Below are 95,213 nucleotides of genomic sequence, written 5' to 3'. Positions count from 1 at the left end.
GGTGGGGGCCTGGGCCGGGGCCCCGCGCCCAACCGCGCCCCCCGGCGCCCCCCCCGCGGGGGGCGGGGGGGGGGGGGGGGGGGGGGGGGGGCCGGGGGCCCCCGGGGCCCCCCCCACCCCGACGGGCATTCGAATGCCCGACCCGGGTAGAGGCCGGTCTCGCGCAGCAGGTTGCCGGCCACCTCGGACCGTTCCAGGTCGGGCGACGTCCCCCCGGCTCAGTTCACCCCGCCGATGACCGCCTTGCCCTCGGCGGCAGCGGCGGCGAAGAACGGGCCCAGGTCCTCGAACTCGTCGTCCTCCGTCTCCTCGTCCCACTTGGCCGCCGTGCTCGGGACCCAGCCCTCGGCGACCAGCCCCTCCGCGACCTGCCGGACCTCGTCGGGGGTGAGGACGAACGCGGGTCCGTAGCAGAACTCGTACTCCTCGGTGACGTCGCAGCCGTGGCCGGAGGCCTTGGCCAGCCAGGGGTAGGCGCCCATCCAGTCGGTCGTGTTCTCCTCGGCCTGCGCCCGGCCCTCCGCGATGTCGCTGAGCAGGCGGTAGTCGTATCCGTAGGCGTCCGCTACAGGACGGAAACCGGGGACCGGCGCCCCGGGGTCGTCGTCCTCGTCGAAGAACAGGGAGTCGATCAGCTCGGGTTTCTCGCGGGCCGTCGTCAGCAGCGAGGGCTCGATCTTCGCGAGGGACAACCACATCGACATGGTGCTCTTGTTCCTTTTCAGGTGTGCGTGCGGTCGGGGTCAGCGGGCGTCCGGCGCGGCGGACAGTCGTACGACGGCGGTACCGGCCTGGGACTCGCCGAACTCCCAGCCCGCGACGAGCGAGCAGCCGATGCCGTCCAGGACGTAGGTGGTGAAGGGCCACCGGTCGGCGCCGCAGTAGTACGCACCCCGGTCGCGGGCGTCCTCCTCGTCGAGGCAGAGCATGCGCAGATGGTCCCGGAGCTCGGGGTGCGCGATCGCGCCCAGCGCCTCCTCCCACTGCGCCTCGGTGAGGCTGCCGTCCGTGACCACCCGCAGCAGCACGCTCAGCCAGCCGTTGAGCTTCTTCGACCCCGAGTGGGTCAGGTCGACGCCGTGGCGTTCGAGCAGCGGCCCCAGGTCCGCGCCGCGCACCACCACCCCCTCGGCACCGTCGGTCGCGGCGGCCCGTACCTCGGCGACGAAGGCCTCGTCGAAGGGACGCGGGCCCTTGTGTCCGCCCTCGCCCCAGGGTCCCGTCCCGGCGAGCAGGTGGGAGTCGAAGCAGAACAGCGACTCGCTGAAGTCGAACCGCCACTGGGCGGGGGAGAAGGGATGCTCGTCCGCACCCGGATACGGCAGTTCCTTCGGCTCACGGTCCGTCAAGCCGCTCGAGTAGACGCCGTATGCGGCAGCGGGGTCCTCGAGGGGCTTCCCGCCGAGCAGCACCTGGAAGGCGCCGTCCAACGCGCCATCCCATTCAGGAAGGCCGGCCTCGTGAGTCTTCTCGCCGGATGTCATGGGTGAACTGCTCCTGTGATCGCGCGTCGTTCGGGTTCACGCAAGGTACAGGCGCCCACTGACAGCGGGAGGAGAGGCCACCTGGCACGGGAGCGGTGTGGAGGGAGCCGAGGAGGGCCAGGTAGGTGAGGGGCAGGGGGCTCCACGTGCGATCAGCACCACGAGACTCGCGTCGACGGCGTCCCACTTACCCACCGTTGCCGAGAAGTCCTGGCCGGCCTCGGCGCTCGCGGGGCTTTCCACAGCAGGGTGTTCTCCTTGTGCACTTGTCTGTACGGCCGTTCGGCATGAAAACACTGCCGGGCCCGGATGACCGCGCCGGGCCAGAACGGGTAGCCCGGCGACAGCGCTGCTCGCCGCTTGGGCGAGAGTGGTGGTGCGGCCGGTGTCCTGCAGACGGCCATGGCCGTCGTACCTGCCGAACAGTGGACTGCTGGGCGCGCACGCGAACACCGGGGGAGGGCGAGCGAGCTGGCCGCTCTGCGTGCCTACGGCGCGGTGATCGCGCTGCTGCCTGACGACGCGGACCACGAACTGCCGGCGCGGCCGTTCGCCTGGCCCGTGTAGAACAGGCCGCCGGTCTCGGCGACCGGCGGCTGGGTTGGTGGAGGTGCGTGGTGCCGTGTTGGGGATGGGGTTGCGTGTCGGGCAGCGGGGACTGTCAGCAGTTGGTGTGGATGTCTACTGGCTTGCTCGGGGTCTCTGGCGTGAGGTTGATGGGGGGGATCAAGGGGTGGCCCATTCGGCACGCAGCGCTGCTCGCGCGGTTTGCAGGGTGGTGGCCAGGGCGTCAGTGAGGCGTGCCTGTTCTGCTGCCTGGGTGAGCAGGCTGAAGAATTCGGCCGGGTTGCCGGCTGTTGCTGGGCTGAGGAACTCCTCGAGTGCGGTTCTTTCGGGCAGGAGCAGCTTTTGCAGAGTGGTCATGTCCCGGTCGACTTCCTGGAGGGCTTCGGCAAGGTCTCCGTGGGCTTCTTGGGCGGCCTGGCGAAGGTCCATCAGTAGGGGCGCGATCAGGTCTGCCGCGTCGTCGCCGTGGTGGAGGGGCGACTCCTGCGCGTGGAGTTGGATGCGGCCGGCCCGGACGAGCAGATCCTCGACGCGGTCGTACAGCCCCCTCCACGTGTCGCGTTGAGCACCGCGTTGTTCCCGTGCGGCCTTCTCTTGGTGGTCAACGCCCCGGTCCTGTTCCAGCTCCCGGCGGGATCGGCGAGCACGCCATCGTTCGCACAGCGCTCCGATGATCGCGCCGGCTGCCCCTCCGGCGACAGGGCCCCAGAAGGCGGAGTCAGGGAAGGAGGATGCGCGGACTTGGTCGGGTGTGACGGGGTGCCCTTCCGCCGTCGTCTCGGGCTGAACCGGGGTGTGGACGGGGGTGGAGCGCAGCACGGCATGGAAGATCCTCGGGTCGGCGGGGGTCGTCGTGAGTGAGGGGTGGGGGCTGTCTTCAGGGAAGCCGAGGACACGGATGGCTGCGGCTGGGGCGGGCTGATCGAGTGGTGAAGAGGCTGAGACCTGCTTCGAATGTCCCGGCAGGGCCAGCACGATTGTGGCCAGGAGTGCGGTTCCGGCTGCCGCACCTCGTCGTGCTCCGGTTCGTGGCTTTGCTGTACTGCCGCCAGAGTGTTGCGCTGGTGTCATTGAGGTATCTCCCCCCGCCCCTCCTCGATTTGATGCTTTGCGAGGCCGGGAGGCCGAGGATGGGGGCGGTTGTGATGTGCGATGAATTCTTTTCCGGGTGGGCGATTACGGTTTCTCTGCTTGGTTCGTGACTCCTCTGGCGCTACGGCATTGCCCATTTAGGAATGCGAGAGCCAGTGCTGGGAATCTGGAAACGTGCGTCATTTCTTGACAAACAGTCATGTGTGCTGGGCTGTATGCCCAGAGTGCTTGTGTGCAGTTCTCTTCCGTGTCGTGCAGGCTGTTGGTTTGATGCCCCCTTCCATATCAGCAGAACTCAACGGGCCGTCAAATCATCCTGCATGGCCTTGTGGTGTTCAGTTCTTGCCCACGCCGCCCACGCCATGGATGGCCTCGGACGGCACGGTCGTCGGTCACCTCACGCAACCTCTCACCCAGACGTTCGAGTCGGTCCACTCGGCCGGTGAAGTTCGGGTTGCGGGGTGGCATGTTTCCCCAGCTGCGCGGCTGTGTGGCGCTCGCTCCTTCTTTCCTCCTCTCATGCGGGAAGACTGCGTCTCTGCCGGTGCGAGTACACATGCCATGGAGATTCCTGAAAACCGCGTAAAGGAAGTCGGCGTGACGACTCATCAACAATATCCCTATTGTGAAGCAAAACGACCCATCTCGTGCCGGAGGCATGCACGGTGGGCATGGTCCGAGGGTATTTGAAACACCCCGTCGGAGGTGGGTAATTCGCGCGGGGTTGCCCGAAACGAGCGGAGCGGGAAGGCTATGTCTCACGGTGTGCCGCCCTTTTCCGTCCACTCCTCACGCTCTGGCCAATGACCAACTGACCATGTAGGGCTCGGTATAAGAGCTCGTAACACGATCTTGTGGCCTCGGATGCGGAGCCCCGATGCTCACTTCTCGGGGTCGGACCAATTCGCCACAAGTGCTTGCCGATCTGGAAAGCAAGCATCGGAGACTGTCTCCTGGGTGGGTTCACCGTTGAGCCATCACATTTGCTCGGGGGCGCCGTCGCCGGTGTCGAACAGGCAGCACACTCCGCTGCTGTCGGCTGTGAGGTCGGTGAACACCTTCCTGATGTTGGCCTCGTCGCGTAGATGTACCGGATCTGGATGCGCCCGTCCGTCTCGGGTTCGGAGCCGTTTGTCTGCGCGTACTCACGCAGCGCGTCATCGACGTCGAACATGAGGGACGTGTCGAGCTCGAGCGTGCTGCTCGTTGAAATGGGACGCGAACGGTAGGACGAGCCGGTCGCCGCCGGGCAGGGTGATCTCAAGCGCGGCACGGCACCTGCCGGTGGCGTCGGCTCGGCCAGATCGGGCTGCAGGCCAACGAGAGGAAGGCGGCGTGGAGTTCGAGGCGTCGTTCCCATCGGACCGCTGGGCGTTCGAACGGCTGGAGATCACCGGCACGATCCGGCACCGCGGGTGACAACGCGACCGGAGAGCAATTCTGAAGAAGCGCCGTGAACGGCTCCCTGCCTAGCGTGAGAGGCACGAGACGCGGGCCGTACGACGGGGGAGGACACCATGCTCGACGAGCAAGCCGCAGCGGTGGACGGCACGGCACTGAGGGTCGCCCTGTGGCGCGCCCTGCACGTCCGGGTCGATCCGCCGCCGCATGTGCTCGAGGACGAGATCGGCCTCGGACTGGCCGCACCGGACGACGGCTGGCGCAGCCGCCCGGACATGGACCAGCGGGCCACGAGTCGTATGCGGGCGTCCATCGTGGCCCGTGCCCGCTTCATCGAGGACCTGGTCGTGGAGCAGGCCGGGCAGGGCGTCAGCCAGTACGTCGTTCTCGGCGCCGGTCTGGACACCTTCGCCCAGCGCAGGCCCGAGATCGCCTCGCGGCTACGGGTGTTCGAGGTCGACCGGCCCGGAACGCAGGCATGGAAACGGCGGCGTTTGATCGAGCTGGGCTTCGGGATCCCCGAATGGCTGACACTGGTGCCGATCGATTTCGAGGCGGGCGGATCCTGGTGGGAGGAGCTGACGGCGGCGGGCTTCGACCCGGGACGGCCGGCGGTCGTGTCCTCCACCGGAGTCACCATGTACCTCACCGGAGCCGCGGTCGCGGCCATGCTGCGGCAGATCGCGCATCTCGCCACCGGCTCCACGCTGGCCACGACCTTCATGGTGCCGCTCGACCAGGTGGCACCGGAGGAGTTCCCCCTGCTCCGAGCGACGGCGAACTCCGCGCGAGCAGCCGGAACCCCCTTCATCAGCCTCTTCTCCCCACCGGACATACTGACCCTGGCCCGGACTTCCGGCTTCCGGGAGGCCCGGCACATCTCGTCCACGACTCTCGCCCAGCGCTACTTCACCGACCGAACGGACGACCTTCGGCCGTCCAGCGCGGAACAGTTGTTGGTGGCCATGACCTAGCCGAGTGCATCCGGGACGGACAACAAGATCATCCGGCGCATACCGGGCGCGGCGGGAAGCGCAAGGACCCCGACCGCGGGGCCCGGCCCCGTCGCCCGGCGATCTGTACCGGCCCGTAGGGGTCCAGCACGGGGAGGACAGATCCGGCAGTCCAGCGGCGGAGACGTCTGAGACGATGCGCACTCATGGGAAGACGAGACGACAGCGACGAGGCATACGTGGTCGGCCTGTGCAGTGAGGTCCTTCGTGAGGCGGCTCTGACTCAGCACAGGTTCGACTGGTTGCAGGGGGATCCCGGTCAGAGCGGCCGCCGCGTGAAGCTGCCGGTCGATGCCTACTGGCCCGGCCACCAACTCGTGGTCGAATACCGGGAACTCCAGCACGACCAGGCGGTGCCTCACTTCGACAAGCCGGACAGACTCACCGTCAGCGGTGTTCATCGGGGCGAGCAGCGGGCTCTGTACGATGCACGCCGTGAGGCCGAGATTCCCGCCCACGGACTGCGGCTGGTCGTGATCCGCCCGGCCGACCTCGATGCGGACGGCCGAGGACGGCTGCGCCGCAACAAGGAGGCCGACCAGGCGGCCCTGCGGAAGATCCTGGCACGCGACAGCGATGAGGACCGGGTGACGGATGTCTTCCGCACATGGCTGCTCGGCCAAGGCTGGACACCAGTCGATCCCACCGACCGCTTCACCGACCTTGAAGCCGTCCGCGGCGACGAGCGGCTGATCTGCGAGGCCAAGGGCCGCACCAGCGAGAGAGGCATCGACGCAGACATCGCCTACGGCCAACTGCTGCGCCGCATGACGAGCCAGAACCCCCTGACTCAGTACGCACTGGTGGTGCCGTCCTCGTCAGCCAAGGCCATCGCACGGGTTCCCTCCCACATCCGCGCATTGCTGCGCATGGACGTCTACGAGGTGACGGACGACGACCTGGTGCGCCGACTTCCGGCTTAGCCGGGAGGGCTCGGTGGCCTGGGAAAGCCCAGCTCGTCCAGCAGCGCGCTGAAGAGGTCCTCCACCATGGGTTCCCGAGAGCGCAGCAGCTCCCCTATCCGGGGCTGCTGCGCCGTGGCCGGGATGTCAGCCGCTGCGGCCCGGACGAGGGCGCCTTCAGCGTCGGCCGGAACATCGGCAACACAGGCCGGCGCGACGGTCCATTCGACCAGGGCGAGCAGGAAGTCGTCCTCCCACAGGCCGTGATCGAACTGGAGGGTCTGCCAGCCGCCCGGTCGTGGCGACCACGCCTGCACGGTGTCCTTCACCGCCCGATCGATACCGTCGAACAGCGGCGCTTCCAGCAGGGGACGCCCGCCACGGGCAAGGACCAAGTGACCCGAAAACCCCACGAGACTCAGAGGCCGGTGACCTTGCCGCTCGCCGACAGTTCGTAGACCAGGGTGACGGTGCGGCGGCCGCCGGGTGGGAGGGTGAGGTTCCAGCGGGCGATGCCGTCGGCGTCGACCGTGTCGGGGGCCGGGGAGCAGGACTCCTTGCGCAGCCGTGTCTCCACCGCCGAGACCTCGGACACCGGGATCCGCTCGCGGAGGACGATCACCCGCGCGCCCTGCTCGCCGGGGGCGGAGAACCGCGACACGTCGAGCCGGACGGTCCGGGTGAGCACGGTCCGCTGGGTGATGCCCGTGGTCTCACGGGTCTCCTCGGTGTGCCGGACGACCCGGTGGTCGTCGCGGCTGCCGTAGGCGAGTTCGAAGGAGGCGCCGGGTGCGGTGAAGTCCAGGGTGCCGCGACCGGTGAAACCGCTGCCGCGGACGAGGTCGACGGGCCCGGCGAGCAGCGCGTGGCCGGACCGGTTGTCGCCCCGCACCACCTGGGTGACCAGCGGGGACAGCTCGGGTGCGCAGGCGTATTCGATGCTCGCGGCCGTGGTGAAGGAGGAGAGCGGCACCCGGTGGGCGCGGCCGTCCGCAGGCACCGAGACCGGCACGGGGGAGTGCAGCACCCGCACCTCTCCGCCGTCGTCCACTCCCGGCAGGCCGAGCACCGGCGCCGGACCGAGCTCCGCGATCTCCTCCTCGCGCAGTTCCACGTCGACGGTGCGGCGCTCCGCGGAAGAGCGGTCCTGCAGCGTCAGCCGGTCCTCGCCCAGCCGGGGCGGCGCGGTGGCCAGCGCCGACCGCGCCGTCGACAGCGTCAGCCGTACGCCGGACCAGTCCTCCCCGGTGCGCTGCCACACCATCGCCTCGGTCTCCAGCGTGAGCGAGTCCCCGTCGAGTACGGCCCGGTAGGCGGGCCGCCACAACGCACACGGGGTGAGATGGCCCAGGCGCAGCCCGGCCGGCCCGGCCGCGGCGGACTCGACGGTCAGTTCGATGTGGCCGACCAGTTCGGCGGGCTCCTCCTCGGCGAGGTCCAAGGCCTGCCGGGCCTTGTCGAGTTCGGCTGTGAGGGCGGTCAGCCGGGCCTCCAGGGCGCCCAGTTGCTCGCCGTAGGAGTCGCGCTCGTCGTCCACCCGGTCCAGTTCACGGGTCCAGCGGGGCCCCTCGCTCTCTCCGAAGCCGGCGCCCTCGCCGATCTCCCGCAGGAGATCGGCGGCGAGACGGCCGAGGACGTCGAGGCGGGTCCGCAGCCGGTCGCGCCGCTGCCCCAGGGCGAACTGCTCCTCCTCCAGCGCGTGCACGCGGTGGCGCAGGGCGGAGTCGTCCTCGGTGGGCCGCGGCCCGCGTGGCGTCCACGCACGGACGATCCGTACGTCGAGCACGGTCGCCGGGTGTTCGGCGGTCAGCTCGGCGTGCAGCGTACGGTCGACGGCCAGTGCGCTGACGGGACCGAGACGCAGCCGCTGGACGCCGGCCGCGAGGTCGAGCGCGGCGGTGCGCTCGACATGGGCGCGGTCCTCCAGGCAGGTGACGGCGGTGACGGGGAGGGGAATCGGCTCCGGTGCCGTGGACATGGGTGTGGTCAGCTCCTGCGGTTGCCGCCGACGACGGACTTGGCGGACGGGATGCGGATCTCGTAGCCGCCGTCGAGGGCGGTGGTACCGCCGGCGGGCAGGTCCACCCGCCAGACGCGGGTGCCGGGTGCGTGGTGTTCTGCTTCCGCGCCGTCGTCCGGGGGCGCCGTCCAGTCGGCCCGCTCCTCGATCCGGACGTCCGCGTCCGAGGAGACGGGGACCCGCTCGCGTACCTCGACGGTGACGGGTCCGGCGAGCCGGTTGGCGAGTTCCACGTGGACACGGTGGTCGAGCACGGTGGTGCTGTTGCGCAGTCCCGACGTCGACTCGTGCAGGTTCGTACGGCGGGTGACCCGGATGCCCTCGGCCGGCCCGAGCCCCACCCGGCGGACACCGCCGGGAGCCAGCGTGGGCAGTCCGGTGGTCAGCAGGAAGTCCTCACCGGAGGTGACCTCCACCGGCCCGGCGAGCAGCGCCTGGTCGGTGGAGTTGGAGAGCACCAGCGTCGCGTACACCGTCTGCTCCACGGACGGCACACAGAGGTACTCGGTGCGCAGACCGACCGGGATCTCCCCGACGGTGACGGTGTGCCAGGTGCCGTCCGAGGGAATGTCGGCGCGGGCGACGGCGTCGAAGCGGTGGTCGAAGGAGCCGGCCGACTCGCGGGGCCGTACGGCGTGTCCGGGCAGCGGCAGCGCGGCCATCGCTTCGGCGCGGCGACGGTACTCGGTCGCCACCGGGTCGAACGGAGCGTCGGGGAACAGCCGACCGCGGCGCGCTCCCTGCTCGTCGGGGCCGCACAGGACGAGGGCGGAGTAGTCGAGTTCGGCACCGCTCGGCTGCGGCGGACCGGCCGCCGGGGCCGGAGGCGGGGGTGGAGCCGCCTTGCGGGAGGCCATGCCACCCACGGACGGTCGCGCGGACCGGCCGGGGGCCGCCGGCGACATGGGGACGGAGGCCGGCGGCGCCATGGGGGCGGGGGGCAGGGGCATACCGCCCGGTGGAGCGGGGAGGGGCTGCGCGACATCGCTGACGGCGCCGCCGTAGACCTCCTGGTACGGGTCCTCCCCGGCGAACGCCGCGCCATAGCCCTGCGGTGCCGGCGGCGGAACGGGGCCGGACGAGAAGCCGCCCGCGGCAGCCATGGCCACGGACGTGGCGGTCGAGGCAGGGCGAGGGCCTGCCGCGTCGTACCCGGTGAACAGGTCGGCCAGGCCCGACGGGGGCTCGCGCCAGCCGGAAGGCGTGGGGGCGGACTGACGGCGTCCGATCCGGAGGGAACGGAGCCTGGGCAGGTCGGTACGGCGGCGCAGGTCGGCGGTGGCCAGGGCGATGCGTACGCCGGTCCAGTCCTCGCCCGTGCGCTGGGCGACGGAGGCGCGCAGGACCAGACGCCCGCTGCTGTCGCCCGGACGGTGGGTGAGACGGTAGGCCGGCACCCAGACGGCACCCGGCACCCCGTACTCCAGCTCCACCTCGACCTCCACCTCCGCGTCACCGGTGCCGTCGAGGGTCAGGAGCGCAGAGACCGTGGTCTCCACATACGCCGGCGGCGCGTCGTCGGAGGAGCGGGCGAGCCGGTCCGTGGCGACCGAGAGCGCGTGTTCCACGCGGCTCAGCTCGTCCTCCAGCTCGACGAGACGGGTGTGCAGCCCGGTCAGGCGCTCGTCGACGAAGCCGGCGAGCTCCAGCCAGGCGTCGACGGGGGTGCGGCGGGGCGGGTCGTCCCGCTTGCGGCCGGGTGGGACGGGGCGCAGAGCCCCGACCTCCTCGATCAGCCCCCGCTGCCGGTCCCGGCGCCCCTGCGCCGCGGCGTACGCCTCGCGCAGCCGCTCCACCTCGCGCCGCAACTCGTCGGGCACGGCGGTGGCGACCGGCTCGGCCTCGATCTCCACCCGCGCTTCGGTGACGCGCACCCCCGGAGCGCCGGTGACACGGGCGCGCAGGGATCCCGGGTCCAGCGAGCGGGGCAGTCCGGTCACCCGCACCCGGCCGTCCGCCGGCACGCCGCCCCGGGCCGCGCGGCGGCAGAGCGCGCCCTGCGCGTACACCACGACCGAGTCGAGGGTCGATTCCCACGTCCGCGCCGTCTCACCCGTCATACGCTCAGCCCCCCGCTGTGTCCGTGCTGAGCGAAGCCTACGCCGGGCAGCCCGCGCATCCGGAGCCGGTGGTCATCTCACTGTCCCGAGCCCGCGAGCACATCACCCGCCCCTCCCGGCCGCCAGCACCTCACCCGAGCACCCCCGGCCCGCAGCCGTCCCGAGCGACGGGCCGCGTCACTGCGGTCGGGCCATCAACACCGCGACGTCGTCCTCGGCGGGGTGCGGCAGCATCTGCTCGAGGACGGCGTCGCAGAGCGCGGCGAGCGAGCGCGCGGGGTGCCGCAGGGCCCGGGCGAGGCGGTCGAGGCCCTGATCGACGTCGCTGCCGCGGGCTTCGATGAGGCCGTCGGTGTACAGGACCAGCAGGCTGCCCGGGGGCAGCGGCACCGCCTCGGTCCCGAACCGCTGCCCTCCCGTGCCCAGCGGGGTGCCCGGCGAGCCGTCGAGGAAGGTGATCGCCCCGCCGGGCGCCACCACGGCCGGCGGGGGATGACCGGCCCTGGCGACCAGGCATCCACCGGTCGCGGGATCGTGCACGGCGTACACGCAGGTCGCCATCTGGTCCTCACCCATGTCGGCCACGACGGCGTCCAGCGAGCGGAGCATACGGGCCGGACGGATGCCGTGCCGGGCGAGTGAGCGCATCGCCGCGCGCAGCTGGCCCATGACCGCCGCGGCGTGGATGCCGTGCCCCATGACGTCCCCGATGACCAGCCCGGTCCGGTCGTCGGGCAGCGCGATCACGTCGAACCAGTCGCCGCCCACGTCGTGTTCGCTGGCGGGCAGATAACGTCCCGTGAGGTCGAGGCCGGGCACGACGGGCAGCGCGCTGTTCGTCAGACTGCGCTGCAGGGTGAGGGCCGCCGCACGCTGCCGGGTGTACATGAGGGCGTTGTCGATGTTCAGGGCGGCGCGCGCGGCCAGTTCGTCGATGAGGACGCAGTCCTGCTCGTCGAAGGGCTCACGGCTGCGCAGCCGCGTCACCACGACGGCGCCGAGCGTCTTGCCCCGGGCGACCAACGGGATCAGCCTCGCGGAGCCGAGGTTCATGAGGTAGGCGCGCAGTTCGTCGGCGCGGGGGTCGCTGATCAGCGACGGGACGTCGGAGCGGTACAGGTTGGTGGGACGTCCCTCGGTGATGACCCGTTCGTAGAAGGAGCCGCGCACGAGCCGGAACGTCATGCCGGGGAGCAGCTTCGCCGTCGGCGCGGAGGGGTCGGGGAAGAGGGCGGCCATCCGCCGGACCACGCCCTGGGTGGCGGCGGTGGACTCGTCGGGGTCGAGGACCTCTTCGAGGAGCTGCACATCGGCGGAGTCCGCGAGCTGGGGCACCAGCATCGCCACGATCTCCTCGGCGGTCTGCCGCAGGTCCAGGGTGGTGCCGACCCGGGTGCCGGCCTCCGCCAGCAGCGCGAAGCGGCGGCGGGCGCGTTCCGCGTCGCGTTCGGCCTGCTGGCTCTCGGTGATGTCGATGAGGGAGGCGATCAGGCCCAGCGTCCGGCCCGCGCCGTCGAGCAGCGGGGCGTACGAGCACGACCAGGTCCGTTCGCGGTGGGGGTCGGCCGGGGTCCGTCCGGTACGGCGGACGTCGACGACGGCCGTGCCGCGGTCCAGCACCTCGCGCATCGTCGACTCCAGAGCCACGGCGTTGACGCCGGGCACGACCTCCGTCAGCCGTCTGCCGACGTGCTCGGCGGCCGGGACGCCGTTCATCCTGGCGAGCGCGTCGTTGACGCGGAGGAAGCGCAGATCGGTGCCGAGAGTGGCCAGTCCGATGGGCGACTGGCTGAAGAGGCTCTCCAGGGCCGCCAGGGAGTCACGCATCCGCAGGACCTGGGAGGTCTCCACGGCGATCAGCAGGGCCCCGGGGCGTCCCCGCGCGTCGGCGGCCGGGACGATCCACATCTCCATGCGCACGTGATGGCCGTCGCGGTGCCGCACGGACAGCGTGCCGACGACGGTTTCCCCGCCCTGCACGCGGCGCGTCAGCTGGTCGGCCAGGTCACGGTTGCCCTCGGGTACCAGCAGGGCCGACGCGGACCGGTCCAGCACGTCCTGCGGCCGGTGTCCGAGCAGGTCCTGGGCCGCCAGCGACCACTCCACGATCCGGCCGTCCGAGTCCTCCCGCCACAGCGCGATCGGCAGCAGATCGCGCAGCACCCCCGCGTACCCCACGGCTTCCTGGGGCTGCTCCGGCACCTGGCCCGCCGTCTGGGGGGCATCCACCGTACGACCTCCCCGACCGGCGTTATGTCACACAAGCACACCATATCTGGAGGATTTCGACCTTCCGGTGCCGTACCGGCGGTACCCCCGCCTCGCCGGAGGCAGACGCGCCGGGTGCTCCGGGTCTGGGCCGTTCGACCCTAGTCACACCTCCCGCGTCCTGACTTCACTGATCGCGAGATCTCGCGCCCGACGCCGGGATCCGGATGCCGTACGGCGGGAAGGAGTGGCAGATGATCGCGGTGGTGGGCCACGCCGACGTGACCTCGGAGACGCTGCGGCTGTTGGAGGCCGAGCTGGAGGCACTGCTGGAGCGCGAGCCCGACGGCCGGCCGGGAGTGGTGCGTGCCGGGGGCGGCGCCCCGACGGCGTTCGCGCGGGCGCTACGGCAGGCGGGGCGGGACCTGGTCGTGGTGATCCCCACCCGGGGCATGGTGCCCGCCCTGCTGCCGGAGCGGGACCGGGTGCCCACGGGAGAGCTGCTGCTGCTCGCCCGGCAGGTGCGTCTGCTGGCGTACGACCCGGGCGACCGCGACGCGTGCGTCGGCGCCGACGAGGAGATCATCGCGGGGTGCCGACGGCTCGTCGCCGTATGGGACGGTTCGCCCTCCAACGGGCGGGACGCCACCGCGCATCTCGTGGCCTACGCCCGCTCCCGCGGCATCCCGGTGGACGTCCTCTGGCCGCCGGGCGCGACCCGTACGGGCCTGCGCAGCATCAGCGAGGCCGGGACCTCCCGATGACGGGCACCGGAGGACTCATGCGTCCGCGTCGGCCGGACACCGGATCCCCGGAGCACGCACCCGTACGCGAGATCCCGTCCTCGGGCGCGACCGGTGGCTCCCGCGCCTTCGCCTGGCTGCTGATCGTGACCGGATCCCTCGGTCTCCTCGCGGCCTTCGTGATCACCGTCGACAAGTTCGAACTCCTGCGGAACCCCGACTTCGCCCCCTCGTGCAACCTCAGCCCGGTGCTGTCCTGCTCGAACGTGATGCGCAGCCGGCAGGCCTCCGTCCTCGGCTTCCCCAACCCGCTGCTGGGCCTGGCCGCCTATCCGGTCGTGGCCTTCGTCGGATGGGCGCTCCTGGCCGGAGCCCGCTTCCGCCGCTGGTTCTGGCTCGGACTGAACCTGGGCACGCTGTTCGGCGTGGGCTTCTGCATGTGGCTGATGACCCAGGCGCTCTACGAGATCGGCGCGCTGTGCCTGTGGTGCTGCCTGGCCTGGGCGGTCACCATCGCCATGTTCTGGTACACCACCGTGCACAACCTGCGGCACGGCGTCATCCGGGCGCCCCGGGGGGTGGTGGCGGGGGTGCGGGAGTTCCACTGGGTGGTGCCGGTCACCTGGTATTCGAGCATCGTGCTGCTCATCGGGACGCGATTCTGGGACTACTGGCGGACCCTGCTCTGACCCCTGCGGCGAGCGGGGCACGCCGTGTGAGCGGGGCGAAGCCGTGTGAGCGGGGCGAAGAGGGGCCGTTGGGCCCTGGGTCCCGGCCGGTCAGGGGCCGTTCGACCCTATCGGGCCCGCCCACCCCTGCGGTGATCTTGTGTCGGCGGCCGGGAAGAGCCGGTTCGCGGTCCCGCACCCCTGGCTCTTCCCGGTCCGTCCACGTCGAGATGGGCACCAAGGGGAGGACACGATCAGGTGGACGAGGCACGTACGGAACAGGTGGAGACCGCGCGACCGGACGCCGCGGTCCCCGGCGCCGGCGAGGCGTCCGACGGAGCCGGGCGGGGGAGGGAGGGCCGGGCGCCGGTCCGTCCCTCCTGGGTGGAGTGGCTGACGACCACCGACCACAAGAAGATCGGCACGCTGTACCTGGTCTCCGCCTTCGTGTTCTTCGTCGTCGGCGGCGTCCTGGCGCTGCTGATGCGGGCCGAGCTCGCGCGGCCGGGACTTCAGGTGATGTCCAACGAGCAGTTCAACCAGGCGTTCACGATGCACGGCTCGATCATGCTGCTGATGTTCGCGATGCCCCTCTTCACGGGCTTCGCCAACTGGATCATGCCGCTGCAGATCGGCGCCCCGGACGTCGCCTTCCCCCGGCTGAACATGCTCGCCTTCTGGCTCTTCCTCTTCGGGTCGTCGATCGCGGCCTTCGGCTTCCTCACCCCGGGCGGGGCCGCGTCCTTCGGCTGGTTCCTCTACGCGCCGCTGTCGGACTCCGTGCACTCGCCCGGCCTCGGCGCCGACCTGTGGATCATGGGAGTGGCGCTGTCCGGGTTCGGCTCGATCGCCGGCGCCGTCAACTTCATCACCACCATCATCTGCATGCGCGCCCCTGGCATGACCATGTTCCGGATGCCGATCTTCACCTGGAACGTGCTCCTCACCGGCCTGCTCGTCCTCATCGTGTTCCCGGTCCTGGCGGCGGCGCTGTTCGCGCTGGAGTGCGACCGCAAGTTCGGCAGCCATGTCTTCGACGCGGCGAACGGCGGCGCCCTGCTGTGGCAGCACCTCTTCTGGTTCTTCGGCCATCCCGAGGTCTACATCCTGGCGTTGCCGTTCTTCGGGATCGTCTCCGAGGTGATCCCCGTCTTCAGCCGCAAGCCGATGTTCGGCTACATGGGCCTGATCGCCGCGACGATCGCCATCGCCGGCCTCTCCGTGACCGTGTGGGCGCACCACATGTACGTCACCGGCGGCGTGCTCCTGCCGTTCTTCTCCTTCATGACGTTCCTCATCGCGGTCCCGACCGGCGTGAAGTTCTTCAACTGGATCGGCACGATGTGGAAGGGCAGCCTCTCCTTCGAGACGCCGATGCTGTGGGCCACGGGCTTCCTCATCACGTTCGTCTTCGGCGGGCTCACCGGCGTGATCCTGGCCTCGCCGCCGATGGACTTCCACCTCTCCGACTCGTACTTCGTCGTGGCCCACTTCCACTACACGGTCTTCGGTACGGTCGTGTACGCGATGTTCGCCGGATTCCACTTCTGGTGGCCGAAGTTCACGGGCAAGATGCTCGACGAACGCCTCGGCAAGATCACGTTCTGGACGCTCACGGTGGGCTTCCACCTCACCTTCCTGGTCCAGCACTGGCTCGGCGCCGAGGGCATGCCCCGCCGCTACGCCGACTATCTGGCCGCCGACGGCTTCACCGCCCTCAACACCCTCTCCTCGATCGGCGCGTTCCTGCTCGGCCTGTCGATCCTGCCCTTCCTCTACAACGTCTGGAAGACCGCGAGATACGGCAGGCCCGTGGCCACGGACGACCCGTGGGGCTACGGCCGCTCCCTGGAGTGGGCCACCTCCTGCCCGCCGCCCCGCCACAACTTCACCAGCCTGCCCCGCATCCGCAGCGAGTCGCCGGCCTTCGACCTGCGCCACCCGCAGATCGCCGCCCTCGAGTCGGAGAGGTAGGCCGTGATCCAGCCCGTCGCCGCCCTGGGCACCGCGATGCTGACCGTGTCCGGGTGTGTCTGGTACCTGCCGGCCCTTGCCGACGTCCGGGCCGGCGCCGACCGGCCCGACTCCCGGCGCTCCGCCGCGGCCGCCTGCCTGAGCGGCTGGAGCACGACCGGGCTCGTCGCCCTGCTGCTGTTCGTCGTGGAGGCCTGGTGGATGCCCGTCGCCGCGGCCGTCGCCGGAGCCGCCGCCACGATCGGGCTCCGGGCCCGAGCGGCCGTACAGCGGCGGCGCGAGGCGCGACAGACCGCACGCGACTGGGCGGAACTGCGCACCGGCCGCCATCCGACGACCACCGACCACCTGGCCAGGAACGTCGTCGCCGCCCTCCTCACCGGCGGTCTGCTGACGGCGGCGACCACGGCGGCCGTCGAACTCGCCGCAGCCGGGCCGGAGGAGGCCGACTGGCTGTCGGCGGCCGCGGCTCCGGCCGGGATCGTGGGCCTGTCCATCGCGCTCGCGGTCCTCTACGCGTGCGGGGCTCGTCGCCGCGCCGGATGAGATTCCCGGGGAGGTCCGGTACGTCGCCTCGGGCGGCCCTACTCGGCCGTCACGAACCGCAGGCGGCGACGGGCACGGGGCGGGGCGTTCCTGCGGGCGCGGATCTCCTGTACGACGGCGACGACCACGACCACGCCCCAGGCGACCGCGAAGACCCCGGTCTGGCCGTCCTCGTCGAAGGCCAGCCAGCCGAGGCCCGCCCCGGCCAGGGTCAGGCCGGCGGCGGCCAGGAGGGGCGAAGGGCGTCGGTGGCTCAACGCGCGGATCAGGCAGAGCACGCCGAGGGCGAGCAGCGGGGTGGCGAGGACCTCGATGTTGTCGTGCCCGGTGTAGTACACGTCGGAGTAGTCGTCGCTGTAGGAGTCGTAGGAGGACTCGTAGTCGTCGACCGCACCGCCCGCCGTGACGCTCGCCGTGACCAGGGCCCCGGCTCCCCACCACAGGCTCGTCGAGGCGAGGGGGAACCAGCGGAACAGGGCGAGTCCCAGTACGGCGGTGGCCACCCATACGCCGATGAAGGCCTCGGTGGAGTCCTCGTAGACATCCTGGTAGCCGATGCTGACGACACCGGAGACGACCAGGCCCAGCAGGGCGACGGCCCTGCCGGTGGTGAGCGCGAGCCGCCACTTGGAGGGCGCGCCGGCGCCGTCCGCGGCGCCGGAACCGGTCACGCCGGCCCGCTCGCCGGGGGGTGGCGGGACGGCAGGTCTGGGCGGCGTGGGCGCGGTCCGGGTCTCCTGCTGGGCGAGCGCGGTGTGCCCGGGACCTGTCCGGGGCTCGGTGGCCGCGCGGGCGGGCGGGACGGTGGGCGCGGGCGGAGCGGCCGGAGCGGGAGCCGGGGCCGGAGCGGCGGCCGGCCGGGCAGGGACGGCCGCCGGTGCGCTCAGCGCGACGAGAGTCCGGGCCAGCGCGTCCCGCATCTCCGCCGCACTGGCGGGCCGCCGCTCACGGTCCTTGGCCAGGGTGCGGAGCACGAGCTCGTCCACCGCCGCCGGGATCTGCGGGCGCAGCCGGGACGGTGCGACCGGCTCCTGACTGATGTGCTGGTGCATCACCGCGAAGGGGGAGTCGCCGACGAACGGGGGCCGGCCCGAGAGCAGTTCGTACAGCAGGCAGCCGGTGGAGTACTGGTCGGAGCGGCCGTCCACCGGCTGCCCCGTGAGCTGCTCGGGGGAGAGGTAGGCGGGGGTGCCCACCGTCATCCCGGTGGCGGTGAGGCGGGTGGTGGTCTCCGCGACGACCTTGGCGATCCCGAAGTCCAGGACCTTGATGCCGCCCTCGGACGTCAGCATGACGTTGGAGGGCTTGATGTCGCGGTGGATGAGGCCCTGGCCGTGGCTGTGGGCGAGCGCGTCGGCGATGTCCCGGCCGACCGCCAGGGCTCGTTCGACGGTGAAGGGGCCCTCGGTCAGGACGTCGGTCAGGGTGCGGCCCGCGATGAACTCCATGACCAGGAACGGTGTCGTCTCGCCGTCCGTGGTGTCCTCGCCGACGTCGTGCAGCACGGCGACGTTGCGGTGGTTGAGCGAGGCGACGGTGCGTGCCTCCCGGCGGAACCGGACCCGGAACTCCTCGTGCCGGGTGAGTTCCGGCGGCAGCACCTTCACCGCCACCGTCCGGCCCAGCTCCCGGTCCGTGGCCCGCCAGACCTCCCCCATCCCACCGCGCCCGACCGCCTCGGCCAGTTCGTATCTCCCCGCGAGCACCCGCATGGCCCCTGCCCCCTCATGACGTTGGGCAGCCGACAACAGCCCGGCCGCCCGAGTTTCCGCGCGCCCACGATACTGGCGAAAATCCACTCATGGGATATTCCTTGCGATGCCGCACAAATGTGCGCATATCGTGCGCCGTTCGCCCCTGACGGCCGGCGCCGACCCGGTACCGGCCGGCCGGGACTAGCGGTCCAGACGCAGGACGAGCCGCAGGGTGTCGGTCAGTACGGCCGTCGGCACGGACGGGTCGGCGACCCGCTGGACGCCGAGGCCGATGCCCAGGCTGAGCAGGGTCATCGCGGCCTGCTCAGCCGGCATCGCCAGGGACGCGCCCAGTTCACCGGCGAGCGCCTCGAGGAGTCCGGCCAGCGCCTCGCGGATCGCGGTGACGCGTGCCGTGATCTCCGTCCGGAGCTCGTCGTCGTGACGGGCGCCGGTGAGGAACTCCACCTCGAGCATGGTCCAGGTCTCGTCGCCGATGTGCGCCTCGCCCCAGGCGGCGAAGGCGGCCAGGCGATCCTCGGCCCCCGTGTCGCGCATGACCGCCTCCGTGAGCAACGCGAGCTGCTCGGCGCGGATGTCGTCGAGGACGGCCAGGCACAGGTGGCCCTTGCCGCGGAAGTTGGAGTAGACGGCGCCCTTGGAATAGCCGGCCCGCTCCGCGACGTCGCTGAGCGAGGTCACGCCGTAGCCGTCGCGCAGGAACAGCTCCCGTGCGGTGGCGACGAGTTGCTCGCGCGTACGTTCCTGGCTCTCGACGCGGCTGAGGCGGGCCATGTCTCGCTCCCTCTCCCGTCCCGCGCGGTGTTCCGGCTCCCGGCGGCTGCTCCCGAATCCCTCGGATCCTAACGCCGGAACGGGCTGTCCACGGCATTCGGATACCGCTAGTATCCCGATCTCGTCGGTATCCCGAATGGGCGGAGAACCTCAGTGACCGCAACGGGCACACGCACGACCCCTTCCCGAGGACTGGTACTCGGCTGCGGCGGAACACTCGGCGCCGCCTGGACCGTAGGCGCCCTCCACTCGCTCCAGCAGGCTCTGGGCTGGGACCCGCGCCAGGCCGAGGTGCTGGTGGGTACCTCGGCCGGAGCCGAGCTGGCCGCTCTGCTCGGGGCCGGCATCGGCGTGGACGACCTCCTGGCCGCGCAGCTCGCCAAGGAAGGCGCGCGGGCGGATCTGGTGAGGCACTTCGCCACCCCGCCCCGGGCGATCCCGCCGCGGCCCGCGCTCTTTCCCGGATCGCCGCGGCTCACGCGCCTGGCCCTCGGCCGAACGGTCCCCGCGGTGGCGGGACTGTCCGGCCTGCTGCCGCACGGGCGGGGTGACGCCGGCCGGCTGGCCGCCCTCGCCGACGTCCTGGCACCGGCCGGCGGGTGGGTCGCGCATTCCGCGACCTGGCTGGTGGCCACCGACTTCGACACGGGCCGGCGTACGGTCTTCGGACATCCCGACACCCCGCCCGTCGCCCTGCGGGACGCCCTGCGCGCGTCCTGGGCGGTCCCGGGCTGGTTCCCACCCGTACGCATCGACGGCCGCCGCTACGCCGACGGAGGCATCCTCTCCACCGCGTCCGCCGACCTCCTCGTGCCCCAGGGCCTCGACGAGGTGTACGTCCTCGCGCCGATGAGCTCGGTCTCCCCGGGGCCGCGCCGAGGACTCGGCCGGGCCGAAGCGCTGCTGCGCAGGGTCATGACCCGGACCCTCGACGCCGAGTGCGCCGCGCTGCGGGCCACGGGCACCCGCGTCGTCCGGATCGAGCCCACCGCCACCGACCTGGACGTGATGGGCGGCAACTTCATGGACCCCCGGCGCCGCCCGACCGTGCTGGAAACCTCGCTGCGCACCACCCGCGCCACCGTCCGGGACCTCCTCCGCCCGCCCGCCACGCCGGCCGCCGACCCCCGCACCGGACGCCGCCCCGACGCTCGGACAGGAGCCTGACATGCCGCACCCGACCCACCCCGACCACTCCGAGACGGCGGCCACCCGCCCGTCGCACACCGTCGAAGCACTGATCATCGGCAGCGGCCTGTCCGGTATCGGCGCGGCCGTCCAACTGCGCCGGTCCGGCGTGCACGACCTCGTCGTCATCGAGAAGGCCGACGAACTGGGCGGCACCTGGCGGGACAACACCTACCCGGGGTGCGCCTGCGACGTCCCCTCCGCCCTGTACTCCTACTCCTTCGCCCCCAACCCCGAGTGGACGCGTGCCTTCGCCGGCCAGCCGGAGATCCGCGCCTACCTCCGCGACACGGCGGCCCGGTACGGCGTCACACCCCTCATCCGCTTCGGCACCGAGGCGATACGGGCGCAATGGGACCCCCGGACCGCCCGCTGGCACGTCGAGACGAACCGCGGCGACTACACCGCGCGCTTCCTGATCGCGGCGGCGGGCCCCTGGCACGAACCGCTGCTCCCCGACATCCCGGGCCTGGCCGACTTCCCCGGCACGGTCTTCCACTCCTCGCGCTGGCGCCACGACCACGACCTGACGGGCGCACGCGTCGCCGTCGTCGGCAGCGGGGCGTCCGCCGTGCAGTTCGTGCCCGCCATCCAGCCGCGCGTCGCCCGGCTGCACCTGTTCCAGCGCACCGCCCAGTGGGTGCTGCCCAAGCCCGACCACTACGTGCCGCGCGCCGAACGCCTGCTGATGCGCCGGCTCCCGGCGGCACAGCGGGCCCTGCGGAACGCCGAGTACGGGGCCCTGGAGGCCCTGGGCGTGGGCTTCCGGCACCCCTCCCTGCTGCGGGCCGTGCAGAAGGTGGGCGCCCTCCACCTCAGGGCCGCCGTCAAGGATCCGCACCTGCGCCGGGCCCTGACGCCCGACTACACCCTCGGCTGCAAACGGCTGCTGCTGTCCAACACCTACTATCCCGCGCTGACCCGGCCGAACGTCACCCTCCACCCCACCGCGGTACGGGCCGTCGACGGCCACCGTGTCGTCGGAGCCGACGGCAGCACCGCGGAGGTGGACACCGTCATCCTGGGCACCGGTTTCCACATCCTCGACATGCCGATCGCCCAGCGCGTGTTCGACGCCGACGGCGCGAGCCTGGACGACCACTGGAAAGGCAGCCCCGACGCCTACCTGGGCACCACCGTCAGCGGATTCCCCAACGCGTTCATCCTGCTCGGGCCGCACCTCGGCACGGGCCACTCCTCCGCGTACACGATCCTCGAAGCACAACTGGACTACCTGACCAAGGCGGTGCGTCGGATCCGCTCGGCAGGCTGGACGAGCATCGACGTACGCTCCGAAGTGCAGGCCGCCTTCGCCGCGGAGGTCCGCCAGGCGCTGCCGTCCACCGTCTACAACGCGGGCGGGTGCTCGAGCTACTACCTCGACGTCAACGGCCTGAACAGCTTCAGCTGGCCCTGGTCGACGGGGCGGCTGCGCCGCCGGCTGGCGCACTTCGATCCCGAGGCGTACGAGATCGCGTAGGACTCTCCGGCGGCGCGCCCGGGCGCGCCGCCGGAGCAGGGCGGCCGTCGCTCACTGGCCGGAGGCGAGGACGTACGTGTTGAGCGTGCCGACCGTGTCGAGCGGCGTGGGGGAGCCCAGGTCGTAGCGGTCCACGGCGAGGTAGTTGGGCTTCTTGCGGGCGGCGGGCGTGCAGAAGTTCTGCGCGCGGTTGAGGAGTTTGCCGTTGTCCGTCTGGGCGGTGGAGCCGATCGTGTAGTCCCTGAAGTGGTTCATCACGAACAGCGGGTGGAAGGCGGACGAGTCCACGGTCAGCGGCCGGCCGGTGCCCCAGCGGCTGTAGCAGGACCAGTCGGAGTCGCCGAGCCCGCCGCCCATGGACCAGTAGTTCTCCACGGTCCACTCGCGCTGGTACATCACGCCGAACGTGTCACGGGTGGTCCAGCCGTTCGCGGTGTCGCTCGCGCGGGTCCGGTCGCTGAAGATCAGCAGTTGCTTGCCGCGGGCGGCCAGGTCAGCCATGGTCGGCCAGCCGCTGGTCGCCACGCCCTCCTGGTCGGGCCGGTACAGCACGTCGGACAGCCCGCTCACGGAGGCCAGGGAGGACTTCAGCACGTCGGAGGAGGCGTAGTCCTCGAGGAACACGGTGACGAACTGACCCGGGTTGGCCTTGAGGAAGTCGACCATGCGCTGCAGGTCGGTGGCGAGCGGGACGGGGCTGCTCACGCCGTCGCAGCTGTTGTGGCACAGCACGGCCCGTCCGGAGACGGTGTAGTCGTCCAGCATGAAGGCGCGGACGCCGTCGCTCAGCTGCCGGGTGATGCCGTAGTTCTGGTTGGGGAACAGGCTGACCGGGAACGAGGCGAAGTTGCCGTCGACGCCGTTGGCGAAGGCGTTGTGCGCGGTGAGGAATGTGACCTGGTCCAGGGTGCGCGTGTCGGCGGAGGGGATCGCGGTGGTCGCGTACGCCACCGGCGTGAGGTACCAGCGGGCGAGATCGCCGGCGGAACCCAGCTGCACGGCGCTGGAGTCGGACGAGGACCCGGTGAGGTACTGCGAAGTGCCGGGGACGCTCACGGTGTAGGTGCTGTTGGCGCCGGCGGTGATCGTCCACACCGTGCCTTCCGACCCGCAGGCGACGGTCACCGCGGATGTGCCGCTCCGGCCGAGGCAGGTGCCCGACTCGTCGGCGTTCCGCAGCTGGTGGCCGCCGTCGACCGCGACCGGGGTCCACTGCTGGTGGTCCTCGTTGCCCTTGGGGTTGTGCGCGGCCACCGTGCCGCCGCTGTCGGCCGCGTTCAGCCCGGTCGTGTAGTTCTGCAGATAGACCGAGTAGGCGGGTACGGCGGCCGACGCCTGTCCGGCGGACAGGACGGGCAGGGTCAGGGCGAGCGCGGCGGCGCCGCACAGGGCGCGCAGGGGGCGCAGATGCACGCGGGTTTCCTTTCACTCCGGCACTCCGTGATGGCAGAGGCATGACATATCGAAAGTGCCGGGTGTTGCGCCAGACGTCGAGTCCGAACGCACAGCAGAAATCCGAGAACTGATGATCCGTCAGCCCGAGGGTGCGAACGCCTTCAGCCGTACGCCGGTGTCGCAGATGCGCACCGCCTCCTTCTTCCCGCCCGAGGCCGTGAAGGCGGGGGTGAGGGGACGGGACTCGCCGGGCGGGACGATGTCGAGGCCGGTGATCGCGTCGCACTCGTCGAGGCTGGTGAAGGTGAGCGCGGCGGAAGCGGAAGCGCCGGGCTCGAGGGTGAACTTCGCGGCGTCGGCGACCGACCCGGCCCAGTCCACCGGAAGCTCGACCCGGCCGGCCTCGCCGACGAAAAGGAGGGACGGGAAGCCCCGCACCGTGCAGGAGCCGTCCCCCTTGTTGGTGATCACGACCGAGGCGCGGCCCTGGCCGGTGCCGCGTGCCACGGCCCTGAGGTTCGTCGTACGGCAGTGGTCCGCGGCGGCGCTGGGGAGGGAGTCGGCACCGTAGAGCACTCCCGCGGAAGGGGACGCTCCGTCGCCACTGTCACCGCTGGTCCCGCCGGAGCCCTCGTGCCCGCCGTCGCCCGACGAGCCGCCGGTCTGCGCACCGCCGTCGTCCGCCGTACCCGACGCAGCGGAATCGGAGCCGCTTCTCGGTATGTATCCGGCACCGGGTGACGACGAGGCACTGGACGGCGAGTCGGGATCGGACGAGCACCCCGCCGTGCCGACGAGGAGCAGCACCGCCACGGCGGAGATCATTGGTCGGCGCATGGCTCCTGCTGATGGTTCGAACGGATTGACGGACCCGGTCTCGTGGCAGTGAGGATATTGCATAGAATCCTCGATGATCACGTTCACCGGCGCTGCGCACCGCACCGCCTTTGGGGGGAAAGGCACACGGGTGCAATCGAGCGACGGCGACACCGGCGCCAACGGGATGCGTCGGAGGCGGTTCCTGGGCGCGGGAGCCCTCACGCTGGGGGCCACGGGCGCGGTGGCCGCGGGGCAGTTCCTGCCCGCCTCGGCCTCCGTGGGAGGCGCGGCGGCCACGGCCGGTGCCGGGGCGGAGGTGAGCGGCACGGTCTTCAAGCTGGGCGTCGCCTCGGGCGATCCGCTGCCCACCGCGATCGTGCTGTGGACCAGGATCGTGCCCGCGAACCAGGGCAGTTCCGGCATCCTGGCCCCCACCGTGGCGGTGACCTGGGAACTCGCCTCGGACAGCGGCTTCACCACCATCGTCAAGAGCGGTACGGCGACGGCGAGCAGCAGCCTCGGCTACAGCGTCCATGTGGACGTCACGGGCCTGAGCGCGGCCACCGACTACTGGTACCGGTTCAAGGCGCTGGGCCGCACCTCCATCACCGGCCGGACCCGCACGGCCCCCGCCGCCGGCAGCAGCCCCGAGAACCTGCGGATCGCGCTCGCCTCCTGCCAGAACTGGCAGCACGGCTACTTCACCTCCTACCGGGACATGCTCGAACAGCGCCCGGACCTGGTGCTGTTCGTCGGTGACTACATCTACGAGAGCTCCGCCTACTCCTACCGCGTACGCCGCCACGAGGGCACGGGGCAGCCCGTCACGCTCGCGCAGTACCGTGCCCGCCACGAGCAGTACAACACCGACCCCGACCTGCAGGCGATGCGCGCCGCCGCACCCTTCGTGGTGGTCTTCGACGACCACGAGGTGGAGCAGGACTGGGCCGGTGACGTGGCGAACAACCCCGTCGCCTGGCCCGCGGACAAGTTCCGGGCCCGCCGGGCGGCCGCTTTCCAGGCCTTCTACGAGCACATGCCGATCCGGGTCGCGCAGAAGCCCTCCGGCCCGGACGTCCTGATGTACCGCAAACTCGACTTCGGCTCCCTGGCCAGGCTGCACGTCCTGGACACCCGGCAGTACCGCGACGACCAGGCGAGCACCCCTGAAGGGGCGCTGGAGACCGGCCGCGTCATCATGGGCGACACCCAGCGGAACTGGCTGCTGGACAGCATGCGTTCCTCCGGCGCGCGATGGAACCTGGTCGCCTCCCAGGTGATGATGGCCGAGACCGACTACCTCGCCGGTGTGGGCAAGGAGTGGTCGTACGACGCCTGGGACGGCTACCAGAAGGAACGCGCTGCCCTGCTCGCCGAGTTCCAGGACATCCGCAACCCCGTGGTGCTGTCCGGCGACCGGCACCGCACCATCGTCAGCGACCTCAAACTGGACTTCGAGGACCCGGACTCGGCCGTGGTCGGCGCGGAGTTCGTGGGCACCTCCATCTCCAGCAGCGGCGACGAGGATCTGACGGCCTTCGCCGCCGAGTGGCAGCCCAAGCTGGCGGACAATCCGCACTGGAAGATGATCGACGCCCGGCGCGGCTATCTGCTCCTCGACCTCACCGAGGACGGCATCGACGCCCGGCTGCGGGCGATCTCCACCGTGATGACCAGGAACGGCACGACCACCACGGCCGCGACCTTCCGGGTGGAGGACGGCGTACCGGGCGTGTACCAGGTGGGCGTTTTGACCGAGACCTCGGCGAGCGCGGAGGAGTCGCAGGAGCCGACGGACACGGCCACCCCTTCGGACAGCGCCGCCTCCTCGGACACGGCCACTCCCTCGGACCCGGCGACGACCGATCCGGCGGACCCGACGGACGAGCCGGACTCCTCCACCGAGCCGGCCACGGCCGAGAGCACGGCGACCGAGCCCACGTCGTCCTCCTCCGCCGACTCCACGGGCGACGCCTCCATCACCCCCTGACCCTTCCGGGAGTAAACGTGTTCACCACCCGACCCCGGCGGCGCGACGGGAGCCACGGACGCCGACGCCCCCGTGCCCTGAAGGCATCGGCGCTGGCCGGCACCGCGGCGATGCTCGCGGCGGGCGCCTTCGTACTGCTGCCCGGCGACGCGGGCGCGACCACCCCGGCGCGCGGCGACTTCGACGGAGACGGTACGTCCGACCTGGTCTACCGCAACGTCGCGGGCCGGCTCTACGTCAACACCGGCTCCGCCGAGACCATGGCCCTCGACGCGGACGTCGCCAAGGTCAAGGACGTCCTCACCCCCGGAGACCTCGACTCGGACGGCGTCCAGGACGTGCTGACCCTCAGCCCGACCGGCGTGCTGTTCTTCCACAGCGGCATCTACGCACGCACCCCCGGCGGCCTCGGCTCGTACCGCACGGTCGCGTCCGGCTGGCAGATCTACAACAAGGTCGCCGCCCCGGGGGACATGAACGGTGACGGCAAGGCCGACCTGGTGGCCCGCACCCCGGCCGGCACGCTCTACTTCTACCCCGGCAAGGGCACCGGCGCCTTCGGCAGCCGCGTGACCATCGGCACCGGCTGGCAGCAGTACGACGAGCTGATCGGCGCCGGTGACCTCAACGGCGACGGTGTCGGAGACCTCCTCGCCCGCACCCCCGCCGGTGTCCTCTACCGCTACCCGGGCAAGAAGGGCGGCACCTTCGGCACCCGGGTCAAGGACCCGAAGACCGACTGGGCGTCGTACAACCAGATCATCGGCGGCGGTGACTGGGACGGCAACGGCAAGACCGACCTGCTGGCCCGGGACTCCGCCGGTGCCCTGTGGTTCTACGCCGGCAACGGCAAGGGCACCTTCGGCACCCGGTCCGCCCGCAGTAAGGCGTGGGGCAAGGTCACGCAGTTCGCGGGCGCCGGCAACAACCCGCACTTCGGCAAGTTCGGCATCATGGCCCGCACGTCCGCCGGAAGCGTCTACGGCTACCAGGTCACCGGCACCGGCACGCTCACCGGCAAGCTTCTGGTCGGCGCGGCCTGGCCGTCCTCCACCACCCGCCTCGCCTACGCGTCCTCGCTCCGCCAGAACGGCCTCGCCGACCTCGTCGTGCAGTCCATCAGCAGCGGCCAGTTGACCAACCCCGCGTTCTACGCCCTCTCGGACCCGAAGCTCGCCACCGGCTCCACGACCTACAACCGGTTCGTCGGCCCCGGCGACGTGACCGGCGACGGCAAGGGAGACCTGCTGGCGGTGACCACCACCGGCACGCTGTACCTCTACGCGGGCGACGGCACCGGCATGAATGTCGCCGGCCGCGTCAAGATCAGCACCGGCTGGGAGCGCTACAACGCCCTCGTCGGCGGAGGTGACGTCACGGGCGACGGCCGCCCCGACCTGCTGGCCCGGGACACCGCCGGCGTCCTGTGGCGCTACGCGGGCACCGGCAGCGCGTCCGCCCCCTTCGCCGCCCGGGTGAAGGTCGGCACCGGCTGGCAGCAGTACAAGAAGCTGTTCTCACCCGGCGACGCCAACGGCGACGGCAAGGCCGACCTCATGGCCACGAACTCCTCCGGCGCCCTCTACTTCTACGCGGGCACCGGCACCGGGGGCTTCAAGTCCCGGGTGAGCAAGGCCAGTAGCGGCTGGAGCGGCTGGGCCGACCTGCTGTGAGACGGTGATCTCGCCGACGAGCGGTGAATTATGATCTTGGTCATGACTGTGCAGAACTCCGACAGGACCCTTTCCCGCAAGCAGAGACTGCAGGAGAAGCAGCGCCGGCAGCTGTCGGTGGTCGACACCGTGGACAAGGCCGAGGCCAAGGTGCGCAAGGCGGAGGTCGAACTGGCCGTGGCGGTCACCGAGGCGGTACAGGTGTTCGGCGACGAGCATGCCGCGTCCGAGGGGCTCGACATGCCGGTCGAGGCGATCCGCCGCTTCCTCGACCTGGCCCAGGCCGAAGCGGCCGCCGCCGACAACGCCGCCGAGGTCGTCGGCACGCCCTGAGCTTGGTGAACGACGAGTTCGAAGCGGTCAGCGGACCTGGGAGTGTCGCCGCCACTGGGTGGGGGTGAGCCCGTAGGCCCGGTGGAAGCGGCGGGAGAAGTGGGCGGGGTGGCTGAAGCCCCAGGACCGGGCGATCGCTTCGACGGTGCGGTGGGCGTGCTCGGCTGCCGCCAGGTCGTTGCGGGCCCCCTCGAGCCGGCGGCGGATGATCCATTTCTCGAGGCTCAGTCCGCCTTCCTCGCACAGCCGGTAGAGGGTCCGTACCGAGACGCCGTGCGCCCAGGCGATCCGCTGCGGCGTGAGGTCCGGCTCGGTCAGGTGGGCGCGGAGGTAGGCCAGGACGCGGGTGAGCAGCGTCTCCTGGGCCACCTCCCTGCGGGTGTGGTCGTGTCCGGCGACCGACACGATCAGGGCGCGGGTGAGGTGCACGGTGGCGGCGGCGAGCGCGTCCGCCTCGGGCGCGCCGCTGATCCGGTCCGCATGCCGGCGCAGCCCGCGGATGTGCTGCAGCAACAGCGACTCGACGGGACTGTGCCGCAGCAGAGGGATCGCGTCGCGCACCGTGTCGACGGGCAGGCCGAGTTGGGCGATGTCCACCGAGAAGGCCACGGAGCGTCCGGTTCCCGTCCACCCGTACTCGTGTGACACGACCATGTGGGGCGTCAGCCCGATGCCCTCCGCCCCCAGCTGCCGCTGGTGTCCGTCGCACCCGAAGGCGCCCGTGCCGAACCCCTCGGCCTGCGTCATGACCGAGACGCTGTCCACCAGTTCGCGGCGCGCCTTGCGGTAGGAGCGAACGAACCGTACGCCCGTGCCACGGGTGTCGAACAGGGTGAGCGGCCCGATGTGCCAGACCTCGAGCCTCTTCCACATGCCGGCCGCCGACTCGTCCTCCTCGACCGTGTCGACGCCGCCCTCCCGGGCCACCACGTTGCGCAGGGCCTCGTACCGGTCGGCGACGGGCAGGTCGTTGGTGTCGAGAACCAGCACGGCGCTCCCCAGGCTCCGGTAGCGGCTCTGTCGCCGCTGCTTCCCCGGGGATCAGTCTCCGCTGCGCCGGGCATTCTCGACAAAGCTGAATGTATGGGGCACCTGACTCCGCGGCTCCGGTACACGGCCCGCCTGCGGCCGTGGGCGCGAACGCCATGGCACACAGGGACCAGGCTCTGGCACGCACGGTACAGCCGGTGGCGTACGCCCATGCCAAGCTCCCCTTCACCAGAGCTTCACACGACCTGGTCACCGCGAGGGGTGTTGCGCGTGCGTTTGGCAGGACGTTCCCCGGAGCGCCACCGGCTCGACCGCCTCATCGCCGACCTGCGCCAGGGATTGAGCGGTGTCGTGCTGCTCAAGGGCGACGCCGGCGTCGGCAAGACCGTACTCCTCGACCACGCGGCCGCCGAGGCAGCCGATCTGCGGGTGCTGCGGCTGGCCGGAGTGGAGGCCGAGGCGGACTTCGCCTTCGCGGCCCTGCACCGGTTGCTCGTCCCGTTCCTCGCCGGATTCAAGGAACCCGGCAGGCTGCCCGGGGCCCAGCATCAGGCGCTGCTCGTGGCCTGCGGACTGGCCGAAGGCCCGCCCGCGGACCGGTTCCTGGTGGGGCTCGCGGTCCTCACCGTGCTGGCGGAGGCCGCCAAGGAGCGCCCGCTGCTGGCGTGCGTCGACGACGTCCAGTGGCTGGACCGCGATTCCCTGGAGGTGCTGGCGTTCGTCGGCCGCCGGGTGCATGCCGAGAGCGTCGGTCTCGTTCTCGCCGCACGCACAGGATTCGACGTTCCGGCGGGACTGCCCGTCACCGAGGTCGCCGGGCTGGACGAGGCGCACGCGCTGGAGGTGCTGCGTTCGGTGGTCACCGGGCCGCTGGATGCCGGGGTCGGACTGCGGATCGTGGCCGCGACGGGCGGCAACCCGTTGGCCCTGACCGACCTCGGGCGGGAACTGTCCGCGCAGCAGCTCTCCGGCGCGCTCGCGCTGCCCGACCCGCTTCCCGTGGGCAGCGGACTGGAGGCGCACTACCTCCGGCAGGTGGGCGCCCTGCCCGCGCCGACGCGCACCTGGTTACTGCTGGCGGCCGCCGAGCCGTCCGGATCCCTCGGATACATCGCCGCGGCGGCACGGACGCTGGGGATCGGCGTCGACGCCTCCGCACCGGCCGAGGCCGCGCGGCTGGTGCTGCTGCGGACCACCGTCACCTTCCGGCACCCGCTGGTGCGTTCCGCGGTCTACGCCGGCGCCACCAGCGTGGAGCGGCGCCGGGTGCACCGGGCGCTGGCCGAGGTGACCGACCGCCCTGCCGACAGCGACCGGCGGGCCTGGCACCGCGCCGCGGCCGTGCCCGGTCCCGACACGGCCGTCGCCGACCAGGTCGAGCGGGCGGCGGACCGCGCGGGAGCGCGGGGCGGGCACGCGGCCCGTGCCACCTTCCTGGCCCGGGCGGCCGAGCTGACACCGGGGGACGGCGCGCGCGCCCGCCGCCGGCTCGCGGCGGCCGAGGCGGCCCTCACGGCCGGCGCGTCCTTTCAGGCGAAGGCCCTGCTGGACGCCGTCGACACCGGCCTCCTGGACGACGTGGCCCGGGGCCGTGCCCTGCTGGTGCGGGCCGGCGTCCTCAACGGCCTGGGCGAGCCCGACTCCCACGCCCGGGCGGCGGCGCTGAGCCTGGCCGCCGCGGTGGCCTTCCGGGACCGGGCTCCGGAGCTGACGCGCGAGGCACTGCTGCGGGCCGCCCAGTGGACGCTGACCGCCCGGCACCGGGCTTCGACGACGACGGCCGCCGAGATCGCGGCCGCGGTCCTGTCCCGCCCCGCGGGCTCCGTCCCGGCGACCCCGGTCGACCACCTGCTCCACGCCTTCGCCGTGCTCGCCTCCGACGGCTACGAGCAGGCCGTTCCCCAGCTGCGCCGAGCCGCGGACGCGCTGCTGGCGCCCGACACCCCCGACGAGGCGATCCTGCGCGGATACCTGCTGGGCGTCTGGTTCACCACCCTCCTGTGGGACCACGAGGCCCGCACCACCCTGCTGCGGCGCGCCGACACCGCGGCCCGCCGCAGTGGCGCCCTGACGCATCTCAACGCCGTCCTGTTCTGCCGGTGCATGGCGGAGACCACACAGGGGCATCTGGCCGCGGCCGACGACCTGGTTGCCGAGAGCCGCCAGATCCTCACCGCCATGGGCGCGAACGCCATCCAGGGGCAGATCTACCAGAACCCCGAACTGCTCGCCTGGCACGCGGACCAGGACCGCGTCCACGCACTGCTGCGCCGTTCGCTCGACGCAGCGGGAGCGCTCGGCAACGGCGCCATGGAGACCCTCGCCCACAGCGGCGCCGTGGTCCTGGCGCTGGGCCACGGCGACTACACCGGGGCACTGCCGGTCGCCCGGGAACTCATCCGGCGGGACACGCTCGGACTGCACTCCCGGCTCCTGCCGTCCCTGATCGAGGTGGGAGTCCGCTGCGGTGACCGCGTACTGGCCGCCGCGGCCCTGCGGACGCTCGCGTCCCGCGCGACGGCCGCCGGAACCCGTTGGGCCCGCGGTGTGCTGACGCGGTCACAGGCCCTGCTCGCGCCCCGGGGCGCCGCCGAGCCGCTGTACCGCCGGGCCGTCGAGCTGCTGTCCGGCCCGGACACCGTCTCCGACCTGGCCGTCGCCCACCTGCTCTACGGCGAGTGGCTGCGCCGGCAGAAGCGCCGCAAGGACGCCCGAGAGCACCTGGGGACGGCCCTGGCCATGTTCCGCGACATGCGGGCGGCGGCGTACGCCGAACGCTCCGCCCGGGAACTGGCCGCCACGGGAGAGCACGTCTGCGCGGCACGGGCGGGGACGACGAGCCCCCTGACCCCGCAGGAGCTGACGATCGCCCGGCTCGCCGGGGGCGGCGCGACCAACGCCGAGATCGCCGCCCGGCTGTTCATCAGCGCCAACACGGTGGACTACCACCTGCGCAAAGTCTTCCGGAAGCTGGATGTGACCTCCCGTCGGCAGCTCTCCCACGCCCTGGAGGTCCGGCCGGAGTCATGACTACGAACGCCGCGTGGTTCGCGTGCCCCACCCGCAGGTGAACGATCGACGAACCGGAAAGATCCCCTGCAGCCAGGAGTGATCCCATGCCCTTCGTCACCGCAGCCGACGGAGCACAGATCCACTACAAGGACTGGGGCCAGGGCCGCCCGGTCGTGCTCAGCCACGGCTGGCCGCTCAACGCCGACAGCTGGGAGGCGCAGCAACTGTTCCTGGCCACCCACGGATACCGCGCGATCGCCCACGACCGCCGCGGACACGGCCGTTCCGAGCAGACCTGGAACGGCAACGAGATGAACACCTACGCCGACGACCTGGCCGCGCTCGTCGACACCCTCGACCTGCGCGACGTCACGCTGATCGGCTTCTCGACGGGCGGCGGCGAGGTCGCCCGCTACATCGGCCGGCACGGCACCGCCCGCGTCGCCCAGGTCGTCCTGGTCTCCGCCGTACCGCCGCTCATGCTCAAGACCGACGACAACCCGGGCGGGCTCCCGGTCGAGGTGTTCGACGCGATCCGCGCCGGCTCGCTGGCCGACCGCTCGCAGCTGTACCGCGACCTCGCCGACGGGCCGTTCTTCGGCAACAACCGGCCCGGTGCCGACGTGTCCCAGGGCATCCGCGACGCCTTCTGGCGCCAGGGACTGCAGGCCGGGCACAGGAACGCCTACGAGTCCATCGCCGCCTTCTCCGCCACCGACTTCCGCCCGGACCTGGACGCCGTCGACGTGCCCACGCTCGTCATCCACGGCGACGACGACCAGATCGTGCCGTTCGAGGTGGGCGGCAAGGCGTCGGCGGCGCGCATCAAGAACGCGGTGCTGAAGGTCTATCCGGGCGCCCCGCACGGCATCACGGACACGCACAAGGAGCAACTCGGCGCCGACCTGCTCGAGTTCCTCGACTCCTGAATCGTGATTCCTCGACTCCTCGACTCCTCGACTCCTTGACCCCGGAAGGAACCACCCGATGATTCCCGAAGGCCATCCCCGCCGCCGTGTGCTCGGCGGCCTGATCGCGGCGGGCGGCGCCCTCACGCTCGGCACCGGCGCACCCGCAGCCGCCGCGCCCGCCGCGGCCGGCGCCCGCACCGGCGGCAGCACCGGAGCGACCGTCGTCCTCGTGCACGGGGTCTTCGCCGACGCGTCCGGCTGGAACGCCGTCACCGCCCGGCTCCTCAAGGCAGGGCACCAGGTCATCGCGCCGGCCAACCCCCTGCGCGACCTGGCGGGTGACTCCGCGTACGTCTCCAGCGTCGTCGCCACCCTCTCCGGCCCGGTGATCCTCGTCGGCCACTCCTACGGCGGCGAGGTCATCACCAACGCCGCCCGCGGCCACGCCCACGTCAAGGCCCTCGTCTACGTCGCCGCCTTCGCGCCCGACGAGGGCGAGAGCGCGCTGCAACTGGCCAAGACGTTCCCCGGCAGCCAGTTGGAACGGGCGCTGACCACTCGCCCGCTGCCCGGCGGGAACGACGTCGACGGCTACATCGATCCGGCGAAGTTCCACGACGTCTTCGCCCAGGACCTGCCGCACGCCACCACCAGCGTGATGGCGACCTCCCAGCGGCCCGGCAGTCTCGGAGGACTGTCCGCCCCGAGCGGTGTACCGGCGTGGAAGAGCCTGCCGTCCTGGTACGTCGTCGCCGGCGCCGACCGGGTCATCCCACCGGCCCTCCAGCACTTCATGGCCGGGCGGGCGAAAAGCAGGACCGTCGAGGCCAAGGGCGCGTCGCACGTCGTGATGATGTCCCGGCCCGACACCGTCGTACGGCAGATCCAGGCCGCGTACCGCGCCACCCGCTGACCCCCGACCGAGGAGCGCAGCCATGAGCACTCCGGACACCATCGTCCTCGTCCACGGCTTCTGGGTGACCCCCCGGAGCTGGGAACACTGGATCGACCACTACAAGCAGCGCGGCTACCGCGTCCTCGCGCCCGCCTACCCCGGCTTCGAGGTCGAGGTCGAGGCCCTCAACGCCGACACCACCGCCATCGAGAAGGTCACCGTCGACCAGATCCTCGAGACCCTGGAGACCCTGGTCCGCGGCCTCGACAAGCCGCCCGTCCTGATCGGCCACTCCGCCGGCGGCGTGTTCGTCCAGCTCCTGCTCGACCGCGGCCTCGGCGCGGCCGGGGTGGCGATCTGCTCCGCGCCCACGGAAGGCGTCGCGGTCGTACCGCTGACGCAGATCAAGGCGGCCTTCCCGGTGCTGAAGAACCCCGCCAACCGGCACCGTGCGGTCGGCCTGACCGCCGAGCAGTGGCACTACGCCTTCACCAACACCTTCCCCGAGGAGGAGTCGAAGGCGCTGTACGAGCGGTACGCGATCCCCGCCTCCGGAGCCATCTTCTGGGACAGCGCCCTGGCCACCCTGCGCCCCGGCCACCAGAGCACTTACGTGAACTACCACAACGACGACCGCGCACCCCTGCTGTTCATCTCCGGCGAGAAGGACCACCTGATGCCGCCCAAGGTGCAGCAGTCCAACGCGCGGCACTACAAGTCGAACACCGTCACCGAGGTCAAGGAGATCCCGGGGATGCCGCATCTGCTGCCCGCCGCGCCCGGCTGGGAGGAGGTCGCCGACCAGGCCCTCGACTGGGCCCTCTCGCACACCCGGTAGGCCGCACGTCCGGGGCGGCGATCCGGCCGCCCCGGACTTCGGGAAGGAACCCGCGCATGACCGAGGCCCGCATCACCCACATCGGCGGCCCGACCACCCTCATCGAGGCGGCGGGGTGGCGTCTGCTGACGGACCCGACCTTCGACCCGCCCGGCCGCCGCTACTCCTTCGGCTGGGGAACCTCCTCGCGCAAGACCACGGGCCCGGCCGTCGACCCCGCCGAACTCCCGCCCCTGGACGCGGTGCTGCTCACCCACGACCACCACGCCGACAACCTGGACGCCGCCGGACGCGCCCTGCTGCCCACCGCCGGCACCGTCCTGACCACACCGTCCGGCGCACGCCGCCTCGGCGGCAACGCCCGCGGCCTCGCTCCGTGGACGACCTGGCGCCTGCAGACCCCGGGCCGCCCCACGATCGAGGTCACCGCCACCCCCGCCCGGCACGGCCCGCCCCTGTCCCGTCCCCTCGTCGGCGACGTGACCGGCTTCGCCCTGCGCTGGGAGGGCCAGCGACACGGCGCCCTGTGGATCTCCGGGGACACGGTCCTGTACGCCGGTGTACGCGAGGTGGCTCACCGCCTGGACGTGGGCACGGTACTGCTGCACCTCGGCGGTGTCCGCTTCCCCCTGACCGGCCCGGTCCGTTACACGATGACGGCGCCCCGCGCGGTCGACCTGTGCAACCTGCTGCGCCCGCACACCGTCCTGCCCGTCCACTACGAGGGATGGTCGCACTTCCACGAGGGCAGGGAGGCCATCGAGACCGAGTTGGCGAAGGCGCCCGTCGGCGTCCGCACCCAGTTCCACTGGCTGCCAGTCGGCTCCGCCCAGGAACTCGCCGTCTGACCCTCCCCGACAGAAACCGGTGCTGTCACACGCGCGACATCACGTACGTGTTTCCGACGTCGGGATCGCCGTAGAGGAAGAACAGCACCAGCGCGTCCCGGTCGTCGCGGTCCACGTAGAAGTGCCAGGTGTACGTCGACGGGGGTTGGAGGTCGACCGCCGACCGGTCGGTGTCGGCGTTGGCGCGGGTGTCGACCCCGGTGCGGGTCGTCAGGGTGACGTGGACTTCCTGTCCGTCGGAGTCGTCGGTCAGTTTCCACGTCCCCGTGCCGCTCAGGCGCCAGCCGTCGTCGAAGTCGAATGTCGCACCGTCGAGCCGGCTCACCAGGGCCGTTCCGTCGCGGCGCAGTGTCAGCCGCGTCTCGTCGACATTCGCCCAAGTCCCCGCGGCCTCGGCCGCGGTGGCGTCGTGGAGGCCCGTGCCCCCGTAGTACTGGTAGGGGCCGGCACACGCGGTCAGCACGAACAACGCGCACACCACACCCCCGAACGCCCACCCGCGCAACCTGCTTCCGTTCCCCACGGGATCACTCTAACCAGAGTTTTTGAACGTGTTCAACCAGCTCCTCGTCGATGACGAATGAGGGCGCGGTGCACGAGCAGGCCTGCCGCGGCGCCGGCCGTGTACCAGAGGAGGTCGGGCGCGTTGAAGGTGGAGCCGAGGACGAGGCGGGCCAGGGTGCTTCGCTGGGCGAGCTCGGCCGGCATCCGGCTGAGCTGCAGGAACTCGACTCCCCAACTGACGGCCAGCGCCGTCCCGGCGGCGGCCAGGGGCCTCACCCGTGGCGCGACCAGGACCACGAGGGCGAGCAGCAGGATCGTGTACAGCGCGTCCCCGCCGTACTTGGCCACGCTCCCCGCCGTCGCGGCCCTGAGCCCCAGCCCCGCGCCGACGGTCACCACCGCGGCGACGGCCGCGGCAAGACGGACCCGTGCGGGGTCGGCGGGCTTGCGGTGGGGTCGGCCGGCGCCGATCGGTCCGGTGGTGGTCACCGCAGCCCTGCGGCGTCCAGGAGTGTGAGGACGGTCGCCACGGCCAGTCCCGTCGCCGGGTCCGCCTGGATGCCGGCACGGGCGCTGGCGCCGTCGAAGACCATGATCAGTTGCCGGGCCAGCAGATCGGGATCCGTGGCGCCGCCCCGTACGGCCTCCGCGTGGAAGAAGTCCGCCAGCGCCTGCTTGGCCTGCCTCGCGACACGGCTCGCCGGATGTTCCGCGTCCTTCAGCTCGATCTGGGCGGCCAGATAGGGGCAACCCCGGTAGGAGGGAGCAGCCGCCTGCTCCTCCAGCTGCTCGAACACGTGCAGGATCCGCTCGCGCGGCGGACGTCCGTCGTCGGCAGCGGGCAGCAGAGCCGCCGCGTACGCCGGGCCCCGCTGTCGCAGGCTGGCCGCGAGGAGTTCGTCCTTGCTGTCGAACAGCTGGTACATCGAGCGCTTGGACACCCCGGCGGCCTTGCACAGCGCTTCGATGCCGATGTTGACACCTTCCAGGTAGGTGAGTGAGCTCGCTGCGTCCAGCAGACGGTCACGTGAACTCCGCTTCGCCCCTGTGGTCATGCGTAGAGGCTAACTCCCCGCCGCCCGATCGGAAACCGACCGGTTTTGCGTTGCCTGGGCCACGCGCGCCACCGCTCGGCCGGGCCGGCGGAGGAGGGATGCCGGCGCGGTGAGGGCGGCCAGGCAGGTGACGACGAGTCCGATGCCGGTCCAGCCGACGGCGGGCAGGCGTTCCCCGACGACCAGTACGGCGAGCAGGGCCGCGACGGCCGGTTCGAGCAGGGACAGCGTGGTCGCGGTGCTGGCGGCCACATGGGCCAGCCCCCAGCCGAACAGCACGTACCCGGCGAACATGGGCACCACGGCCATGTAGGCGCCGACGGCCGCGTTGGACCAGGAGCTCACGAGCGGGGCGCCGGTGGCCACCAGCACGGGCAGGAGGAGCAGTCCGCCGAGTCCGAAGATCGCGCCCATCGCCACGCGCGAGCGGATCCCCCCGGTGATGAGCCGGTGTGCCGCCCAGGAGTAGAGGGCGTAGGTCGTGGCGGCGACGAGCCCGAGGCCCACGCCCAGGAGCGTGGCCGCCATGGACGACCGCCCGGCGTCGCCGGGAGCGTGGGTCGCTTCGGCGACGCACAGCAGGACGGTGCCGGACAGTCCCAGGGTGGCTCCGAGGGTCCAGCGCCGCGTCAGCCGGCGGCGGTCCATGACACGCTCGATCACCGCCGAGGCGAGGGGAGCGGTGCCGATCGACACCACGGTGCCCGCGGCGACCCCGGCCAGGCGCATCGAGCTGTAGAACGCCAGCGGATACACCGCCACCGAGACCGCGCCCAGCAGCACCGTGCCCGGTCGCTCGCGCAGCCGGGACGCGTGACGGGCGATCAGCGGACCGGCGACGAGTGCCTGGAGCAGTCCGCCCAGGCCCATGGCGACGGCCCCGATGGCGAGCGGCCCCACATCCGGTGCGAAGGTCGCCGCCGTACCGGTCGTACCCCACAGCACCGACGCCGCCAGCACGCACAGCGCCCCCATTCCCGCGGACCTGCCGCGTCCGGGCCGGCTCACAGTCGGTCCAGCAGGGCCGCCGCCATCGAGCGGGCGTGCCGCAGCCGGCTGCCGTCGCCTTCCAGACCGGCCCGCGCGGTCGCGCCCTCCAACAGGAAGGCCAGATGTTCGGCCGTCTCGCGCACGTCGTCGGGGCGTCCGGGCAGCAGCTGCTCCAGGTGGCCGGCGATCAGGCGCTCGACCTCCTCCTTGTGGTGACGCACCACGGTCCGGCCCTCGTCCCCGGCGGGGAGTTCGGCGGCGGCGTTCAGCAGGCCGCAGCCGCGGAAGCCGTGTTCGTAGGCGAAGGCGGCGTGATCGGCGTAGGCGTCGAAGACCGCGAGGACGCCCTCGCGGGGGCCCTGGGCCTGCTCCAGCCGGGCCCGGTACAGACCGAGCCACTCCTCGTGCCGGGCGTCGAGGTAGGCCCTGATGAGGTCCGCCTTGGAGGAGAAGTTGTTGTACAGGCTCATCTTCGCCACGCCGGCCTCGGCCGTGATCGTGTCGATGCCGGTCGCCGCCACTCCGTCGGCGTAGAAGCGGCGGGCCGCCGCGGCCAGCAGCCGCTCCCGGGCCGGCCGCCGCCGTCCGGACCCCGTCGTGTCCACGCCGCTGTCAGTCATCACACATCCCGCTAACTAGGTAGGTAGGTCTACCTAGCTTAAGGGAAATCTGCTGGTCGTGGAAGTCGGACGGGCTTGAACTAGGAAACCGATCGGTTTACCTTGGCGGAGTGAAACCGATCGGTTTCCAAGTTCTGGAAGATCTGGGAGAGGGAAATGACCGCGATCAAGGACTCTGTCGCTCTGGTCACCGGTGGCGGCCGGGGCGTGGGCCGGGCTCTCGTCGAGGAACTGTTCGCGCGCGGTGCGCGCAAGGTGTACGCCACCGCCCGCGATCCGCGCACGGTGACCCACCCCGACGCCGTGCCGCTAGCCCTGGAGGTCACCGACCCCGCATCCGTCGCGGCGGCGGCAGCGCAGGCGCAGGACGTGACCGTCCTGATCAACAACGCCGGTGTCGCCTCCGGAGCGCGCTACCTCACATCGCCGGTCGCCGACGTGCGCCGGGACTTCGAGGTCAACTTCTACGGCCCGCTGCTCACGACCCGCGCCTTCGCGCCCGTGATCGAACGCAACGGCGGCGGCCACCTCCTCAACGTCCACTCCGTGCTGTCGTGGCTCGCCGACGGCGGCTCCTACAGCGCCTCGAAGTCCGCCCTGTGGTCACAGACCAACAGCCTGCGCCTGGAACTGCGACCCCGTGGGATCCGGGTCACGGGGCTGCACATGGCCTACGTCGACACCGACATGACCGAGGGCATCGACGCACCCAAGTCCCCTCCGCACGACATCGCCACCGCCGCTCTCGACGGCGTCGAGGCGGACGCCCACGAGGTGCTCGCCGACGACATCACCCGCTGGGCCAAGGGCGCACTGTCCGGGGACCTGGCCGCGATGTACCAGCAACTCGGGCAGTGACCTTCCGCTCGCCGCTCTGCCCCCTGTCGAATCAACCGGAGTGACTGTTGAACACCATTCATCCCTTCCGCGTTCTGCGGGTGCCGAAGCTGTGGATCGCGAACGGGGTGATCGTCGGTCTGCTGTCGCTGTTGTTCACCGTGTTCTACGTCGGTGCCAACATCGATCCCGCCGATCATCTGCACAAACTGCCCGTGGGCCTGGTCAACGCCGACAAGGGAGCGGAGGCAGGGGGCAAGGAGCTCAACCTGGGTGAGCAGATCACCCGGTCGGTCACGAAGTCGACCACGGGCGGCGACAAGATCGACTGGAAGGTGATGAGCCGGCAGGAGGCCGAGGAGGAACTCGGGAAGGGGGAACTGTTCGGCGCGCTGGTCGTCCCCGCCGACTTCAGCGCATCCGTGGCCGACCTGACCAGCACCACCGGCGGCGGCACACCCGAGCGGCCGACCCTGACCGTACTGACGAACCAGTCCGCCGGCAGTCTCGGCTCGAGTCTGGCCCGGGCCGCGACGACCCGGGCCGCCGAAGCGTCCTCCCTCCAGATCGGCAAGCAGCTGACGGCCCGGGTCGAGGCCCAGAAGGTCGAGCTGCCCGCGGCCGCGAGCGTGCTGCTGGCCGACCCGGCGGCCGTCACGGTGCAGGACGGGCATCCGCTCGACGCGCACGACGGCATGGGGCTGACGGCGTTCTACTACGCGCTCGTCCTGATCGTCTGCGGCATGCTCTCCGCCAACGTGATCAGCGGCCAGGTCGACCACGCCCTGGGCTACACCCACAACGACATGGGCCCCCTGCGCATCCATCGTCCTTTGCTGCGCGCCACACGCGTGCAGACCCTCGCCATCAGCAGCACGATCATGCTCGGCCTGTCCCTGGTGATGGGCAGCCTCGTCCTGCTCGGTGCCGTCGGCATCATGGACATGCACGCCTCGCACCTGCCTCTGCTGTGGCTGTACTCGGTGGCCGCCATCGCGGTGTGCGGCATCGGCGCGCTCACCCTCCTGGCCGTCTTCGGCACGCCCGGCATGCTGCTGGTCACGCTGTTCTACATCGCCATGGCGGTGCCGACGGCCGGCGCGACCACGCCGCTGCACGCGCTGCCCGGCTTCTACCGCGGCCTCGCGGAGTTCGAACCCCTGCGGCAGATCACCGGCGGCGTCCGCTCGATCCTCTACTACGACGCCCAGGGCGCCGCCGGTCTCACCCGCGGCTGGGTCATGCTCGCCGTCGGCCTGGCCGTAGCGCTCCTCTTCGGCTTCGGCATGACCCGCCTCTACGACCACAAGGGGCTGCACCGCATCCCGCCCGAAGCGACGGCCCGGGAGAAGGCCGCCCTTCCGGCCTGACCGCGGAGCCGCAATCACGCCACGGCCTCCATGACCATGAAGAACACCCCGATCGCGGCGAAGCACGCGCCGCAGGCGTAGTACTTGGCGGTGCCCCCCAGCCTGCGCGTCCTGGGTCAGGTTCTCGATCTGCGATCTGCGGGCGACGGGTGCCACGGGGCGACTGGCTCCGGACCTCCGGGCCGTTCTGGGGCGGGAGCCCCAACTACTCGCGCGGATGGCGCGGTTGCTGCTCGAGCTGCACTTCCCGCCCTCCTTCCACGGTGAGTTGTGCGAGGTCGTCGGCCTCGAGCCGGAGCCGGCGGAGACCGCGGAGCTCTCGACCGTACGGCGGTGCCGGCGCGACCGTGGCATGCGGGAGCTGGTGCTGCGGCCTACGAGTACCGGTGTGCCTTCTGCGGTTACGACGGGAGGATCGGCACGGTTCCGGTGCGGCTGGAGGCCGCGCATGTGCGCTGGTGGGCGTTCGGAGGGCCGGACGACGTCTTCGGCGAGGGGGTCCTCGGGGTCGGCGACGGGCACCGGGTCCTGGTCTCGCAACGGGCGGTCCGTCAGAAGCTCGGTACCCGGGACAGCAGGACGGCCAGTCGGTCCGCCGGGTCGAACAGGGGTGCCAGGCGGGCGTACTCGGCCGCGGGCCCGGTCAGCGGGGTGAGTCTGCGTGCCGGTGAGCACATCGTCTGCAGGGCCAGGCCGCGGCCGGCGATGGCGTGATGGAGGGACCACAGGACGGGGACGGTGATGTTGACCGGCTCCGGCCCGCAGGAGACGAGGGCGATGGCACCCCGCAGATGCTCGGTGGCCGCCACCGCGTCGACGAGGTCGGAGAAGGGGGCGGTGAGGTCCGCCAGCAGGGTCGTGGGAACCATTCCGGGCAGCACTGGACAGGAGACGAGGTCGCACTTGGTGAAGGTGAGGACGACCGGGGTGAGCTGACGTCCCCGCTCGGCCAGGGCCTGCCGCAGGCGACCTGCCGTCCGGCGCATCTCGGCGCGGTACGCGCTGTCGCCGAGAAGCTGCGGGGCCTCGGCGAAGAGCACGATCCCGTCGGCGGTGACGGCCTGCCGGAGCGGCCGGTCCCCGCCGGGGCCGGGAGCGGGCTCCCGATGGTCGTGCCAGCGCAACGGCACCACCTCCCGCTCGCGGAAGTGCAGGACGAGTTCGAGAACGGCAAGGTCCTCGGACCGGGGCGGAGGGTGTCCGGCCAGTACGGCCTCGGCGGCGCGGGTGAGGGTTTCGTGGTCGGCAGCCGCCCGGGCGCCCAGGCCGAACCCGTGGATCCCGTCCCGCATGGCCGCGTACATCAGCGCCATGTAGCTGGTCTTTCCGACGCCGCGGTGGCCCAGCATGACGAAGTCCATCGGTCTCCTTCGGGCGGCGGCGGGTGCGGCCATGGCGCCATGGTGACCGGGTCGTGCTCGGGGAAAGTGGTCAAGTGACGGGATGCTGGGCGAAGCAGGCCACTCGCCGACAGAGGAAATCGGTTGTATGTGCTAACTCATCCGTCTGATGCTCATACAAGCGGTTCATGCGCTATTTTCCTCACCAACCTACGCCGTCCGCCTGGGGAGTTGCGGCCGGTCAGGGGCGAGGGGGGACTTTCGTGTTTGCTCATCCCGGAGACAGAGCCCATGCCGCCGGCCGGTGGCCGCAGGGCACCTTCATGTTCCATCTGGACCCCGGCGACCGGGAGGCCCTGCTGAGTCTCGGGCGCATCGTGCGGTACGACACCGGTGACGTCCTCATCAGGGAGGGAAGCCACGAGACCTCCGTGCTGCTGCTCCTCGACGGCTGTGTGAAGGTCGTGGGCGTCGCCGAGGACGGAGGCACCACGCTGCTCGCGCTGCGGGTCAGAGGGGAGGTCGTGGGGGAGATCTCCGCGCTCGACGGTCAGCCGCGGTCGGCCACGGTGATCGCCGCCCGCCCGACGATCACGCGCACACTCACCGGCGCGGCGTTCCGTGAACTCCTGCGGGAGCGCAGGGGCGTGGCCGACATCGTGCAGCGCTGCGTCCTGGCGAAACTGCGCGGCGCCACCCGGTACCGCATCGACGGCAGCAGCGGCAGCGCGGCCGTCCGGCTCGCCCGGGCACTGGACAACCTGGTGCGCAGCTACGCCCGTGCCGTGCCGGAGGGGCTGAGGATCGACGTGCCGCTCACCCACGCGGACCTGGCGGCACTGGCCGGTGTGTCCGAGGCGAGCGTGCAGCGTGCCCTGCGCAGCCTGCGGGCGGCCGGTGCGGTGACGACCAAGTACCGCATGGTGGTGATCCGCGATCAGGACATCCTGCGGGCCATAGCGGGCCAGAGCGGCATGCCGGTCGCCGATGCTTCCGAGCCACTCGCCGGTCAGGGCCGACCCAGGCCACCGCGTCCGAAACGAGCCGGACCGCTGCCCTCGACCGCCGTGGACCCCGTACCACCCGGGTCCGGTGAGGAGGGTGCGCTCTCCGACGCGGGCTGAGCCAACCCCTGTGCACCCGACCGGAGTTGCTCCGGCGGATTGCCGCGAAAGCGTCACCTGACCACATCTGGCCGCACCGCCGGTCCGAAAGTGGACGGGTGAGAGTCGGCCACGCAGGGGGAGGTGCGGGGTGAAGCCTGGCGCGGGGAATCCGTTCCGGCCGCAGCGGCGTACGGCGGCGTACGTGGAACCTGACCGGCCCACGCACCGCCGGCCGACCGCTCTGGCGGACGAACTCGCGGAACTCTCGAGTCATCCGAGACTCGCCCCGCACGCCACCGCACTACGGGAACTGGCCGCGGCCGTACGCCGGGACAAGGACCTGGAGGTGTGGGCCGGAGGCAGCCTGGTCGCCGCCTACGGCGGGCCCGACGCGCTCGCCGACGGAGGGGGCCGCGGACGTCGGCTGGGGGCACTGCCCACGGTCCTGGTCTTCGTGCCCCTGCTCATCACCTGGGTGGGGCTGGGTGCCGCCACGTGGGCGAACCGCAGGATGAAGGAGCAGGGGAGCGACGCCGAGGGCACCTTCCTGACACTCTGGCAGCAGGGCTTCGACGGGCACCTGTGGCCCTTTCTGCGCTTCGACATGATGGCCCTGTGGACGGTGCTGTCCCTGGCCGCGCTCGCCACCACGACGTTGCTGCGCCAGCGGTGGGAACAACGGGACGAGCGCGAGCGGCTGGTGCTGTCCCGGCGGCTGTCCGGCGCCCTCGCCCAGACCGAGGCACTCGCCGCGCGTGCCGCGGCCGCGTCACCCCGCCGTTTCACCGAGGAACTCCAGGAGGCGGCCGTGCAGTTGCGCGGCCTCGTCACGCACGCCGCGGGCCTGGAGGCGGGAGCCCGCACCGTCGTCACGCAGGCCGACGGCGCGGTGGGCCGGGCCGCGCAGGCGCTGACCACCATGGAGTCCGCACTCGCCGCTCTGCGCTCCGGTGCCTCCGAGGTGCGGGTCGCCGTCCAGGGGGCGGCCATGGCCGCGGAGGCGGTGGCCCGCGGAGCCCACGACATCAACAGTGGCCTGGCGGGCTCGGTGACCCTGCTGCGCGACGCGGTCGCCGAGGCGGGCCGTGCCGCCGCCGACCGGATCGGCGCGGCGGGCGACTTCGTCGCCGCCCGCTTCGACGCCGCCGCCTCCGCCGCGGAGGCGCGCGAGAAGGCCGTCGCCGAGCAGGCGGCGGCGTTGCTCGAACGCGTGGGCGCCGACGCGCGCGCCTCGCTCGACCGAAGCGGTGCCTCCATGACCGAGTCGTCGCAGATGCTGACCTCGACGGTGCGCGGACTGGACGGGACCATGGCCGCACTGCCCTCCGCCCTGGAGGCGTCGGCCGCGGACGGAGCCGACCGGATCGGCACGGCGTACGACATGGCCGTCGCCGCCCTGGCCTCCTCCCTGCGCCGGGAGGTCCGCGAGGTCTCCGCCGAACTCTCGGACCGCATCACCCAGTTGCAGGTCGCGATGACCGCCCGGGAGAGCGAGCGGGAGCAGTTACGCAGGGGACACGACCGGGCCGAGGAACAACTGCGCGCCACGCTCGCGGAGTTCGAGGAGGTCCTGCGCCGGGTCACCGGGAGCCTCCGGGAGACCGCCGAGCGTCCCGGCCGGGCGCCCGACGCCTCGGAACACCGGGTCTCCCGGCCCGCGCCGTCGGCCGGGGCGGCACAGACTCCGGCGGCGGGCAGCGGCGACGACGGACATGCCCCGCCCGCCCCGCGGCGGACGGCCGAAGCCCCCGCGGCCGGTGCCCCGGCCACCGCCGTGCAGCAGCCGCCGCCTCCGCCGGCGGGAACCACGGACGCCGCTTCCAACGGCGCCGGACGCCGCGTACCCCGCCACGGAGGCCAGGAGACACCCCGGTGAGGCGGCCCGGGCGGCCCCCCACGCCGTATCTCGCGGGATGGCTCTTCGCCGATCTGCTGCTCGTCCTGCTCCTGGTGGTCCTCGGCAGCCAGACCGGGACGACGGACGGGATCGACGAAGCGGGGCGGACGCCGAGCGCGCTCCCCACGTCCGGCGGCAGCCGCAGCCCCGGACCGACCTCCTCTCCCACGGCCACCCGCACACCACGGCCCGCCGGACTGGACCCCACCACACAGTCGATCACGGTGGCGGCCGACGCCGACGCGGTGATCGCCGGGTCCGCGGGCGCCGTCGCCTCGGTCCGACGCCAGGTCGACCGGCAGATCGCGCGATTCGGCAGACGGACGGCCGCGTTCGTCATGGTCTTCGCGACCGTCCACGGCTCCGGAGGCGGCGTCGACACCGGCCGCAGCGACGTCTACGCCACCGCCGTGGCCCGGCTGCTGCCGAAGATCGCACCACAGTTCTTCCCGCCGTACGACAAGAAGATCATCCGCGGCTATCACGACAGCGGCTACCGCATCAGGTCGGGGACGGCACGGATCGAGCTGTTCTTCCTCCAGCAGTGACCGGCCCCGCCGACACCCCGCACCCACCACAGCCAAACGGAGCGTGGAGCACTGTGACCGCCTTCAAGAAGAATCCGACCCTGGCCGAACTACGCGAGTTCACCACAGCGACACTGACCATGCTGAGCAGGCTGGACATGCCCGACGTCCCGGAAGCGCACGCGTCGCGCGACCGGGCCCAGGCACTGGCCTCCGAACTGGAGGCCCGGCTCGCCGCACCCGTCACCATCGGCGTGGTCGGCGAGTACTCGGTGGGCAAGTCCTTGCTCCTGGGCACGCTGCTCGGCAAACCCGACCTGCTGCCCGTCGAGGCCGGCCCGAGCACCGGGAACATCACCGTCCTCGAACTGACCCGAGGAGAGCCCGGCAGGCCGACCGAGAAGTCGGACAGCGCGGAGGTCACCTTCCTCACCGAGCACAGGCTCGCCGAGTGCGTGGGCGCGATGCTGGAGGAACTCGTCCGCGCCCTGGACGAACGGCACCCGCAGCTCGGCGCCGGTCTCGCACTCGGCGGGTACAACCCGGTGACGGACCCCCGAGGATGGGCACCCTTCGAGACCTGGTACCCGCGCCTGTGGCCGTCCCCGGACGGACCGGTCGCCCACGCGGCCATCGGCGCCGTGTACCGGGACGCGGTCACCGAACTCTGCCGGATCCGCGACGCGGCCCTCAGCCAGCGCGACCTGCTCGGCAAGCCGGTCGGCGTCAAGACCGGCGTGATGGACGAGGCGCTCACGCTCGAAGCCGCCCAGCGCACCCCGGACAGCCCGCCCAAGCGGCTGGTACGGCCCTTCGACATGGCCCAGCTCAGGCACCCCGGGCGGGACACCGCCAGGGAGGCCATGCGCCGAGCCTTCCCGCTCGTGGAGACGGTGACCGTGAAGGTGACCGTGTCCCCCGAACACTGGGACCTGGCCGGGCTGATCTCGGACGACACCCCCGTACGGCTGCTGGACTTCCCGGGCATCAACGCCGCGGGCTCGGCCGGCCGCGACACCTTCCTCAGCCGGCGCGAGATGGTGTCCGTCCACACCATCCTGCTCGTCATCAACGCGATGCGCCCCGAGTCCAAGGGCGCCTCGGCCTTCTGGGACATGCTCACCGCCGACGGCCGGACGCCCCAGGCGCTGGCCAGCGCCGCCCTCGTCGCGGCGAACGCCTTCGACCTGGTCGGGCCGCCGGCCCTGCGAGCCGTACCGGACGGACCGCTGCCGTTGCGGCAACTGCTCGCCCACTCCGCCGAGATCAACGGCATCCATGTCTACGGCAACAAGTTCGTGCAGCACCGCGAGAACGGGATCGTCGTCGTCTCCTCGGTCGCCGCGATCCGCGCCTACCAACTGCCGTACACCCGGACGTCCGACGAGACCAGGGAACGCATCCGCAAGACGCTGGCGGACCTCGATCCACCGGGGACCAAACGCTGGGAGGGCATCGCGGGCCGGCTGCGCCGGGCCGACGAGGCCAACCCGTGGACGGACCGGCTGCGCGCGTACGACAGCGACGGCGGCATCGAACGGCTGCGCCGCCTGGTCGAGAACCACGTACAGGAGCACGGCCTCGACCAGAAGCTGGAGCGCGCGCTCAGCTCGCACCGCAAGCTGTGGCGCGAGCTGGGTGTGCTGCGCTCCCACCTGCGCCGGGCCAGGGGCACGGAAACCCCGGAGGAATACCGCGAACTCGCCGCGAGGATGGGCGAGTTCCGCGAACTGCTGGGCCGGATCCTGCCCATGCTGTACCAACTGAGGTCCACCGTCGGTCACCTGGACGGTCCGGACGACGCCCCCTCGGCGGCGGACCTCGGCGGACGGCCGCCGCAGCGGGAGGAGGTCGCCGCCTCGGTGCGCGACGACGTCTTCGACTGGCGGGAGTGGCAGGAACTCCTGGGCCGCGCCGAACGCGACGGTCATCACCTGGTACCGCGCAGCAGGCCGCCGTCCAGCACCGGCATCAAACTGCTGCCCATGCCGGGCCAGTCCGCCACGGCGACGGAGGACTCCGCGTCGGCCGAGGACTCGGCGGACGCGACGAGCGCGTTCCTGGAGAGGTTCCGCGGCCTGGTGGACCGGCGCGCGGCCGAGGGACAGGAACAACTGCGGGTCTGGCTGGAGGGCTGGGCGGCGCACTGGCAGGACGAGTTCGGGCCCCTGCGCGAGTGGATGGCCGACCCGGAGTCCTACAAGCTGCTCGGCGACCTCTTCGTCCGGCTCCGCGGCAGTGAAGGGCCGGCCATCCGGCAGCTGCAGCACCTGTGGACCGCGCTCAACCCGGACGGGGTACGGCCGCAGATCGAGGAACTCATGATCGTGCCCGGGCCGACGCCGCAGGAGCAGGAGAACCGGTTCCCGATGCGCGCCCCGCACGCCCTGCCCTGGCACCACCGCATGCCCAGGCTCGACGACCAGCGTTCCGAGGAACGTGAACGTCACCCCCTGCTCGTCGTGCAGCTGCGTCAGCACACGGCCGACGCGGCGGCCCGGCTCGTCACGGAGCACCTCGGGCAGGCACTCGGCCGTATCGAGAAGGACCTGATCGGCCTCTACGCGCAGGCCGCCAAGTTCCTGCCCCTGGAGAGCGAGATCCGCCCGCCCCGCAAGCCGCGCTCCACCGGCCCGGACGGTGACGTCACGGCAGCGGACGAGGTCCCGCACGAAGAACCCCTCGACACCCTGATCCGAGACTGGAGCGCCGAGTGACATGAGCGACGAACTGACCGTAGCCTTCGACGTCCCGCCCGGCGGCCCGGTCTCCGGTGTCGTTCCGCTGGGCCGCCGGCAGTTCCGGCTGCACGCCGGACCGGACGGCATCGTCCTGCCCGAGGTCTTCCTCCAGCCGGAGGAGCAGAGCGGCGGCAGCCGCATGGTCACCGTCCACCTGCCCGCACGCATCGAGGTCATCACCCCCAGCGGCGCACTGGTGCCGGCCCACCTCGCCCAGGCCCTGGTGGACTGCTGGGTCCCGCAGGAGTACACCTCCCTCACCGTGGACGGGCCGCGCAAGCTGTCCGCGGACACCCCGCTGCCGACCGCCCTCGTGCACCACGCCGCGTCCCCGCCCGCACCGGGCGAGGAGTGGCCGCGGCTGGAGGTCCTGTGGAGCGTGGACTTCGCCTCCGACGACCACGCGGGCACCGCACGGGGCCGCGTGCTGCTGGAGTTCGCACCACCGGGCGAGGTGCCGGGCCCGCCCCCGCCGCTGGAGGACGACACCGACTTCCTCGTCCTGCGTGACGTCACGAGCACCACCCACGAACACGAGTTCGTCGTCGTGGACTTCGGGACCACGGCGTCGACCGCGACCCTGTACGACCCGACCCGGATCAAGGCCCGCCTGGTCGACGCGGCCCAGTCCGGCTCCCTCGCGGACCACCTGACCGAACTGCTCGCACCGCCCCCGGACGCGCCCGCCGAGTGGCGGAAGGACGTCGACGCCCTCCTGGCCGCGAAACTCCCGCTGCCGCGCCGCGGCACGGAGATCCTCGGCGCCGACGCACTGGCGCGGGTGCACGACCTCGACGTCGCCGACGCACTGACCCTGCGCGTGGAGGCCCTGCGGGAACAGTCCGTCCCGGAGGTCAAACACTGGCTGAACCAGCGCCTGTACCGTGCCTACGCCGGAGTCATCGGCACCCCGCCCCTGCAGCGCCACGGACTGCACCCCGTCCACTACCAGGACGACTCCGGCCAGCTCACCACGGCCCCCACCAGCACCCTGCGCGAGACGGAGTACCCGGACGGCGAGCAGCCGGCCCATCCCGCCGCCCGCCGCTTCGCCCTGTACGGGAACCTGACGGGCATCAAACGGGCCGCACTTCAGCTCACGCCCGAACCCGTGGTGGGCTCCGACCTGTCCGCCGATCATCTCGCCCAGCACATGTACCTGCTGCTGGTGGACGGGGCTGAACAGACCACGTACGACCCCGTGCTGCAGACGATCAGCCGCATCGCCACGGTCGTGGTGACCTATCCCACGACCGTGCTGCCCGAGGTCAAGGAGAAGCTGGGCAAGCTCGTCCGCGCGGCGCTGGGCGGCCCGCGCGTCGTGATGGACTACGACGAGGGACTCGCGGCCGGGTTGTTCTTCCTCATGCGCGACCTGACCGACAACCTCAACGCGGGCCTGGAGGCGCTGCGTTCGCGCTGCCGTCGGGTCGGGGACGACCCGCCGACCTGGCAACGCCTCATGCTGGTGATCGACATCGGTGGCGGCACCACCGACATCGCGCTGCTCCGGCTGACACTCGTCGACCAGACCCCCGAACTCGCCCCGGACCAGGAATTCGTCGCGGGCCGCGACTACCGGCTGGAACCCGAACTGCTCGGCTCCACCGGCCACGAACGGCTCGGCGGCGACCTGCTGACGCTCCAGGTCTTCTACTGGATCAAGGCCAGGCTGGTGGACGAACTCAAGCCCCCGGCACGCCGCCCCGGACCGGACGGAGACGGTCTCGCCGCGGGCGAGGAAGGCGCCGCACCGGACCCGGACACCGACGACAGGCGCCGACGCGGCTACGCCGAGACAGTGGTCGAACAGGCCGCGGACGAGCTCGACACCATCGTCTCCGACGAGGTGGGCCGGATCCTCGCGGAGGCGCTGCCGACCGGCTGGGCCGAGGTCGAGAACCCGGTCGAGCGCAGCCAACGCAAGAACCGCTTCGACATGCTGTGGCGGCTCGCCGAACAGAAGAAGCGCGAACTGGGGGCGGCCGGCGCGGCACAGGCCGTTCTGGAGCCCGACAAGGTCGCGAACATCCTCAACGCGGCTCCGCACCGGCTCAGCGAGGTGCGCGAGGCGATCACCCTGGACGCCCGGCAGTTCGCCAAACTCGTCCAGCCCGTGCTGCGGCGGGCCGCGGCGCTCGGCGCGGACCTGGTCCGCAGCTCCTTCCGGCGCATCCTTGAGGAGAACGCGCGGCGGCGCGAGCAGGGCCTGCCCGAACTGCCCGAGCCGCGGCTCGACCAGGTGGTGCTGTCGGGCCGTACCAGCCGGATGGCGCTGCTCAAGGAGCAGGTCGAGGCGGCGCTGCGGCAGGACGAGAGCGACGGCGACGGCGAGGACGCGCTGGGCTGGCTCGAAGCCACCGAGCTGTTGACGGAGACGCCCTACGCCAAGCGGGCGACCTCGCTCGGCGCGGCCTGGGCGCACGCCGTGCGCAACCTCTCCGGACAGATCCAGCACAACCACGTCAACGGCGGACGCACCCAGGCCACCGTCCGGCTGAGCGATCTCGACATCCGGCTCCAGGGGCTGTTCTCCAGCCTGCCGGCCGACTTCGGGCCGCGCGGTCACATGGAGCGCGTCATCCCGCTGCTGCGGGCCGGCGACCCGTACGTCGAACTGGACACCTCGGGGCGCCTCGGGGTGCGCACCGACTGGAACCCGCTCAGCCGAGTCCTGGGCATCCACCGCTACATCGGACCGGGCGACTCCCTGCAATGGGGCGCGTTCGACCTGGCCCTCGCGGCGAGCGCGGAGGGCTTCACCCCCTCGCCGTCCGTGTGGCGCCCGCCGAGCGGAAGCGAACGCGGCGTGCGCTACCAGCTCGAACTGGACAACCGGCTCGTCCCGCACATCCTGCTGTGCAACGGCCCGGCCCGGCTGCTCGTCGAAGGACGGGCACTCGAACTGGACGGCGCGGCCCCGGGACTCGCCTTCGACCCGGACGTGCCCAGCTGCTCCGTGCCCGGCCGGATCTGCGTGAGCGCCGGCACGGACGACGAGAGCGGCGAACGACGGTTCGTCGAGGTGTTCCCTCCCACGACCGCGGTGGACGGAGAGGCGGCGGTGTCGCCGACCGGCTATCTCCCGGAGTCCTTCCACGAGACGCTCGACCTGCACGAGCTGCCCCAGCCGGGACGCCGGGCACCCATCACCGTGCCGCCCGAAGAGGCCAACGGCACCTTCACCTACGAGTTCTTCCTCGACCCGGGCGACGGCGCTCCGGTCCACCTCGGATACCTCCCCGCCGTCCAGGACGGTCAGCACCACGCCACCCTCGACGCCCGGGGCCGGCTCCGGGTGCACCGCGGCGTCGTTCCCTACCTGCCCGCCGGGTCGCTGCGCCAGGTCGAGGAGTTCCCCGGGCGCGTGCTGCGCGAGCGGATGGACCGGCCCACCACGAGGTTCAACCACCACTGGGACCCCAACAGCGGGAGGCACTGATGCACCACGTGGACGCGGGCGGGCCGCGGCGCGATCTCACCGCGCTGCTCACCGGCTTCGCCGAAGCGGCGGCCACCGTCCTGGACTCGCCCTCGGAGTCCGGCCGGGTCCTCTTCACCGCGCTGTCCGACTGCTGGCAGTCCCTCAGCACCCTGCCGGTGCACGAGGAGCCGTATCGCACCGACCCCCGCACGGCCCTGGAGAACTTCGACCGGGTCCGGAGCGAACTGCAGTGGGCCCTGTACGAGGTCGCCGCAAGGGGCGTTGCCTCGGTGGACACGGCCGGCGAAGCGGGTGCGGAGGGCCTGGCGAAGGAGACGCCCGACCCGCCGGACCCGGTACCCGAGGAGGAACAGCTACAGGAACCGGCACCCGTTCCCGAACCGGCCCCGGCACCCGTTCCCGAGCCGGACCCTGTCCTGCTGGAGGCAGGGCCCGGTGTCGCACCAGGCCCGGCAGACGACCCGCATCGGGGCCTCGTGGACGCGCTGACCCGTCTCGAGGAGGACCTCTGGCGGGAGCAGGTACGTTACTTGGGGCCGCAGCCGGGGAAGAGGCGGCTCGGTGCGGCGGCAGGGCCTTCCGCGGAGCAGGTCGCCGACCTGTGGCGGCGCTTCCACATGGCGTTGCTCCGGCTGCCCGAGGACGCCCGGACCACATGGCGGGAGCGGGCCGGGAAAACCGCGGCCGACGAGGGCTTCGCCGTGGGGAAACGGGATTCCGGGAACCCCGATGCCGTGATCCCGGCCCTGCCGGACGGCCTGTGCGACACCCAGCTCCTGCCCCTCGACTTCGTCCATCCGGCGGAGGCCGCCGCCCGGGTGGCCCCCGACATCCTGCGGGAACTCGCCCTGTCACCGGAGGAGACCGGCGCGCTGGACGCCGAGGATCCCCGGCTCGCCTGGGCGGCCCGCGCCGACCAGGCCCTGCGGCTGGTCGAGCTGGACCCCGACCTGCGGGTCGCGCTCGTCCACGACGAGCAGCCGGGCAGCCTCGTCGGGCAGGAGGCGCGCGACGCCTACCGGGCCGCGCTGCTGGGCCATCTGCGCTCCGCGGGACAGGGGTTGCAGCAGGACGGGTGGAGTCACGACAACCGGCTCGGCGCCGCGCACAAGCTGGACATGGTCCTGGGCGGACTGGTCCACGCGCGGCCCGCGGCCCCCGACAGCTGGTGGTACGCGTGGCGTACCCGGGTGTCCCGGCTGTTGGTGCCGCTGGCCAGGGCCGCCAAGTACCAGGTGATCGTCGATCCCCTGGGCGAGCTGCGGCGCGACAGCCTGAAGGACTGCACCGTCGCCGAGACCGTCAAGGGTGTACGGGGGGCGGGCGAACCCGAGGTGCAGTGGGTGGTGTGGACGCCACTGCGGCCCTACGGGAGCCTCGGGGACAACCTGCACCGCGGCCGCCTCGTCGTACGTCCCGTCGACCCGCCGTCGCGGGGGTGAGTGAGCGATGACCTCGCGACCCACCCAACCAACGCGACTCGGCCCGGGGGACGGGATCCTTGCCGCGTGCCGGTTGCTGGCCGACTCCACGACGGGACGGGCGGGCGGTCTGTCGAGCGGGCTCCTGGAGGATCTCGGCGTGCGGCCGGGCCCGGTGCGGGAGCGCGTCACACCCGCACCCCCCGTGCTGCGCATCGTCGTGCTGCGCACGCGCGCCGCAAGCGGGCTCGTGTCGGTGCTGACCGGGGTCCCGCTGCCCGACCCGGCCGGCGCGACGGCTCCCGTCCCGCCCACCCTCACCCACCGGCCCGGCACGCGGACCGAGTTGCTGCTGTCTCCCGGACGACGGGACGCGCTCGACCGTCTGGCCCGGCGCCTGCTGCGGCACGGCGACAGCGTCCTGGGCACGCGGCCCACGGCCCACAGCCGGTACGAGACCCTCACCTGGCTTCGGGTGCGCTCGGCCCAGGGGCGCCGGTCCTTCTTCCGTACGGCGTACACGGGAGAGGACGCCGTCGCCCGCGTCTGGCGGCGCATCCAGGACGTGACGGCCGTCGGCACGGAACTCGGCCTCCCGGCCGCCGAGACACTCACCGGGGTCCCCGTCACCCTGGCGGCCGGCTTCGCGGGGGAACCGCTGCCGTGGACCCGCGCGGACGAGTCGGGCGTCGGCGTGACGGTGACGGACCTCCAGGTACCGCCCGCCGGAGCCGGCCCGGGACGGGCGCGGGAGCTGCTCGCCGACGCGCATCTGGTCGTCGCCGCGGCCGGGCACGCCCAACTGGCCGGCCGGGAACCGCTGCCCGGGCCGTTTCGCACCCTGCTCGCCGCCGCCGTGGGCGGACCGTGCCCCGCACCCGTGGTCCTCGTCTCCGCGGTGACGCACCGGCGAGGCCTGGCCTTCCTGGACGGGCTGGCCGCATGGCTGCGCGCCGCCGTCCCGGAGACCGCGGGGCCCGCCGCGCGAGGACTGCCCGTGTACGCCGTGGGACCGCAGCGCGCGCGACACGCCCTGAACGTCCTGCTGGGGCCCCAGGACCGGGACACACCCGCCGTCACCCGGGCCCGGGACGCATGGCACACCTCGGGCGTGCCGGCCCTGTGTTCCGCCGTGCTCGACCCGGCGCTGCGCGACGCCCGCACGACCACCGCCGCACTTGGCGCACGGCGTCTGCGGGCGGCACTGCACGACATCCGGCTCGACGCGGGCGAGGGAGCACACGGCGCGCCCCGGACCGCCGCCGAAGCCCTGTCCTCGGACCTGCCGCCCGAGCGGCTGTGGAACGAACTGGACCGCTTCACGGCGGTGCCCCTGGCCCGCCGGACCCTGCGCCGGCTGGAGCGGGTCACGCACAGCGAGGCGCCCGGCGGGGCCGCCGTACCGGGCTCAGGTCCCGTCCCGCAGGGAGACCGGGCCGACCATCCGGAAGACTCACGGGGAGCCACCACACCATGACCACCTGGCTGATCGTTCTTCTCACACTGTCCCTCGCGGTGAACACCGCCCTGGCGGTGTTCCTGTTCAGGCTGCGCCGCACACCCCCGCCCCCGGTCTCGACCGTCCCGGCGCTCGGGCCGTCGGCCCGTGAACTCGCCGAACTCCACGAGCAGTTGGCGGCCGCACGACAGGAGACGGGCGCCGTCGAGGAGATGCTGCGGGGGCGTGAGCTGGAACTCGCGCGGCTGCGGGCGCTCCACAAGGAGGCCCAGGACGCCCACGGCCACGAGGCGGAGTCCGCCGGACGGGAGGAGATCGCCGCCGCGCAGCGCCAGGTGCGGGCACTGCAGGACGTCGTACGCCAGGTGACGGGCGAGCGCGACGCGGCCAGGGCCGAGGCCGAGAAGGCCAGGCAGCGGCTGAACGAGGCGGAGGCACGCACCGACGCGCCGTTCGGGCCGGACGAGGTGTCCCCGGCGATCCCGCGGCGGATCCCGCTCGGCCGCGACACGACGTCGGACAGCAGCGTCGACGGCGCCGACCTCGGGCCGGTCGTCGTACGCGCCGCGTCCGTGCGCGGGGACCGCTCGCGGGACGAGGGCGAACACCGCCGCGACGCGTTCCTGCTGCGCTTCGCGGAGGAACTGCCCAGCCCGACCCTGCTGAGCGTCGTCGCCGCCGGCACCCCGCACGGCCGCTGGACCCAGTCCGCGGCCGACCGCGCCTGCCGCAACCTAGCGGCCCAGGTGGCCCGGTACGCGGAGCCCCTCGGCCACCAGCTGTTCAGGCCGACGGACTCCGACGACGACCTGACCGCCCTGCTGCGGACGGCGATGCAGGGTGTCGCGCACTCCATGAGGCTGCTGACCCGGGGCGAGGGCCAGGGCGGCGAGTCCGACGACACGGCCCTCGGTGTGGCGCCGACCGCGCTGCTGTCCCGGCTCGGCGACACCAGGCAGCGCGACCACGTGGTGTTCGGCGTGGGCGACGGGGCCCTGATGCTGCTGCGCGACGGCGCCTGGCGCCATGTGTTCACCCCCGGGACGACGGCGGCCGAACAGGGCCTGCGGCTGCCCTCCGCCGCGCCACGGATCCGCTGCGCACGCGTGACGACCCAGCCGGGCGACCTCCTCGCGCTGTGCAGCGCCCCGATGGCGGAGCTGCTGCTGCGCCCGGAGGCGGGCGAGTGGTTCGCCGGCCGGTGGGCGGGCCGCCAGCCCTACCTGACGACCTTCCTCTCCGAGGTCAACGTGCCGGCGAGGGTGGCCGGAGGGGACCGTACCGTCGTCTGCCTCTGGGACTTCGGCGACGCCCGTGAGGCCCGGGCGGCCGCCTCATGACGGAGAACGCCGCCCGCACCGGGGCCCTCCCCGCCCGGCTCCTCTCCCTGCTCGCCGACGACACGCCCGAGGGGGCCGGCGAGCGGGAGGAGAACATCCTGGCGGTCGACTTCGGCACCTCCACCACCCGCGCCGTCCTCGTCGCCGCCGACGGCCGGGACCGGGTGGTCAAGGACCCCGTGAGCGGCTCGTGGCGCTGGGCGTCGGCGGTCTTCGCCGACGACAGCGGACTGCGTGTCGGAGCGGCGGCCCAGACCGGCCGTCACCTCGATCCGTCCCGCTACCTGCGGGAGTTCAAGCGGCTCCTCGGCCCGGAGGAGCCGGTGCGGCTCGGCGGCCTCGCCGTGTCCTGCACGGATCTCGTGGCCCACCTGCTGGCCACCGTGCGCGAGCAGGCACTGACCTTGCTCCCGGCCGGCTCCCGGCTGTCCCGCGCGGTCGTCACCGTGCCCGCCGGCTACGCCCCGGAGGGCATCCAGTGGGCCGCCATGCTCCGGGCCTGCCGGCGCGCCGGATTCGAGGACACCGAACTGCTGCCGGAACCCGTGGCCGCGGCCCTGGGCAGCCCGCCCCTCGACCGCCCCGGGGCGGCCGCGACCGTCCTCGTCTACGACCTCGGCGGCGGCACCTTCGACACGGCCCTGCTGCGCTACGACGCCCAGCCCGACGGAGGCCGCGCCCGCCCCGTGCCCCAGGTCCTGGGCCACGACGGCCTCGACGCCTGCGGGGGACGGGACATCGACGGCGCCCTGACGAGATGGCTGCGCCAGACCTGCGCGCCGTGGCTGGAGCCCCTGCTGGCCGACACCGATCCGGCGGCCCCCGCCCGCACCCTGGCCCTCACCGACTTCGCCCGCACGGTCAAGCACCAGCTCAGCGGTGTGGACGCCGTCCGGGACAGGCCCTTCCCGGACTCCCCACCGGTCTCGGTCACCCGCGAGTGTCTCGCCGGCCTCAGCGAGCCGCTGATCGCCCGCACCGTGGAGTGCTGCCGGGCCCTGCTCCACCGTTGCGACACGGCACCGGACGACATCACCCACGTCCTGCTGACCGGCGGCGGCTCCCGCATGCCCGCCGTCCGCAGCGCCGTCCACACCGCCTGGCGGCGCCGGCCGCACCAGACCGAGGACCCCGATCTCGCGGTGGTGCTCGGCGCCCGGCTCTGGGCGGCACGCCAGCCCCTCAGACGGCTCACGGCCCGCACGCCGTCGCCCGGCACGGAGGCACTGTCCTGGCACATCCCGGGCGGCTCCGCGCGGCTGGAACGCTGGCTGCGCGCACCGGGAGACGCCTACGACCGGGGCACCGCGCTCGCCCGGGTGCGCCTGTCCGACGGCTCCCTGCACGACCTGACCGCGGCGTCCCCCGGCCGCCTGCTGCGCCGGCAGGTCGCACCCGCCCAGCGGGTGGCCGACGGCGACTGGCTGGTGACGAGCCGGAGACCGCCCCGTGCGGCGGAACTGCCCGCCGTACCCCCGACACCCGCGGAACCGGACGTGCCCGGCCCGGTGCTGGCCGTGGCGTGGAGCCCCGACGCCCGCCGCCTCCACGCCGCCGGAGACGGCTGGATGCACTCGCTCGACGCCTCGTCCTGGACGGTGTCGGCCCCCTACCCGGAGGCGGGACGGGGGCGCTTCCTCGGGTCCGACGCCGGCGGTCTCCACATCGCGGTCGTCACCCGGAAGGGGGAGCCGGCCCTCGTCGACGCGGACGCACCCACCCCTCCGCGGGGGCTCGGTGCCGCCGCGCTCCCGACGCCCGTCCCGGGCCCCCTGGCCTGCGGCCCCCGCGGTCTGCTGGCCGTCGCCCTCGACGACGCGGCCGTCCACCTCTGCCGCCTGCGGACGGGGGGAGGCACGGGGGAGACACGGGTGGTGCGCATACCGGCCGACGGCGGGCCAGGCCCGTCCGCACGGATCAGGGGCCTCGCCTTCGACTCCGAGGGACGCCGTCTGACGGCCGTGAGCCGACTGCGCCGTACGGAGGGACGGATCACCACCTGGCGGGTCGACGACGGCGAACTCCTCGCCGACCTGCGGCTCGACACACCCGTCGAGAGGGTGGCGTCCGGCGGCGGACGACTCGCCGTCACCGGCCCCGGAGGAGGCGCCACCTCCCCCTTCGGCCCCGAGGCCGTCGTCTGGCTGTGGGAGCCCGGGGAAACGGCTGCCACCCGCCTCGCGGCCGCGCACGGCCCGGAACTTTCCCGCTCGTTGCTGGCGCGCCGAGGCCACGGGCACGCCCCGGCCGTCGCCTTCGGACCGGACGGCCTGCTGCTCGCCGAGGGCGGCCAGGACGCGACGGTCCGGCTGTGGGACGTACGGCGCCGCAGCGAGGTGTGTACCTACCCGGCCGGCGGCGTGGTCCACGCCCTCGCGTTCTCACCCGACGGTCTGGCACTCGCCGTCGGCACCGACCGGGGCCTGACCGTGTGGGCGCTGGACGCCGTACCGGGCCGGCGGTCCGACGAGCGACGGTCACCGACAGGAACGCACACCGACGCCGAGCAACGGTCACCGACAGGAACGACCACCCACGACGAGCAACGGCCATCGGCAGGGAGGACGCCGTGACCCCCATCAGCCTGTTCGACCTGTACAGTGACGCGCTCGACGCGCTCCAGGACTCCTTGGGCGAAGCCGTTCCGGCGACCGAACTCGCCGACGCCCTCGCCCGGCTGACGCCACGGCGGCCCGTCGGCGGGACCGGCGCGTCGGCCGCCTACGCGGACGCCGTGAAGTCGGCGATCGCCCTGACCCTGTACGCGGTGCGCGCGTCCCCGGTGCGGATCGCGAGCAGCGCGCAGACCGGCCCGTACGCGTATGCCGAGGCGGAACCGGACGGACTGCTGGCCCGGGTACGGGCGATGGTGGTCCGGAGCCGCCAGGCCCGTGAACCGGACGGGACCGTGCCGGTGTTCGCCCCCGGGCCGGTCCTGGTGACGGTCGGCAAGGTGCTCGACGGCCTGCGCGCCGCGCTGGAGGAGGCGGACCGGCGGACCGCGGCCGAGACCGCGCGGCCCGCCGAACCGCTGCCGTGGAGCGCGGACGACGACCTCGTCGACATGCTGCACGACCTCCTGGCCGCAGGCGCGCGGGGGCGGGAGGCCTTCGCCTTGGCCCGGATCGAGGACCTGACCGAGACCCTTTCGGCACGCGGCATCCGGGCCGTCTCCTACGACCCCACGGACACCGGCCTCGCGGGTGACCCACTGCGCTTCGACTTCGTCGAGGGCGCCCGGCCCGGCAGCGTCGGCATGACGCTCGTGCCCGCACTGGTCGACGTCGCCGCCGACGGCCGGACCCTGCGGCGAGGCCGCGTCAGGCCGGCGGCCGCGCACCGTCCGGCCGCCGTCGACAGCGACGTGCCGCCCCGCTGACCTCCCGCACAGCTGCCCGGACCCACCCCACGCAGTCCAGCCCGGACCCACCCCACGCAGTCCAGCCCGGACCCACGCCACGCAGACCAGCACGGACCCACGCCACGCACACCTGCCCGGACCCCACGACGGGCCCCTGGACGCCAACCGCCATCACCCCCGGGGGAATTCACCAGGGGACATCACCAGGAGAACCGGATGACCACCGAGACCACCGCCACCCCCGCACTCCCCGCGGCAGCCGACGACGACGGATCCGGCATGGCCGTCATCGGCTTCGACCTGGGCCACGGGGACACGGCGCTGACCAAGGTCCACGTCGGCACGCGCACGGGCGGCGCCGCGCTCGGGGACCGCAACGCCCCGCCCGAGGTGATCGAGCTGGGAGGGGACCGCAGGCAACTCGTCACCGCCGTCGCGGTGACGCCGCAGGACGCGGTCCTGATCGGCGAGGACGCCGTCGCCCACGAGGGGTCCAGGAAGTACGTCGCCTTCAAGTCCCCCGACCTCGACGAGGCGGACGTCCGCATACCGCTGGAACTGTTCGCACGACGCGTCGTCGAGGACGTACGCGCGACGCACCTCGGCGGCGCCCCCCGGGTCCGCTGGGTCTTCGGCCATCCGTCGGGCTGGACCCCGGACCAGGTCGCGGGCTACCGGGAACTGCTCGCGGAGGTGTGCGCGCCCGACGAGGTCTCCCTCGTCCCCGAGTCGCGGGCCGCGCTGCTGTACGCCCGTGACGCCGGCGACATCCCGGACTCCGACTCCCTCACCGGCACCGACCTCGCCGCGTCGACGCTCATCGTGGACATCGGGTCGTCGACCACCGACTACACCTCGGTGGTCGACGGCAAGGGACGCCTGGTCGACCACGGCAACGTCGTCCTGGGCGCCCACCTGATCGACAAGAGCCTGCTCGCGCTGGCCGTGGACCGGTCGCCCGACGCACGCCGGCTGAGGGCGGAACTGCGGGAGAACCCGGACGCCGCCCAGACGCTGGAGATCGCGGCACGCAAGCTCAAGGAGAAGTTCTTCGCCCTCAGCCCGGAGCGCCTGCGGAGCAACCCCAGGATGCGCGTGCGGACGACGGAGGAGGTCTTCACCGAGGACGACGACATCCTCGCGCTGACCCTCACGATCGACCAGGACGACATGGCCCGGATCCTCGCGCAGCCGCTCACGGCATTGGAGGGCCGGTCCTGGCAGGACGCCTGCCGCCAGGACCTCGCCGCCGCCCTGGACCACGTCGGCAAGAACGTGGAGAGCATCCTGCTCACCGGGGGACCGTCACGGATGCGCTTCGTCCGGGAGATCGCCCGGGAACTGGCACCGGACGCCCATGTGATCCTCGGTACCGAGCCGGAGTTCGCCATCGCGCGGGGGCTGGCCCTCGCCGGCCGGATGGACCAGCGGGGCCGCGGTTTCCGCGCCGACGTGGAGCAGTTCCTCGCCACCGACACGGTCCGCACCCTCGTGGAGGAGCGGCTCCCCGAACTCACCGCCGCGCTGGCGGCGACCGTGGCGTCGGGGCTCACCGAGAGCCACGTGATCCCCGCGACCCTCGCCTGGCAGCGGCGCGAGATCGTGACCATCGACGACCTGCGGGAACGCATCGCCGACGGTGTCCGGGCGGAGCTCGACAGCACCCACAACGACGCCCTGAAGGAGATCATCTCGGACTGGATGGCCCGGCTCCGCCCGGAACTCGCCCAGCACACCGCGGTGATCTGCCGCCGGTGGAACCTCGAGCCGTCGGCGCTGGCGCTGCCCGACGTGGTCATGAGCGGGGGCCGGCTGACCGTGGACGTCGACACCTCCGCCACGACCGACGTGCTGAACAACCTCGGCAACCTGGCCAACTTCGTGATCTCCGGGATCGTCGCCACCGTCCTGTTCGGCTCCGGCATGGCGCTGGTGATGGCCACCGGCCCCATCGCCGTGCTGGCCGCCGGAGCAGCCGTCTTCGTCGGCATCGACAAGGTCAAGGGCTTGGTCATCGACCAGATCGGCGACAAGGACATCCCTGCCGCCATGCGCCGCCTGGGCGGCAAGGACGCGATGGTGCGCAAGCTGCGCGCACAGGCCCCCCAGCAGGAGAAGCGGCTCGCCCAGGAGCTGTCGGACGGCTTCCAGTCGGCCGAGGACGGGCGGCTCGCCCGGGAGATCACCGCGTCGATCGGGAAGCAGCTGGCCGAAGTCGCGGACCGCGTGGAACTCCTCATCCGCTGACGGCACGGGAAGGACGACGACCATGACTCAGCACAGCGGATCACCGGAGATCTTCGAAGAACTGAGGCGGGAGATCCTCGCCCTGTTCCCCGAACTCACCGAACGGGCCCGGCGGCAGGGCGCGCAGGAGGCACTCACGCGCCTGGAGGCCGCACGCGAGCGACTGACGGAGGGGCGGCTGACCGTCCTCGTCTGCGGCGAGTTCAACCGGGGCAAGTCCACCCTCCTCAACGCCCTGCTGGGCGAAACCGGGGAACTCTGCCCGGTCGGTGCCTCGTACACGACGAACGCCGTCACCACCGTCTCCTACGGGCCCGAGGAGCGCATCGTCGTCACCCTGGAGCACCTCGACGGGACAATCGAGGAACGCCCGGTCGGACGGGAGGAGATCGCCCGGTACGCCAGCGAGAACGCCGGTGAGCCGGGGGAGGGGCGCGTGGTCGCCGTACAGGTGCTCACGCCCAACGAACGCCTGGCCGGCGGCCTCACGCTGGTCGACACACCGGGCGTCGGAGGCGTCCACCGGGAACACACCGCCGCCACGGCGGCCTTCCTGCCGGCCGCCGACGCGCTGGTCTTCGTCACCGACGTGCTGCGGCCCCTCAGCGAGAGCGAACTCGCCTTCCTGCACCGCGCCATGAAGGCGGCGCGCACGCTCGGGGACGTCGGCGGCCAGGTCTTCGTCCTCAACAAGACGGACGCGCTGCCCGACTACCGGGAGGAGCTGCGCAACACCGTCGACAAACTCGTCCACACCACCGGCGTGCCGGCCGAGCAGCTGACGGTGGTGCCCGTCTCCAGCCGCGCCCGGCTCGACCATCTGGTCTCCGGCGACCCCGAGGACCTGGAGCTGAGCAACTTCACCGCACTGGAGGACGCCCTGTGGTCGGCACTCTTCCGCAGGCGGGCCCAGGTGCTGCTCGGCGGTGCCCTCGACGCCCTGGACGCCTGCGCGTACGCGCTGACGCGGCCGGTGGAGGCCGAGGTGGCGGCCCTGAGCGCCCAGCAGGAGGACGAGCTGGGCCGGCTCACCGAGCAGGCCGAGGAGCAGCAGCGCCGTCTCACCGAGCTGGACGGCAGCGGCTCCCAGTGGCGCACCGCGCTGCAGAGCGACCTCGCCACGATGCACAACCGGCTGCGGCGGGAGGCGAACGACGGCCTCGCCCAGGCGTGGGCCCAGGTCAACGCCGACCATCTGTACCAGGACACCTACCTGGACAACCCGGACCGTCTGCTGTCGGACCTCACCCAGGAGATCGCCCAGCTGCTGGGCACCGCGAACGAACTGGCGGCCCGTGAAGCGGCCCGTGTGGTGCGGGACTTCTCCACCTTCAACGGCCTGACGCTGACCCCCGCCCCGATCGGCCGGCTGCCCGCCCCTCCCGTGCCCGCGCTGCCCCTGGTGCCCAGGTCCGAGCGGAAGGGCGACGCCGAACGCCGCAAACTGATGAGTTCCAGCGCGGGACTTGCCGCGGGCAGCTCGGCCGGTGCCGCCGGCGGGTTCGCCCTCGGCGCGCTGGTGGGCACGCTGGTCTTCCCCGGGCTGGGAACCGCGGCCGGGGGCCAGTGGGGAGCCTTCGTCGGCTCCGCGCTCGGCGGCGTCGTGGGAACCGCGGCGGGGTACGGCAACGCCGGGCGGATCATCGCGCAGGAGCAGACCACCGCCCGGCGAGAGGCCCTGCGCCGGGCGCTGGCACCGCTGCGCAAGGAACAACAACAGCACCTCGACCAGGAGATCAGGCAACTGCTCGCGGAGTGGAGCGCCGCGGTGGTCGCCGAGCTCGACAGCCGTGTCGCCCAGGCCCGGGAGACCGCACAGCACGAGCAGAGGCGGCTGGTCGGGGTCCGCGAGCTGACGGCCCGTGACGCGTTGACCCGCCGCCGCGAACTCGACGAGGAACTGCACGAACTCGGCCGCCTCAGGCTCCGTGCCGCGGCCCTGGCCGAGACGGCGGCCCGCCTGTACGGCGCCGCCGGGACCGACACTGGTGACACCGATGCCGACGGGACCGATACCGTCCGGGCCCATAGGGGCGGCACCGATTCCGGCGCGGCCAAGACCGAGGGGATCAAGGCCGACGGAGCCGATCCTGACGGGATCAAAGCCGACGGCACGGCCTCGGCGCCGCACCCCGGTGGTGAGGCGGGGTGACTCTGGAGGAGCGGGCCCTCGCGGCCTTCGGCCGGGCCGAGCGGCAGCTGGCCGCGGCCGATCACGCTCCGGCACGGCGCCGGCTGGAGGAGATACGGCACGGCTTCGGCGCCCGCCTGCGGGTCGCCCTCGTCGGCCGCGTCAGCTCGGGAAAGTCGACGCTGGTCAACGCCCTGTTGCGGGAGGAACGCGTCCCGACCGGCGTGTCCGAGCTGACGTTCCAGGTGACCAGGCTGCACCGCGCCGCACGCGAGACACTGACCGTGCACTACCGCGACGGCCGGCCGAGCCGGGAATGCGGCGTCGACGAGTTCCGTGAACTCGTCGTGGGCGCGCACCAGGACCCCGAACGGCAGGCGGAGCTGGCCGCCGTGGACTGGCTCGACCTGGGGCTGCCCAGCACCGCCCTGGACCGGTTCGACCTGGTGGACACGCCCGGTCTGGACTCGTGGCTCGGGGAGGACTCGGCGCGGACCCTGCGCTTCCTGGGGCGCACGGGGACGGATCTGAGCGACGCCACGGTGGAGCACGCGAGCCGCGCCGACGCGCTGGTCCTGGTGTTCGCCTCTGGAATGGCCGATTCCGAGGAGCGGCTGCTGGAGGAGGTCACGGGTTCGGGGATGCGCGGGGTCGAACCGCTGACCGCGGTCGGCGCGCTCACGAAGGTGGAGCACTACTGGCCGTCCTGCGCGGATCCGCTGGCCGAGGCGCGGCAGATCGCGGACCGGCTGATGCACCGCTCCGGAGGCCGCCGCACCCTGTTCGAACTCGTCCCCGTGGCCGGGCGGCTGGCCACCGGCGCGGCCGGCGCGACCCCGCAGGACGTGGCGGACCTCACCGACCTGGCGGACGTCCCTCCGTCCGTGCTCGCAGCACGCGTCCGCCGCGGCCCGTTCTTCGTCTCACGCGACTACGCGGACCTGCCCGTTCCGCGGGAGCGCAGGGAGGCGCTGTACCGCCGTTTCGGCGGCTACGGCATCGTCCTCGCCTGCGACCTCGTCCGCGAGGGGCTCACCGACGGCGAGGGCCTGGCGCGCGAACTGCGGCGCCGCAGCGGCGTGGAGCACCTGTGGGGGCTGCTGGTGGACCACTTCGGCAACCGGGCCACGGTGGTCAAACTCGACCGTGCCGTGCAGGAGGCCCGGGCGCTTCCCGCTCTCGCGGGTGCCGGCTGCGACGCCTGGGTGCGCTGGCGCCTGGAGGAGGCGGCCGAGGAGGTGACCCGGCTGCGCCGGACCGAACACGTCTTCCAGGAGCTGCACCTGCTGCGACGCCTCTACGACGGCTCCCTGGCCTGCTCCCCGGACGAGTCCGCGGAGATCCTGCGCCTGACCGGTGAGAAGGGCGACAGCCCGGCACGCCGGCTGGGGCTGGCCGAGGACAGCGGCGCCGACACGCTGGAGCGGGCCGCCCTGCTGCGGCAGGCCTACTGGGCGGGCGTGGACCTCGACGTCGCCCGGGGGCCGGAGGTGGCGGAGGCCGCCCGGACCGTCCGGCGCAGTTACGACCTGCTCCTGGACCGCGTCCAGCGAGCGCGAAAGGAGAGAGAAGGACCATGAGCCTGGTGACTCCGGGAATCACACGTCTCGTCCTCGCCGTGGACATCGAGAGCTACAGCGCACGGCTGCATCTGGAACAGATCAGGGAACAGGACCGGTTGGACAGGGTGGTGGAGCACGCCCTCACGGAGGCGCGGACCGACTCCTTCGCCCGTCAGGACAGCGGCGACGGCGTGCTGCTGATCCTCCCCGAGGGCATCGACCAGACGCGGGTGGTACCCCGGCTGCTGATCGGCCTGCGGGACGCGCTGGAGGTGGACAACCGGGGGCGCAGCGGAGCCGGTCGCCTGCGGATGCGCGCGTCGGTCGGCGAGGGGCTGGTGCATGTCGGGAAGACCGGCTTCGCCAGTGGCGTCGTCATCGACGTCTGCCGTCTGCTCAACTCGGGCCCTCTCAAGCGGGCGTTGCGTGCCGCCGCGGACCGCGACCTCGTCACCGCCGTCACCGATCACACCTACGAGCAGGTGGTGCAGCACCACTACCCGGGCCTGGATCCGGCGGCCTTCCGGCAGGTCGAGGTCGACATCCCGGACAAGGGGTTCAAACGTCGGGCCTGGATCGACGCCCCTCTGTCGGAGCCCCCCGCGGTGAGGAGCGACACCACCCCGGCACAGGGAGCTCCGCCGTCCGGCACGCCGCGGGCGGTGTCCGGGGCGGCCGGTGGTTCCGTGACGTCCGAGGGGTCCGGGAGCACGGGCCGGGGCAGGGCGCGCGACGGCCTGGACCTGGGCGTGCGCCTCCTCGAAGGCGCCTATCTGGCAGGGGAACTGATCGGCCACCACCACCGCGATCCGGACGAGGGGAAGGACGGACACCGTGACGGCGCTCTCCCGCACGGCACGGGCCGGGACACCGCCGCGGAGAGCTCAGGAGGAGGGGCCGTCTTCGACAGTACGACGGACGGAGAAGCCGACGACGACGAGGACCTGGACGACGACGACTTCTACGACGAGGCGTGAACTCCCTTCGCCGGAGGCCCGGACCGCGGCAGCGGCGCGGTCCGGACCACCCGGGCGAGCCGGGGGGAGAGAGCACGCTCAGACCGCCCATCCGTCCAGGAACACGGCCGCCGTGCAGCACACCAGGGCCACCGTGAACAACCACATCGCCCACGCCACGGCGCGGTACTTCAGCGTCACGATCGCGCTCACCAGCCGCAGCTGATTGGCCGTCGCCTCCAGCCGCTCGTCGGCGGAACGTCGCAGCTCGGCGATCAACTCCCGCTCGGACGAGAACCGGGCGGCGTCCATGAAGTACTCCACACGCGTCACCGGCCGAGAGCCGTACGCCCCCCTCGGATACACCGCACGGGCCAGCATGCCCACCCCGCAGGCCGCCACCGCGAACCCCAGCCACCACAACCACTCCACGGTGGCGTCCAGAGAACGCGGCGACCACGACCCGGCGAGCAGACCACCCGCGAGCGCACCCGCCCCGACACCGGCGCCGGCGAGCAGGATCTGGGCCTTGTTGTCGGCCCGGTCGACCTCGTTGCGTGCCTCGGCGAGAAGCTGTGTCGCGTACTCCAGCGTCTTCGCGTCCGCCGATCCCGTGCCGGGACGCCCGCCCCGCTGCGCGGTCCCCGCCGCCCCGAGGAGCCGCAGGTAACTGAGAAGGGTCATGCTCCGATTCTGCCGTTCTGAGCACGGCCACCAGGGCGCTTACCGAAAACGGATCGTGGTCGCGGCGGCGCGACCCGCCGGGCGACGGCGGGTCGGCGACCCGTCCGCGCTCAGGCGGGCAGTGCCCGTTCGGGGGCGCCGTTACGAGCCTGCCAGGCGGCGAGGTGGGCGCGGGCGGCGGATTCGGCGCGGAGGCGGGCCGACGTGGGGACCGGCAGCCGGCACAGGGCGTCCAGCGCGTCGAGCATCCGGTCGGCGAACCGCCGCCCCAGGGGAGTCAGCTGACCCGACGCCAGGACGATGAGGGTGGCGTCACGGGCGGCCAGGCGCCACCGGGCGAACTGGACGTGTGCCTCCGTGTGCAGGGCCGCCCCGGTTTCCCGTCGGCGCGCCCAGAAGAGGGCGACGCCCAGATGCGCGTACGCCCCGTGGAAGAGGCCGACCAACGGGCGCGGGTCGGGGCGCCAGGGGGCGTAGAAGCGTTCCGGTCCCTCGGCCGGCTCCAGCAGGTCGAACAGGTGCAGTAGGGCGGCGAACTTGTTGTGCTGCATCTCGTGCGCCATGGTCACCGCGAAGCCGGTCGCCGTGGTCGGCCGGGACATGCCCACGCATCCGAACGTCTCCGCGGTGCTCCCGCTCGCCGAGCCCCGGTCCGTCGTCACCAGAGGCACCAGCAGGCGCGGGCCCGCCGCCAGTTCCTCGTACGACTCGGGGTGCTCCGCGCGCAGCATCGCGCACCCCGCCCGGACCGCCGCCCGCCACCGGCCGACCTCCACGGCGCCGGGCCCCGGCGCGCGGGCGGCGTTGGGGAACCCGGGCTGGTCGAGGACGTCGAGGAGGAGCGGGGCGCCGGGAGCCAGGGTGGTGAGATGGTGCGGGGCGTACCACCGTCCTCTGGAGGGCGGCAGGACCACGGGGGCTGCCCGGTGCTCCGGACCGTTCCACCGGCCCGGCCCCGTCGGCCCGCCCGGCGCGTCCGACGGGCAGGTGTCCTGCCACGGTCGCGGTTCCTCCGGGGACTCCCGCCGCGCGCGAGGCTCGGGGCGCTCCGGTTCCCCGTGCGGTCCGGCCAGGGTGACCCGGGCCCTCCCGTCCGTGCCGACGACCACCTCCGCGCGTCCGCCGAACGCGGCACCGGCGGGGGAGAAGCAGGCACGGCCGAGTGACGGCAGGGCCACCGACGGTCCGTCCACCTGCCAGGCCAGCCGCGCGGGCAGTGCCGCGCGCACCGCGGCCGCGGCCGCCAGCGCCGTGAACCGGCCCAGGGCGGCCCGGCCCGGATCCGCGCCCCGCCGCAGCTGGGCCAGCAGTCCGAAGAGGACCGGGCCGGCCGCCGGGTGCGTGAGGACGGCCGCCCCCTCGGCCGGGGCAGCGTGGGTGGCGGCGGCCAACAACTCCCAGGCCCGCGCGGCCTCCTTGGCGACCGTGCCCCCGAACTCCCGGGCCTCGGCCGTCACGGCGTAGGCGCCGGCCAGCCGCCTGCTGTGTTCGGCACGGGCCAGCAGCCGCAGGGCCTCGGCACCGCCGCCGCCCCTGGCGACCGCGTCGAACAGGGGGCCCGGCATGCGATGCGGGGGCGGTGCCGTGCCGTCTCCCCGTCCCCGCGCGCCGTACCCGCCCGTCACTCCGCGCCGTCCGAGTCGTACGGGCCGTCCTGGGGCCTGCCCCCGATGCCGGGTGTCACCGTGAGGCGACCGACATCCGCCGCCAGCCGTTCCCGGACTCGTCCGATCAGCGTGCCGAGCTCCGCGCAGTAGACACTCGGGTTCGCGAACCCCGTCGTCCGCCGGTAGCGGGTCGCGTAGTGGCCGCCGCCGCACACCCGGTGCAGGGAGCAGGCCCGGCACGTGGGAGACAGGCCCTCGCGGCCCCACTGCCGGGCCGCGACTCCGGGGTGGCGCAGCAGATCGTCGAAGGTGTGCCGCCACACGTCGAGTCCGGTGCGGGACGCGCCGTCGTACGCGGTGCGCAGCGCGTCGTCCTGGGCGAGGGAGCCGTCGGTCTCCACCACCGCGTAGCGCACCGGGCGCAGCCCCAGGGACTCCGTGCGCGGAGTGCCGCCGAGCAGCAGGGCGAGCAGGTCGTCGAAGAGGCGGACGCCGGTCTCGCGGACCGGCGCGCCGTACCAGCGTTCGAACACGGCCCAGAGCCAGTCGGCGTAGGGCGTTCGCCGTGCGGGGGCGGGCAGTCCCGGCGGTGGCGTGTCCCAATTGCCGAGCGGGAGCAGGAAGTCCACCGCCGGCGGGGAGTACGCCAGCAGGCTCTCGTAGGTGCGCACCGGATCGTTGCGCAGGTCGATCGTGCACAGCAGGGCGCCGAACAGCCGGCGGTACGGCTCCCGGCCGAGCAGGCGCAGCCCGGCGTGGACACGGGCATGACTGCCACGGCCGTCGGCCGACCGCCGGTGCCGGTCGTGCGCGACCCGGCCGCCGTCGGTGCTCACCCCGACACGGATGTCCAACTCGCCCAGCAGGTCCAGTCGTCGCTCGGTCAGCCGGGTGCCGTTGGTCTGCAGGGACAGGTGCAGACGCACACCGTCGCCCACAGTCGAACGCAGCGTCCCCGCCAGGTGCGTGAGTTGCTGGTCCGACAGCAGGAGCGGTTCGCCGCCGTGGAGCACCACGCCCGCCTCGGTGAGCCCGTGCCCGGACAGGTGCGCGGCCACGCGCTCCGCCGTGCGCGCCGTCGTGGCAGGGGCCATCGCACGGGGCTGGGCGCGCCAACCACGGTCGTGCGAGCGGTACATGTAGCAGTAGTCGCAGGCCAGATCACACCGGCTGTGCGCCTTGAGCACGAAGGAGTGGAAAGGGACGGGCACCCAGCCCGCCGCCGTACGTTCCGCGACGTCGGCCGCGCGCGGCCACAGCGGCTCGGAAACGTGCAGTGGCGGTCGGCTCATCCGCTCCCCCCGGCGGCGTACGCCGCGCGACACGCCGACGACGGCCGGCGCACATCCTGCCACCAGTATTCGGCCCGCCGGAGAGCAGCGTCAACATCGCTAATCGGTCAACGAACGCCTCCGGCAGCGCAGTTGCCGCAGTCGGCGGGGGCCGGACGGCTGACCTGACGTGGCCCGCGGCGTACGCTGAAATCGCCTTCCCGTATTCCGCCGGAACCCGAGGCGCCCGCAAGGCCGGCGCGGCGGGATCCACGAGACCGCATGGAGTGGACCCATGGCCACAGCCGAAGGCGCGGCCCGCGTCGTGGCGGACGACGAGCCGGAGGCCGACATCGAGTCGCCCGTCCTGGACCTCTCGGCGTTCACCCCGGACGAACTCGCCGCTCTGCCCGAGTCCGTGCTCGGTGACGTGCTGCGACGGGTGTGCGCGGGCTCCGCGGACGGCGACCCGTTCGTCACCGGGCACAAGGAGAGCGCATGACCGGCGGAAAGACGCACCACCCCTATACTCGAAGCCCTGTATGACCCCTTTTGGTGCGAATGTCTCCGGCGTGGAGCCGCCGGAGGCATCCGCAAGTGATCCCTGTCGTGCCGCGTCGAGCGGAGAGGTCATGTCTGTCGAGCGGAGAGGTCATGTCTGACGTCAACCCCCTGGACGGAAACAGCCCGTCGGCTCGTCCCGACCGCTTCGAGCGTCCAGGGCCGTTCACCGCCTTCCTCGCCACGTCCGAGAACCTCGGCCTGAGCACCACGCTGCGCAACGCCGCCGACATCCTCGCCGAGGGCAGCCGCAGCGTCCTGCTCGTCGACGGCCGCGTCGGCGCGGCCGACCGGCCCGGCCCGACACCCGCTCCCCGGCCCGGCGAGGTCCACCGCATCACCGTCCGCGGCCGCGAGGCACTGGCCGCCCTCACGGACGACCCCGTGGCCGCCGCGTACGACCACGTCCTGATCGAGGAGCCGGTCCCCGACACGCCCGACGCGGCCGAGACCACCCGGCAGGCCGCCTACGCCGACGCCCTCGTCGTGTGCTTCGCCATGACGGCCTGGTCCATCGACGGCGCCGCCGCCCTCGCCGAGGACCTGACCCAGCGTCGGGCGGACCGCCCCGCACGCCTGCTCGCGCTCGGTCTGAAGAGCGACATCGGCGTGCACGACCGGCTGCGCAACGCACGCGAACGGGTGCGCCGCAAGTTCGGCCCGCTCGCCCGCACGCTCGGCGAGAGCGACATCCCCTTCCTGGAGATCCCCTACAACCCGCTCTACCAGGACAGCCGCAGTCTCGCCGTGCACACCGAGGACATCGGCACCGTCACCGGGCTGCGCCCCTACTACGAGCGGCTGGCCGACTGGTTGCGCGACCGGCGCACCGCCCGGCTCACCGACGTCACGGTCGTCCACTCCACCCGACACGCCCCCTGGGCCGACTGGCTGGGCGACCGGCTCGCCACCCAGGGCGTACGCACCGAACTGCGCCGCGCCGACACCTACGCCGGCGAACGCCCCGACCCCGGGCACGCCCTGCTCTTCCTCTCTCCCGACGACGGCGACGACACCCTTCTCACGCAGATCGGCGCGCTCTCCCACACCGATGTGTTCATCGTGCTGCTCGACGAGCCGTTCCCCCACACCGAGGCCGCCCACCACGAACGCATCGACCTGCGCGACACCGGCGAGGAGGAGGCGCTGCGCAGGCTCTACGGCGGTCTGCGGCTGCGCGCCGAGCCCCCCGAGCCGCCCCGCGGCGCGGCGCCCTTCCCGCGGCTGCCCAGGACCAACAACGTCGCCCCGCGCGTGGGCTCCTTCATCGACCGCAGCGACCTGCTCGCCCGGCTCGACGAGGAGGTCCGCGCGGCCGGCCGCGACGGCGCCTGCCTGGTGCTGCACGGCCCCTCCGGCTGGGGCAAGAGCGACACCGCGCACGAACTGTGCCACCGCTACGGCGCCGCCTACGACGTGGTGTGGTGGGTGCGTTCCTGGGGACGCGACCGCGCCGAGCGGGGCCTCGGCCGGCTCGCCGGGCGACTGGCCGCCACCGCCGACGGACTCGGCACCGGCCCCTCCCGCGTCTCCCGGCTGCTGACCCGGCTCTCCCGACCCGACAACGACATCGGCAGCTGGCTCCTCGTCTACGACGGTGCCTTCGACCCCACCGAGCTGCACGGCCTGCTGCCCGTGCCCCACGAGCGCGGACACGTCCTGATCACCAGCCGGGCCGCACCCCCAGGGGCCCCCGCCGACGGCGCGCCCGAGGACCGGCCCCCGCACCTGGTCCCCTTCGCCGCCCCGCCGATGACACCGGACGAGAGCCGCGCCCTGCTCGCCGACCGGGTGCCGGGCATCACCGAACAGCAGGCCGGCCAGATCGGCAACGTCGTCGACTTCGTGCCCCACGCGCTGCACCTGGCCGCGTACTGCCTGGCCGAACGCGCCGCCGTGCACGCCCGCGACGACCACCTGAACCCCGTGGCCGCCGTCCGCGCCGCCGTCGGCGATCTGCTCGGCGAGTACCGGGCCGGGCAGACCGCGCTCCTGGAACAGTCCGACCAGGTGTCCCCGGTCGCCGTGATGGTCCAGGTCGCCCGGCGTGTCGTACAGTCCACGCCCGGCGCCGCGGCCTGGCGCGCCGAGAGCCCCGAACACGACGCGCCGGGCTGGCTGCTGAACGCCGCGTCCCTCCTCACCGGCCGCGGCATCGGGCTGGAACTGCTGCGCTCGCGCCGTATCCTCTCCGAACTGGCCCGCGACGACGACGCCAGCCACCCGTCCGCCGCCCCCCGCCCGCCCGACGACGTCCAGCTGCCCGACGAGCACATGGTCAGCGTCGCCCTGTGGGCACTGGCCCAGGTCGGCCTGCTCGACGTCGACTTCGACCGCACCGCACAGCCGCTCGCACAGCACCACGGACTGCGCGACCTGATCCGGGCCGGCATGAGCGAGGACGACCGCAGGCACATCGAGTCCGTCCTGCGCAGCATCCTCGCCGAGTACGCGCCGCAGGAGAACCAGGATCTGCCCGCGGACTGGGCCCGCGAGGTGTACGCGCTGAGCCTCTGGGAGGACCCCCGGCCCCGGGTACGGCGTTCCCTGCTGCGCCACCTCAGCTCCCTGAGCCAGCGCGGCGAGGCCGCCGACCTCGACCGGCTCCTGGAGATCGCCGGCCACGCCCACGCAGCCTGGCGCGCCGACGACGACGAACAGTCGCCCGAGTACCTGCGGCTGCTGAACTTCACCGCCCGCGCCCACCGGCTGCGCGGGGACTACGACACCTCCCGCCGCCTGGCCCAGGAGGCCCTGGCCGGCCACCGCCGGCTGCTCGGCACCACCCATCCGCGCACCCTGCTGTCCGCCGACTCCTACGCCGCGACCCTGCGCGCGCTGGGCCGCTTCGACGACGCCCTCCTGCAACTGCGGCCCGCACTCGAGCAGTTGGAGATCCTGCTGGGCTGGAAACACCACGCCACCCTGCAGGTCGAGCACAACGTTGCCCTCACCGAGGCACTCACCGGCCGCGTCGCCTCCGGCCTCACCCGCCTCCAGTCGCGCTTCCGGTACCGGCAGGCCGTCGGCGGCGTCGACGACGCGGCGGCCTGGGACTCCGCCGATCTGCTCGCCTACCTCTACCGCGCGGCCGGCCGGGTCGGCGAGGCGCACGACCTGCTGCGGCAGCGGCTGCGCCGGCACGGCGACGTCTGGGACGGCGAGCGCCTGCGCACGGAGGTCGGCCTCGCCATCAGCGAGCGCCGCCTCGCCGACGGCTTCCCCGCCGTCAAGGATCCCCGTTACGGCTACGAACTCGCCCACGAACGCGACAAACGAGCCCTGCGCCTGTACGTCAGCCGGTTCGGCGCCGACCGCTTCGACACCCTGCGCTGCCAGTTCAGCTACGCGGCGGACCTGCACGCCCTCGGCAAGCCCGGCGACGCCGAGGAACAGGCCCGGCTCTGCGGGGAGACCCTGGCCCGGCGGTTCGGACCCGGCCACCCCTTCACCGCCCTGTGCCAGGTCCGCCACGGCGTCTACCTGCGCGCCACGGGCGAGCTGCGGCTGGCCGAGGAGGTCGGCCGCACCGCCCTGAACCTCCTCGGCCACAAACTGGGCCGCGCCCATCCCTGGGTCGCCGCCGCCGAGAACTCCCTGGCCGCCACGCTGGCCGCGACCGGACGCACCGAGGAGGCCGTCGACCTCGCCCACGCCGCCCTCACCCGGCTGCGCGACCTGGGCGTCGCCCACCGCCCCGACGGCCGCCGCGTCCGGCACCAACTGGACCGCCTCACCGCCACCGGCCCCCGTCGCCCGGAGCCCGCCTCCGGCTACGACATCGACCTGGAGCTGCCCGACTTCTGACCACCCGTCCGTCCCCCTCCGGCTCCCCTCGCACCGACCGAAAGGCGAGCACCGTGGCAGCGCCCGCACCACACCGCACCGACACCCTCACCGAGTCCCACTGGACCCGGAGGCGGCACGGCCGGATCACCGCCCTGTGCGAGGAGGAGGTCGCCGGGACGCCCGAGATCCGTTCGGTGTCCCACTACAGCAACGGCATCCTCGACTTCACCGTCCTGCGCCACCCCCGGGCCCCGCTCAGCAGTGCCGTGACCGAGGCCGGCGACGAGGACGACAACGAGTCGCTGCCCACCAGCCGGCTGCTGCTGTGCGCCCAGGACCTCGGAGCGGTGCTGCGGCCGCTGGGCACCGGAGAGCTGATGCGCACGGTCGTCGCCAACTCCCGCGGCGGATTGTGGGGCGGCCGGGCCCGCCCCGGCGAGTTCCTCGCGGCCACCACCGACCTGCCCACCGGTGTGCCCGCCATGGACGCCGCCATGAACCGGCTGACCACCCGCATCCGCACGGAGATCCACTCCCTGCCGGACGAACTGCTCGGAGGCGACGACCAGGCCCGGGCGCACCTGGCCGCCGCCGGGGCCACGACCGGCCCGCACCTCGACTTCGGCACCGCGGCCGAGCCCGACACCGCCTACGAGGACCAGCTGCGCGACGTCTGGCGGACCCACGTCAACACCACCGACCTGCACTACGCCGGCTACTACCGGAACTGGACCCTGGTCTGCGTCGGAGACGTCTTCGACACCGACGCCCTCGGCCCGCGGTTCATCGACGTCAGCGTCCGCACCCGGCGCACCGCCTACCGCGACCTCTCCCGCAGCCTGCGCGGACACCTGGTCCGCCTCACCGACGCGCTCGCCCTGGTCGCCCCGCCCGTCGTCGGCCACGCCCCCGTCGACCGGCTCGTCCTCGACGTACAGGAGGGCGCGGTGTACGTGCACTGGACGGCGGCGGACTCCTTCCTGGTCGGGGTCACCCTCGACCAACGGCAGGTCGGCAACGCCGAACGCCGCCTGCGCGGACTCACCCAGGCGGTGGGCCGGATACCGGTACCGCACTGAGGGACCGGCCGATCACGAGGTCGCGGCCGTGCTCAGCGCCCCCCACACCTCCTCGGCCAGCACCTCCACCGCGCGGGCCGAGGTCAGGGCGTGCTGCGGCCCGGCACCGCCCAGCAGATGAACCGGCAGCACCTCCACCGCGCACTCGTACTCCCGGCATATCCGGCGCAGTTCGCCCAGCTGGAACTCGGTCGCCCCGCCCGGCGCCGCGGCCCGTGCCCACCCGGCCACCGAGCTGCGGAAGTCCTCGGTGAGGGTACGCACCAGCGTGGCGCAGCCCAGCACGCTGAGATCCGCGGGCGTCGCCGCCGTACGCAGGTCCGCGGTGCGGTCGGCGACCCGGCGGGTCACCGTCTCCAGCATGGCCAGCGCGTCCCGGAAACGGCGCCGGACCGGACCGGGTAACTCCACGCCCGGCAGGTCCGCTTCCGCCACCACGCCGCGGGGCACCGGCGCGTGACCGGTCTGCGCCTCCACCGCCAGAGCCGCCAGACTCCGCCGCACCGCCCGCAGTTCGGCCGTCTGCTGCTCCAGATCCCGTCGCATGCGCTCACCCAGCTCCACGAGCCCGCTCTCGCGCTGTTCCTGGAGCAGCCGTCGCTGCAACTGCAGCAGCGCCTCGTGCGCGGCGCGCGCGAAGTCGTTCTGCCGGTACAGCAGGGGCCGTGAGCCGATCGCCCGGCCCAGCCGGTCCTGCATCGGCTGCGACGCCAGCCCGTTGATCACCAGCAGCGCCTCGAACCGGCCCGGCCGCACCGCGCTGCGCAGCCCGTGCACATGGGCCGCGATGCGCTCGGCGTCGTCGGCGAGCAGCACGGACCGGGTGTGGATCACCGCCAGATAGCTGTTGGGCGCGGGCGACAGCCAGTACAGGACCTCGTCCCGGTCGCCCGGAGAGCGCGACAGCCGGGCCGGCACCGGGTCACGGGAGGCGATCCGCCACTGGCCCAGGTCGAGCGCCTCGTGCACGTCGTCCACGACCTGCCGGAACGACACCTGTTCGTGCAGCGCCCGCACCGCCCTGAGCACGGTCGCCCCGGACACCTCCCGCACCCCTCCCGCGGCGTCCTCGCTGAGCTGCCAGGCGAGCCGGCTCACCCGGAGCACCTCGCGGGGCACGCCGTCGGTCAGCTCGTGCAGCAGCCGCAGGGACTCGTCCTCGAACGGGCCCGTGCCGGCGGGCCCCGAACGGGCGGCCGGCGTGCCGCTCGCGGCGAGGTACTCCGCCACCAGCTCCCGGGTGTGCCGCTCGTTCAGCCCGGTGGGCCACAACTGCACCACCCGCTCGTGGATGCTCGACCTGAGGGCGCGCAGCCCCTGGGGCGAGGTACAGAACACGAGCAGACCACCGTGGCTCGTGTGGATGTTGATGAGCCGTTCGAAGGCGTCCATGAAGGTGCGCCGGTTCTCCTCCGGCCAGTCCAGGGCCTTCTCCAGCGAGTCCACCAACAGGACGTAGGCGCGGCCGACCCGGCCGTACAGGAAGCCCTGCACGGCGAGCGCGTCGAAGGCCCGGTCGATGCCCGCCGCCGCGCTGCCCCCGCCGGAGGGGCCGAGCGCCTCCGTGATGCCCCGCTCGCGCAGCGCCTCGGCCGGTTCCTCGCCGCTCAGCCAGTTCCACACCATCCGCTTGAACGCGGGTTCGAGCAGCAGGGCCAGCGCGGTCGCGAACCGGCGGTGCTCGGTCACCTCGCTCAGTTTCCCGCGCAGGTCGGCGTGCATCACCTCGGGGTCGTAGCGCAGCGCCGAGATCACCTTGTCCGGGTCGAGACTGCGGTCCCGCAGCCCCTCCGCGATCTGCTGCAGCGTCTCCCGGCGCGGATCGTCCTCCTGGGCACCGACCCGCTCGGCCGTCACATAGGCGTAGTAGTCCCGCACCAGGTCCTCGAACGCCTGCCGGCCCTGCTCGGTGTCGCCCGGGCCGCGCAGCCGGTCCCGGTACAACCGCCCCATGTCCTGGGCCGGTTCGTCCACGATCCACATCGCGGCCTCCGGGCGCTGGGTGCGCACCGACTCGTGGGCATGACGCAGCGCATGGCTCTTGCCCAGGCCGAACCCGCCCACCAGCGCGACCGCCCGGCCGCGCCGCCCCGCCGCGGCGGGCGGCGCGAAGTAGTCGTCGATCAGCGTCCGAAGGTCCCGCACCAGCGGGGTGTCGATGTGCGCGTTGCCGGAGTCGGCGCCCCGCACGGCCACCTCACCGAGGTCGGACGCCGGGCCCAGGCGCACGACAGGGATCAGCGGGAAGGGGTTCCCGTGCCAGATGTCTCCACTGACTGGGTCCACGGTGGCACTCCTCGTCTGTCCGGTTGCGGCGTTCCGAGCGGCGGTGGGATGCGGGGATCGCGGGGTGCGGGACCGGTCACGACGGCTGGGGCGCGCCGGGCTGCCGGGGCACCGCCGGGACACTGGAGGAGGGCCGGCGGGCCATCGCCGCCAGGTCCAGGGCGGGCTCGCCGAGGTCGGCCGGGGAGACCAGGACGGGCGCGCCCCGGTGTCTTTGCTCCTCGGCGAGAGTGAAGCAACGCTTGCGCAACTGCCGCACGTCGGAGCGGACCCAGGCGTCGGCGTGCGGGGAGAGCGGCGGATCGGGGTCCGGGTGCCCGCCACGCGCCGACTGGCTGAACTTCACGGTGTCCTCCGGAGTGAGGCTGCCGAGCGAGAGATGCGTGAGTGCGGGGTGGGCCCCGAATTCCTCGACCACCTCGCGTGCCCTGTGGGGATCGTGGTGACTGACTTCCACGAACAGTACGATCCGGCTGCGCGCGTGTCTCAGGCACGTGCGCAGAAAGTCCGTGCGAACCCCGCCCCGCTGGTCCCGCCAGTCCATGTGCGGCACGATCACCAACAGCAGCGCGTCCTGCTCCGCGAGCAGCGTGCTCAGCGACAGGAACGCCTGGTAGACGTCGGGTTGGTCACGGATGTTCGCCAGCGGGGCGGCGGGGAGCTTGCCGTTGAGCGTGTCCACGACCCGGTCGCGCAGTTCGCGGTTGATCTCCTCGGTGGCGGCGAACTGCCCGCGCTTGTCCCGGCTGAAGCGGTCGTCGCGGTTGTCGTAGCCCGCGGTCATCGCCACGAGAGGCTGCGGCGGCCGGATGACGCCGGGGCCCCCGCGCGCGGCCGCGGCCCGCCGCGCGTAGTCGGCCAGCCGCTGCCGGGCGAGGTGGACGCACTGGTGGATCAGTGTCGTCTTGCCCATGCCGACCGGCCCGGTGACCACCACCAGATGGCCGGTGTCGACGTTGGGCAGGATCACCTCCGGCAGCCGGTCGAGCCATTGGTCGAACTGCCGGACCCGCTCGTGCGCGTGGTCGACGTCCACCCACAGGCCCGCGTGGCTCTCCTCCGCCCACGGCACCAGCGGATGGTCGTCCAGCGGCTGCGGCGCCAGCCAGGGCAGCAGATCCCTGCTGCCCGGCACATGCACGGCGTAGGGGTTGTCCGGCACCGGCCCCGTCATACGGCGGCTCCGCTCCGCCGGGGGAACCACTCCCGCACGGTCCGCCAGCCCCAGTGCACCCGCCCCCGGTCGAGGGCGACCACGGCGCGCAGCGCACCGTCCAGCTCGGCCCGCGCCGCCCGCGTCAGATGGCCGCGGGCGTCCATGCCCAGCGGCGCCCCGTCACGGACCCGCGGCAGCGGATCGGCCAAGGGGATGCCCTCGGCCGCTCGCAGCGCGGCCCGCTGACGTGCCTTCGGGCCGGGCAACCGGCCCAGGGTGACGGTCAGCGCCTCGCGAGAGGTGCGTACGGCGGTGTGGTCGGCTCCCGCGTCGTCCTCATAGTCGGCCAGGTACTCGCGCACCGCCGTACGGAAGGCGCTCTCCTCGCTGCGCAACTGCCGCTTCATATCCCGCTGTTCGGACGAGGTGCGTTCGAATATCTGACCCCCCAGGGTGAGCAGCACACCGACCACGAGCGGGGGCAGCCCCTTCAGGAACGTCGGGAACCAGTCCTCCTCGGCGGCACCCGGCGTGGCGGCCGCCGGTGCTCCCGAGGTCGCGGCCATCAGCGCCGAACAGGCCCGCGCGAAGTCCTCCTCGCGCACCTCGGCCCACCGCAGCGGCGGCATCCGCCGCCGCGCGCCGACCGTCCGCACCGAGTCCGCGCCCGAGTCCGCCGTCAGCAGCCCCAGGCGTACGGCGGCGGCGACGAGGTCCACCCGGTGCGCGTCGGAGAGGCAGTACACCAGCTGCACGTCCCGGCTCGGCGAACCGGCCGGGGCGGCCGCCGCCGGGGCCGCGGCCAACGCCAGCGTCGCGCCGCACACCGCCAGCACGCTCCGCGCGGCCCGGCCCGGCCCGCGCACGGCGACGCCGGCACATGTCGCCGGACGGCCGCCCGGCGGACGCCGGGGCCGCGTCGTCCCCGGTCTGCCTGGCCTGGACCTCTGCCGCATACGTCCTCCCCGTCCGGCCGCCGTGCCGTGCTGCCCGTACGGCCTGCTCCCACCCCTCGGACGACGGTTCGTGACGGCCCGTCGCCCCCGATTCCTCTCCTCCACGGCCCGCGGAACGCCGCGGACTAGGCGACGGACCGCTGCTGCGCGTCCTGCGGGACGTCGTCGGCCCCGGCCTCCAGCGGGGAGGGACGCGGTCCGGCCGCCTCCAGTTCCCCGCGCGGGCGGCGCGGCCCGGGCCCGCCGCCGGGTGCGCGCAGCCGGGCGAGGACCAGTTGTCCGGTTCCGTGGAGCACGGTGACCGTGATGACGGCGGGCCCGACGGTGGCGGCGGTGCCGGGGAAGTCGCGTTCCAGGGAGAGGGCGATGAGCACGGCCGTGATGCCGTTCTGCTGTCCGAGCCCCAGCGCGATCCGGTCGCGACGCTCCAGGCCGCGCACGAACAGCGGCATGACCACCAGCGCCACCACGGCTTGCGCCACGAATGCCGCGCTCCCGAGGACGAACCCGGGCCACCAGGCCACGCCGTGGGCGAGCAGCATCCCGAGCGCCAGGAACGCGGCGAGATACGCGCCGCCCACCGCCCGGCCCACCAGCCTGCCCAGCAGCGGGGAACGCACGAAGAGACCCGCCAGCGCCACCGCGAGCATCAGACTCCGGTCCGCCGCCAGCACGAGCGTCACCACGACCAGCACCACCGCCGCCACAGCCCCGGCCCTGCTGCCCGAGCGGGACTCCGGCAGCCGCGCCGCCACCGCACGTCCCGCCCACCACAGCAGCAGTACGGCGGCGAGCAGCGCGGCGTTGGCCACGAGGCCGGTCAGATAGCCCCCGGTGCCGTCCCGCAGGATCCGCGGGGTGCCCTCGTGGCCGGCCGCCGCGTACGCGTACCCGGCGAGATAGAGCGTGAGGAGCACGGTCATCGGGTCGTCGAACGACGCCCACGCCTTCAACAGCGACCGCGCCCGCGGCGACATCCGCTCGCCGCGCTCCAGGGCCGCCACCGACAGCGGGTCGATCTGCGCCACCGCGATGCCCAGCACGAGCGCCTCGGGCCGCCGCAGGACCAGTGCCATCGTGCCCGCGATCAGGGCCGCCTTGAGCACGACTCCGACGGTGACGGCGGCGACCACTCCGGGTAAGTCGGCGCGCAGCGCCTTGAGGTCGATCGCGTACGTACTGCCGTACAGGCCGACGGCGAGCAACAGGGAGGCCGTGAACAGGTAACCCTCGGAGCCGACCAGGGCCGAGGCGTCCACCCCCAGCCCGATCACGACTCCGGCCGCGAGCGCACCGGCCCCGCCCACCACCAGGCCGGGAACGGCGCGGGGCAGCCACCCAGGCCCGGCACGTCCGGATGTCGACATGGCTCGTCCCCCCTCCGTTCCGGACCCACGAGGTCGGCGACCACCGGGGGACCCGCACCGCACGGGGGCGTCACGGCCCCGTGTGTCCGCCGCCCCGGGACGAACACCGCGCAGGACGACGAGCGGCCCCGTTGCCGCACCTCGTATCCACGATGCCCGGCGACGTCCGCCGCCGAACACGGATCGACGCAGGCTGACTACTTTCAGGCGATTCTCATCGCTTTCCGCCCATGGTCGCCCGGTTCCACACCCGCACGGGGCATGAGAGCAGCCGGGCCCGCCCCCACGACCCTGTCATCGGTCAGCCGGTTGTCCCGGCCTTCCGCGCCGTCGCGTGTGGCTGCGCGGGGGTGGGGTGAGGCAGAGGGATCCTTTGCGCCAGCTTGTCGCCCTCGACGTCGAGATCGGGCAGCAGCCGGTCCAGCCAACCGGGGATCCACCAGGCCTTTTCCCGGGCGAGTGCCATGGTGGCCGGGATGAGTGTCATCCGGATGACGAAGGCGTCGACGAGGATGCCCACGGCGAGCGCGAAGCCGGCCTGTTTGATCATGGGCTGGGCGTTGAAGACGAACCCGGCGAAGACGGAGACCATGATGGTGGCCGCCGCCACGATGACCGAACTGGCGCGTGCGAAACCGGTGACGGTGGCCTTGAGCGCGGGCTCCCCGTGGACGTGTGCCTCGCGCATGGAGGTCACCAGGAACATCTGGTAGTCCATGGCGAGTCCGTAGAGGACGCCCGTGATGATGACGGGCAGGAGGCTCACGAGCGGTGCGGTGGCGTCGATGCCGATCAGGCTCTGCATCCAGCCCCACTGGAAGACGGCCGTGGTGAGGCCGAACGCGGCGGAGACGCTCAGCAGGAATCCCAGGGTGGCCATGACGGGGACCAGGAGCGAGCGGAAGACGAGGAGCAGGACGATCAGGGAGAGCCCGAGCACGACCGCGACATAGAGGGGCAGTACGTCGGCGAGCCGGTCGGAGACGTCGATCGCGAGGGCGGTGAACCCGGTGATGCCGAGGGTGGCGTTGTGGGCCCGGCCGATCCGCGCGCTCTTGTCGCGTACGGCGGTGACGAGGTCCTTGGTTGCGTCGTCGTTCGGACCGCTGCCGGGAACGAGGCTGAGGATGGCGGTCGTACCGGTCTCGTTCATCCCCGCGAGGGACACCGAGGTGGCGCCCTTGATCTCCCGCAGCTCGGAGGTCACCGCGGCGAGCGTCTCGGGGGTGAGGGCCCGTCCGGCGGTGGTGGAGTCGACGGCGACCAGGAGGGGGCCGTTGTAGCCGGGGCCGTAGGCGTCGCTGGTCAGCTCGTAGCTGCGGCGCTGTCCGGTGTCGGGGTTGTAGCTGGCGCCGGAGGGCAGGCCCAGTTTCATGCCCGCGGCGGGCACGGCCAGGATGGCGGGTATCAGGATCGCGGCCGCGAGGGCGGCGTAGCGGTGGCGGACCAGCCGCGTTCCCCAGCGGGTGGCCCGTCCCTGCTCGGCGGCCGGCGTGCGCCGCTGCGCCCCGCGCCGGATCCGGGCAGGGCAGATCCGCTCCTTGACCAGGCCGAGCAGTGCCGGCAGCAGGGTCAGGGCGAGCAGTACGGCGATCGCGATCGTGGCGGCGGCCACGACGGCCATGGTGGAGAGCAGGGCGATCCGGATGACCAGGAGCCCGGCGAGGGCGATGATCACGGTGCTGCCGGCGAAGAAGACCGCGCTTCCGGCGGTGCCGATGGCCCGGGCGGTCGCCTCGTGCGCGTCCAGTCCGTCGTCCAGGATCAGCCGGCGTTCCCGGTTGACGATGAACAGCGCGTAGTCGATGCCGACGGCGAGCCCCAGCATCAGGGCGAGTACCGCGGCGAGGGAGTGGATCTCGAACACGGTGGAGAGGGTGAAGGCGCCGCCGACCCCCACCGTGACCCCGACGAGGGCGATGACCAGGGGCAGGCCCGCGGCCACCACTGACCCCAGGGTGATCAGCAGGACGAGGGCCGCGACGGCGACGCCGGCGATCTCACCGACGCCGACGATCTCGGGGATCTCCATCATCGACGCGGACGGCAGGACCTCCAGGCCGCCGCGGGCGGCGCGCTGTTCGGCGGCCTCGACGGTGCTGTCGATCGTCCCGGAGGGAAGCTCGTAGGTCTGCTCGTCGAACTGGAACTGCATCAGGGCCGTGGAGTCGTCGGCGGAGACGAACACGCCCGGGACGGGCTGCCCGTCCGACCGGAGCGGGACGGGCGTCGGGCCGGAGGCCGGCTTGCCGGCCGCCTTCGCCACCGCCGCCTGGGCCTGCAGCAGCGGGCTGTCCGCGCCCTTGGCGGCTTCCTGGGCGAGGACCTTCCGGGTGTCGACGACGTGGTCGTGGCGGTAGACGGCGTCCACGGCCGTCAGGAGCGCGGCGTGGACCTTCGCGTCGTCGATCCGGCCGCCCTCCGGAGCCTTGAAGAGCAGCATGCCCTGACCGCCGGACGCCTCCGGCAGGGAGGAGGCCAGATCGTCGATGACCTGCTGGGACGGGGTGCCGTCGATGCGCACCTCGTTGCTGAGCCTGACCGGGTTGGTCACGAGCAGCGCCACGACCGCTGCCAGCACGGCCAGCCAGCCACCGATGACGTACCAGGGTCTGCCGTAGGCGAACCTTCCCAGCCGATACAGCACAACGGACACAGCTCTCCCCTTCGTCCGGCGGTCCGACGGTCCAGACCGCGCCATGAAGTGAGAGGCTACTATCGAACTGATAGGAGACTATCAAAGCGATAGGGAGCTATCGGCGCGATAGACTGCTATCGCCGCCGGCCGGGACGGCTTTCACCGCGGGACAGGGAAGAATCACGGATGGCACCCACGAACGACCGCACGCCCCGGCGCCGGGTCGACGCCCGCTCCAGCGTGGAGCGCATCACCGCCGCGGGGCGGACCGTGCTGGGCAAGGGTGACGGCTCACTGGAGCAGATCGCGGCAGAGGCCGGCGTGGGCATCGCCACGCTGTACCGCCACTTCCCCAACCGGGAGGCCATCGTCCGGGCCGTCCTCGAGGACATCCTCGAAACCGACCTGCTCCCGCTCGTCGAGCGTGCCGCCGACGCCCCTCACACCCGTCAGGCGCTTCAGGACATCGCCACCCGGCTGCTCGACCTGATCACTCAGGAACGGGGCCTCGTCGCCTTCGCCGGCAACTTCGCCGACGTCGCCGTGGACGTCCTCCAGCACTTCAGCGCGTCACTCCAGCCGCTCCTCGTGCGCGCACAGCAGGAGGGAGAGATCCGCCCCGACCTCACCGCCGAGGACATCCCGCATTTCCTCGTCATGGCCGTCGCGGGCCTCGCCCTCCCCGGCACCGCACCCTCGCTGCGTGCCCGCTTCCTCGCCCTCCTCTTCGACTCGCTCAATCCCGCCAACGCGACCCCCCTGCCCCCGCTGCTCGCCGGAGAGGAAGACCTGCGCACGGCGGTCGGCAATGTCACGCCCGGTGGGAATCGTCTCTGACACGTACCGCTCGGCGGCCTTCGCGGGATCCTGTGGCTTTCCGGTCGACCGTCCGAAGGGCGTGTCGTCAGGACGTGGCCTCGCGGATGCGGGCGAGCAGGGTCCGCAGCCGGGTGCGGTCCTCCGTGGTGAGGGTGGCGGTGGCCTCGGCGAGGGCCTGGCGGTCCACCGCCTCTGCCTCGCGGTGGCACTCGACCCCCTTCTCGGTGAGGCGCAGCAGGAACGCGCGGCGGTCGTGCGGATGGCGGACCCGCTCGACGAGTCCGTCGCGCTCCAGGCTGTCGATGATGCTGGTCGTGGTGCGCGCCGACACCCCCGTCATCTCGCTCAGGTCCCGCATCCGAAGGGGCTGTTCGGCTCGCGCGAGCATCCGCATGGCACGCAGTCGGGCGACCGAGGCGCCGCCCGTCCGCAGCCGCGCCTCCACGAACTGACGCAGCCGCTGGGTCGTCTCGTAGAGCTCGTCGACCACGATGTCGCTGCTGCCCTGCACTGCCATGACCGTCTCCCCGTTCCGCCGGATATCCGATTCTATGAGCAGACACATACTGAGTATGCTCAGCATGTGCTCTCGTTCCTCCGCCGCTCCCGCCCGCCCGTCCCCCTCTTCCGTCTCAGCCAGCGCCTGGTCGTCCCCGTGATGTGCGTGAGCGTGACGTTCATCGCCATCGTCGACGGCGCGATCACCACCGTGGCGCTGCCCTCCATCGCCCGCCAGTTCGACCTGACGACGGCGGCCCTGGACGGGGTCGTCGTGGTCTATCCGGTCTGTCTGGCCATGGCGATTCCCGCCTCCGCCTGGCTGGTGGAGCGGTTCGGGGCCAAGCGCGTCCTGCTCACCGCGCTCGCCGCCTTCCTCGGCTCGTCGCTGCTGTGCGGTACGGCGGCGGGGCTCGCCGAACTCGTCACCTACCGCGCGGTCCAGGGGCTGTCCGCCGGAGTGCTCTTCCCCGCGTCGGCGGCCCTGCTCTTCGCGACCTTCAGCTCCTCCGAGCAGGTGCGGATATCGCGGTACATGATCATTCCGCAGCAGATGGCCCCGGCGGCGGCTCCCGTCCTCGGCGGGCTGCTGGTGGACCACCTGTCCTGGCGGTGGGTGTTCTACGTCAACCTGCCGGTCGGCGTGCCGGTCGTGCTGTTCGGCATGGTGTTCCTGTCGGAACGGCGAGGTCGCCTGCCCGGCCGGTTCGACCTCACCGGACTGCTGCTGAGCGCCGCCGGGCTGGGGTCGGCGATGTTCGGGATCTGCGAAGGCCCCAACCGCGGCTGGTCCTCCGCTCCCGTGATCACCGCGCTGATCCTCGGAGCGGCTCTCCTCGCCGCCGCGGTCACCTTCGAACTGCGCACCGCCGAACCGCTGCTGAAACTCCGACTCTTCGCGGACCGGCTCTTCCGCGACACCAACCTGATCAACCTCGTCGGTCTCATCCCGATCCTCGGCGCGATGTACCTCGGTCCGCTCTTCCTCCAGGAGGCGCAGGGCCGCACCGCCCTGGAGTCCGGCACGAGCACCTTCCCCGAGGCGTTCGGCGTACTGCTCACCGTCCAGGTCGCCGGGGTCCTGTACGCCCGTGTCGGCCCCCGTGTCATCGTCGGGTCCGGTCTGGCCGGCGTCGCCGTGGTCCTCCTGTTCTTCTCCACCTGCGACGAGGACACGAGCCTGTGGACCTTCCGGGCCTACATGTTCCTGCTCGGCATCGCCATGGGCGGGGTCTTCATGCCGACGACGGTCGCCTCGCTCACCAACATCGACCGGCACGATCTGGCACAGGCGTCCACCCTCAACACGGTCGTACGCCAGACCGGAGGCGCCCTCGCCCCGGCGGCGGTCACCACGGCCCTCGTCCTGGGCACCCCCGCCGCGGCCGTCGGCGACCCTCCCATCGGGGCCTACCAGCACGCCTACCTGGCCCTGGCCGCCCTCGCGGCGCTGACAGCGGTCTTCGCCTTCACCCTCCCCGACGCCGCGGCCCGTGCGGCGGCCCGCGGCACCGCCGCCTCCAGCCGCTCCACGCCCTTCCGCTCCGATCACGAGAACGTCCACTGACGACCAGCCGCGACCAAGGCCGGGCTGGCCACGAACGCAGTGGTCGGAGGTAATTGAGGTCAAAATCCGACAAATGTGAGATCACCTGACAAGATACCGGATGCCGCCCTAACCTGACGGTACGTCGAGCGCCTCGACTCCCCTTCGGTTGACTCTCGGGCATGCCCACGCCGAGCGGGAGGGAGACGGATGCACCAGCACCAACATGTCTCCCCGGGGTTCGCCGGCCGTGGTCCGCGGGGGAGAGGTGTCGGCGCGCCGTGATCGATCTCATGCTCGTGCTGCCGGTGCGCGCCTACCGTGACGCCCTGGTGGCGGTGCTGGAGGCCGAGTCCGGCCTCCGGCTGGTGTGCCAGGCGTCCACCGCGGCCGAGGCGCTGGCCCGGCTCACCCCGCACGAGCCGGCCGTGGCCCTGCTCGATTTCGGCACGGCCGATGTGCTGCCCCTGCTGTGTGCCATCCGCCGTGCGGCGCCCGCCACCCATCTCGTCGGGATCGGCGTCGGGCACGACCGGCCGCACGCCGAGGCGGTCGTGCGGGCGGCCGAGGCCGGCGTGGCCGGTTTCGTGGACGCGGACCAGCCGCTGCCCGACGTGGTCACCGCCGTGCGGTTGGCGGTGCGCGGCGAGTCGTCGTGCAGCCCGCGGATCGCCGCCCTGCTCCTGCAGGCGATGCGCCGCCGCCCCGCGCCCCCGGCGATGCCCGCCGGCCTGCCCGGACCGTCCCGGCTCGCACCGGACGCGGCCGGCACCCGGCTGACGCCCCGGGAACGGCTCGTGGCCGAGCTGGCCGCCCGCGGATTGACGAACCGCCAGATCTCGGCGCATCTCGTGGTGGGGGAGTCGACGGTGAAGACCCACATCCACGCCATCCTCCGCGAACTGCAGCTGCGACGCCGAGAGGAGATCGTCCTCAGCCTGGACCTGGGCCTCGCCCCCGGCGCGGCCCAGAGTGGACTGGCTTTCACCCCCGCCCCGGCCCTCGCCCTGCGCGGCGCGACCCGCACCCGCCCCTTGCGCGACCTGCTGGGCGACCGCACCGTCGCCGACCTCGCCGCCACCGACATCACGGCCCTGACCACCGCCGCCGAGCTCTCCGGCGCCGACCCGGCGGCAGCCACCCACCTCCACGAAGTCGCCCGTCTGGTGACCCGACTCCTGACCTGACCCACACCCGTCACCACGGCTGCGGCACCCCATGCGGGAGGGGGCCGCAGCCATCCTCACCCGGAGGGCCTGCGCCGGAGCGCGGAGCCGTCGCGGATGAAGAACAGGACGACACCCAGCGCCACCAGCAGAAGGACGAGGATGCCGGTGCGTCCGCCCAGGAACGAGCCGACCCGGTTCCAGGTGCTGACGGGCGGCGCCTTGGCCATGTCACCCAGCCAGATCGAGCCGTCCGACGCCTTCACGGGCTGTTCGGCCGACTTCCGCAGTGCCTGCGCCAGTCCGGGCACCTGCCGGTCCATGTCGGCGGCGCTGAGCTTCTCCGTGCCCAGCTTGCTGAAGTCGACCCCGCCGGTCGTCATCACATAGGTGACGACGGTGTTGCCGACGCGGGTGGTCTGCTTGTAGGTGAAGTCCCCTTCCTTGATCGAGCGGAGATACCGGTCGTAGACCTGCTGAGGTTTCCAGAGCCCCGACGTCGCTGCGGGCCCCGGGTCGCCCGAGTCGATCAGCTTGTCGAAGGACGTGCTGTGGCCGCTGTCGTGCCGGTCGCGGATCCACTGCGCCACGACCCGGGCCAAGAACGCCTGGCGCAAAGGCGCGTACTCGGGGGCGGTGTTGACCGCTTTCACGATCTTCGGCACCACCATCTCCCGTTCGAGCCGCTCGTTGCGCGCCGTGTCCGCGGGGTCGGCGTTGCAGTTGCCCTGACCCAGCCCGGCGACCTTCTCGGCCTTGGCCTTCACGTCGAGGTCGGCCTTGAGGACGTAGAGCGAGGAACCCTCCTGGTGGACCCGCACCTCACCCGGGACGATCCACATCCGCGAGGAGTAGCAGATCTCTCCCGCCGAACTGCCGAGTTTCTCCCAGTACTCCTTGCCGAAGGAGGTCTTGGGGTCCAGCAGTTTCCCCTCGGTCTGCTTCATCTGCCAGTCGGCCTCCAGCAGTGCGCGTCCGGCGTTCGTCCGGCCGAGTCGGGCGTCGATGATGCGGTCCGGCTCGTCCGGGTTGAGGTTGACCCAGAACTTGTCGGGCTTCAGCGCCAGCCAGGTGCGCAGATCGGCCATGCTGTCGATGACCGCGCTGCGCCCGGAACGGGAGTCCTGCGCGAGCCCCTTCTCGGCGCCGTGCGCGGAGAACGCGTACTTCACGCCGGATCCCGCGTCGTCCGACAGGTACCGCAGTTGCAGACTGGAGAAGTCGACGCCGCCGTACGTCTGTGAGGCGAGGGCCCCGGCCAGGCTGCCGCCGCCCTCGTCGCAGGGGCCGGCGGCCAGGGGCCGGGCCGCGAGGTTCATCGACGAGGTGTTGGTCGTCCCGGTCTGGCAGGGGGCCGTCATTCCCAGTTTCTGCATGGCCTCGTCGACCGCGCCGTTCTCCCAGGCCTCGTACTCGGAATCCATTTTCGGGTACAGCAGCTTGAGGGTGCGATTGGCGCTCTTGGCCTGGGCCGTCCCGGCCTCGTCGAATTCGGTGATGAACAACTCGTTCGGGAAGTCGTATCCCCGGGCCTCGACGTTTTTCTGGCAGACGTTGCAGTAGGTTCGAGGGCCCACGATGCCGGCTCCCGACTCGTTCTTGATCGTCTTGATCGCCTTGGGTATCGCGCGGCGTTGGCTCTTGTTACGGGCGATCCTCAGGAGGGCGGCCCTCAGGCTGCGCGACATCCACTCGTCCATGCCGTCCTCGGAGTGCCTGTTCTTCCCCATGCTGCCGGTCGCGATCTCGAGCACCTGGTCATTGCCGTATCCGTCCACCGGATGCACGCCGAGTCGCTCGAAGAGGCCGTCGAGGAAGTAGTCGTCGGAGTTCAGCATCCGGACGCTCAGCGGATACTTCCACCGAGGCGCGGAACTGGGTGAGTGGATTTCGGTGGAAAGGTTGGCCAGGAATGTCCGGTAGCCGTCCTTCACCCACTCCGGCAGGTCCTTGCTTTCCTCCATCCAGCTGAAGGTGAAGAACGCCACGGAGGTGTTCGGCGGAGGGAAGGAGAGCTGGTCGAAGTTCTCCTTGGCCAGGTAGTACTGCTGCCCCATGCCGTCCTGGACGACTTTCCGGGCGATGCTTTCGAGTTCCTTGTCCGTCGGTACCTTGCCCGGCGGCACCAGCAGAATTCTTTTCTGGGCCTCGGGGGAGGGCGTGGCCGCGACCGCGGGACCGCCCGCCAGGGCCGGCGCGAGGGCGACGACCAGGGCGGTGAGCACCGCGGCGAGGCGCCGTGCGTTACGTCGCATCGCCCCGCTCCTGCGGAGGCGAGGGCGGGAGCACTCCCGTCGCGTCCAGGTAGGCGGTCAGGGCCGACGGGTTCCCGCTCGTCTCCCGCTCACCCCTGCGGAAGACGACCAGACCCGCTGCCGCCAGCGCGCCCAGAGCCAAGGTGGTGAAGCCGGCGACGCCGACCGCGGAGGTGCCGGTCGAGCACGTCCTGCGGTGCGTCAGGTCGTCGATGCTCACCGACGGCTTGTAACCGATGCCGACGGCGCAGGCGGACGCCGGCTGAGGCACCGTCAGCAGGGCGCAGCCCGCCAGCGCCGCACCCGCGGCCAGCCTCGCGCCGGTCCTCCGGCCGCGACCGGCGCGGCTCACGGGTTCACCGCCTGGCGCCGGAGCTTCCCTCGCATCACCCGTGCCCTCAACTCGTCCCCCTCTGCCTCGGATTCCGGATCCTGTCGCACCTGCCGGCTCGCGAGTTCCAGTTGGGCGGACTGCAGGCGGTGCAGGGCCAGCGCCGTGCTCCGGCCGTACGTGCGCCAGGTGCCCACCACCGCCCAGAACCGCAGCACGGGCGAAACGAGGACCGGTGCCTCCGCCGCGGTGATGGGCCCGTCCGCCGTGGTCTCGGCCGCCACCGCGTCCCGCAGCAGGGGCGCGCGCGAGCGCAGGCCCGTCACGAGGAGGGCCACGGCCAGCGCGATGAACGGCAGCTGGGGCAGCAGCCAGAAGAACGGCGAGACCACCAGAGTGTCGAACGCGCTGCCGATCTCGACGTGGTCGCGGGCCTCGCCCGCCAGCCACCCCGACAGGACCTCGGTGCCGATCGCCCCGCCGATCGCCGCGATCAGGCTCGCCGCGACGAGCCACCCGCGTCGCCGGGCACTCACCGCCGCGCCGAACCCGGCTCCGATCAGCGCCCCGAACGCCACCGGCCCGCCGAGCAGGCCGATCGACTGGCGGATCCAGTACTCGAAGCCGCTGGTGGGCCCGAAGAAGACGCCCAGTGAACCGTAGAGCTTGATGATCAGGACGCTTTCCACGAAGGTGTGGCCGAGCCCGATCGCTGCGCCGAGGACCAGGCCCGTCACCGTGTCGGTGACGCGATGGCGCAGCAGTGTCAGCAGCAGGACGACACCGGCCGCGACGACGCACTCGTTGACGACGCCGAGATGCACGATCAGCAGGTCGATGGTGTGGTCGAGCCCTTCGGTGAAGTCGCTGAGGCCGGACACGCCACTGAAGTCGGTGTCGGCGCTGGGGCCCACATAGCCGTAGACCGTGCCGAACGCCAGGCTGGTGTAGGCCCGGCCGAGCCCGAAGACGATCAGCGCGCCCCAGGCGAACGCGAGCAGCAACGCCGTCCACGACACCGTGCCGAACCGCACCACCGCGCGCAGCAGGACCAGGGCCAGGACCGTACCGGGCAGGCACAGCAGCGCATACGGGAAGAACTCGAAGACCACGGTCAGGGATATCAGCCCGAACGGCAGCAACAGGCATCCCAGGGTGAACCAGGTCAGCACGATCGCCCGCCGTCCGCCTTCGCCCGCGGCGTCGTCACCCGCGCCGCCGCGTCGGCGTGCGGTCACCGCGGCGTAGATCTGGGCGCCCGCACCCACCGCGATGCCCACCAGCACGACCCAGAACACGATCTCCGGCGTGGACAGGAGCCGGCCGAAGGATCCGGAGGATCCGGGCAGGTCGTAGAAGATCGACAGAGCCGGCTCGTCGGGCGCCAGGTGCGGCCGGGTCAGGTTGAGCACCAGCTCGACCAGGTAGACGGCGACGGCGATGCGCGCGATCAGCAGCGCCCGGGCCCGTGCCGGCGGGTCGTCCCGGAGCAGTGGGAAACGTGAATCCTTCATGAGCCGCCTCCCGTCAGGCCCGACAGGTCCGGCAGGCCGGGCATGTCTGTGGGTAGATCCGTCGGCAGATCCGTGGGTAGATCCGTGGGCAGGGAGAAGCTCGGAAAATCGGTGGGCAGGTCGGTCGCCCCCGGAAGGGACGGGAAGGACGTCGGTAAGAGCCCGGACGGCGTCTGGACGCTCGGATAGGTCACGTCGTTCGCGCCACTGAGGTTCACCGCCAGCGAGGCCACCAGCAGCACCGCGCCGAACGCACCCGCGGCGGCCAGCAGCCGGATCTGGGTGCGCGGCGGACCGCCTTCCCCGCGCGTGGAGTCATGCGTGCTCAACTGATCCCCCGTCCTGTCGAGGCGTCCGCTCTCCAGGTGTCTCAGCCATGCCGGGCCTGCCACTTGACAGCCCGTCAGGCGGGTGGCCGCCGCGACGAGTATGGCATGCCCATGCCCACCTGACTCCGGACCCGCCACAAGACCGACACCCCATGTGCCCACTTCGCGCACACCTGCCGACAGGGGATAGGTGTGCCGCGAACGGCGGTCGTGCATCTGCCGGCCACCGCTCATCGAGGACGACCGGGGCCTGTCCTCGATGAGCGGCATCCTGGCCTACACCGCCTACCGTCTGCTGCCGGCCTGGCGGCCCGGCCTCACTTCAGGTGCCGGGCGAAGAACCGGTGCGTGTCTTCCAGCTCGAACCAAGGGGTACCGGTGTGCCCGCCCATGTTGGCGTGCAGCGTCTTCTCCTTGGTGCCGAAGGCGTCGAACAGGTCCAGGGCCCGCTGCCGGGGGTTCCCCTCGTCGTCCCACTGCAGCAGGAGCAGCAGCGGAACGGTGACCTGCGGGGCCTCCTCGCGCTGGGCGCGGGGCACGAAACCCCCGGCGAAGAAACCGGCGGCGGTGATGCGCGGATCGACCACCGCAAGCCGGATGCCGAGGGCCATCCACCCCGAGTACCCGACCCGGCTGCCGATCTCGGGCAGCGAAAGGAGGGCGTCCAGAGTGGTCTGCCATTCCGGGGCCGCCTTTTCGACCAGCGGGCCGATGAAGGACTCGAAGATCTCGTCGACCGGCTCGCCGGCCTGCATCGCCCGGCGGAGGTCGGCGCGGGCCTGCTCCTCGGCGGCGGAACGGGGCCGGTCGCCGCACCCGGCGGCGTCGATGGTGGCCACCGCGTAGCCGTACGCCGCGGTGTGCCGGGCGCGGGCCACCAGCCGGGCTTGCCCCTTGGGCAGGCCGTTGTTGTGGGCCATCAGGATCAGCGGAGCCGGTGCGGCGGATTCGGGCGTCCACAGGGTGCCGGGGATCTCGCCGAGGGTGAATTCGCGCTCGAGGACGCCGTCGTCGAGGCGCTGTTCGGAAGTGAACTGCATGGTCGTGCCTTTCGGGAGTGCGCTTGAACGGCGCTCCCGGACGACCTATCGTCCGACCGCGACCCCGGAGGGGAGCACCCATGTCGATACTGCGTTCACGGGTACCACCTCCTCGTTGTCTCGCACGGCCTCCGGAAAAATAGCAGCGGCCGCTGTGGTCCGCCAACGGGTTTTCGCGGAGGCTCAACGAGACTTGTGCGGGGTCTGCCAGTGCGGTCAGAACCAGTGCAGGCAGTGCGGGGAACGCTCGGCGCGGAAGAGTGCGTCAGCGAGGGCGGCTGCGCCCGGGCGGTGGGTCCGGATGTGTCCGGCACGCACGAGCGTGCTCGGGGCGGTGCCACCGAGGTAGACCGAGCCCAGGTCACGCACGTCCAGGGACAGGTCGGGCTCCCGGTCCGTCGGGACGCACTCGGCCTTGCTGTCCTGGACGGTCAGCAGGTAGCGGCCGTGCTCGCCGAGGAAGGGGTCCTCGACGTCGAGGACGAGCTCGCCGTCCATGAACCAGCCACGCGCGGTCAGCGCACGCGGGACGTCCAGCAGTCGCACCCAGAGCCAGTCCATGTCGCCGCTCACCTCGCCGGCGCGGAAGTCCGCGAACTGCCAGCGCAGCGGGTGATCGGACGGGACGTGCTTGAACACGACCTGAGAGACCAGGTCGTGTTCGAGTGCGAACCGGGCCAGGGCCGTGAAGACGGCGTCATCGGTGGCGATGGTCTCGTCGACCGTCAGGGTGCCGGACTCGATCGAGTAGCTGGCGTACCCGTCCGGGACGCCGTCGGTGTCCCGGTGGACGGCGACGTAGCGCGGCGCCGGCGAGATCGGGGGCTGCCCCGCGCGCAAGGCCCACCAGCGGTGCGGCCGGGACAGCGCGCCGGGCTGGGCGCGGCGGTACCGGTCGTAGACCTCTTCCAGAATCTCGCCGCACTCGGCCCGACGCAGCACCTCGACCGAGCCGTTGTCCGAGCCGGTCGCCGGTGCGTGGGCCACTCCGCCCGCCCTGGGAACGGCGAGGGCGGCCTCGTGGCGCGGCACCTTCAGCTGCGCCGTGTAGGTCGCCGGTCCGTAGCCGAACCTGCCGTAGATCGTGGCCTCGGAGGCCAGCAGCACGGAAAGGAACTCCCCGCGGGCCCGCAGCTCGGCGAGCTGATGCCGCATCATCGCGCTGAGCACGCCCTGGCGCCGGTGCGAGGGCAGGACGCCGACGGCGGTCACCCCGGAGGCCGGGACGAGGGTCTCACCGGGCAGGGTGAGCTCGAAGGAGTGCGTGGCGGCGGTGCCGACGGGCCGCCCGTCCGCCGTCAGGGCGAGCATGCAGCGGTCCATTTCGAGCGCCGACCACCAGAGCCCGCCGCCCTCGATCGGGGTTTCCGGGAAGTGCCCGAACGCGGCATGGACTGTGTCGACGAAGACGTCGAGATCCTTGTCGGTCGTGGGACGGATCTCCATCGCTGCTGCCTCCTCGGGATACCGGCACCACGACTCGGGGTGTCTGGCCACAGTGCAGCGTTGACTCGCGGCAAGGGCAAGCGAATTACGGCCGGGCCCGCGGCCGCATCGACGGCCGGCGCCCTGTGGTGGACGCCGATGAGGTGTCCCGACAGTAGTGGACTACGTGATCTCACGGATGTCACCCCAAGAGGTGATGTGCCAAGGTCAGCGGGGTACGGGGGTGTGCGGTGCACGAGTCTGTGGCCCGGCGAACCCTTCCGAGACCTGCACTCCTCAGGAGGCTGTAACCGTGACGACTCTTGCCCTCGGACCGAGCTGGCTGGAACCCGACACCCTGCTCGACAACTTCGGCATCTGGGGTCTGCTGCTCATCGTCTTCGCGGAGTCCGGCCTGCTGATCGGGTTCTTCCTGCCGGGTGACTCC

71 protein-coding genes and 1 pseudogene are annotated in these 95,213 nt (G+C 72.4%); 40 read left to right on the top strand and 32 right to left on the bottom strand.

All coding sequences use genetic code 11. The features are described from left to right. Positions 1–218: 218 nt before the first annotated feature. The gene (locus tag ACIRF9_RS44180) at positions 219–704 is read right to left on the bottom strand and encodes a hypothetical protein (RefSeq protein WP_403834765.1); all 486 of its coding nucleotides are present in this window, start codon (positions 702–704) and stop codon (positions 219–221) included. A 39-nt stretch (positions 705–743) separates the two neighbouring features. Then, the gene (locus tag ACIRF9_RS44175) at positions 744–1,484 is read right to left on the bottom strand and encodes a hypothetical protein (protein WP_403834763.1); all 741 of its coding nucleotides are present in this window, start codon (positions 1,482–1,484) and stop codon (positions 744–746) included. A gap of 402 nt (positions 1,485–1,886) precedes the next feature. Here ACIRF9_RS44175 and ACIRF9_RS44170 point away from each other — a divergent pair, with 402 nt between their 5' ends. After that, the gene (locus ACIRF9_RS44170; RefSeq protein WP_403834762.1) at positions 1,887–2,051 is read left to right on the top strand and encodes a hypothetical protein; all 165 of its coding nucleotides are present in this window, start codon (positions 1,887–1,889) and stop codon (positions 2,049–2,051) included. 159 nt (positions 2,052–2,210) lie between these two features. Here the strand turns inward: ACIRF9_RS44170 and ACIRF9_RS44165 are convergent, their stop codons facing one another. Then, positions 2,211–2,870, bottom strand: coding sequence for a hypothetical protein (locus ACIRF9_RS44165; protein ID WP_403834760.1), 660 nt, complete (start codon positions 2,868–2,870; stop codon positions 2,211–2,213). 1,790 nt (positions 2,871–4,660) lie between these two features. Here ACIRF9_RS44165 and ACIRF9_RS44160 point away from each other — a divergent pair. Both ACIRF9_RS44160 and ACIRF9_RS44155 read left to right on the top strand, forming a co-directional pair. Further along, on the top strand, positions 4,661–5,518 hold the full coding sequence (locus tag ACIRF9_RS44160; RefSeq protein ID WP_403834759.1) for a class I SAM-dependent methyltransferase: 858 nt from the start codon (positions 4,661–4,663) through the stop codon (positions 5,516–5,518). 185 nt (positions 5,519–5,703) lie between these two features. After that, positions 5,704–6,480 (top strand): hypothetical protein, encoded by a 777-nt coding sequence (locus ACIRF9_RS44155; protein WP_403834757.1) that lies wholly within the window; start codon positions 5,704–5,706, stop codon positions 6,478–6,480. On the opposite strand, the gene ACIRF9_RS44150 is transcribed toward ACIRF9_RS44155, so the two are convergent. From ACIRF9_RS44150 to ACIRF9_RS44135, 4 genes are all read right to left on the bottom strand, one after another. Then, the gene (locus tag ACIRF9_RS44150; RefSeq protein WP_403834754.1) at positions 6,477–6,788 is read right to left on the bottom strand and encodes a hypothetical protein; all 312 of its coding nucleotides are present in this window, start codon (positions 6,786–6,788) and stop codon (positions 6,477–6,479) included. The genes ACIRF9_RS44155 and ACIRF9_RS44150 overlap by 4 nt on opposite strands. An 89-nt stretch (positions 6,789–6,877) precedes the next feature. Then, positions 6,878–8,437, bottom strand: coding sequence for a DUF4139 domain-containing protein (locus ACIRF9_RS44145; RefSeq protein WP_403834751.1), 1,560 nt, complete (start codon positions 8,435–8,437; stop codon positions 6,878–6,880). An 8-nt stretch (positions 8,438–8,445) separates the two neighbouring features. Continuing rightward, the gene (locus ACIRF9_RS44140; RefSeq protein ID WP_403834749.1) at positions 8,446–10,539 is read right to left on the bottom strand and encodes a DUF4139 domain-containing protein; all 2,094 of its coding nucleotides are present in this window, start codon (positions 10,537–10,539) and stop codon (positions 8,446–8,448) included. 177 nt (positions 10,540–10,716) lie between these two features. Further along, complete coding sequence (locus ACIRF9_RS44135; protein ID WP_403834777.1) at positions 10,717–12,702, bottom strand: SpoIIE family protein phosphatase; 1,986 nt, start codon at positions 12,700–12,702, stop codon at positions 10,717–10,719. Positions 12,703–13,001: 299 nt separating this feature from the next. Here ACIRF9_RS44135 and ACIRF9_RS44130 point away from each other — a divergent pair, with 299 nt between their 5' ends. The 4 genes from ACIRF9_RS44130 to ACIRF9_RS44115 all read left to right on the top strand — a co-directional run bounded on the left by ACIRF9_RS44130 (position 13,002) and on the right by ACIRF9_RS44115 (position 16,678). Continuing rightward, entirely contained in the window at positions 13,002–13,511 is a 510-nt protein-coding gene (locus ACIRF9_RS44130) for a hypothetical protein (protein WP_403834746.1), read from the top strand. Positions 13,512–13,528: 17 nt separating this feature from the next. Then, positions 13,529–14,179, top strand: coding sequence for a vitamin K epoxide reductase family protein (locus ACIRF9_RS44125; protein ID WP_403834744.1), 651 nt, complete (start codon positions 13,529–13,531; stop codon positions 14,177–14,179). Positions 14,180–14,416: 237 nt separating this feature from the next. After that, positions 14,417–16,132, top strand: coding sequence for a cytochrome c oxidase subunit I (ctaD, locus tag ACIRF9_RS44120; protein WP_403834741.1), 1,716 nt, complete (start codon positions 14,417–14,419; stop codon positions 16,130–16,132). Positions 16,133–16,135: 3 nt separating this feature from the next. Further along, on the top strand, positions 16,136–16,678 hold the full coding sequence (locus tag ACIRF9_RS44115; RefSeq protein WP_403834738.1) for a hypothetical protein: 543 nt from the start codon (positions 16,136–16,138) through the stop codon (positions 16,676–16,678). 38 nt (positions 16,679–16,716) lie between these two features. On the opposite strand, the gene ACIRF9_RS44110 is transcribed toward ACIRF9_RS44115, so the two are convergent. Both ACIRF9_RS44110 and ACIRF9_RS44105 read right to left on the bottom strand, forming a co-directional pair. Then, positions 16,717–18,390 (bottom strand): protein kinase, encoded by a 1,674-nt coding sequence (locus tag ACIRF9_RS44110; protein ID WP_403834735.1) that lies wholly within the window; start codon positions 18,388–18,390, stop codon positions 16,717–16,719. 183 nt (positions 18,391–18,573) lie between these two features. Further along, positions 18,574–19,167 (bottom strand): TetR/AcrR family transcriptional regulator, encoded by a 594-nt coding sequence (locus ACIRF9_RS44105; protein ID WP_403834732.1) that lies wholly within the window; start codon positions 19,165–19,167, stop codon positions 18,574–18,576. A gap of 153 nt (positions 19,168–19,320) precedes the next feature. Between ACIRF9_RS44105 and ACIRF9_RS44100 the strand changes: the two genes are divergently transcribed. Both ACIRF9_RS44100 and ACIRF9_RS44095 read left to right on the top strand, forming a co-directional pair. After that, a complete protein-coding gene (locus ACIRF9_RS44100) occupies positions 19,321–20,334 on the top strand; it encodes a patatin-like phospholipase family protein (RefSeq protein WP_403834730.1) in 1,014 nt (337 codons plus the stop codon). 1 nt (position 20,335) lies between these two features. Beyond that, the gene (locus ACIRF9_RS44095) at positions 20,336–21,835 is read left to right on the top strand and encodes a flavin-containing monooxygenase (RefSeq protein ID WP_403834728.1); all 1,500 of its coding nucleotides are present in this window, start codon (positions 20,336–20,338) and stop codon (positions 21,833–21,835) included. Positions 21,836–21,886: 51 nt separating this feature from the next. Here the strand turns inward: ACIRF9_RS44095 and ACIRF9_RS44090 are convergent, their stop codons facing one another. Together ACIRF9_RS44090 and ACIRF9_RS44085 are read right to left on the bottom strand one after the other, a co-directional pair. Then, positions 21,887–23,242: an RICIN domain-containing protein gene (locus ACIRF9_RS44090; protein ID WP_403834775.1), complete on the bottom strand. Its 1,356-nt coding sequence runs from the start codon at positions 23,240–23,242 to the stop codon at positions 21,887–21,889. A 126-nt stretch (positions 23,243–23,368) separates the two neighbouring features. After that, complete coding sequence (locus ACIRF9_RS44085; RefSeq protein WP_403834725.1) at positions 23,369–24,067, bottom strand: DUF4232 domain-containing protein; 699 nt, start codon at positions 24,065–24,067, stop codon at positions 23,369–23,371. A 166-nt stretch (positions 24,068–24,233) separates the two neighbouring features. Between ACIRF9_RS44085 and ACIRF9_RS44080 the strand changes: the two genes are divergently transcribed. The 3 genes from ACIRF9_RS44080 to ACIRF9_RS44070 are packed head-to-tail and all read left to right on the top strand — an operon-like array spanning position 24,234 to position 28,045. Further along, entirely contained in the window at positions 24,234–26,039 is a 1,806-nt protein-coding gene (locus ACIRF9_RS44080; RefSeq protein ID WP_403834773.1) for an alkaline phosphatase D family protein, read from the top strand. 17 nt (positions 26,040–26,056) lie between these two features. Then, positions 26,057–27,712, top strand: coding sequence for an FG-GAP repeat domain-containing protein (locus tag ACIRF9_RS44075; protein WP_403834723.1), 1,656 nt, complete (start codon positions 26,057–26,059; stop codon positions 27,710–27,712). 42 nt (positions 27,713–27,754) lie between these two features. Continuing rightward, positions 27,755–28,045: a hypothetical protein gene (locus ACIRF9_RS44070; protein ID WP_403834720.1), complete on the top strand. Its 291-nt coding sequence runs from the start codon at positions 27,755–27,757 to the stop codon at positions 28,043–28,045. A gap of 27 nt (positions 28,046–28,072) precedes the next feature. Here the strand turns inward: ACIRF9_RS44070 and ACIRF9_RS44065 are convergent, their stop codons facing one another. Then, complete coding sequence (locus tag ACIRF9_RS44065) at positions 28,073–29,035, bottom strand: helix-turn-helix domain-containing protein (RefSeq protein ID WP_403834718.1); 963 nt, start codon at positions 29,033–29,035, stop codon at positions 28,073–28,075. A gap of 270 nt (positions 29,036–29,305) precedes the next feature. On the opposite strand from ACIRF9_RS44065, the gene ACIRF9_RS44060 reads away from it, so the two are divergent. From ACIRF9_RS44060 to ACIRF9_RS44040, 5 genes are all read left to right on the top strand, one after another. Beyond that, positions 29,306–32,065, top strand: coding sequence for an AAA family ATPase (locus tag ACIRF9_RS44060; RefSeq protein ID WP_403834716.1), 2,760 nt, complete (start codon positions 29,306–29,308; stop codon positions 32,063–32,065). Positions 32,066–32,151: 86 nt separating this feature from the next. Beyond that, on the top strand, positions 32,152–32,976 hold the full coding sequence (locus tag ACIRF9_RS44055; protein WP_403834714.1) for an alpha/beta fold hydrolase: 825 nt from the start codon (positions 32,152–32,154) through the stop codon (positions 32,974–32,976). Positions 32,977–33,034: 58 nt separating this feature from the next. Further along, entirely contained in the window at positions 33,035–33,871 is an 837-nt protein-coding gene (locus ACIRF9_RS44050; RefSeq protein ID WP_403834711.1) for an alpha/beta fold hydrolase, read from the top strand. 22 nt (positions 33,872–33,893) lie between these two features. After that, a complete protein-coding gene (locus ACIRF9_RS44045) occupies positions 33,894–34,691 on the top strand; it encodes an alpha/beta hydrolase (protein ID WP_403834708.1) in 798 nt (265 codons plus the stop codon). A gap of 56 nt (positions 34,692–34,747) precedes the next feature. After that, the gene (locus tag ACIRF9_RS44040) at positions 34,748–35,539 is read left to right on the top strand and encodes an MBL fold metallo-hydrolase (RefSeq protein WP_403834705.1); all 792 of its coding nucleotides are present in this window, start codon (positions 34,748–34,750) and stop codon (positions 35,537–35,539) included. Between the two features lie 25 nt (positions 35,540–35,564). Here the strand turns inward: ACIRF9_RS44040 and ACIRF9_RS44035 are convergent, their stop codons facing one another. Genes ACIRF9_RS44035 through ACIRF9_RS44015 form a run of 5 tightly spaced genes read right to left on the bottom strand, consistent with a single transcriptional unit; the run spans position 35,565 to position 38,708 of the window. Continuing rightward, positions 35,565–36,062, bottom strand: a complete 498-nt coding sequence (locus ACIRF9_RS44035) for a hypothetical protein (protein ID WP_403834702.1) — start codon at positions 36,060–36,062, stop codon at positions 35,565–35,567. Positions 36,063–36,094: 32 nt separating this feature from the next. Next, a complete protein-coding gene (locus tag ACIRF9_RS44030) occupies positions 36,095–36,532 on the bottom strand; it encodes a DUF2809 domain-containing protein (protein WP_403834699.1) in 438 nt (145 codons plus the stop codon). Continuing rightward, positions 36,529–37,098 (bottom strand): TetR/AcrR family transcriptional regulator, encoded by a 570-nt coding sequence (locus tag ACIRF9_RS44025; RefSeq protein WP_403834696.1) that lies wholly within the window; start codon positions 37,096–37,098, stop codon positions 36,529–36,531. Before ACIRF9_RS44025 ends, ACIRF9_RS44030 begins: the two co-directional genes overlap by 4 nt. Before the next feature lie 9 nt (positions 37,099–37,107). Next, positions 37,108–38,058 carry a DMT family transporter gene (locus ACIRF9_RS44020; RefSeq protein WP_403834771.1) on the bottom strand — a complete coding sequence of 317 codons (951 nt, stop codon included), beginning with the start codon at positions 38,056–38,058 and terminating at the stop codon, positions 37,108–37,110. 44 nt (positions 38,059–38,102) lie between these two features. Then, positions 38,103–38,708, bottom strand: coding sequence for a TetR/AcrR family transcriptional regulator (locus ACIRF9_RS44015; protein ID WP_403834693.1), 606 nt, complete (start codon positions 38,706–38,708; stop codon positions 38,103–38,105). A gap of 156 nt (positions 38,709–38,864) precedes the next feature. On the opposite strand from ACIRF9_RS44015, the gene ACIRF9_RS44010 reads away from it, so the two are divergent. The 17 genes and pseudogenes from ACIRF9_RS44010 (at position 38,865) to ACIRF9_RS43930 (ending at position 66,469) form a co-directional block, all read left to right on the top strand. After that, on the top strand, positions 38,865–39,566 hold the full coding sequence (locus tag ACIRF9_RS44010) for an SDR family oxidoreductase (RefSeq protein ID WP_403834691.1): 702 nt from the start codon (positions 38,865–38,867) through the stop codon (positions 39,564–39,566). 47 nt (positions 39,567–39,613) lie between these two features. Next, positions 39,614–40,915 carry a YhgE/Pip family protein gene (locus tag ACIRF9_RS44005; protein ID WP_403834689.1) on the top strand — a complete coding sequence of 434 codons (1,302 nt, stop codon included), beginning with the start codon at positions 39,614–39,616 and terminating at the stop codon, positions 40,913–40,915. Positions 40,916–41,048: 133 nt separating this feature from the next. Beyond that, positions 41,049–41,629 (top strand): annotated as a pseudogene (locus tag ACIRF9_RS44000) (restriction endonuclease); the annotation flags it as partial. A gap of 949 nt (positions 41,630–42,578) precedes the next feature. After that, a complete protein-coding gene (locus ACIRF9_RS43995; protein WP_403834687.1) occupies positions 42,579–43,379 on the top strand; it encodes a Crp/Fnr family transcriptional regulator in 801 nt (266 codons plus the stop codon). Positions 43,380–43,563: 184 nt separating this feature from the next. Continuing rightward, on the top strand, positions 43,564–45,237 hold the full coding sequence (locus ACIRF9_RS43990) for a hypothetical protein (RefSeq protein ID WP_403834685.1): 1,674 nt from the start codon (positions 43,564–43,566) through the stop codon (positions 45,235–45,237). Beyond that, positions 45,234–45,806 (top strand): hypothetical protein, encoded by a 573-nt coding sequence (locus ACIRF9_RS43985; protein ID WP_403834683.1) that lies wholly within the window; start codon positions 45,234–45,236, stop codon positions 45,804–45,806. The genes ACIRF9_RS43990 and ACIRF9_RS43985 overlap by 4 nt, the downstream gene beginning before the upstream one ends. 53 nt (positions 45,807–45,859) lie before the next feature. Continuing rightward, entirely contained in the window at positions 45,860–48,502 is a 2,643-nt protein-coding gene (locus ACIRF9_RS43980; RefSeq protein ID WP_403834681.1) for a hypothetical protein, read from the top strand. A gap of 1 nt (position 48,503) precedes the next feature. Beyond that, complete coding sequence (locus tag ACIRF9_RS43975; protein WP_403834679.1) at positions 48,504–51,968, top strand: hypothetical protein; 3,465 nt, start codon at positions 48,504–48,506, stop codon at positions 51,966–51,968. Continuing rightward, positions 51,968–53,413 carry a hypothetical protein gene (locus ACIRF9_RS43970; RefSeq protein ID WP_403834676.1) on the top strand — a complete coding sequence of 482 codons (1,446 nt, stop codon included), beginning with the start codon at positions 51,968–51,970 and terminating at the stop codon, positions 53,411–53,413. The genes ACIRF9_RS43975 and ACIRF9_RS43970 overlap by 1 nt, the downstream gene beginning before the upstream one ends. A gap of 7 nt (positions 53,414–53,420) precedes the next feature. After that, positions 53,421–54,869 carry a hypothetical protein gene (locus ACIRF9_RS43965; RefSeq protein ID WP_403834675.1) on the top strand — a complete coding sequence of 483 codons (1,449 nt, stop codon included), beginning with the start codon at positions 53,421–53,423 and terminating at the stop codon, positions 54,867–54,869. Beyond that, the gene (locus ACIRF9_RS43960; RefSeq protein ID WP_403834673.1) at positions 54,866–56,191 is read left to right on the top strand and encodes a hypothetical protein; all 1,326 of its coding nucleotides are present in this window, start codon (positions 54,866–54,868) and stop codon (positions 56,189–56,191) included. The genes ACIRF9_RS43965 and ACIRF9_RS43960 overlap by 4 nt, the downstream gene beginning before the upstream one ends. Next, on the top strand, positions 56,188–58,764 hold the full coding sequence (locus ACIRF9_RS43955) for an Hsp70 family protein (protein ID WP_403834671.1): 2,577 nt from the start codon (positions 56,188–56,190) through the stop codon (positions 58,762–58,764). Before ACIRF9_RS43960 ends, ACIRF9_RS43955 begins: the two co-directional genes overlap by 4 nt. Next, positions 58,761–59,570 carry a hypothetical protein gene (locus ACIRF9_RS43950; RefSeq protein WP_403834669.1) on the top strand — a complete coding sequence of 270 codons (810 nt, stop codon included), beginning with the start codon at positions 58,761–58,763 and terminating at the stop codon, positions 59,568–59,570. Before ACIRF9_RS43955 ends, ACIRF9_RS43950 begins: the two co-directional genes overlap by 4 nt. Before the next feature lie 198 nt (positions 59,571–59,768). Beyond that, a complete protein-coding gene (locus ACIRF9_RS43945) occupies positions 59,769–61,799 on the top strand; it encodes an Hsp70 family protein (protein ID WP_403834666.1) in 2,031 nt (676 codons plus the stop codon). Positions 61,800–61,821: 22 nt separating this feature from the next. Beyond that, positions 61,822–63,951 carry a dynamin family protein gene (locus tag ACIRF9_RS43940; protein ID WP_403834664.1) on the top strand — a complete coding sequence of 710 codons (2,130 nt, stop codon included), beginning with the start codon at positions 61,822–61,824 and terminating at the stop codon, positions 63,949–63,951. Beyond that, positions 63,948–65,510 carry a dynamin family protein gene (locus ACIRF9_RS43935; RefSeq protein WP_403834662.1) on the top strand — a complete coding sequence of 521 codons (1,563 nt, stop codon included), beginning with the start codon at positions 63,948–63,950 and terminating at the stop codon, positions 65,508–65,510. The genes ACIRF9_RS43940 and ACIRF9_RS43935 overlap by 4 nt, the downstream gene beginning before the upstream one ends. Beyond that, complete coding sequence (locus tag ACIRF9_RS43930) at positions 65,507–66,469, top strand: hypothetical protein (protein ID WP_403834660.1); 963 nt, start codon at positions 65,507–65,509, stop codon at positions 66,467–66,469. The genes ACIRF9_RS43935 and ACIRF9_RS43930 overlap by 4 nt, the downstream gene beginning before the upstream one ends. Positions 66,470–66,547: 78 nt before the next feature. Here the strand turns inward: ACIRF9_RS43930 and ACIRF9_RS43925 are convergent, their stop codons facing one another. The 3 genes from ACIRF9_RS43925 to ACIRF9_RS43915 all read right to left on the bottom strand — a co-directional run bounded on the left by ACIRF9_RS43925 (position 66,548) and on the right by ACIRF9_RS43915 (position 70,031). Continuing rightward, positions 66,548–67,132 carry a Pycsar system effector family protein gene (locus ACIRF9_RS43925; protein ID WP_403834658.1) on the bottom strand — a complete coding sequence of 195 codons (585 nt, stop codon included), beginning with the start codon at positions 67,130–67,132 and terminating at the stop codon, positions 66,548–66,550. Positions 67,133–67,242: 110 nt separating this feature from the next. After that, positions 67,243–68,697 carry an aKG-HExxH-type peptide beta-hydroxylase gene (locus ACIRF9_RS43920; protein WP_403834655.1) on the bottom strand — a complete coding sequence of 485 codons (1,455 nt, stop codon included), beginning with the start codon at positions 68,695–68,697 and terminating at the stop codon, positions 67,243–67,245. Positions 68,698–68,753: 56 nt separating this feature from the next. Further along, the gene (locus ACIRF9_RS43915) at positions 68,754–70,031 is read right to left on the bottom strand and encodes an FxsB family cyclophane-forming radical SAM/SPASM peptide maturase (protein ID WP_403834653.1); all 1,278 of its coding nucleotides are present in this window, start codon (positions 70,029–70,031) and stop codon (positions 68,754–68,756) included. 274 nt (positions 70,032–70,305) lie between these two features. Between ACIRF9_RS43915 and fxsA the strand changes: the two genes are divergently transcribed. The 3 genes from fxsA to ACIRF9_RS43900 all read left to right on the top strand — a co-directional run bounded on the left by fxsA (position 70,306) and on the right by ACIRF9_RS43900 (position 75,439). Then, complete coding sequence (fxsA, locus tag ACIRF9_RS43910; RefSeq protein WP_403834651.1) at positions 70,306–70,512, top strand: FxSxx-COOH cyclophane-containing RiPP peptide; 207 nt, start codon at positions 70,306–70,308, stop codon at positions 70,510–70,512. 152 nt (positions 70,513–70,664) lie between these two features. Then, a complete protein-coding gene (gene fxsT, locus ACIRF9_RS43905; protein ID WP_403834648.1) occupies positions 70,665–74,378 on the top strand; it encodes an FxSxx-COOH system tetratricopeptide repeat protein in 3,714 nt (1,237 codons plus the stop codon). A gap of 53 nt (positions 74,379–74,431) precedes the next feature. After that, on the top strand, positions 74,432–75,439 hold the full coding sequence (locus tag ACIRF9_RS43900; RefSeq protein ID WP_403834645.1) for a hypothetical protein: 1,008 nt from the start codon (positions 74,432–74,434) through the stop codon (positions 75,437–75,439). 12 nt (positions 75,440–75,451) lie between these two features. Here ACIRF9_RS43900 and ACIRF9_RS43895 read toward each other — a convergent pair whose 3' ends face one another. The 5 genes from ACIRF9_RS43895 to ACIRF9_RS43875 form a co-directional block, all read right to left on the bottom strand. Beyond that, positions 75,452–77,725: a hypothetical protein gene (locus ACIRF9_RS43895; protein ID WP_403834643.1), complete on the bottom strand. Its 2,274-nt coding sequence runs from the start codon at positions 77,723–77,725 to the stop codon at positions 75,452–75,454. 76 nt (positions 77,726–77,801) lie between these two features. Then, positions 77,802–78,899: a hypothetical protein gene (locus ACIRF9_RS43890; protein WP_403834640.1), complete on the bottom strand. Its 1,098-nt coding sequence runs from the start codon at positions 78,897–78,899 to the stop codon at positions 77,802–77,804. Further along, positions 78,896–79,747, bottom strand: coding sequence for a hypothetical protein (locus ACIRF9_RS43885; protein ID WP_403834638.1), 852 nt, complete (start codon positions 79,745–79,747; stop codon positions 78,896–78,898). Before ACIRF9_RS43885 ends, ACIRF9_RS43890 begins: the two co-directional genes overlap by 4 nt. A 215-nt stretch (positions 79,748–79,962) precedes the next feature. Beyond that, on the bottom strand, positions 79,963–81,204 hold the full coding sequence (locus ACIRF9_RS43880; RefSeq protein ID WP_403834636.1) for a hypothetical protein: 1,242 nt from the start codon (positions 81,202–81,204) through the stop codon (positions 79,963–79,965). Between the two features lie 301 nt (positions 81,205–81,505). Beyond that, positions 81,506–83,860 (bottom strand): MMPL family transporter, encoded by a 2,355-nt coding sequence (locus ACIRF9_RS43875; protein WP_403834634.1) that lies wholly within the window; start codon positions 83,858–83,860, stop codon positions 81,506–81,508. Positions 83,861–84,028: 168 nt separating this feature from the next. Between ACIRF9_RS43875 and ACIRF9_RS43870 the strand changes: the two genes are divergently transcribed. Then, on the top strand, positions 84,029–84,679 hold the full coding sequence (locus tag ACIRF9_RS43870; RefSeq protein ID WP_403834632.1) for a TetR/AcrR family transcriptional regulator: 651 nt from the start codon (positions 84,029–84,031) through the stop codon (positions 84,677–84,679). Between the two features lie 67 nt (positions 84,680–84,746). Here ACIRF9_RS43870 and ACIRF9_RS43865 read toward each other — a convergent pair whose 3' ends face one another. Beyond that, entirely contained in the window at positions 84,747–85,178 is a 432-nt protein-coding gene (locus ACIRF9_RS43865; protein ID WP_403834630.1) for a MarR family winged helix-turn-helix transcriptional regulator, read from the bottom strand. Between the two features lie 153 nt (positions 85,179–85,331). Between ACIRF9_RS43865 and ACIRF9_RS43860 the strand changes: the two genes are divergently transcribed. Together ACIRF9_RS43860 and ACIRF9_RS43855 are read left to right on the top strand one after the other, a co-directional pair. Next, positions 85,332–86,726: a DHA2 family efflux MFS transporter permease subunit gene (locus ACIRF9_RS43860; protein ID WP_403834768.1), complete on the top strand. Its 1,395-nt coding sequence runs from the start codon at positions 85,332–85,334 to the stop codon at positions 86,724–86,726. A 260-nt stretch (positions 86,727–86,986) separates the two neighbouring features. Next, entirely contained in the window at positions 86,987–87,892 is a 906-nt protein-coding gene (locus ACIRF9_RS43855) for a LuxR C-terminal-related transcriptional regulator (protein WP_403834628.1), read from the top strand. 56 nt (positions 87,893–87,948) lie between these two features. Here ACIRF9_RS43855 and ACIRF9_RS43850 read toward each other — a convergent pair whose 3' ends face one another. The 6 genes from ACIRF9_RS43850 to ACIRF9_RS43825 form a co-directional block, all read right to left on the bottom strand. Next, entirely contained in the window at positions 87,949–90,126 is a 2,178-nt protein-coding gene (locus tag ACIRF9_RS43850) for a hypothetical protein (protein ID WP_403834626.1), read from the bottom strand. Continuing rightward, positions 90,116–90,478: a hypothetical protein gene (locus ACIRF9_RS43845; RefSeq protein ID WP_403834624.1), complete on the bottom strand. Its 363-nt coding sequence runs from the start codon at positions 90,476–90,478 to the stop codon at positions 90,116–90,118. The genes ACIRF9_RS43850 and ACIRF9_RS43845 overlap by 11 nt, the downstream gene beginning before the upstream one ends. Further along, positions 90,475–91,971: a PrsW family glutamic-type intramembrane protease gene (locus tag ACIRF9_RS43840; protein ID WP_403834621.1), complete on the bottom strand. Its 1,497-nt coding sequence runs from the start codon at positions 91,969–91,971 to the stop codon at positions 90,475–90,477. Before ACIRF9_RS43840 ends, ACIRF9_RS43845 begins: the two co-directional genes overlap by 4 nt. Next, positions 91,968–92,570: a hypothetical protein gene (locus ACIRF9_RS43835; RefSeq protein WP_403834618.1), complete on the bottom strand. Its 603-nt coding sequence runs from the start codon at positions 92,568–92,570 to the stop codon at positions 91,968–91,970. The genes ACIRF9_RS43840 and ACIRF9_RS43835 overlap by 4 nt, the downstream gene beginning before the upstream one ends. A 47-nt stretch (positions 92,571–92,617) precedes the next feature. Continuing rightward, positions 92,618–93,340 (bottom strand): dienelactone hydrolase family protein, encoded by a 723-nt coding sequence (locus tag ACIRF9_RS43830; RefSeq protein ID WP_403834616.1) that lies wholly within the window; start codon positions 93,338–93,340, stop codon positions 92,618–92,620. 216 nt (positions 93,341–93,556) lie between these two features. After that, the gene (locus ACIRF9_RS43825; RefSeq protein ID WP_403834613.1) at positions 93,557–94,786 is read right to left on the bottom strand and encodes a GNAT family N-acetyltransferase; all 1,230 of its coding nucleotides are present in this window, start codon (positions 94,784–94,786) and stop codon (positions 93,557–93,559) included. Between the last annotated feature and the right edge of the window lie 427 nt (positions 94,787–95,213).

Origin of the sequence: Streptomyces sp. NPDC096132, from assembly GCF_044763345.1 — a bacterium.
In the GTDB taxonomy this organism is placed as follows: Bacteria; Actinomycetota; Actinomycetes; order Streptomycetales; family Streptomycetaceae; genus Streptomyces.
This window is presented reverse-complemented; position numbering and strand designations above follow the sequence as displayed.

Bases quoted from the DNA above. Each gene is read 5' to 3' on its own strand.
- ACIRF9_RS44025 (WP_403834696.1), bottom strand. From the start codon at position 37,098: ATGACCACAGGGGCGAAGCGGAGTTCACGTGACCGTCTGCTGGACGCA.
- ACIRF9_RS43960 (WP_403834673.1), top strand. From the start codon at position 54,866: ATGACCACCTGGCTGATCGTTCTTCTCACACTGTCCCTCGCGGTGAAC.
- ACIRF9_RS43850 (WP_403834626.1), bottom strand. From the start codon at position 90,126: ATGCGACGTAACGCACGGCGCCTCGCCGCGGTGCTCACCGCCCTGGTC.
- ACIRF9_RS44085 (WP_403834725.1), bottom strand. From the start codon at position 24,067: ATGCGCCGACCAATGATCTCCGCCGTGGCGGTGCTGCTCCTCGTCGGC.
- ACIRF9_RS44125 (WP_403834744.1), top strand. From the start codon at position 13,529: ATGCGTCCGCGTCGGCCGGACACCGGATCCCCGGAGCACGCACCCGTA.
- ACIRF9_RS43925 (WP_403834658.1), bottom strand. From the start codon at position 67,132: ATGACCCTTCTCAGTTACCTGCGGCTCCTCGGGGCGGCGGGGACCGCG.
- fxsA (WP_403834651.1), top strand. From the start codon at position 70,306: ATGGCCACAGCCGAAGGCGCGGCCCGCGTCGTGGCGGACGACGAGCCG.
- ACIRF9_RS44010 (WP_403834691.1), top strand. From the start codon at position 38,865: ATGACCGCGATCAAGGACTCTGTCGCTCTGGTCACCGGTGGCGGCCGG.
- ACIRF9_RS43890 (WP_403834640.1), bottom strand. From the start codon at position 78,899: ATGACGGGGCCGGTGCCGGACAACCCCTACGCCGTGCATGTGCCGGGC.
- ACIRF9_RS43880 (WP_403834636.1), bottom strand. From the start codon at position 81,204: ATGTCGACATCCGGACGTGCCGGGCCTGGGTGGCTGCCCCGCGCCGTT.
- fxsT (WP_403834648.1), top strand. From the start codon at position 70,665: ATGTCTGACGTCAACCCCCTGGACGGAAACAGCCCGTCGGCTCGTCCC.
- ACIRF9_RS43840 (WP_403834621.1), bottom strand. From the start codon at position 91,971: ATGAAGGATTCACGTTTCCCACTGCTCCGGGACGACCCGCCGGCACGG.
- ACIRF9_RS44045 (WP_403834708.1), top strand. From the start codon at position 33,894: ATGAGCACTCCGGACACCATCGTCCTCGTCCACGGCTTCTGGGTGACC.
- ACIRF9_RS44070 (WP_403834720.1), top strand. From the start codon at position 27,755: ATGACTGTGCAGAACTCCGACAGGACCCTTTCCCGCAAGCAGAGACTG.
- ACIRF9_RS43920 (WP_403834655.1), bottom strand. From the start codon at position 68,697: ATGCCGGGCCCCCTGTTCGACGCGGTCGCCAGGGGCGGCGGCGGTGCC.
- ACIRF9_RS44040 (WP_403834705.1), top strand. From the start codon at position 34,748: ATGACCGAGGCCCGCATCACCCACATCGGCGGCCCGACCACCCTCATC.
- ACIRF9_RS44095 (WP_403834728.1), top strand. From the start codon at position 20,336: ATGCCGCACCCGACCCACCCCGACCACTCCGAGACGGCGGCCACCCGC.
- ACIRF9_RS43825 (WP_403834613.1), bottom strand. From the start codon at position 94,786: ATGGAGATCCGTCCCACGACCGACAAGGATCTCGACGTCTTCGTCGAC.
- ACIRF9_RS44050 (WP_403834711.1), top strand. From the start codon at position 33,035: ATGATTCCCGAAGGCCATCCCCGCCGCCGTGTGCTCGGCGGCCTGATC.
- ACIRF9_RS44145 (WP_403834751.1), bottom strand. From the start codon at position 8,437: ATGTCCACGGCACCGGAGCCGATTCCCCTCCCCGTCACCGCCGTCACC.
- ACIRF9_RS44055 (WP_403834714.1), top strand. From the start codon at position 32,152: ATGCCCTTCGTCACCGCAGCCGACGGAGCACAGATCCACTACAAGGAC.
- ACIRF9_RS43940 (WP_403834664.1), top strand. From the start codon at position 61,822: ATGACTCAGCACAGCGGATCACCGGAGATCTTCGAAGAACTGAGGCGG.
- ACIRF9_RS44180 (WP_403834765.1), bottom strand. From the start codon at position 704: ATGTCGATGTGGTTGTCCCTCGCGAAGATCGAGCCCTCGCTGCTGACG.
- ACIRF9_RS44140 (WP_403834749.1), bottom strand. From the start codon at position 10,539: ATGACGGGTGAGACGGCGCGGACGTGGGAATCGACCCTCGACTCGGTC.
- ACIRF9_RS44080 (WP_403834773.1), top strand. From the start codon at position 24,234: ATGCGTCGGAGGCGGTTCCTGGGCGCGGGAGCCCTCACGCTGGGGGCC.
- ACIRF9_RS44160 (WP_403834759.1), top strand. From the start codon at position 4,661: ATGCTCGACGAGCAAGCCGCAGCGGTGGACGGCACGGCACTGAGGGTC.
- ACIRF9_RS43995 (WP_403834687.1), top strand. From the start codon at position 42,579: ATGTTCCATCTGGACCCCGGCGACCGGGAGGCCCTGCTGAGTCTCGGG.
- ACIRF9_RS43915 (WP_403834653.1), bottom strand. From the start codon at position 70,031: ATGAGCCGACCGCCACTGCACGTTTCCGAGCCGCTGTGGCCGCGCGCG.
- ACIRF9_RS43870 (WP_403834632.1), top strand. From the start codon at position 84,029: ATGGCACCCACGAACGACCGCACGCCCCGGCGCCGGGTCGACGCCCGC.
- ACIRF9_RS43970 (WP_403834676.1), top strand. From the start codon at position 51,968: ATGCACCACGTGGACGCGGGCGGGCCGCGGCGCGATCTCACCGCGCTG.
- ACIRF9_RS43930 (WP_403834660.1), top strand. From the start codon at position 65,507: ATGAGCCTGGTGACTCCGGGAATCACACGTCTCGTCCTCGCCGTGGAC.
- ACIRF9_RS43955 (WP_403834671.1), top strand. From the start codon at position 56,188: ATGACGGAGAACGCCGCCCGCACCGGGGCCCTCCCCGCCCGGCTCCTC.
- ACIRF9_RS43945 (WP_403834666.1), top strand. From the start codon at position 59,769: ATGACCACCGAGACCACCGCCACCCCCGCACTCCCCGCGGCAGCCGAC.
- ACIRF9_RS43830 (WP_403834616.1), bottom strand. From the start codon at position 93,340: ATGCAGTTCACTTCCGAACAGCGCCTCGACGACGGCGTCCTCGAGCGC.
- ACIRF9_RS43865 (WP_403834630.1), bottom strand. From the start codon at position 85,178: ATGGCAGTGCAGGGCAGCAGCGACATCGTGGTCGACGAGCTCTACGAG.
- ACIRF9_RS44155 (WP_403834757.1), top strand. From the start codon at position 5,704: ATGGGAAGACGAGACGACAGCGACGAGGCATACGTGGTCGGCCTGTGC.
- ACIRF9_RS43835 (WP_403834618.1), bottom strand. From the start codon at position 92,570: ATGCCGCTCATCGAGGACAGGCCCCGGTCGTCCTCGATGAGCGGTGGC.
- ACIRF9_RS43975 (WP_403834679.1), top strand. From the start codon at position 48,504: ATGAGCGACGAACTGACCGTAGCCTTCGACGTCCCGCCCGGCGGCCCG.
- ACIRF9_RS44110 (WP_403834735.1), bottom strand. From the start codon at position 18,390: ATGCGGGTGCTCGCGGGGAGATACGAACTGGCCGAGGCGGTCGGGCGC.
- ACIRF9_RS43965 (WP_403834675.1), top strand. From the start codon at position 53,421: ATGACCTCGCGACCCACCCAACCAACGCGACTCGGCCCGGGGGACGGG.
- ACIRF9_RS44105 (WP_403834732.1), bottom strand. From the start codon at position 19,167: ATGGCCCGCCTCAGCCGCGTCGAGAGCCAGGAACGTACGCGCGAGCAA.
- ACIRF9_RS44175 (WP_403834763.1), bottom strand. From the start codon at position 1,484: ATGACATCCGGCGAGAAGACTCACGAGGCCGGCCTTCCTGAATGGGAT.
- ACIRF9_RS44015 (WP_403834693.1), bottom strand. From the start codon at position 38,708: ATGACTGACAGCGGCGTGGACACGACGGGGTCCGGACGGCGGCGGCCG.
- ACIRF9_RS44130 (WP_403834746.1), top strand. From the start codon at position 13,002: ATGATCGCGGTGGTGGGCCACGCCGACGTGACCTCGGAGACGCTGCGG.
- ACIRF9_RS44170 (WP_403834762.1), top strand. From the start codon at position 1,887: ATGGCCGTCGTACCTGCCGAACAGTGGACTGCTGGGCGCGCACGCGAA.